74 protein-coding genes and 3 pseudogenes (1 of these 77 running past the window's edge) are annotated in these 81,483 nt (G+C 56.2%); 47 read left to right on the top strand and 30 right to left on the bottom strand.

What is annotated here, in order from left to right; all coding sequences use genetic code 11:
- Positions 1-211 precede the first annotated feature (211 nt).
- Positions 212-907 (bottom strand): pirin family protein, encoded by a 696-nt coding sequence (locus KDX30_RS08860; RefSeq protein WP_027898526.1) that lies wholly within the window; start codon positions 905-907, stop codon positions 212-214.
- Positions 908-1,186: 279 nt separating this feature from the next.
- On the opposite strand from KDX30_RS08860, the gene KDX30_RS08855 reads away from it, so the two are divergent.
- On the top strand, positions 1,187-3,679 hold the full coding sequence (locus tag KDX30_RS08855; RefSeq protein WP_231675561.1) for a UvrD-helicase domain-containing protein: 2,493 nt from the start codon (positions 1,187-1,189) through the stop codon (positions 3,677-3,679).
- A gap of 102 nt (positions 3,680-3,781) precedes the next feature.
- On the opposite strand, the gene KDX30_RS08850 is transcribed toward KDX30_RS08855, so the two are convergent.
- Positions 3,782-4,054: a DUF1652 domain-containing protein gene (locus KDX30_RS08850; protein ID WP_164581409.1), complete on the bottom strand. Its 273-nt coding sequence runs from the start codon at positions 4,052-4,054 to the stop codon at positions 3,782-3,784.
- Between the two features lie 357 nt (positions 4,055-4,411).
- On the opposite strand from KDX30_RS08850, the gene KDX30_RS08845 reads away from it, so the two are divergent.
- The 6 genes from KDX30_RS08845 (at position 4,412) to KDX30_RS08820 (ending at position 12,316) form a co-directional block, all read left to right on the top strand.
- Complete coding sequence (locus KDX30_RS08845; protein WP_122708873.1) at positions 4,412-5,530, top strand: MFS transporter; 1,119 nt, start codon at positions 4,412-4,414, stop codon at positions 5,528-5,530.
- Positions 5,531-5,815: 285 nt separating this feature from the next.
- Positions 5,816-6,496 (top strand): hypothetical protein, encoded by a 681-nt coding sequence (locus KDX30_RS08840; RefSeq protein ID WP_231675560.1) that lies wholly within the window; start codon positions 5,816-5,818, stop codon positions 6,494-6,496.
- A 65-nt stretch (positions 6,497-6,561) separates the two neighbouring features.
- Complete coding sequence (gene lexA, locus KDX30_RS08835) at positions 6,562-7,179, top strand: transcriptional repressor LexA (RefSeq protein WP_027898521.1); 618 nt, start codon at positions 6,562-6,564, stop codon at positions 7,177-7,179.
- A complete protein-coding gene (imuA, locus tag KDX30_RS08830) occupies positions 7,179-7,796 on the top strand; it encodes a translesion DNA synthesis-associated protein ImuA (protein ID WP_231675564.1) in 618 nt (205 codons plus the stop codon). The genes lexA and imuA overlap by 1 nt, the downstream gene beginning before the upstream one ends.
- Before the next feature lie 9 nt (positions 7,797-7,805).
- A complete protein-coding gene (locus tag KDX30_RS08825) occupies positions 7,806-9,221 on the top strand; it encodes a Y-family DNA polymerase (protein ID WP_231675559.1) in 1,416 nt (471 codons plus the stop codon).
- Entirely contained in the window at positions 9,218-12,316 is a 3,099-nt protein-coding gene (locus tag KDX30_RS08820; RefSeq protein WP_231675558.1) for an error-prone DNA polymerase, read from the top strand. The genes KDX30_RS08825 and KDX30_RS08820 overlap by 4 nt, the downstream gene beginning before the upstream one ends.
- A 133-nt stretch (positions 12,317-12,449) precedes the next feature.
- Here KDX30_RS08820 and KDX30_RS08815 read toward each other — a convergent pair whose 3' ends face one another.
- Positions 12,450-12,887 carry a response regulator gene (locus tag KDX30_RS08815; protein ID WP_049826748.1) on the bottom strand — a complete coding sequence of 146 codons (438 nt, stop codon included), beginning with the start codon at positions 12,885-12,887 and terminating at the stop codon, positions 12,450-12,452.
- 534 nt (positions 12,888-13,421) lie between these two features.
- Between KDX30_RS08815 and KDX30_RS08810 the strand changes: the two genes are divergently transcribed.
- On the top strand, positions 13,422-14,321 hold the full coding sequence (locus tag KDX30_RS08810; RefSeq protein WP_231675557.1) for a polysaccharide deacetylase family protein: 900 nt from the start codon (positions 13,422-13,424) through the stop codon (positions 14,319-14,321).
- A gap of 81 nt (positions 14,322-14,402) precedes the next feature.
- On the opposite strand, the gene KDX30_RS08805 is transcribed toward KDX30_RS08810, so the two are convergent.
- Positions 14,403-15,491, bottom strand: coding sequence for an NADH:flavin oxidoreductase/NADH oxidase (locus KDX30_RS08805; protein ID WP_027898516.1), 1,089 nt, complete (start codon positions 15,489-15,491; stop codon positions 14,403-14,405).
- A gap of 85 nt (positions 15,492-15,576) precedes the next feature.
- On the opposite strand from KDX30_RS08805, the gene KDX30_RS08800 reads away from it, so the two are divergent.
- Together KDX30_RS08800 and KDX30_RS08795 are read left to right on the top strand one after the other, a co-directional pair.
- Positions 15,577-15,879 carry an ArsR/SmtB family transcription factor gene (locus KDX30_RS08800; protein ID WP_049826745.1) on the top strand — a complete coding sequence of 101 codons (303 nt, stop codon included), beginning with the start codon at positions 15,577-15,579 and terminating at the stop codon, positions 15,877-15,879.
- A gap of 46 nt (positions 15,880-15,925) precedes the next feature.
- Positions 15,926-16,213 carry a DUF1883 domain-containing protein gene (locus KDX30_RS08795; RefSeq protein ID WP_231675556.1) on the top strand — a complete coding sequence of 96 codons (288 nt, stop codon included), beginning with the start codon at positions 15,926-15,928 and terminating at the stop codon, positions 16,211-16,213.
- A 191-nt stretch (positions 16,214-16,404) separates the two neighbouring features.
- Here KDX30_RS08795 and KDX30_RS08790 read toward each other — a convergent pair whose 3' ends face one another.
- From KDX30_RS08790 to KDX30_RS08780, 3 genes are all read right to left on the bottom strand, one after another.
- Positions 16,405-17,118, bottom strand: a complete 714-nt coding sequence (locus KDX30_RS08790; protein ID WP_231675555.1) for a FadR/GntR family transcriptional regulator — start codon at positions 17,116-17,118, stop codon at positions 16,405-16,407.
- A gap of 98 nt (positions 17,119-17,216) precedes the next feature.
- Positions 17,217-18,740, bottom strand: coding sequence for a UxaA family hydrolase (locus KDX30_RS08785; RefSeq protein ID WP_231675554.1), 1,524 nt, complete (start codon positions 18,738-18,740; stop codon positions 17,217-17,219).
- Between the two features lie 23 nt (positions 18,741-18,763).
- Entirely contained in the window at positions 18,764-19,774 is a 1,011-nt protein-coding gene (locus KDX30_RS08780) for a zinc-binding alcohol dehydrogenase family protein (RefSeq protein ID WP_027900911.1), read from the bottom strand.
- Positions 19,775-20,090: 316 nt separating this feature from the next.
- On the opposite strand from KDX30_RS08780, the gene KDX30_RS08775 reads away from it, so the two are divergent.
- Together KDX30_RS08775 and KDX30_RS08770 are read left to right on the top strand one after the other, a co-directional pair.
- On the top strand, positions 20,091-21,233 hold the full coding sequence (locus KDX30_RS08775; protein ID WP_231675553.1) for a glycerate kinase: 1,143 nt from the start codon (positions 20,091-20,093) through the stop codon (positions 21,231-21,233).
- A gap of 369 nt (positions 21,234-21,602) precedes the next feature.
- The gene (locus tag KDX30_RS08770) at positions 21,603-22,943 is read left to right on the top strand and encodes an MFS transporter (RefSeq protein WP_231675552.1); all 1,341 of its coding nucleotides are present in this window, start codon (positions 21,603-21,605) and stop codon (positions 22,941-22,943) included.
- Between the two features lie 196 nt (positions 22,944-23,139).
- Here the strand turns inward: KDX30_RS08770 and KDX30_RS08765 are convergent, their stop codons facing one another.
- The 3 genes from KDX30_RS08765 to KDX30_RS08755 form a co-directional block, all read right to left on the bottom strand.
- The gene (locus KDX30_RS08765; RefSeq protein ID WP_231675551.1) at positions 23,140-24,471 is read right to left on the bottom strand and encodes an MFS transporter; all 1,332 of its coding nucleotides are present in this window, start codon (positions 24,469-24,471) and stop codon (positions 23,140-23,142) included.
- A 100-nt stretch (positions 24,472-24,571) separates the two neighbouring features.
- Entirely contained in the window at positions 24,572-25,912 is a 1,341-nt protein-coding gene (locus KDX30_RS08760) for an amidase (RefSeq protein WP_231675550.1), read from the bottom strand.
- 5 nt (positions 25,913-25,917) lie between these two features.
- Positions 25,918-26,595 (bottom strand): DUF2848 domain-containing protein, encoded by a 678-nt coding sequence (locus KDX30_RS08755; RefSeq protein WP_231675549.1) that lies wholly within the window; start codon positions 26,593-26,595, stop codon positions 25,918-25,920.
- Between the two features lie 321 nt (positions 26,596-26,916).
- On the opposite strand from KDX30_RS08755, the gene KDX30_RS08750 reads away from it, so the two are divergent.
- The 3 genes from KDX30_RS08750 (at position 26,917) to KDX30_RS08740 (ending at position 29,348) form a co-directional block, all read left to right on the top strand.
- Positions 26,917-27,606, top strand: a complete 690-nt coding sequence (locus tag KDX30_RS08750; RefSeq protein WP_231675548.1) for a GntR family transcriptional regulator — start codon at positions 26,917-26,919, stop codon at positions 27,604-27,606.
- A 114-nt stretch (positions 27,607-27,720) separates the two neighbouring features.
- Positions 27,721-28,656, top strand: a complete 936-nt coding sequence (locus KDX30_RS08745; RefSeq protein ID WP_231675547.1) for a LysR family transcriptional regulator — start codon at positions 27,721-27,723, stop codon at positions 28,654-28,656.
- 128 nt (positions 28,657-28,784) lie between these two features.
- Positions 28,785-29,348, top strand: a complete 564-nt coding sequence (locus KDX30_RS08740) for a hypothetical protein (RefSeq protein ID WP_231675546.1) — start codon at positions 28,785-28,787, stop codon at positions 29,346-29,348.
- Positions 29,349-29,400: 52 nt separating this feature from the next.
- On the opposite strand, the gene KDX30_RS08735 is transcribed toward KDX30_RS08740, so the two are convergent.
- Together KDX30_RS08735 and KDX30_RS08730 are read right to left on the bottom strand one after the other, a co-directional pair.
- Positions 29,401-30,057: a DUF2625 domain-containing protein gene (locus tag KDX30_RS08735; protein ID WP_231675545.1), complete on the bottom strand. Its 657-nt coding sequence runs from the start codon at positions 30,055-30,057 to the stop codon at positions 29,401-29,403.
- 381 nt (positions 30,058-30,438) lie between these two features.
- Positions 30,439-31,383 carry a LysR family transcriptional regulator gene (locus KDX30_RS08730; RefSeq protein WP_231675544.1) on the bottom strand — a complete coding sequence of 315 codons (945 nt, stop codon included), beginning with the start codon at positions 31,381-31,383 and terminating at the stop codon, positions 30,439-30,441.
- A gap of 475 nt (positions 31,384-31,858) precedes the next feature.
- On the opposite strand from KDX30_RS08730, the gene KDX30_RS08725 reads away from it, so the two are divergent.
- The 8 genes from KDX30_RS08725 (at position 31,859) to argE (ending at position 39,790) form a co-directional block, all read left to right on the top strand.
- Entirely contained in the window at positions 31,859-33,379 is a 1,521-nt protein-coding gene (locus tag KDX30_RS08725; RefSeq protein WP_231675543.1) for an amino acid ABC transporter permease/ATP-binding protein, read from the top strand.
- A 32-nt stretch (positions 33,380-33,411) separates the two neighbouring features.
- Positions 33,412-34,284: a phytanoyl-CoA dioxygenase family protein gene (locus KDX30_RS08720; RefSeq protein WP_099271341.1), complete on the top strand. Its 873-nt coding sequence runs from the start codon at positions 33,412-33,414 to the stop codon at positions 34,282-34,284.
- 49 nt (positions 34,285-34,333) lie between these two features.
- The gene (locus tag KDX30_RS08715; RefSeq protein ID WP_099271342.1) at positions 34,334-35,167 is read left to right on the top strand and encodes an ABC transporter substrate-binding protein; all 834 of its coding nucleotides are present in this window, start codon (positions 34,334-34,336) and stop codon (positions 35,165-35,167) included.
- 162 nt (positions 35,168-35,329) lie between these two features.
- The gene (locus tag KDX30_RS08710; protein ID WP_122805286.1) at positions 35,330-36,061 is read left to right on the top strand and encodes a class II aldolase and adducin N-terminal domain-containing protein; all 732 of its coding nucleotides are present in this window, start codon (positions 35,330-35,332) and stop codon (positions 36,059-36,061) included.
- 127 nt (positions 36,062-36,188) lie between these two features.
- Positions 36,189-37,478 carry a flavin-containing monooxygenase gene (locus tag KDX30_RS08705; protein WP_231675542.1) on the top strand — a complete coding sequence of 430 codons (1,290 nt, stop codon included), beginning with the start codon at positions 36,189-36,191 and terminating at the stop codon, positions 37,476-37,478.
- A gap of 55 nt (positions 37,479-37,533) precedes the next feature.
- Complete coding sequence (locus tag KDX30_RS08700) at positions 37,534-37,950, top strand: RidA family protein (RefSeq protein WP_027900371.1); 417 nt, start codon at positions 37,534-37,536, stop codon at positions 37,948-37,950.
- A gap of 11 nt (positions 37,951-37,961) precedes the next feature.
- A complete protein-coding gene (locus tag KDX30_RS08695; RefSeq protein WP_231675541.1) occupies positions 37,962-38,639 on the top strand; it encodes a DUF1028 domain-containing protein in 678 nt (225 codons plus the stop codon).
- Positions 38,636-39,790 carry an acetylornithine deacetylase gene (argE, locus tag KDX30_RS08690; protein WP_231675540.1) on the top strand — a complete coding sequence of 385 codons (1,155 nt, stop codon included), beginning with the start codon at positions 38,636-38,638 and terminating at the stop codon, positions 39,788-39,790. Before KDX30_RS08695 ends, argE begins: the two co-directional genes overlap by 4 nt.
- A gap of 24 nt (positions 39,791-39,814) precedes the next feature.
- Here the strand turns inward: argE and KDX30_RS08685 are convergent, their stop codons facing one another.
- Positions 39,815-40,108: a hypothetical protein gene (locus KDX30_RS08685; protein WP_319946082.1), complete on the bottom strand. Its 294-nt coding sequence runs from the start codon at positions 40,106-40,108 to the stop codon at positions 39,815-39,817.
- 253 nt (positions 40,109-40,361) lie between these two features.
- The gene (locus KDX30_RS08680; protein WP_231675538.1) at positions 40,362-40,736 is read right to left on the bottom strand and encodes a winged helix-turn-helix transcriptional regulator; all 375 of its coding nucleotides are present in this window, start codon (positions 40,734-40,736) and stop codon (positions 40,362-40,364) included.
- Positions 40,737-40,857: 121 nt separating this feature from the next.
- On the opposite strand from KDX30_RS08680, the gene KDX30_RS08675 reads away from it, so the two are divergent.
- The 5 genes from KDX30_RS08675 (at position 40,858) to KDX30_RS08655 (ending at position 46,650) form a co-directional block, all read left to right on the top strand.
- Positions 40,858-41,607, top strand: a complete 750-nt coding sequence (locus tag KDX30_RS08675) for an SDR family NAD(P)-dependent oxidoreductase (protein WP_027900375.1) — start codon at positions 40,858-40,860, stop codon at positions 41,605-41,607.
- A 251-nt stretch (positions 41,608-41,858) separates the two neighbouring features.
- Positions 41,859-42,020 carry a hypothetical protein gene (locus KDX30_RS08670; protein WP_161628588.1) on the top strand — a complete coding sequence of 54 codons (162 nt, stop codon included), beginning with the start codon at positions 41,859-41,861 and terminating at the stop codon, positions 42,018-42,020.
- A gap of 108 nt (positions 42,021-42,128) precedes the next feature.
- Positions 42,129-43,532 carry an MFS transporter gene (locus KDX30_RS08665; protein WP_231666686.1) on the top strand — a complete coding sequence of 468 codons (1,404 nt, stop codon included), beginning with the start codon at positions 42,129-42,131 and terminating at the stop codon, positions 43,530-43,532.
- Positions 43,533-44,077: 545 nt separating this feature from the next.
- Positions 44,078-46,063 (top strand): glycoside hydrolase family 3 protein, encoded by a 1,986-nt coding sequence (locus tag KDX30_RS08660; protein ID WP_231675537.1) that lies wholly within the window; start codon positions 44,078-44,080, stop codon positions 46,061-46,063.
- Positions 46,064-46,245: 182 nt separating this feature from the next.
- The gene (locus tag KDX30_RS08655) at positions 46,246-46,650 is read left to right on the top strand and encodes a DUF2251 domain-containing protein (RefSeq protein WP_231675536.1); all 405 of its coding nucleotides are present in this window, start codon (positions 46,246-46,248) and stop codon (positions 46,648-46,650) included.
- Between the two features lie 6 nt (positions 46,651-46,656).
- On the opposite strand, the pseudogene KDX30_RS08650 reads toward KDX30_RS08655, so the two are convergent.
- Positions 46,657-46,788, bottom strand: a pseudogene (locus tag KDX30_RS08650) (monooxygenase); the annotation flags it as partial.
- 238 nt (positions 46,789-47,026) lie between these two features.
- On the opposite strand from KDX30_RS08650, the gene sfnG reads away from it, so the two are divergent.
- Both sfnG and KDX30_RS08640 read left to right on the top strand, forming a co-directional pair.
- Positions 47,027-48,127, top strand: coding sequence for a dimethylsulfone monooxygenase SfnG (gene sfnG / locus KDX30_RS08645; protein ID WP_231675535.1), 1,101 nt, complete (start codon positions 47,027-47,029; stop codon positions 48,125-48,127).
- 722 nt (positions 48,128-48,849) lie between these two features.
- Complete coding sequence (locus KDX30_RS08640) at positions 48,850-49,911, top strand: SDR family oxidoreductase (protein ID WP_231675534.1); 1,062 nt, start codon at positions 48,850-48,852, stop codon at positions 49,909-49,911.
- Between the two features lie 150 nt (positions 49,912-50,061).
- Here the strand turns inward: KDX30_RS08640 and KDX30_RS08635 are convergent, their stop codons facing one another.
- The gene (locus KDX30_RS08635) at positions 50,062-50,652 is read right to left on the bottom strand and encodes a TetR/AcrR family transcriptional regulator (RefSeq protein ID WP_231675533.1); all 591 of its coding nucleotides are present in this window, start codon (positions 50,650-50,652) and stop codon (positions 50,062-50,064) included.
- Positions 50,653-50,752: 100 nt separating this feature from the next.
- Here KDX30_RS08635 and KDX30_RS08630 point away from each other — a divergent pair, with 100 nt between their 5' ends.
- From KDX30_RS08630 to KDX30_RS29695, 6 genes and pseudogenes are all read left to right on the top strand, one after another.
- Positions 50,753-51,511, top strand: a complete 759-nt coding sequence (locus KDX30_RS08630) for an SDR family oxidoreductase (protein ID WP_231675532.1) — start codon at positions 50,753-50,755, stop codon at positions 51,509-51,511.
- Positions 51,512-51,742: 231 nt separating this feature from the next.
- On the top strand, positions 51,743-52,147 hold the full coding sequence (locus KDX30_RS08625) for a MarR family winged helix-turn-helix transcriptional regulator (RefSeq protein ID WP_231675531.1): 405 nt from the start codon (positions 51,743-51,745) through the stop codon (positions 52,145-52,147).
- A gap of 27 nt (positions 52,148-52,174) precedes the next feature.
- A complete protein-coding gene (locus KDX30_RS08620; protein ID WP_231675530.1) occupies positions 52,175-52,894 on the top strand; it encodes a nitroreductase in 720 nt (239 codons plus the stop codon).
- Positions 52,895-53,008: 114 nt separating this feature from the next.
- Positions 53,009-53,764 (top strand): NADPH-dependent F420 reductase, encoded by a 756-nt coding sequence (locus tag KDX30_RS08615; RefSeq protein WP_319946081.1) that lies wholly within the window; start codon positions 53,009-53,011, stop codon positions 53,762-53,764.
- Positions 53,765-54,762: 998 nt separating this feature from the next.
- Positions 54,763-55,293, top strand: a pseudogene (locus tag KDX30_RS29700) (MCP four helix bundle domain-containing protein); the annotation flags it as partial.
- Between the two features lie 90 nt (positions 55,294-55,383).
- The gene (locus tag KDX30_RS29695) at positions 55,384-56,418 is read left to right on the top strand and encodes a methyl-accepting chemotaxis protein (protein WP_406643799.1); all 1,035 of its coding nucleotides are present in this window, start codon (positions 55,384-55,386) and stop codon (positions 56,416-56,418) included.
- A 97-nt stretch (positions 56,419-56,515) separates the two neighbouring features.
- Here the strand turns inward: KDX30_RS29695 and KDX30_RS29690 are convergent.
- A pseudogene (locus KDX30_RS29690) lies at positions 56,516-56,622 on the bottom strand (KUP/HAK/KT family potassium transporter); the annotation flags it as partial.
- A gap of 37 nt (positions 56,623-56,659) precedes the next feature.
- A complete protein-coding gene (locus tag KDX30_RS08605) occupies positions 56,660-58,663 on the bottom strand; it encodes a sigma-54 interaction domain-containing protein (RefSeq protein WP_231675528.1) in 2,004 nt (667 codons plus the stop codon).
- A gap of 185 nt (positions 58,664-58,848) precedes the next feature.
- On the opposite strand from KDX30_RS08605, the gene KDX30_RS08600 reads away from it, so the two are divergent.
- The 3 genes from KDX30_RS08600 to KDX30_RS08590 all read left to right on the top strand — a co-directional run bounded on the left by KDX30_RS08600 (position 58,849) and on the right by KDX30_RS08590 (position 61,682).
- Positions 58,849-59,871 (top strand): Gfo/Idh/MocA family oxidoreductase, encoded by a 1,023-nt coding sequence (locus tag KDX30_RS08600; protein ID WP_231675527.1) that lies wholly within the window; start codon positions 58,849-58,851, stop codon positions 59,869-59,871.
- The gene (locus KDX30_RS08595; protein ID WP_231675526.1) at positions 59,868-60,656 is read left to right on the top strand and encodes a TIM barrel protein; all 789 of its coding nucleotides are present in this window, start codon (positions 59,868-59,870) and stop codon (positions 60,654-60,656) included. The genes KDX30_RS08600 and KDX30_RS08595 overlap by 4 nt, the downstream gene beginning before the upstream one ends.
- A gap of 99 nt (positions 60,657-60,755) precedes the next feature.
- Complete coding sequence (locus KDX30_RS08590; RefSeq protein WP_231675525.1) at positions 60,756-61,682, top strand: sugar ABC transporter substrate-binding protein; 927 nt, start codon at positions 60,756-60,758, stop codon at positions 61,680-61,682.
- Between the two features lie 166 nt (positions 61,683-61,848).
- Here KDX30_RS08590 and KDX30_RS08585 read toward each other — a convergent pair whose 3' ends face one another.
- Complete coding sequence (locus tag KDX30_RS08585; RefSeq protein WP_231675524.1) at positions 61,849-62,757, bottom strand: LysR family transcriptional regulator; 909 nt, start codon at positions 62,755-62,757, stop codon at positions 61,849-61,851.
- A 97-nt stretch (positions 62,758-62,854) separates the two neighbouring features.
- Between KDX30_RS08585 and KDX30_RS08580 the strand changes: the two genes are divergently transcribed.
- Complete coding sequence (locus tag KDX30_RS08580) at positions 62,855-63,265, top strand: carboxymuconolactone decarboxylase family protein (RefSeq protein WP_231675523.1); 411 nt, start codon at positions 62,855-62,857, stop codon at positions 63,263-63,265.
- A complete protein-coding gene (locus KDX30_RS08575; RefSeq protein WP_231675522.1) occupies positions 63,262-64,095 on the top strand; it encodes an NHL repeat-containing protein in 834 nt (277 codons plus the stop codon). The genes KDX30_RS08580 and KDX30_RS08575 overlap by 4 nt, the downstream gene beginning before the upstream one ends.
- Here KDX30_RS08575 and KDX30_RS08570 read toward each other — a convergent pair.
- Complete coding sequence (locus KDX30_RS08570; RefSeq protein ID WP_231675521.1) at positions 64,092-65,072, bottom strand: AraC family transcriptional regulator; 981 nt, start codon at positions 65,070-65,072, stop codon at positions 64,092-64,094. The genes KDX30_RS08575 and KDX30_RS08570 overlap by 4 nt on opposite strands.
- 655 nt (positions 65,073-65,727) lie before the next feature.
- On the opposite strand from KDX30_RS08570, the gene KDX30_RS08565 reads away from it, so the two are divergent.
- The gene (locus KDX30_RS08565) at positions 65,728-66,438 is read left to right on the top strand and encodes a hypothetical protein (protein ID WP_231675520.1); all 711 of its coding nucleotides are present in this window, start codon (positions 65,728-65,730) and stop codon (positions 66,436-66,438) included.
- Positions 66,439-66,490: 52 nt separating this feature from the next.
- Here the strand turns inward: KDX30_RS08565 and KDX30_RS08560 are convergent, their stop codons facing one another.
- Positions 66,491-67,438 (bottom strand): GlxA family transcriptional regulator, encoded by a 948-nt coding sequence (locus KDX30_RS08560; protein ID WP_231675562.1) that lies wholly within the window; start codon positions 67,436-67,438, stop codon positions 66,491-66,493.
- A gap of 194 nt (positions 67,439-67,632) precedes the next feature.
- On the opposite strand from KDX30_RS08560, the gene KDX30_RS08555 reads away from it, so the two are divergent.
- From KDX30_RS08555 to KDX30_RS08540, 4 genes are all read left to right on the top strand, one after another.
- Positions 67,633-68,577 carry a choline ABC transporter substrate-binding protein gene (locus KDX30_RS08555; protein ID WP_231675519.1) on the top strand — a complete coding sequence of 315 codons (945 nt, stop codon included), beginning with the start codon at positions 67,633-67,635 and terminating at the stop codon, positions 68,575-68,577.
- Positions 68,578-68,651: 74 nt separating this feature from the next.
- Entirely contained in the window at positions 68,652-69,539 is an 888-nt protein-coding gene (locus tag KDX30_RS08550) for a BKACE family enzyme (protein WP_231675518.1), read from the top strand.
- Between the two features lie 213 nt (positions 69,540-69,752).
- Entirely contained in the window at positions 69,753-70,718 is a 966-nt protein-coding gene (locus KDX30_RS08545) for an L-carnitine dehydrogenase (protein WP_231675517.1), read from the top strand.
- Between the two features lie 92 nt (positions 70,719-70,810).
- Positions 70,811-71,287: a thioesterase family protein gene (locus KDX30_RS08540; protein WP_231675516.1), complete on the top strand. Its 477-nt coding sequence runs from the start codon at positions 70,811-70,813 to the stop codon at positions 71,285-71,287.
- A gap of 31 nt (positions 71,288-71,318) precedes the next feature.
- Here the strand turns inward: KDX30_RS08540 and KDX30_RS08535 are convergent, their stop codons facing one another.
- The 9 genes from KDX30_RS08535 to KDX30_RS08495 all read right to left on the bottom strand — a co-directional run bounded on the left by KDX30_RS08535 (position 71,319) and on the right by KDX30_RS08495 (position 79,504).
- Positions 71,319-71,735 carry an immunity 22 family protein gene (locus KDX30_RS08535; RefSeq protein WP_231675515.1) on the bottom strand — a complete coding sequence of 139 codons (417 nt, stop codon included), beginning with the start codon at positions 71,733-71,735 and terminating at the stop codon, positions 71,319-71,321.
- Between the two features lie 57 nt (positions 71,736-71,792).
- Positions 71,793-72,659 carry a hypothetical protein gene (locus tag KDX30_RS08530; protein ID WP_231675514.1) on the bottom strand — a complete coding sequence of 289 codons (867 nt, stop codon included), beginning with the start codon at positions 72,657-72,659 and terminating at the stop codon, positions 71,793-71,795.
- A 25-nt stretch (positions 72,660-72,684) separates the two neighbouring features.
- Entirely contained in the window at positions 72,685-73,629 is a 945-nt protein-coding gene (locus tag KDX30_RS08525; protein WP_231675513.1) for a DKNYY domain-containing protein, read from the bottom strand.
- Between the two features lie 54 nt (positions 73,630-73,683).
- On the bottom strand, positions 73,684-76,119 hold the full coding sequence (locus KDX30_RS08520) for an alpha/beta fold hydrolase (RefSeq protein WP_231675512.1): 2,436 nt from the start codon (positions 76,117-76,119) through the stop codon (positions 73,684-73,686).
- A gap of 42 nt (positions 76,120-76,161) precedes the next feature.
- On the bottom strand, positions 76,162-76,644 hold the full coding sequence (locus KDX30_RS08515) for a cell division protein (RefSeq protein ID WP_231675511.1): 483 nt from the start codon (positions 76,642-76,644) through the stop codon (positions 76,162-76,164).
- 128 nt (positions 76,645-76,772) lie between these two features.
- Complete coding sequence (locus KDX30_RS08510) at positions 76,773-77,555, bottom strand: hypothetical protein (protein WP_231675510.1); 783 nt, start codon at positions 77,553-77,555, stop codon at positions 76,773-76,775.
- A 124-nt stretch (positions 77,556-77,679) separates the two neighbouring features.
- Positions 77,680-78,111, bottom strand: a complete 432-nt coding sequence (locus tag KDX30_RS08505; RefSeq protein ID WP_049826948.1) for a hypothetical protein — start codon at positions 78,109-78,111, stop codon at positions 77,680-77,682.
- A gap of 53 nt (positions 78,112-78,164) precedes the next feature.
- Positions 78,165-78,857, bottom strand: coding sequence for a DUF6891 domain-containing protein (locus tag KDX30_RS08500; RefSeq protein ID WP_231675509.1), 693 nt, complete (start codon positions 78,855-78,857; stop codon positions 78,165-78,167).
- 77 nt (positions 78,858-78,934) lie between these two features.
- Positions 78,935-79,504: a hypothetical protein gene (locus KDX30_RS08495; RefSeq protein ID WP_231675508.1), complete on the bottom strand. Its 570-nt coding sequence runs from the start codon at positions 79,502-79,504 to the stop codon at positions 78,935-78,937.
- A gap of 292 nt (positions 79,505-79,796) precedes the next feature.
- Between KDX30_RS08495 and KDX30_RS08490 the strand changes: the two genes are divergently transcribed.
- Positions 79,797-81,483, top strand: partial view of a molecular chaperone HscC gene (locus tag KDX30_RS08490; protein ID WP_231675507.1) — the 5' portion only. 8 nt of this gene lie beyond the right edge of the window; only the first 1,687 of its 1,695 coding nucleotides appear in the window; it begins with the start codon at positions 79,797-79,799; the stop codon falls past the right edge of the window.

Raw genomic sequence — 81,483 nt, 5'->3', positions numbered from 1 at the left:
CGATAGCGTCAGGCCAGACGGTAATTCCTCAAAAGGTCTACCGCTATCGCGAGCAAGCTCACTCCTACAGGGTCCGTGATCGCTGCACGACAGCACGACGTCTGGCTGACAGGGGCGCCCCTACAGAAAATGCATGTCAATTCAGTAAGTTGTTTTCCACAAAAAAGCCCGGACTCGCGAGAGTCCGGGCTTTTTCATTTGCAGCGATTACTCAAGCCACGTCGACCAGTACGATTTCGCTGTCTTCGATAGCCGTCACTCGCAGTACGCGCTCGTCTTCAACGGCAACGCCGTCCCGGGCGTTCGCTTGTAAACCATTGACCTCAATGCTGCCGGTCGCCGGTACCAGGTAAGCGCGTCGACCGGCATCCATCTGGTATTCGGCACTTTCGCCGGCTTTCAGGTTGGCGGCCACCAGACGTGCATCCGCTCGAATACGCAGGCTTACGTCATCACCCGATTTGCCGCTTGCTAGGGTCACGAAACCTTCGCGATCACCTTTCGGAAACGGTTTGGCACCCCAGGAAGGCGCTGCGCCGGTTTCATTCGGCATGATCCAGATCTGGAAGATCTTGGTCGCTGTCGATTCCTGGTTGTACTCGCTGTGAGCAACACCGGTCCCGGCACTCATCACCTGTACATCGCCTGCTTCGGTACGGCCTTTATTACCAAGGCTGTCTTCGTGAGTAATGGCACCTTCACGAACGTAGGTGATGATTTCCATGTCCCGGTGTGGATGTTTCGGGAAGCCGGTACCGGCTTGAATCACGTCATCGTTCCAGACTCGCAGTTGACCCCAGTTCATGCGTTTTGGGTCGTAGTATTCAGCGAACGAGAAATGGTGGTGTGCGTCCAGCCAGCCGTGGTTGGCGCCGCCCAGAGTGTTGAAAGGTCGTAATTGCAGCATGGTGTGGCCTCCTGTGCAGAAGCGGGCATGGTGGTAGGCCCGGGCTGCTGAACGTTGTGCGGTTATCGATGGCAGCCATGATTGATCAACTAAGTATCGATAAAAAGCGTAAATACTCGCTCTAAGCTATCTGTTAATTCGATATTTCGGATGCGGGTTATTCTCCACTTGACCTGCAGTTGATCGGCTAATTGACTGATCGAAAAGCATTTACTGGAGCTGAAAGTCGAATCGCGCGACCATAGGCGACTTTTGTTTTACCTGTGCCCTGGAGCCTGCGTGCCAGACAATCTGCCTGTTGATGTTCCCGCCCATACCGAATCCGATCTGACGCCACCCAACCAGCTGTCTCTGATCAAACGCTTGCTCTCGCGACTATTGGGGCGCGGGTTGAATCGTCTGGGCGCGCAACATCCGCCGTCCTGGACTCAAGGCCATGCCGACGGTTACCTCAACGGTCACTTGCAGGGTGTCGAAGAGGGCTACGCCGAGGGGCACCTGGACGGTATCGAAGAGGGCCGCAAGGTTCTGGTGATCCGCGACACGCGTCCGAATGAGCATCGTGGGCCGAAAGTCGATGATCATTTGTTCGATGACTGGCGTCTGCCGCTGAGCGCCGACATCAAGAAACGCATGAAAGCCGACGTCGGGCAGAAGTTACCCGCCCATGCGCAACCCAGCGCTGCGCAGTGGAAGATGATTTTCAGTGACACGCCATCGACTTACGTCATCGCCGGGGCGGGCGCGGGCAAGTCGACTTCGCTGGTATTGCGCATCCTGCTGCTCAGTCATTACCTGGGTTTCGAACTGGACTCCATGACCGTGGTGACCTTCACCCGCGAGTCGCGCAAGGACTTCGTCAATAAACTGGTCGAGATATTTGCCTGCTGGGGCCTGAGTCTGGACCAGAAGCAGGCGCGGGACGTGGTGCGTACCTTTCACTCGCGGATTCTGCCGCTGGTGCGCAGCATGCCGGGCCTTGAGAAGCTCACTGCTTTTGAAAACCTCGGCGCTCAATCCTCGGCGGGACTGGAGGAGGGTGCGGACAGCAATCCTTTTGATCTGCGCATCAATGACGCTCAGCGTCAGCAACTGAATCTCTGTTATCGCGACCTGTACGCCAGTAACGAGCGTTTTCGCGATGTGATGGCACCGCTGTACCGCCAGGCGCTGCAGCTCAAGGAGCTGGAGCGCGACCACCCCGATGTACAGAAACGGGTGACGGTCACCGAGTTGTCGGCCAAACGCGATGAAGAGCTGTGCGACACCATCGAAGACTTGTGGATTCGTGCCAGGGCCTGGCCCATCAAAGGCGTCGAACCCATGCGGCAGACTGTCGAGATCAACGGCTTTGGCTTTCATCTGCACGGCTATATCGCAGAGCTGGATGCCTGGGTGGTACTCGGCTTTGATCCCTCCGAAGACCAGCAGATGAAACGCCCGGGGGCGAAGCTGCCGATCTGGGCGGAGTGGGTCATCAAGCGCACGTTGTTTCAAGCTTTCTGCCGCAAGCCTTTGATCTGGCTGGATAACTATGAAGCGGGTAGCCGTGTGTTGCAGTCCTTGTCAGGCGCAGCAGTTGCCGGCCCGGGGTTCGATTACAAGGTCAAGGGCGATCTGAGCGCCGCGCCGTTGCTGGACAGCTTTGTTGCAGCGGCTGGCTTTATTGAAAACCTGGGGCTGGATGTGCCCGCAGCCGTTGCCGAAATGAGCTTTGCCAATAACGATCCCGACCGCTATTTCTTTGAAGCGCTAAGTTTGTTCTGGAAGGCCTTCGAAAATCACTTGCTGACCCAGACGCCGCCAGTGATGACCTATAACCGGATGTTCGCCCTGTTTGGCGAGAACTCGCCGGAAAACCTCAAGCTGGTGGGCGATCATCAGCTCAGGCCGTTGGCCCATTTGATGATCGATGAGTTTCAGGACGTCTCGCCGCAGATCGTTTCGTGGGTGCGCGCCTGTTTGCGTGAAATTCGGCGTCGCGGGTCTGATCTGCATATCGGGCGGACCGCGCAGCATGCCTCGCTGCTGTGTGTCGGGGATGACTGGCAATCGATCTATGGCTGGCGTGGCAGCTCACCGAAATTCTTCATGGAGTTTCCCAAGGAGTTTCCGGCGCCTGCGACCACCAAGGTCATGCTCAGTGACAATTACCGCAGTCATCAGTACATCATTGATGCGGCCGAGCACATCGTGCGCGCGGCACCTGCCATTGCGGGCAAGAAAGCCAAAGCCAGCGGTGCGGCGCAGGAGTTGCTGCCGGTTGCGGTGCTGGAGAGAGATGACGAGGCCCTGGCCGAGCGTTTGATCGAGCACTACAACGACGGCGATTCGATCCTGTTGCTGTACCGAAAGAGCAGCGATAAAGCGTTGTTGTCCAGTAAGTTACAAGCTTTAGTGAATGCTGATTATGCGCTGACGCCTCAATCTCGTCGCTTTAAGCAACTGACTTATCACAGCGCCAAAGGCCTGCAGGCTGACGCAGTATTCCTGCTGGGCGATTGTCAGCATCTGACTCACTCGCCGTACAAGAATCAGCTTTATCGTCAGGCCGGATTAGGCAATCCCGGAGATACCGATGCTTTCGACAATGCGCAGAAAGACGAGGTCCTGCGTCTGGCTTACGTGGCGATCACCCGGGCCGTGCGGCACTGCTACTGGTATATCGATGGCAGCGCGAAGGAAGGGGTGAATACGACAAAGGCTTCGGACCGGATACCGGCAGACAAGCCGTTTTTCGAGGATCGGCGAGCTCATAAGGGAAGCGTTTAGATATCGGCCCTATATCATTGATACAGCAATGTTTTATGTGGGGGCTGTGCTTGGCTGCAGCGCAGTGCCAGCACTTATAGGAAAAGCTTTCACTAAGGTGATTCAGGTCCCTACAGCTCGCAACGGCACGAACGAATCCAGTTCTGCCTCAATGGCCTCAATAATCAGCTCCACCTCGGTCGCGTTCATCACGGTTGCGCAACGCAGACCGGCCACAGCGATGACTGTCTCGCCACTGGCCCGGTCAAACAGGCGGGCTACCATGCTGCTGGGAGCGTCCATCGTGGCTTCAAAGCCCACCGGATGGAAATACCAGCGCATCAACTGACAAGCATTGGGGAAGGTGACTTTGTTCATGAGGCCCACCTCTTTCAAACGAGCAATTGCATGGCTCAAATGGGGAGGCAAGGGAGCTGTCGAGACGGCAGCAAAAGCTGAGTGGCCGGGTATGAATCAGAGAATTCTTACGTCAGCCGGAGTGCCTTCCTGCAACATTTCCGAACAGTCCTTACGAAGAGCAAAAGTAGCACTCCTGCGGAATACTCGTAGGGATTTTTTTGCTGTAAATGGAAAATATTTTGATTAATTGACGGGGAGCATGCTGGTTATTCCTAAAGGCTCTTTCGGTTATTCGCTGGCACAGAAAAAGCTATTTGCGTCGTCACAGGGTTGTCATTACCCGTCTTGAGACGGCATGCTGCGGCTCCGCTTTGTAACCGGATCTTTCTGGATATGGCTTCGGCTCCGCGCACCGTTGATGTAGCTTCCCGTCGTTCCGCAATTGTTCTGGCGCTGTGTCTACCCAGCGATGTTTTGCTGTATCTGTTACTTCCCATGCACGTTCAGGCTTTTGGTATCAGCCTCGCACAAGCGGGTGTGCTGTTGGCGGCCAATCGGCTGGTGCGGATATTCGGGTACAGCTACGTGGTGCGCTTTTACGCACGTCATGGTGATCGGCCCACAGTAATGCTGGCTGCAGCAACGGCTGCTGTTTGTGCCTTGGGCAATGCCTTCATTTCAGGCTTCTGGTGGCTACTGATTCTGCGTCTCGGGTGGGGACTCGCCTATGCAGCCATGAATCTTTCGACCCAGGTGCTGGCAACTTCGGAACTGGCGGGTGCCGCACACCGCTCGGGGCGCTCAAGGGCATTTATCGCTATCGGCCCCATGATTGCGCTGCCGTTGGGTGCTCTGATCAGCATCGAGTATGGCCCGCGTGTAATTTTCATGCTGCTGGCCGTTGCTGCACTTGTCGGCTGGTGGCTTGCACGAGGGTTGCCTGACAGCCCGCATGTCATGCCTGCCCCCACAGGTCGACGCTTTAAAGCCCCGGACAGTGTCGCCATCTGGTCATTCATCGAAGGCGTTGCGCTGGACGGTTTGTTTATCTTCAGTCTCGCTTTACAGGCGCAGACCGTGATGGGCGGGAACGGCGTTATCGTGGCAGGTGTTCTGCTGGCGCTGCGTTATGTTTCAGAGATGGTACTGAGTCCTGTTGGCGGTCGTGCTGCGGACCACTTTGGCGCCGTGCGCATGCTGGTGGTCTGCTCTCTGTTGACGTGTCTTGCACTCATCGCATTCGGCTCTCACTGGTTGATACTGGGCGCAGGCGGGGTGCTGGTTCTACGTGCCGTGCAACTGCCGCTGGTGACGACGCTTGTTGCCCAGCGCAACCCCGGGCCTGACCGCGTACAGGCATTGGCCGCCAATGCTGTGTGGCGGGATATCGGTGCGGGCATCGGGCCTTTGTTGGCGGGATTATTGTTACCTGTGACATCGGCGGTATGGGTGTATGCTCTGGCAGGTCTGGCGGTAGCGCTCAGTGCCGTATTTTGCGGGCTTCGCAAGTAGAAGACCGAAGCAGGCTCAGTGTTTTGTTCGGGAGAAAACACGCATTCAATGACACCTTATCCTTTGATTTCTCGGACTTTTGAGGGCTTCCCGTGAAACCTTAGGGGCGATTTTGACTCCTATGGGCACGTCAACAAGATCGAAACATGTGCGCGTTAGGCTGTGGGGCGTATCAGGGACACGCTTCGGAGTGCTCGAAGAAGGGAGTTGCACGGGGTAGCTGACCCGGTCAGGGAGGCATTTCACGCTACGCACCTCACTACTGCACATCAGAATCAGAGACCCATGAAAATTTCAAAATTCCCCATCCTCAGCCGGTTTCAGCGCCGCTGTGCCTGGCTTTTTTTTCCTGCCGCACTGGTCGCATCCTCTATCGCACTGTTCAGCCTGGGCAAAGGCGTACATGCCGAACCCAAGAATGGTGTTCAGACACTGGTATTCATGCGCCATGCGGAGAAACCTTCCATGGGGCTTGGGCAACTCAATTGCCAGGGCCTGAACCGCGCCATTGATCTGTCCGAGTTGCTGCCGCGACAATTCGGTAAAGCCAATTTCATTTTTGCCGCCAACCCCAGCCGTCATGTAGAAGAGGGCGAGGGTGATCTCTCCTATAGCTACCTGCGGCCATTGATGACGGTTGGCCCGAGCGCCATCAAACTGGGTCTGCCAGTCAATATTGACTACGGTGCCAATGACACCGGCGCGCTGGCTGATGAGTTGATGCGCGACAAGTATCACGATGCAACCATCTATACGGCCTGGTCCCACGGCTATCTGCCCGAATTGATCAATAAGGTGGCTGAAGAGGCTTCCGGAGAGAAAATCAAACTTCTGGATGACTGGACCGGTGATGACTTCGATTCAGTGCTGGTCCTGACCCTCAGATGGGTTAACGGCAAAGCTTCGCTGGAATACGAGAACTACAAGCAAGGACTGAACAACGGTGCCGAGGGCTGCCCGAGCTGATTTTTCGAGTGCCGCAAGACTCGGCGACCAAATGCTCTAGCCACAGATAATGCAATGGAGTACAAATGTGCTCCATGAGCACATTATCTCCCAAACGCAGCGCCATCCTGACCTTCATCCGCGACCGTATCGCGCAGCAAGGTCAATCCCCGAGCCTGGCCGAAATCTCCGAAGCCTTTGGTTTTGCTTCGCGCAGTGTGGCCCGCAAACACATTATCGCCCTGACCGAAGCGGGCCTGATCGAGGTTATGCCCAATCAGGCTCGGGGTATTCGCCTGATTCAGTCCGCACCGCGGCCCGAATTGCTGGAAATCCCTGTCATGGGCCGTGTGGCTGCGGGCATGCCGATCGGGCCGGATGTGGACTACCACGATACCTTGCTGCTGGACCGCAGTACCTTCTCCCGCGTTCCCGATTACCTGCTGCGTGTTCAGGGAGACTCGATGATCGAGGATGGCATCCTTGACGGCGACCTGGTGGGCGTACACCGCAGCAGCGATGCCCATGACGGTCAGATCGTGGTAGCACGACTCGACGGTGAAGTGACGATCAAGCGGCTGCAAAAGGGCCACGATGCCTTTGTTCTGCTGCCGCGCAATCCGGCCTATGCACCCATCGTGGTAGAGGCAGATCAGGATTTTGCCATTGAGGGTGTGTTCTGTGGTCTGGTGAGGCGTGCATGATGGGCGCCGTGGTCAGTCTCGATGCGCTGCTCGACGAGCGCCGGGTCTGGAAAGGCCGGCAGCCCGCAGCGCCCGTCGGCTTGCAGCCTACTGGCCATTCAGCGCTGGACAACGTCTTGCCTGCGGGCGGCTGGCCAGCGTCGGCACTCAGCGAGATCCTGATCGCGGCCGATGGCAGTGGTGAGTTGCGTCTGCTGTGGCCGACACTGGCCAGACTGACCGACAGCGGCGAACGTGTGGTGCTCGTGGCGCCTCCTTACATTCCTTATCCCCAGGCCTGGCTGGCGGCCGGGATAGACATGCGTCAGGTCAGCCTGGTCCAGGCCAGTGATCGTGATGCGCTGTGGGCTGTCGAGCAATGTCTGCGCTCTGGCAGTTGCGGGGCTGTGCTGTGCTGGCCACGTCAGGCCGATGATCGCGCCCTGCGCCGGTTGCAAGTCGCCGCCGAGACGGGGCAGACCCTGGCTTTCGCCTGTCGGCCCATGACGGCGTTGCACAACCCGTCACCCGCAGCGTTGCGAATCGCCATCGATACCCGGCCTGAGCAATTACGTGTACTCAAATGCCGTGGCGGTCTGGCACCGGTTTCTCCCATTCCGTTCTCTACTGACGTCTGAGGTTCGCCTATGTTGTGGGCCTGTGTCCTGCTGCCACAAATGGCACTGGACGGCGTCATGCGCCGTCGTTCCGAGCCTGATGAGCCACTGGCGCTGGTGAGCGGTAGTGCGCAGCGACGCATCCTGCAAGCAATCAACCCGGCGGCTCGGGCACTTGGCCTGCGCTCCGGTCAGTCGCTGACCAGTGCGCAGGTGCTGGTCAGGGATTTCGCCACGGTCGAATACGATCCTCCTGAAACCGAACGCCTGCACCGGTTATTGGCTGCCTGGGCCTATCGTTTCAGCTCGCAGGTCAGCCTCAAGTATCCGCGGGTTTTGTTGATGGAGATTGAATCCAGTCTAGGCCTGTTCGGGCCATGGCCGGTGTTTGAAGCGCGATTGCGCCAGGAACTGAGTGCGCTGGGCTTCAGCCATCGCATCGTCGTCGCCCCCAACCCCGTGGCGGCGCGAATGTTGGCCAATGCCCACGACGGACTGGCCGTTATATGCCCCCGCGATCTACGCCAGAAGCTTGAGCAAATGCCCTTGGACCGTGTGGGCCTGAGCCGTGAAGTCGCCGTAGCGCTGTCCCGTATGGGCTTACGCAACCTGCGTCAGGTATTGGGCTTGCCACGCGACACCCTGGCCCGACGTTTCCCGGCGCAGGTCCTGCAGCATCTGGATTCACTGTTGGGCGAGCGTCCGGTGGCCCTGGAGTGTTATGTGCCTCCGGATTATTTCGACGTGCGCATCGAGCTGAATTTCGATGTCGAGTCTCATCAGGCGTTGCTGTTTCCCCTCAAGCGTCTCATTGCCGATCTGGCCGCATTCCTCGCCGGGCGTGACAGTGGCGTGCAGCGTTTTGGCCTGTATCTTGAGCATAACGAAGGGCCCGACAGCGTTGTGCCTGTCGGGTTGCTCAGTGCCGAGCGTGAGGCGGGCATGCTGTTTGAGTTGGCCAGAGGCAGGCTTGAGCAAATCCAGGTGACATCACCCGTGAAGGCCGTACGCTTGCTGGCCCGGGATCTGCCAGCTTTTGTGCCTGCCCATCGGGAGCTTTTCGATGAGCGCCCACAACAGGCTTTGCCCTGGGAGCAACTGCGCGAACGATTGCGGGCTAGATTGGGCGATGATTCGGTCAATGCATTGCAGATGCATGCCGACCATCGCCCTGAATGCGCATGGCAACGTAACGTGCTGACCAAGGCCAGGCCCGATGCGCCCACAGTCCCCAGGCCGGGTTGGTTATTACCTGAGCCGCAGCCGTTACAGGGCGTAGGTACGCGCATTCTTGCCGGCCCCGAGCGTATCGAATCGGGTTGGTGGGACGGTGGCGATGTGCGGCGCGATTATTTTCTGGTTGAAACGCGCAGCGGACAACGTGGCTGGGCTTATCGTCCTGTTGGCGCGCAAGGCGACCTGTTACTGCACGGCTGGTTCGCATGAGCGACCACTATGCCGAACTGCACTGCCTGTCGAACTTCAGTTTCCAGCGCGGGGCATCCAGTGCCATCGAGCTGTTCGAGCGCGCCAAAGCCCACGGCTATTCGGCGCTGGCGATCACCGATGAGTGCACCCTCGCCGGAATCGTCCGCGCCTGGCAGGCCGCGAAAAAAACTGAATTACCCTTGATCGTCGGTAGCGAAATACAGATCGCTGACGGCCCCAAGGTTGTTCTGCTGGTGGAAAACCTTCAGGGCTATCAGGCGCTTTGCCAGTTGATCACCGTAGGCCGACGCAGAGCCAAAAAGGGGCAATATCAACTCTTTCGTAACGACTTCAGCCAGCCAATGCCAGGGCTGCTGGCGTTGTGGGTTCCGGATACCGGGCTGGCAGCCAGCGCCCTGGAAAAGCAAGGCCGGTGGCTGAGCAGCCATTTTGCGGATGTATTGTGGCTAGCCGTTGAGTTGCATTGTGGGCCCGATGATCGGCATCGTCTGGAAACACTGCTGGCTCTGGCGCAAACCCTGCAGATTCCAGCCGTCGCCAGCGGTGATGTGCACATGCACGCGCGGGGTCGACGGGCCTTGCAAGACACCATGACCGCTATCCGCCATCACACAACCGTGGCCGAAGCGGGCCATCATCTGTATGCCAATGGCGAGCGTCATTTGCGTTCACCCAAGGTTTTGGCAGCGCTCTATCCTGAAGCGCTGTTGGCTGAAACCGCACGCATTGCCCGGCGCTGCTGCTTCGATTTGAAACAGTTGAATTACGAGTATCCCCGCGAACTGGTGCCAGTCGGGCACACGTCCACTTCGTGGTTGCGGGAAAAGACCGAGGAAGGTGTGCGCAAGCGTTGGCCACTTGGGCCATCAGTCGAAACCCGGGCACAGATCGAAAAGGAACTGGGCCTTATCAGCGAGATGAAGTTCGACAGCTATTTTCTGACGGTTCACGACATCGTCCAGTTCGCTCGCAGCCGCCACATCCTTTGTCAGGGCCGTGGCTCTGCGGCCAACTCGGTGGTCTGCTTTGCATTGGGTATCACCGAACTGAACCCGGAAAAAAGCAACCTGCTGTTCGAGCGCTTCATTTCAAAGGAGCGTAATGAGCCGCCGGATATCGATGTGGACTTCGAGCATGAGCGTCGTGAAGAAGTCTTGCAGTACGTATTTCAACGCTATGGCCGGGGCAGGGCAGCGCTGACGGCTGTGGCGAGTACTTACCACGGCACGGGCGCGGTACGTGATGTCGCCAGAGTGCTGGGGTTACCGGCTGATCAGATCAATGCGCTGGCCGATTGTTTCAGCAGTTGGAGCGATGAGCTGCCATCGGCGGAGCGCCTGCGTGAAAGCGGTTTCGATCCGCAAACGCCGATCCTACATCGGGTACTGACACTGACCGGCGAACTGATTGGCTTTCCCCGGCATCTGTCGCAGCACCCCGGTGGTTTCGTGATTTCCGAACATCCGCTCAACACCCTGGTGCCGGTTGAAAACGCCGCTATGGCTGATCGAACCATCATCCAGTGGGACAAGGACGATCTGGACGCCGTCGGCTTGCTCAAGGTCGATATTCTGGCGTTGGGCATGCTCAGCGCGTTGCGTCGCACCTTTGATCTTGTGCGCCGTTATCGGGGTAATGACTGGACCCTCGCGACACTTCCGGTGGACGATTCGACCACCTATGAAATGATCAGTCGTGCGGACACCATCGGCGTTTTTCAGATTGAATCCCGTGCGCAGATGGCGATGCTGCCCCGTATGCAGCCCAGGGAGTTTTACGATCTGGTAATCGAGGTGGCCATTGTCCGGCCGGGGCCTATTCAGGGCGATATGGTTCATCCTTATCTGCGCAGGCGCAATGGCGAAGAGGAAGTGACCTATCCGCCCAGACTGGAGAAAGTCTTCAAGCGTACCCTGGGCGTACCGTTGTTTCAGGAGCAGGTGATGGAGGTGGCGATCATCGCTGCGGACTATTCGCCCGGCGAGGCGGATGAATTACGCCGCTCGATGGCCGCCTGGAAGCGTCACGGCGGGTTGGAGCCACATCGGGTGCGTCTCGCCGAGCGAATGACTGCGAATGGTTATGAGCCTGCCTTTATTCAGCGAATCTTCGAGCAGATCAAAGGCTTTGGCAGCTACGGGTTTCCGGAGTCTCATGCCGCCAGTTTTGCCTTGCTGACTTACGCCAGTTGCTGGTTGAAGTGCCATGAACCTGCGGCCTTTGCCTGTGCGCTGATCAACAGCTGGCCGATGGGCTTCTACAGTCCAGATCAAATCCTGCAAGACGCGCGTCGTCACCACATCGAAATTCGTCCGGTCGACGTGCGCTATAGCAACTGGGATTGCTCTCTTGAGCCTGTAGATCATCCTGACCGGAACCGCTCCCTGGCATTACGCATGGGGCTACGCATGGTTCGAGGTTTTCGCGAAGAAGATGGTCAGCGGATTGAAGCGGCCAGAGCGCGAAGTGCTTTAGTGGACGCGACTGACTTGAGTCAGCGCGCGGGGCTGGGCGCTCGGGCGCTGGAGCAACTGGCTGATGCCGGAGCCTTGCGTGGCCTGATCGGGCATCGTCATCGGGCCCGCTGGGAAGTCGCGGGTGTTGAGGCACAACGCCCCTTGTTCGGCCCGGAGCACAGTGTCGTGGAAACGCAGGTTGCATTGCCATTGCCGACAGTCGCCCAGGACTTGATGGCTGATTACGCCACGACTGGCACCACGCTGGGCCCACATCCGTTGGCGATGTTGCGCCGACAGTTGTCTGCCAAACGGTTTCGCAGCTCAAAAGACCTGTTGGACCTCGAACATGGCCGCACGTTAAGCGTTGCCGGGCTTGTGATCGGTCGCCAGCGTCCTGGAACAGCCAGCGGCGTGACCTTCGTAACCCTTGAGGACGAGTTTGGAATGGTTAACGTAGTGGTCTGGCGCGATCTGGCCGAACGGCAGCGCAAAGTGCTTGTGGATTCGCAACTGCTTCAGGTATTTGGTCGTCTCGAGTCGCAGGGCGGCGTGCGCCACCTGATTGCTCAACGTCTATACAACTTGACGCCGTTGCTGACAGGGCTGGATATACGCAGTCGGGACTTTAAATAAACCATCTGCCAGCCATTCGGCGTGTTGATTGAAGGGCAGGGTGCCGACTGGCTGGCAGATGATTTAACGTCTTGCAACGGCCTTCAAGGTTTTGAGATCTGAAAGGCAGTTCGGGAATTTCAGGCTGCGTTTTTCAGCGAGACTCGCTGGCGGGTACGGTCAGTGGAGCTTTACTGGCGCTTAGCGTCTCGTCGACACCATCAAGCAATTGGGAAATGGTCCAGGGTTTGGCGATAAACAGAACATCCGCAGGCAACTGGTCGCTACCCGGTGTTCCATGCCCTGACATAACAACTATGGGGATGCCCCATTTGGTTGCAACCATATTCGCCAAAGCAATGCCATCCATGCTGCCGGGCATGCGTACGTCGGTCAGCAGTAGCGAGACATCCGCCGCATGCTTCTCGAGATACTCAACCGCCTGATCGGCATTTTCCACAGACTCAGTCCTGAAGCCGCCCTCGAACTCCAGAATCTCCTGCACAAAGTCCCGGATCATCGGTTCGTCTTCGACGATCAAGATCAGATCCTGGTTTTGCGAGGACTCCCCATACTGCGGTGATTGAGTCATTTTTCCCTTCCTCAGCCTCATACATTAAAAATCGGGAAGCACAGCAACGTGGATCCATTTTGTTGCTCCCCGATATCTGAACAAAACAAACCCGAAAAAATTCATTTTTTTATAAAAATCGACGAGTTGCAGACAGTCGGTTTGTTTATCTCTGCCTGAAAAGGGCAAAAACATCCGTTAAAGCCATTCAGGCAGGAAAGTTATCACGATTGGAATCAACCAGAGTCATGAAATAAAGCAGAAGTGGATGGACCTGTGAACTGGATCAGAACCGGGCACGATTATTCGGGTTGAATGAATACTCTCGCAGGAGTGAGCTTGCTCGCGATGGCGTCAGGCCAGACGGTAATGTATTGGCAGGTCTACCATTATCGCGAGCAAGCTCACTCCTACAGATCCTGTCCTCGGTATGTCCGGGGCCAGGCGATAACGTACGTGGCACAGGCATCCAGCACTACACAGCTAAATGGCCTACGTATACACTCGCTTTCTTTGCCATCATCCCGCGCCTCCGTCACCCGGAATACCCCGTCAATGCGAAGTCTCTGTGCTGTTTTGTCCGGGTTAATCCTGTCAGTGGTGCTCGTCGGGTGTATTGCAACGCCTGTTCCTCTGACTCAGCAAACCCGGGAACGCTTGAGCCAGCAAGCGCCGATCCGTTTTGTTGTGACCTTCGATGATGGTCCGAGTGCATCCAGCCTGGCCAATCCGACGATTCAAGTGCTGCACAGTCTTGCGCAGAACCCTGTGCAGAACGATATCAAAGCGGTTTTCTTCGTTCAGACTGGTGCCACGCGCGCGGGCAACAGTGACCGTGGTCGCAGAATCATGCGCCGTGAAGCCGCTGCGGGGCACATCCTGGGGTTTCATTCGGGCACGCCCGGACACACCAACCACCGCACCCTGAGTGACGAAGTACTGGAACAATCCCTGCAACAGGGCAGCGCGATCATCGCGTCAAACATGGGCAGCCCGCCGACGTTACTCCGCCCACCGTTCTGGAACTACGATCAGCGTACGTTTGCCGCGTACCAGCGGCATGGGATGCAGGTGCTGTTGACCGATATCAGCGCCAATGACGGAAAAATCTGGGGTTTCAACGCCAGCCCGCGCCGACGTGCCCACATGCTCAGGGAAATGTCTGAAGTGCGCGAGCGTGTTGCCAGCGGTGAGTTTCACGCTGTAGATGGCGCCATTCCGATTGTGGTGACCTTTCATGACCTGAATCGATACACCGCACGGCATACCCGGGAATACCTGCAGATTTTGTTGGACAGCGCTCAGACAACCGGCCTGCAAGTTGCCCCCAAGCCGTTTTACGATGACCGCGCCGAGCTGCAACGAGCTGCACTGTCCCGAACCGTACCCACCAGCGCTGTAGCTGTTCACTTGCCTGGAGTGTGGGGCTGGGTCTGGGATAACGATTCCAGATAACGACATTCAGCCGCTAAAAAGCAGAAAGGCGACACCATGGTCGCCTTTCTGCTTTTAGCCTGTCGCTAGTATTACTGACGCTTAGTAGCGCTCAAGCCAGTGAGCGTAAGGCGCAGGCAATGTCCAGGACGCGCGATCAATGCCCAGTTCTTTAGCCGCGAAATAAGCCCAGTGCGGGTTGGCCAGGTGAGCCTTGCCGACCATGACCAGATCCAGTTGACCGTCTTTGACCGCTTGCTCGGCGATGCCCGGGAAACCAAAGCCCCATGCAGACGAAACCGGAATGTCGGCCTCGCGCCTTACACGCTCGGCGATAGGTCCCATGAACGCTGGAGCCCAGGGAATGTTGGCATCGGGAATGGAGAAGCCAATGCTGACACTCAGCATGTCCAGGCCGGCCGCTTTGAACTGGCGGGTCAATTCGATGGATTCCAGCAGCGTCTGTTCGTCGCGGCCATCAAATTCCAGCACGCCAAAACGTGCGGTCAGCGGCAGATGCTCTGGCCAGACCTCACGGACGGCTGCCAGGGTTTCCAGCAGGAAACGGCTGCGGTTTTCAAAACTGCCGCCGTAGGCATCTTCACGGTGGTTGGAGTGTTCGGAGAAGAACGACTGAGCCAGGTAACCGTGAGCGAAGTGCAGTTCCAGCCACTCAAAACCGGCATCTCGGGCGCGACGGGCTGCGGCGACGAAATCCTCGCGAACACGGGCAATGTCGTCCAGCGTCATGGCCGTTGGCTGTTTTGACAAGTGAGCGCCGAAGGCAATGGAGGAGGGCGCGATGGTCTGCCAGCCGCGAGCATCATCAGCCGCGATGTGATCATCGCCTTCCCATGGACGGTTGGCGCTGGCTTTGCGACCTGCGTGGGCAATCTGAATGCCGGGCACTGAACCTGCTGCCTTGATGGCCTGCACGACCGGTACAAACGCTTGAGCCAGTTCGTCGTTCCAGATCCCGGTGCAGCCCGGAGTAATCCGGCCTTCAGGCGAAACAGCGGTTGCTTCGACGATCACCAGGCCTGCACCGCCGCGCGCGAGGGCGGCCAGATGCACCTGATGCCATTCGTTGATCAGGCCGTCTACTGCGGAATATTGGCACATCGGCGGAACCGCAATCCGGTTGCGCAACGTGATGTCTTTCAGGGTGTAGGGTTGGAATAGCGCGGACATTGAACAGACCTCGGGATGACGTTTCGTTTGTTCGATACTATTCGAACAATGGCTGTTCGGTAAAGCCCCGTGTATGATTCACCCCATGCGCCCATTCAAACATCCCCCCGCCAGCGACTTCGAACTCGAGCGAGTGTTTTACGCCCTGAGCGATCCGGTTCGCCTGGAGATAGTCCGTTATTTAGGCAGCGTGCCTCAGGCCACGTGTGGCGAGCTTGACGGTGGAAGACCCAAGTCGAGTATGTCCCATCATTTTCGGGTGCTGCGTGATGCAGGCCTGGTCATGACCCAGAACGTGGGCACCACGCACATGAACTCGCTACGCACTGATGATCTGGAAGACCGTTTTCCGGGGCTGATGGCCGCGATCCTTGCCCAAAGGGCCTGAAGATTTAAACGATAGAAAGGCCTGACCCACCTGGCCGGAGTGGTAGATGAAATTCATACACCAGCGTGAACACCTCAATGAAGACGACATCGTGGTCATTCAGGCTTCGCAGACCTGCAACATTCGCCTGATGAGCGATGCCAACTTCCGCGCCTTCAAGCATGGCGGACGGCATACCTATCACGGCGGAGCGTTCGAGACGTTTCCAGCCAAAATCACTGTGCCAAGCAGTGGTTACTGGAACATCACCCTCGATACCGTCACACGCCGCGCCATCAGCGTGACGCGCAAGCCGACGCTGACCCACTCGATCAAGATTATCCGCAGGTCGTGATCCGTGATCACCGCGGGCTGCACGCGGTCAACTGTGGGAGCCGAGCTTGCTCGCGAAGAACGATGACGCGGTCTATCTGATTTACCTCATCGACTGAATCGCGGGCAATCCTCGCTCCAACCGGAGACAGCGATCTCATGTGGGAGCCGGGCTTACCCCCGATTTAGGCGCCTCAGGTATCAAGTCAACGCTCAACCCCTGACATCCTCCGGCTCCAGCGCCTGCAGCCAGCGGCCTTCCGAGCGGCTCAAGTGCTGGCGCATCGAGGTCTGCGCGCCGAGCACGTCTTTGTTGGCAACGGCGCGAAGAATCGCCTCGTGCTCAATCACCGCCGCCTCCCAGGTCGACCTATTCTCTGAATGCTTGCTGAGGTGAGCCGAAATCGGGTTATGTCGCTCATCGAACAGCGCAGTGATGATCCGCACCAGAGCCGAGTTGCCACTCATTTTGGCCAGGCGATGATGAAACTTGCGGTCGTCTTCCAGCGGCGGCAGGCCGTTGGCAATGCTTTCACGCATCGCGTCGATACAGTCCTGCAAATAACGGTAGTCACTTTTCTTGCCGTGCAAACAAGCCAGAATCACACTCTCGCCTTCGATTAATGCACGAGCCTGCATCAGTTCGGAAGGGCTCTCGCCCAAGGTCACCGGCTTACTGGTGCCGTCCTTGTGGCTTGCGCGCACATAGACACCTGAGCCCATCTTGATTTCAACGGCGCCTTCGATTTCCAGCGCGATCAGCGCCTCGCGCAGCGAAGGTCGGGACACCCCCAGCAGCCGCGTCAGATCCCGTTCAGGGGGAAGCCGGGCACCGGTGTTGAAGTCCTCCTGCGCGATGTAGTTGCGCAATTGATCGGCAATTTTCTGATACGGCTTTCGTTCAGCGGCGTTGATCGGTGAAACCATGGTTATGGCGTCCATCGGAAAGTTGGCGAAGGCTACCATAGCGACCGATTAACTGGCCGCTGCTGAAGCGGCACATGGAATAGAAGCTCAGGGCATCATCACATCACCGCGCCGATCTGCCACGGCAGGAACTCGTTATCCCCCAGACCATTTTCTTCACTGCAGGTCTGCCGCCCGGAAGCAGTGTCGAGCATCAACTGGAACAACCTTTGGCCCGACTCAGCCACTGATTCCAGACCCTCGACAATCCCTCCGGCGTTGAAGTCCATATCCAGTTCCATGCGTTGAAACAACCCCGTATTGGTGGCGATCTTCAGGGACGGTGTGGGTTTGCAACCGTAAGTCGAACCCCGGCCGGTGGTGAAACAGATGAGGTTCGCGCTTCCTGCCACCTGGCCTGTCGCCGACACCGGGTCGTAGCCGGGCGTGTCCATGAACACCAGTCCACGGGCTTCAATGGTTTCGGCGTACTGATAAACCCCCATCAAGCCGGTAGCACCTGCTTTGGCGACAGCCCCTAGAGACTTCTCCAGAATGGTAGTGATGCCGCCGGCTTTATTGCCCGGCGAGGGATTGTTGTTCATGTCTCCATCGTTGTGGCGCACGTAGGCTTCCCACCAGTGAATCCGCGCCATCAATTTCGCTGCGATGTCGGGGGAGGCCGCGCGGGCGGTGAGCAAGTGTTCAGCGCCATAGATTTCCGGGGTTTCCGAAAGAATCGCAGTGCCGCCCTGTTGCACCAGCAGATCCACCGCTGCGCCCAGTGCCGGATTGGCGGTAATGCCCGAGTAACCGTCCGAGCCGCCGCATTGCAAACCAACGCAGAGATGGCTGGCGGGGACGGTTGTGCGTTTGAAGCTGTTGATGACCGGCAACATCGCTTGTATATGAGCGATGCCGCGTTGCACGGTTTCCCGCGTGCCGCCTGCATCTTGAATGATGAGGCTGGCCTTGAGCAGGGCCGACCGATCGTCAAGCTCATCCAGCAACGGCGTGAGCTGGTTGACCTCACACCCCAAACCGATCAACAGCACACCGGCGAAGTTGGCGTGATTCGCATAGCCGCTCAGCGTCCTTTTAAGGATGTCGATGCCTTCGCCTTTAGCCCCCATGCCGCAGCCGCTGCCGTGGGTGATAGCAACCACGCCGTCGACATTGGGGAAGTCCTTCAAACGCTCGGCAGAGAACGCATGAGCGATGTGTTTACAGACAGTCGCGGAGCAATTGACGCTGGAAATAATGCCGATGTAATTGCGCGTGCCGACCCGACCATCGTCGCGCAGGTAACCTTCAAACGTAACCGGCTCGGGGCTCAGTGCAGTAGGCACATAAGTGTTCTGCACGCTGTGTTCGGTATTGACGGTCGGCATCGCCAGGTTGTGGACATGGACATAGTCGCCGGGCTCGATACTTTGGGTGGCCTGGCCGATGGTCTGGCCATACTTGAGCACTTGTTGCCCGGCCGACACGCCGCGCAGGGCAACTTTGTGACCTGACGGTATCGGCTGACGGGCGATCAGCTCAATGCCGTCAGCGCTTAGCCGTTGGCCTTCGGCAATATCGCCACGCGCTACCGCGACATCATCTCCGGGTGACAAAACAAGCAAGGAGGGCTGGTTCATGGTGTGTCCTCTATAGGCGTTTTTCAGCACTCGATGATGGCTTTGACCACGCCCTGTTTCGGGTCGAGCAGTGTGGTGAACGACTCGGCGACATCCTTGAGTGTCAGCCGATGGGTGTTCAGCGCGGCATCTGGAATCAAACCGTTGCGCAAGCATTCCTCCACATAGTGGAAGTCTTCTTTGGTGGCGTTCCGGCTGCCCATCAAGGTGGCTTCACGTTTGTGAAACTCAGGGTCGGAGAAGGTGATGGAGTCCCGTACTACCGAAATCATCACGTAGGTGCCGCCGTGCGCGATGAATTCAAAGCCCCGTTCCATGGCCCGGGCATTGCCGGTGGCGTCGAACACGACGTCGAAAAAATCATCGCCGGTGAGGTCGGCCAGAGCTTGCTTGTCGCCTTCGCCGATTTGCACGGCCGCTTGAATGTTCAGGTGTTGGCTACAGAAGGCCAGACGGTCTTCGCGGGTATCCAGCACAGTGACCTTCGCGCCGCGCAGGCTGGCGAAGATCGCAGCGGCCATCCCGATCGGACCCGTACCGACCACCAGCACCTGCTTGTCCGCCTGCACATTCGAGCGACGTACCGCGTGAGCACCGATCGAGAGAAATTCGATCATCGCGGCCTGATCAAGCGAAACGCCCTCGGCCTTGTGGACGAATGCCTGGGGAATGCTCAGGTATTCGGTAAAAGCCCCATCGCAATGAACGCCCAGCACCTGAATTCGGGTGCAACAGTTGGTTTTGCCTTGGCGGCAAGCGATGCATGTACCGCAGGAAAGGTACGGCATCACGTAAACCACATCGCCTACGGCCAGCTTGCTGTCGCTGTCGGCGTCTTCGACGACCCCGGAAAACTCATGGCCCATCACTCGTGGGTAATCGAGGTAAGGCTGGTTGCCGGTGAAGATATGCAGGTCGGTGCCGCAGACTCCGACGCGTTTGACGCGGATCAGGACTTCTCCGGTTTGCCTGAGCGGTTTATCGCGTTCGATAGCGGTTAACGAGCCGGGTTCGTTACAGATGACAGTCAGCATGCTGATGCTCCTTGTTGAGGGGAAGGGCACCGAGCGCGCTGCAGGCGGGATATCTACACATCAGGAGGCTCTCTTTGTTGATCTCTTTTTGTTGTAGTCGGGCAGGTGCCCGCTCGGATGATCACGCCTGAAAAACTACACGTCGGGAATTTTATTGGCAAGACCAATATTCATAATCATGAATTGGACCGACCAATTAAAATTTTTTAATTTGCCTGAGGGCTGCGGGCACTCGCTTGTGCAAACCGTGACCTGACCTTCATTATGCTTCGCGAGTAGTCACTATTTTGTGCGCAGTCAGATCGCTGGAGCGTTAATGAAGATCGTTATTGCACCTGATTCGTTTAAAGACAGCCTGAGTGCGGCCGGTGTTGCCCAGGCCATTGCACTGGGTCTGGCTGAAGTCTTTCCTTGCGCAGAACTTGTTCAATGCCCCATGGCCGATGGCGGTGAGGGCACCGTGGATGCGATCCTCGCAGTGCTCGACGGCGAACGACGTCAAACCGTCGTCAGCGGGCCACTGGGCACTGACGTGACTGCTCATTGGGGATGGTTGCCCAATTCGCGAACCGCAATCATCGAAATGGCTGAAGCCAGTGGTTTGCAGTTGGTGGCGGTGGACCAGCGCAATGCTTGCATCACGTCCAACTACGGGACTGGCCAATTGATTGTCGCAGCCCTTGATGCTGGCGCTGAGAAAGTCGTGTTGACCATCGGCGGCAGTGCAACCAATGACGGCGGGGCGGGCATGCTCACTGCATTGGGCGTGCAGTTTTATGATGAGCACGACTCTCCATTGGCCCCCGGAGGTCTGGCACTTGCCGGTCTGGCGCGTATCGACCTGAGCGCCATGGACCCCCGTTTGCAGTCCGTCAGCTTCGAAATCGCAGCCGATGTCGATAACCCGTTATGCGGACCACACGGCGCCTCATTCACCTTTGGCCGGCAAAAGGGCGCGAGCCCCGAGCAGATACAATCGCTGGATCACGCCTTGGCGCGTTATGCCGACCGTTGCGCTGCGGTCCTTGGTCGCGATGTGCGAGACGAACCCGGTGCGGGCGCCGCTGGAGGCATGGGCTTTGCCGCGAAAGCGTTCTTGAAAGCGGGCTTCCGTCCAGGCGTTGAAGTCGTAGCCGAGCTGGTCGATCTGGCACAAAAAGTCCAGGGCGCGGATTTGGTGATAACCGGGGAGGGCAGTTGCGACTTCCAGACCTTGCGGGGCAAAACGCCGATTGGTGTTGCTCGGGTTGCCCAAAAGCATGATGTGGCGGTGGTCATCCTCGCTGGTACTTTGGGTGAAGGCTATGAAGCGCTATACGAGCACGGCATTGCCGCCGCATTCTCGGTGGTTTCCGGCCCGATGGCCCTGTCAGAAGCCTGTGAAGATGCACCGCGTTTATTGCAGGAACGGGCGAGGGATGTGGCCCGGGTCTGGCAACTGGGACGAGCAAAACGCTAGTGTCTACCGGGAAGACGGCATTCCAGACGAAGATGATGTTGCGGATGCACTGGCCTCTTCCCGAATAAATTCGGTCCCACCGGCTCTTTGTGAATTCAGATAGTTACGTGTTGTTAGATGAGAGCCGCCGAAGGCAGCGAAAGCGCTCATCCTGCAACACCGCGATCGCAGCCTTCGGCAGTTCCTGCAAAGTAGGTGTTTGCCATACACACGACTGCCATTTGCGCCAGCGTGGTTCAACGGCGGCACTTGATTGGTGCGCAGGCCATTTTGCACAAGAAAAACTGATCGTTGCCGTGTAAAAAACCCGTTTGTCAGCCATAACGTGCCGACAGATCATTTCTTCATTGTTGATTAATGGAGAACATGATGAGTACGACGCAAAACACACAGGCGCTGTCTGACTCCCCACCTGTTGCCTCTTCAGCGCCCGTGGCTTCGGGCAAGAAGATGAGTCGCCTCGCAGCCGCCAGCACCATAGGCACGACACTGGAGTGGTATGACTTCACGGTCTACAACCTGATGGCAGCGCTGGTCTTCAATGCGATCTTCTTCCCGTCGTTTGATCCGTTGACCGGCACCATTCTCGCGTTCTCGACTTACGCTGTCGGCTATATCTCCCGGCCACTGGGTGGCATCGTGTTTGGCCACCTGGGCGATAAACTTGGCCGCCGTTTTGTGCTGGTCACCACGCTGGTATTGATGGGGGTGGCGACCGGGCTGATGGGCTTGTTGCCTACCTACGCGGCGTTGGGCATCTGGAGTCCGATTCTGCTGGTAGCGTTACGATTTGTGCAGGGCGCGGCGATTGGCGGTGAATGGGCGGGCGCGGTTTTGCTCTCCATGGAGCACGGTGCGCAGCATCAGCGCGGTCGTAACGCCTCGTTCACTCAGGTCGGTCCTTCCTGCGGCACATTGCTGGGCACGGGTTTCATCGCGCTGGTTTCCTGGGGGCTGAGTCCTGAAGACTTCCAGTCGTGGGGCTGGCGCATTCCGTTTCTGTCCAGCGTCGCGCTGGTGATCTTCGGTCTTTGGTTGCGTCGCGGTGTTGAGGAAACCCCGGTGTTCAAGGAAATCGAGGCTCACAACGCAACTGCGAAAACGCCGATCAAGGAAGTATTCAGCAATCACTGGCGTCGGCTGTTACTGGCGGGCGGCGCACGGGTGGGTTCGGATGTGCTTTATGCGCTGGTCGTGGTGTTCACCCTGACGTATGTAACTACCGTCTTGCACTTGCCAAGGCCTTTGGCGCTTACCGCGACGATGATCGGCGCGGGGCTAAACGCGATCTGTGTGCCGCTGTTCGGAATTCTCTCGGACAAGATCGGCCGCAAACCGGTTTATATTGGTGGCGCGCTGTGTGCGATGGTCTGGGCGTTTGTGTTCTTCAAACTCATGGATAGCGCTCAGCCGCTGTCGATTTGCATGGCTGTAGTGGTGGGTCTGGTTATTCATGCCGCGATGTATGGTCCGCAAGCTGCGTTCGTCACTGAGCAGTTCCCGACTCGGGTGCGTTATGCAGGTTCGTCGCTGGCTTATACGTTGGCAGGGATTATCGGCGGTGGTTTTGCGCCGCTGATTATTGCCTCTTTGTATAAATCCTATGGTTCGACGTTGGCTGTTTCGTTGTACGTGTGCGCGGCGTTGAGTATTACGTTGATCGCGCTGATCTGCGCCAGGGAGACAGCAGGCAAGCCGTTGGAGAAATAGGTTGTAGTGGGATCAGAATAAAAAAAGCCCCCGACCTAATGGTACGGGGGCTTTTTTGTGGGCAGTGGCACGCGACAGTCCAACTTAACCCTGTGGGAGCCGGGCTTGCCCGCGATGCATGAGACGCAGCCGGAAGACATACCGCGTTATCGTTTATCGTCGGAATGCCGCCCAGACCAAGCCCCGCTCCCACAGCTCATTTCGTACGGCTGACTTTCACATCCTTGAACAGAAAGAACACCAACACGGCAGCAAGAATCTCCAGTACCGCTACGAAGTAGAGGCCCGCCGCAAGGCTGCCGGTGAGTGTGCGCAGCCAGCCAATCATGTAAGGCGCGATGAAGCCTGCGAGGTTACCGATGCAATTGATCAATGCGATGCCACCTGCTGCGGCAGTACCCGCGAGAAAGGCGCCAGGGATTGACCAGAAAACCGGAAACGCCGCCAGAATCCCGGCTGCTGCAATGGTCAGGGCGATCAAGGCCATGGTTGCATTGCCCAGACACAGACCGGTGGCGATCAAGCCCAATCCTGCGAGCAAGGCTGCCATTGAGCAGTGAATGCGACGCTCCGCGGTTTTGTCGGAATGCTGACCGTTCCACAGCATGGCCAGGGTACCCACGATAAAAGGGATTGCTGCCAGCAAACCGATGCTCATGGTGTCGTTTACACCCAGTGACTTGATCACCGAAGGCGTCCAGAAAGCGATGGTGGCGTTCCCCGAAACGATGCAGAAATACACCAGCGTACACAGCCAGACTTTGGGGTTGCGAACCAGCGCTTTCAGGTTGCTGTGTTTTTCCGGCTCTGCATCTTCCTTGGCAATCACCGCGCTGACCATCTGCTGCTCGGCAGGGCTCAGCCACTTGGCATTGACGGGTTTCTCCGGCAGATAGCGCAGCACGGCAAAACCTGCCAGCACCGAAGGAATGCCTTCGATGATAAACAGCCACTGCCAGTTCGCCAGGCTCCCGACGCCCACCATGCGACTCATGATAAAACCGGCAATCGGGCCGCCAACCACGCCGGCAATGGCGAACGAGGTCATGAACATACCGTTGATGCGTGCCCGCTGTGCGGCGGGAAACCAGTAGGTGAGGTACAGCACGACGCCTGGAAAGAACCCGGCCTCGAACACGCCAAGCAGAAACCGCAAAATGTAGAACGACATCGGACTTGAGACATAGGCCATGGCCATTGACGTCAGGCCCCAGAGGATTGTGATCCGGGCCAGCGTGCGACGCGCACCGATCTTTTCCAACAGGAGGTTACTGGGCACCTCGAACAGAAAATAACCGATGAAAAAGATCCCGGCGCCGAGCCCGTAGACCGCTTCGCTGAAGCCCAGATCGTCAAGCATCGCAAGTTTGGCAAAGCCGACGTTTACCCGGTCGATCCAGGCCAGCACGAACAGGAACACCAGAAACGGCAACAGATGCCAGGCGATCTTGCGATAGGTCGCGGCAGTTGCGGCCTGATCAGGCGCGACGTCAGCAGCGCCGCCGGTCAGGGAGGGATTGTGGTTCATGTTGCATCTCCATCGATCAAGAGATGGCAGCCTGAAAGCGGCCGCCATAGCGGTTCGCTCGCGGCAAAGGCCACGAGCGCAACGACAATCACGCTCAGGTTTACGGGTTGCGCAGCAGGGCTTCGACACTGCGGGCGACTTGCAGTACCCTGGCGTCCTGACCCTTCAGACCAGCAATGGACAAGCCCACCGGTAATTCACCAGGCACATGGCAGGGCAGGCTGATTGCGCAGCCGTCCAGGAAATTGATCACGCTGGTGTTGCGCAGAACCAGGCCGTTGGTGGCGAAGAAATGCGCGTCGTCCTGCTCCAGCGGTGCCAACTCTGGCGGGACCACGGCAACGCTCGGCATCAGCCAGGCATCGGCATCGCCCAGTCGTTGGGTGGCGAGGGCAATCATGGTCTGATGCTGGGCGAGCAGATGCAGGTAATCAGCGGCACTCAACGCTTCACCCCGACGAATACGCTGTGCCACGCGTGGATCGTAGTCAGTTGCTTGCTCACCACTCAGCCAGCCCTGATGCAAATACCAGGCTTCTGCAGCCGTCAGGCCACCCGCAGCATTGATCTTTGGCAGCTCGTGCAACTCGGGGAAGTCAAACCAGCGAATCGATGCACCCGCGTCAGTCAGGCGTTGCACGCTGCGCTCGAAAGCGGCTGCGACGGTCGCATCAACATTGTCCATGACAAAGTCCCGCGTCACCGCAAGACGCAGGCCTTTAAGTGAGGTCGGCCGCGTATCAAAAGTTTCGCCTGACAAAACGCTGTCCAGCAGGATGCTGTCGTCGACGTTGGCAGTCAGCGCGCCGATGGAGTCCAGGCTGGTCGCGAGTGGGAATGCGCCTTGGGCAGACACGCGGCTGGCAGTAGGTTTAAAGCCAACCAATGCGCAGAACGCTGCCGGAATGCGCAGAGAACCACCGGTGTCCGTACCCAATCCGGCCACCGCCATCCCTTCGGCAACGCTCACCGCTGCGCCAGAACTGGAGCCGCCCGCAATGCGTCCGGTCGCTGCCGGGCTGGTCGGAGAGCCAAAGTGCGGGTTCAGGCCAAGGCCAGAGAAGGCAAACTCACTCATGTTGGTACGGCCCAGCAGGATCGCGCCCGCAGCTTTCAGGCGCGCAACAACAGGCGCATCCATTTCAGCAGGCGCGTTACCGGCCAGCACTTTGGAACCAGCGGCCGTGACCTGTCCCGTCACGTCGAACAGGTCCTTGATCGAAACCGGCAGGCCCGCCAACGGGGAGGGCACGTAACCTGCGGCTCGGGCCAGGTCGCTGGCACGTGCAGCTTGCAAAGCACTTTCAGCATCCACCGACAGGTATGCATTGCCGCCTTCGGCTCGGTGCGCATTGATGCGCTCCAGCGCTGTAGTGACCAAGGCCTCGCTAGTGGTCGCGCCGCTGGCGAGATCCTCGGCAAGCTCTTTGATTGGCTTCATCTGCATCACTCCGCGACTGGCAACGGTTCTACGCTGTAGGCGTGGCGCAGGCTGCGATCAAGCACCGGGTCGAACAATTCCATCTCGAACGCTTCGCCATAACCCAACTCGCCAATGACCGGCTGGGTGCCGCAGAACATCGCGGTGCCTTGTGCGAGGCTGGCACTGTCGTTGAGTTTGGCCAGGAGCGTGTCGGGTGCCAGCAGGCTGGTAACCGGGCCTTCCTGATAAAGGCTGCGAACACCATCGCGGGTGCGCCAGGTGCGCATCACCAGTTGATCCCAGTGGCCTTGGACTTCATCGAAACGCCAGGCAGTGGCAGCAATCGGTTTGTCGCACATTTGCTTGGAAACGGTCACGTCGAAGGCTTCGACCTTGCGGTCGGTGTGGTCAGAGCCGAGGCCGACCAGCAAGCCGATGCTGCTTGGGATCAACACAAACTCGGTTTCCCCGGAAGAGTCCTTGCCCGGTACCTGAATGCTTTCGTGCGGGTTCAGCAGGCTTGCGGCAACCCGATAGAAACAGGGGATCGTCGTTGGACGACGGACCCCAAGGGCTTCCAGCTCGGCAATGTGGTGCTCCACGGCAGCACTGTTACGGCCAGCCCAGCCAGCGATGATCAGGTGATCTATTTCTACGACTACTGCGCCGTGGTTGGCGACCTGGAGAGTTAGCTGAGTCAATGCGGTGTCCTCGTTACGGATAAGAAGAAAATCAGCGATTTGTGAAGTTACACTGATATATCACAGGATTATCAATACGCAATTGATATGCCAGACACTGTGAAACGAGGTAAAACACCATTTTTATCAAAGGGTTATATGGATGATAAAAGTCGTGACAGAACGTACGAAATGGCTATGTGTTACCAAAACGCACCACTTTTGGGCGGACGATGCGTTCTGATGGCGCGTTTTCGTTACCGGATTGGGAGAGGGGAAAGCGACAATCCAGACGATATGAAATACAGTGATATATCAGCAGCACCCATGAGGATTTCCGGATTGCTCGATTCAACTGACCTGCCCACTGCCGATCTTGTTGGCAAACCCGCCGCCAAGAGTGGTGCAAGCCTGCGCGAGCTGGCGTATGTACAGATCAAGCAACGCATCATTTCCTGCCAGCTACGTCCCGGTGAAGCCATCAACGAGGCGCAATTGACCCAGATGCTTGGGCTGGGCCGGACGCCGGTGCATCAGGCGCTGCACCGTCTGGAAATGGAAGGCATGGTGACCATCCTGCCGCGCAAGGGCGTGATGGTGACGCCTATCTCATTGAACGACATTCTCGACATGATCGAAGTGCGCAGAACCAATGAGGAGCTGTGCGTGAAGCTCGCCGTCGAGCGTGCTCAGGAAGATGACTTCATCCACATGCGCGAAATCATCGGGCGCACACAGCCGCTGCTGGAGCGCCGGGATGTGAAGGGACTGATGGAAGTTGATCTGCAGTTTCACCTGGCCATTTCCGCCGCTGCGCGCAATCGGGTACTGGCTGAACTGCTCCGTACGTTGCATGAAAAGCAGGCGCGCTTCTGGTTTCTGACGTTGTCCGAAATGCACCACAGTGAGCGCATCTACGATGAGCATTTGCAGCTGCTCACTGCCATGGAAAATCGCGACAGCGCGGCCGCCATCAAAGCTATCCATCACCACATCGATGACTTCCGCCGAGCCATCATGCGTACTCTTTAAGCGCGCTCGGCAACCCCTGCCTTTGAAAATTCTGGCGTACAACTTGCGTGTGGATCCTGCTTGCTGACGCTCTTTGCGTAAGTCGATCCATCATTTCTGTACAGGCTGTTACGCATGAACCTGAAGTTTCTGGAAACCTTTGTCTGGGTGGCAAGGCTGAAAAGCTTTCGCCTGACTGCGGAGAAAATGTTCACCACCCAGGCTTCCATCTCCAATCGCATTGCCGCGCTGGAGGATGAGCTCGGCGCCAAATTGTTCTTGCGTGACTCCAAGCGTGTGTCGCTGACGCCTGAAGGTGAGCGCGTGCTCAACTATGCCGAACAGATGATCGACACGATGCATGCGCTCCAGCAGTCCATCAGCGCCACCAGCGACCTCAAAGGCTGTATACGCCTCGGGGTAATGGATACGGTCATCCACACGTGGTTGAGCCCGTTCATATCGACGTTGATGGAGTGTTACCCGGCGGTTGAAATCGAGCTGACTGTCGACACATCACTCAACCTGTGTGACCAATTGCAGAAGGGCTATCTGGACCTGATCGTGCAGACCGACATGGTGCGCAGTGATGCGGTCCGCAACCAGCATCTGGCCGTATTGCCGGTTGAGTGGATTGTGCAAGCCGGGTCCATCTACCAGCGCAGTTACACGTCTATCGACGAACTGGCTGCCGAACGCATCATTACCTTTTCCCGCAACTCCCGTCCGCATCAGGACATTCTCAATTTGCTGCACGCAGGTGGCGTGGACAGCCCGCGAATCAGTTGCGTCAACTCCGTAGCCGCCATGACCCTGTTGGTGAGCGACGGCTTTGGCATCGGTGCGCTGCCGGCTGCTCTGGTCAGTAAGGAGCTGGCGGAGGGCAAGCTCTTCATTCTGGAAAACGTGACGCGGCCTCAACCGCTGGACATCATCGCCTGCTGGCGCGCCGGGGTGGGTCTGGAATTGACTGAGCAAGTGGTCAGCATCGCCCGCCATGCTCTGGAGCAATATGCCAGGCAGATGGGGCCGGAAATGGTGGTTCTCAGCGTAAGCGGCGCACAGGTTTGAAGTGTCCTCATTAGCAACGCCGAGTCCCCCCAGAACATGTAACAATGCCGCACGTTTAAACCCGGGTGCGTTAAAGGAAACTGCACGGCCGTCCGGGATGGAATCCTTCATAGAAGGCCACACCACACATGAAAGCACTGCCCCTCTTGGCCACGATGGCCCTGTTGACACTGTCTTTGAACGGATGTAGCCCGGTCGCGAACGGGGTTCGAATGCGCGAGCCTATGCACCTCACCTTGCGCGTGGTCGGTGACAACGGCGAACCGCTTGCCAACACGTCAGTAAAAATCCACCAGATCGTACTCGGCGCCGACAGATTTTTCTGCATGGGCAGCATAGGGGTACCCGGCTATGGTGGAGGGGGTTGCGGGGGAGGCCAGATAAGAGTCCCTGTTTACAAAGGTGAATTTCCTGCTAGCGGATCACTCGACTTCACCCTTGAGTATGGGGGCAAGCTGTATATCGAGGTGGCGGAGTCATGCGACAACACGGCCCCCAACGCCATGCGTCGGTATTTCAGGCGCGAACTGGCCACCTGGAGAGTCAAGGATGGGGAGACCATCACGGCGGCGCCCCTTGTTGTTAAGGAAGGTTTTTCGTACTACACCCGATATGAACCGTGCACGACCCGCAAGCCTTCCCTTGAAAACTGGGACGATCATTATTACAGCGCACTAAAGCGGCGGTCATAACCTGCGCGCAGCTCCTACTGGGGACTGCGTGTTAAATTCACGGTGAGGCATGCTAGCTCGATGGGTTCTCCAACTTGCTGGCAAAGCCGATGTTCAACTCATAGTGTTCTTCGACGTCCACAACCCTGCGGCTGCTTGTCTCCAGCGATCCCTCTTGCGTCCACAAGAAAGGATAAAACGTCATGCATTGATCTGCGCTCATCTTCTCCAGGTCCTCTTGCCATGTCGGCCACTTGAGGTCTTTGTAGAACATGAGCATCTGGTCGCTGAGTGCCCATTCCAGAAAGTCTGTATAGCCAATTTCCAATGGCTCCCATTCCAGAGTGTCCGGTGCCCAGTAATACATTGAGCCAACGTCTTCTCCGAAACGTCCGCCATTGATTGAAAAGAAACCGCCTGCTGCGTCGTCCGCCACCAACAGGTGACCACCTCCGTCGTGCAGATGGGTCCAGTCAAGGATGTTTCTGGACAGCTGCCCGTGTCCGGATCCCAGAAAACGTAGCCAGCCTCCATCAATGAGGATGCCTCCGGTTTCGTAGGCAACCGCGCCTAAAGTTGATCGCGTAGTGACCTGGAGCCCCAGCAATACTCTGGCGTTGTCCTCTGAGGGAGGCAGCAACTGAAAGCTACGTTGCGCATTGCTCAGCAGCTCCTTTAACAAGGGCAGGGCAGGTTCATCGTGTTCGATCAGATCTTCAAGGTGCTTCATTTAACCGGTCCTCGGGGAAAGTCTCCTTATGGTACCGGCATGCGCCTAAAAGTTAAGAGTTTGATAGAGACCCATTGCCTCGGGTCAAACACAGACGTTGTAGGAGTGAGCTTGCTCGCGATACGGATAGACCTATTGAGAAATTAAAGTCTGGCCTGACGTAATCGCGAGCACGCTCACTCCTGCAGGGTGCATGTTTGCTTCGCGACAGCGTGGTGTCATTGATGCAGCGAAACGGGTGACCTGTAACTGCCGCGGTTTTCAGGGCACCGCGCTGTCTCGCGGCAAACATAGGACCTGTAGGAGCTGCCGAAGGCTGCGATCGCGGTGTGTCAGGAGAAACGCTTCGCAGCCTTTGGCACCTCCTACAGAAAATGCATTTCAATCCAGCTGATAAGACGCTTTCGGCCTCAAACTCGATGGCGGCGCCAGCTCAACGGTGCGGCAGTAATCCATGAATAACCGGGTCGCGCGCGATGGCTGGTTATTGCGCAGGTACGCCATCACCAAGGTCGAAGCGGGCATGTCATCTTCGATATCAAGCTGCGCCAGGAGCTCGCCGTCGTAGGTCATGTTGGTGCAAGGCCGCGTGACCAGTACCGAAAAGCCCAGCCCCTGGCCGACCATGCAGCGCACCATTTCAATCGAGGGAGAGCTGTAAGCCACCACGGGCGCGTAACCTTTCTCGGTAAAGATATCCATGAAGTAGGTTTTGCTGGGTACGGCGTCCAGCAGGATCATGGGCTCTTGGCTCAACTCACGCAGCGTCACCGTTTTCTGTTGAGCAAGGGGGTGGGCGGCGGGCAGTAATGCGTAGGGTTTGTGTGGGGCGTTCAATGCTTCTTTGTGGATGGTCGCACCCAGTTCCAGATCGTAAAGGAAGGCCAGATCGAAGCGGCCGCGGTGCAGCCCGTGCATCAACTCATGTTGCTCCCCGTCGCAGAGATGAATGGTGACGTCGGGATAGAGCTGCTTGAAACCTGCGACGAGCCTGGGCATATACAGCGGCGCTGCTGATTCAAAACAGCCAAGCGCGATAGTACCGGATACATTTTTGCTCTCGGCGCGAGAGTCCTGTTCCAGTTCTTCCGAGAGCCGTAATAACTCTTTAGCTTTCTCGTACACCTTTCCGCCGCCAGACGTCAGGGAAACGCCTTGCGCGTGGTGCCGAACAAACAGTGGCTGATTAAACGCCTCTTCCAGATTTTTAATGGCGACGGAAATAGACGGTTGGGAGATATGCAGTTGTCGTGACGCCTCGGCAATGCTGTCCATTTCAACGGCGGTGACGAAGTACTTGAGCTGTTTCAACGTGAAGTGAGTCACTGATTACCTCGTCAGCATACGGGCATAAGCGGAGTTGCCTGAATAGCTTTTGCCTATGCTTAGCGAGTAGCGTGCCAGCTGCCGCAATTCTTGTTTATTAGGTTGTTCGACCGATAGCGGATCTTTTTATCAGCCATTAACACGTGCAGACCAAACTAATCCATCACGCTAAACAGCCCGTAGGCTATGGGTTTCGCACCGAAAGCGAGCGAATAGAAGCAGGTTGAACAGTGGTCGCCCTAAAAGCGTGCGGCCCGTTCAACATCTGGCAAATAGTTTCGTCGCCTGACTGAATCCGATATCTCTTCCGCCCGGTCTGCTTAGGATTTTCCTACGCTATGAGCCAAAACTTACTATTGGGTCGTTCGACAAAACTTCGCTCATGATGGCTTCAGAAGGGAGAGCGGGGCAGCGCTCAGTATTCAACTTGCGTTGGATATCACCCGCCACTGTTACTTAGCCGAGCGAGCCAACGATGACGTTTGACTGGAAATACATGTTCAGCCTGTTCAGCGATACCGAGTTCTGGATGGCAACGTGGACCGTCATACAGCTCAGTACATTGACCTGGCTGATCAGCATTGTTCTGGGCTTCGTCGTGGCGCTGGCCAAACAATCTTCCAACCCGCTGATCAACTTGCCTGCCCGAGGCTATATCTGGCTATTTCGTAGCGTGCCGTTGCTGGTGCTGCTGATATTTGTCTACAACCTGCCACAGGCACTGCCCGCCACATCCGCCGTGTTGGCCAACCCTTTCTGGGCGGGTCTGATTGCCTTGGTGCTGTGTGAAACCGCTTACGTCGCGGAAATTCATCGCGGCGGTCTGTTGTCGATTGCCAAAGGGCAAAGTGAAGCGGCAAGAGCATTGGGGTTGCGCTTTGTCGGTACGCAATGGCGGATTGTGATCCCGCAGGCGCTGCGGGTGGCTTTACCGTCGCTGACCAACGAATACATTTCAATTGTAAAACTCAGCTCGCTGGTGTCGGTGATCTCGCTGACCGAAATCCTGATGGTCGGGCAGCGCCTGTATTCACAGAACTTTCTGGTCATGGAAACCATGGCGGCAGTCGCGTTTTATTACGTGTTGATCGTTACCGTGTTCGACTTTTTGCTCAAGCGGCTGGAGCGATATCTGGATGTCACCCAGCGCAAAGTGGTGCGTGAGCCTGACGCTGAAATGCTCAAACTCGCCACTCAGGAGCGCGCTGTAATAGCCCGTCCTGCCTCCGATTTCACAGGCCCGGCACTTCAGGCCACGAAATTGCACAAGGCTTACAACGACATCGAAGTGCTGGGCGCTGTCAGCCTGCAAATTCATCCTGGCGAAGTGGTGTCTGTAATCGGGCCGTCCGGCTCGGGCAAGACCACTTTGATTCGTCTGCTCAACGGCCTTGAGCAAATCGATAACGGCGATATCAGGATCAACGGCCAGCCGTTCATTCACCTCGTCCGTCAGGGGGCGCAACCGCCGCGCTATGTCGAGCATACGGAGCATCGAATGAACATCGGCATGGTGTTCCAGAGCTTCAATCTGTTCCCGCACTTGACCGTTCTGAGTAACTTGCTGCTGGCGCCGCGTTACCACCGTCTCGCTTCAGAGCAGGAGCTCAAACAGCAGGCGTACGAGCTGCTGCACAAGGTCGGCATGCTAGAGCACGCCTGGAAATATCCGCATCAGTTGTCCGGCGGGCAACAGCAGCGCGTAGCGATTGCTCGTGCGTTGATGATGCGTCCGCAAATCATGCTGTTCGATGAGCCGACATCAGCCCTCGATCCGGAGAAGGTTAACGAGGTGCTACAGGTGATCGAAACACTGGCGAAAGAGGGCATCACCATGGTCATCGTGACCCATGAGATGAACTTCGCCTTCAAGGTCTCTGACCGAATCGTATTCATGGAGAAGGGCCGGGTGGTCTGCGATGACAGCCCGCAGGCACTGCGCGATGGACAGCACCCGCGAGTGGAAGCTTTTCTGAAAGATGTTTCGTTGGCTTGAAACCTTAACGCTTGTTTGCAGGGGAGAAGAACATGATCGAGCAATGGCAGATCGACCAGTTTCACGCGCAGGGTTTTCTGGTCGTGGAGGACGTGCTGGCAGCCGACGAAGTGGCGGCGCTGCAGCACGACTTCGACCAGTGGGTGGAAGACAGCCGCACTCAAAACTGCGCCTGGGGGCAGACGCTGGATGGTCGGCCGCGATTTGATATTGAAGGCGACCATCGCCCGGATCATCCGTCATTGCGCCGCGTGACCTCGCCAACGGAAATCTCAAAGGCTTACCAACAGGCTGCTTTTCAGTCGCGCATGGCAACTATTGCTGCGCAGTTGATCGGCGGCAACGGCACTCGCTTTCATCACAGCAAAATCAACTCAAAATTGCCGCACACCGCCACGCAGGTGAAGTGGCATCAGGATTTTCTGTTTACGCCGCACAGCAACGACGACCTGGTAACCGCGCTGCTGATGGTCAGTGAGGTGACACCCGAAAATGGCCCGCTGAATGTGGCACCGGGCAGCCATAAAGGCGAGCTTTGGTCGCATTGGCAGAACGGGCGTTTCACGGGTGCTGTGGAAGACGCAGTTGTTGAAGCGCACTGCCAGCAACCGGTGGCCTGTTATGGACCGTCGGGTTCGGTGTGCTTCATGCACACCCGCTTGCTGCACGCCTCAAGCCCGAATGAAACCGAGTTCCCGCGTACTTTATTCATCAGCGTATACGCCGCCGAAGATGCGTTGCCCTTCGGGGAAAACCCGCTGCCCAGCGAACACACCGGTTTGATGGTGGCGGGACATGAAAGCGGCCTGGTGCGCAGCACCGCGAACCAGATCCGTCTGCCGCAGAAACCCAAGGGTGCTTCGTTTTTTGTGCAGCAGGCCGGAAACGACATGGCTACTGCCTGAGACCTGAACAGCAATTGCCTGAACCTTACTGACTCCACGAGGAATACTTATGAAGCTATCCCGTCTGTTCGTTCGTCCCGCTGCGATGGTTGTATTAGGCGCTGCGGTTGCCATGGCCTCATCAATGGCCTCGGCTTTCCAGCAGCCAGGCAAGATCATTGCCGGTTCCGACATGACGTTCTATCCGTATGAGTACATGGACAAAAACCAGCCGGCAGGCTTCGACATCGAGTTCCTGGATGGCCTGGCGAAGGTCATGGGGATGAAGGCCGAGAATCTCGACACCCGTTTCCCGAATCTGATCGGTGGGCTGCAAGGCGGCCGGTTTGATATCACCAACTCGTCGATGTACATCACCGCTGAGCGCCTGAAAGTCATCGACATGATTCCTTACCTGAAAAGTGGAGAGTCGATTCTGGCGGTAAAGGGCAGCGCGTATCAGCCAAAGACCCCGGAAGACTTTTGTGGCCACAAGATCGGCTCCATGGCCGCGACGTCCTGGCTACAACAACTGCAGAAACTCTCTACGGATTACTGCGTGAAGAACGGCCTGCCGCCTATCGCGATCAGCGAATACGGGACTGATCCGCAAACGACCCAGGCCATGCTTGCACATGCGGTTGAAGCGCAGATCACTGACGCTGCTGTGGCGCGGGGCGTGGTTGAAAAGCTGGGTAACCGGGTGGTGATTTCATCCGAAACCCTGATCTACCCGGTGCTCAACGGCTTTGGCGTGAAAAAAGGCAACGATGTCGTCCGCAATGCGTTGATCGAAGGGCTCGAGAAGTACAGCAAGACGCCGGAATACAAGGCTTTGCTGGACAAGTACAAGTTCCAGGCACCGACGGCGGATGACATCGCGGCGCTGATGCCCAAGCCCTAAAAGCGTTTGTCGTTAAAAAAACACGGACCTGGTAGGAGCCAACTTGTTGGCGAGACGTCGGGCCTGCATAGCCTGATGATCCGCCTCGCCAACAAGTTGGCTCCTACCGGGGATGTATTTCAACCCGATGATTTATGCGTTGTAGGCAGGAGTATTTTAAACATGGCCCTTAACTTCGAGGAACAGACGCGTCTGGATCTGGCCGCGACCTTTCGCATCATTGCTCATCTGGGCATGCATGAGGCGGTGGCCAACCATTTCAGCGCGGCGATTTCAGCTGACGGAAAGCAGTTCCTGCTGAACCCGAAGTGGAAACATTTCTCGCGCTTGCGTGCCAGTGATCTGCTGTTGCTCGATGCCGATGATCAAGACGCCGCGCACCGACCGGATGTGGATACAACGGCGTGGTCCATCCATGGGCAAATGCACCAGCGTCTGCCTGAAGCTCGGGTGGTTCTGCATCTGCACCCGGTCTACACCACAGCGGTGGCGTGCCTGGCAAAGCCGCATATTCCGGCGATTGATCAGAATACGGCGCGCTACTTCAACCGGGTTGCGATAGATGAGCTTTACGGCGGCATGGCTGACACCACTGCTGAAGGGGCTCGGCTGGTCGGGCTCCTGGACGGCAAAAGTCGTCTATTGATGGGTAACCATGGCGTGATGGTGACCGCTCCAACGGTAGGTGAAGCATTCGACGATATCTGGACCCTGGAAAGGTCCTGCCAGATTCTGGTTACGGCCTGGTCCACGGGGCAGCCATTGAAGACGCTGCCGGACGATGTCGCTGAAAAAACAGCACGGGACTGGGAAAAGATCACTGATTTTTCGCAACAGCATTTCGAAGAAATGAAGTGGCTGATGCTTCAGGCGGACCCTTCACTGGCCGACTGATCCGAACACGTTACTGACTGTATACGCGTCTGAAGATGCCGTAGGGCTTGTTGCGCCTGCGCGCTGACATTTTCGTTATTTTTTACTGCGTCAACCCGTCATAAAGGGCGTGTTGAAGGATGCCAGGATGACTGAACACATCACAGAAATTGACACGCTCGTCGTGGGTGCAGGGCAGGCCGGTGTGGCCATGAGTGAACACCTGAGCCGATTGGGCATTGCGCATCTTGTGCTGGAAAAACACCGGGTTGCCGAAGCGTGGCGCAGCGGTCGCTGGGATTCGCTGGTTGCCAATGGTCCGGCCTGGCATGACCGGTTTCCGGGTCTCGAATTCGATATGGACCCGGACGGGTTTGCCAGTAAAGAACAGGTCGCCGACTACTTCGAACGCTACGCGCGTAAATTCAATGCGCCGATCAAGACCGGTGTCGAGGTGAAGCGGGTGACCCGCAATGTCGAGCGAGCAGGCTTTACTGTGGAGACGAGTGCTGGCACCTACGTGGTCAATCACCTGGTGTCTGCAACCGGCCCGTTTCAGAAACCTGTCATTCCATCGATTGCGCCCAGGGATGACGCGTTGCACCAGATCCACTCGGCGCAGTACTTCAACCCTCAGCAATTGCCTGACGGCGCGGTTCTGGTCGTTGGAGCCGGCTCGTCCGGTGTACAGATCGCCGATGAGTTGCAGCGCTCCGGCCGTCAGGTCTACTTGTCGGTCGGTCCTCATGATCGTCCGCCGCGAGCCTACCGTGGACGTGACTTCTGCTGGTGGCTTGGCGTTCTCGGGCTGTGGGACAGCGAGACCATGCAGCCTGGCAAAGAGCACGTGACCATTGCCGTCAGTGGCGCGCGAGGCGGCCATACCGTTGACTTCCGCCGCCTGGCGCAAGCAGGCATGACGCTGGTCGGCCTGACTGAAAGCTTTGCCGATGGCAAGGTACGTTTCCAGAATGACCTCGTCGAAAATCTCGACCGCGGTGACGAGAACTACCTGTCACTACTCGATGCCGCCGATGCGTATGCCCATCGAAATGGTCTGGATTTACCGCTGGAGCCAGCGGCGCGCGAACGTGTGGCGGACGCCGCCTGTATCACTGATCCGTTGCGTGAACTGGACCTGACTGCAGCCGGTGTCCGTTCCATCATCTGGGCCACGGGTTATTCCCAGGACTACAGCTGGTTGCAGGTCGATGCTTTCGACGCCAAGGGCAAGCCAATACATCAGCGTGGGGTGTCCAGAGAGCAAGGTCTGTATTTCGTCGGTCTGCCGTGGCTTTCGCGACGCGGTTCGGCCTTCATCTGGGGTGTGTGGCATGACGCCAAACATGTCGCTGATCAGATCGCCACCCAGCACAAGTACCGGTCGTATGACCAGGGCAAGCGCGCAGCCCCAGCAGTCAGGTTGCGCAACGTTTAAACGTTGATCGTCTTTGATTGGGCGTAACTCGCCCCAGTGTTCACAGGAGATTTACATGGCTACCCCGACCCACACCCGTATTCGCATGTTCAATACCAAAGACACTTACCCGAACCAGAGTCTGGACAACGACCTGTGCCAGGCAGTGCGTGCCGGTAATACCGTTTACGTACGGGGTCAGGTCGGCACCGACTTCGATGGCAACCTGGTCGGCCTCGGTGATCCCGGCGCTCAAGCGCATCAGGCCATGAAGAACGTCAAACAACTGCTGGAGGAGGCGGGCAGCGATTTGTCGCACATCGTCAAGACCACCACCTACATCATCGACCCGCGTTATCGCGAGCCGGTTTATCACGAAGTGGGCAAGTGGCTTAAAGGGGTATTCCCTATTTCCACGGGGCTGGTGGTCTCTGCTTTGGGTCAGCCGCAGTGGCTGATGGAAATCGACGTGATCGCCGTCATTCCCGATTAAGGACTTTCGTCATGACATTTTCCATTGCTGCACGTTGCGCCAAAACCGGTCAGTTGGGCATCGCCATCAGCTCGTCAAGCATTGCCGTGGGTGCCCGTTGCCCCTGGCTGCGAGCTGGAGTGGGGGCGGTGTCTTCGCAAAACATCACGCTGCCAGCCTTGGGGCCGCAAGGTCTGGACCTGATAGAGCAGGGCGCCTCACCCGCACAGGCGTTTGAGCAGCTGTGGGCGGTTCAAACGTTCAGTGAGTACAGGCAGATCACTGCGATTGATCACCTTGGACGCGTCGCGCATTTCAGCGGCAGTAAAACGCTTGGGATACACAATGCCGTCAGCGGGGAACAGTGCGTCGCGGCCGGCAACATGCTAGCTAACCCCGAAGTGATCAGCGCGATGGTCAAGGCTTTTGAGTTGGCTTCAGGGCACCTCGCCGAGCGTTTGCTGCAAGCCATGCATGCAGGCCAGGCGGCGGGCGGAGAAGCCGGGCCTGTGCATTCGGCAGCACTGAAAGTGGTGGCCGATCTGCCTTGGCCGATTGTTGATTTACGAGTGGATTGGGCTGAGCACAACCCGATCAACGTGCTGGATGGCTTGTGGCAAGCCTATCAGCCACAGATGCAGGATTATCTCGACCGTGCGCTAAACCCCGCCGGAGCGCCAGGCTATGGCGTACCGGGAGATGACCGATGAGCGCCAGCCGCGAGCTGTTGGCTCGTCTGGTTGCGTTCGACACGACCAGCCGCGAGTCGAATCTGTCGCTGATCGAATTTGTGCGTGAATACCTCGATGGCCATGGGGTTTCCTGCGAGCTGATCTACAACGCGCAAAAGACCAAGGCCAATCTCTTCGCGACGATCGGCCCGGCTGAAGTGCCCGGCATCGTCCTGTCTGGCCATACGGATGTAGTCCCGGTAGACGGCCAGGCCTGGACTTTTCCGCCGTTTGAGCTGAGTGAAAAGGAGGGGAGGTTATACGGCCGTGGTACTGCCGACATGAAAGGCTACATAGCCTGTGTCATGGCGCTGGTTCCGGAGTTGACCCGGAACACATTGCGTATGCCGGTGCACATTGCGCTTTCCTACGATGAGGAAGTTGGCTGTCTGGGCGTCCGCTCACTGCTGGAAGTGCTGGGTTCAAAGCCGGTTAAACCGTTGCTCTGTGTGATCGGTGAGCCCACGGAGCTGAAACCGGTGCTCGGGCACAAAGGCAAAGTAGCCATGCGTTGTGATGTGCACGGCCTGGCTTGCCATTCGGCTCACGCGCCCAGTGGCGTCAACGCCGTTGAGTACGCTGCGCAGTTGATCAACGAGCTGGGAAGGCTCGGGAAAGCGTTGCAGGCCGAAGAACGGCAGGACGCACGCTTTGATCCGCCGTTCTCGACCGTACAGATTGGGGTAATCGGCGGTGGCGTAGCGTTAAACATTGTTCCTGAACATTGTCGCTTTGACTTTGAAGTGCGCTCGCTTCCGGTAGAAGACCCGCGCCACGTCATCTCTGCATTGCACGCTTACGCACAAAATGAGTTGCTGCCTGCCATGCGGGCTGTCAGCGGGCAGAGCGATATTCGCCTTACGGAGCTGTCGAGTTACCCGGGACTGGATATCTCGATGCAAAGCCAGGCCGCAGAGTTGATCGCGGAGTTTTGCGGCTCACGATCATTCGGCACGGTGGCTTTTGGCACTGAGGGCGGATTGTTCGATCAGTCAGGGATCCCGGCCGTAGTCTGCGGCCCCGGCAGCATGGCGCAAGGGCACAAACCGGATGAGTTCATCAGCGTCGAGCAACTTGGTGCATGTGACCGGATGCTGGGGCAGGTGTTGGCGTTTGTCAGGGTCCGCTGAAGTAATCGGGCCCAGTACTTCATCTCACAGGCCTTTCATACATTTGCGTACGTCATCATCAATAACGTTCCCGGGTTTTATGCAGTCCTTCAAAGGTTTCGCATCCTGAATACCCTCAAATTCGGCTTTCTCCCGGCTTCGGCACTGCTTGTTCATGGCGATGCCAATCGGTGACGTGCTGCCTTTGTAAGACTCGCACATGGCGGCATTTGCCGTTTTCTGCATCTGTACGACCATGGGCAGCATCACTGGATCGACCGCAAAAGCTGGGAGGCTTGGGCAGATGAATAAAAAAAGCGCGACTAGGCGTTTCATGATTCTTCCTTGAAGTCAGGTAAATCGGGAAGTGCAGGACCCGTTATGCGTGGCCCTAGGCAGGCGTGTTATTGAAGCGTTATCGGCATTGAGGGGCAGGGCTGCAGTGTTTTTGATGGACACTGAAGCTGTACGGCACACATGGACCTGTAGGAGCGCACGAACACCGCGAGGCTGCGAAAGCGGTGTATCAGGCAGAGCGCCATCGCGGTGCTCGTCAGCTCCTGCAGAAAAGCATCCCAAGAAAGCGCAGATATCAGTGGATAGGGCTAAGAGGCTGAGCAAGCGCGGATGCACGCCGCTCGCTGATGCGCTCCACGGTCTCCATATGCTCTGTACCCCACACGCATAGCGCACCCAGCGCTGTCGCCAGGGACTGTCCGAAAGGTGTCAGGGAATACTCAACCTTTGGCGGTATTTCCTGAAAATCCATGCGCGAAACGATTTCATCGCGCTCCAGTTCCTTCAGTTGCTGGATCAATACCTTGTCGGTCACACCGCCAATCGCACGTTTCAGTTCGCCATACCGGTGAACATTGCGCGTCAGGTTATAGAGAATCAGTGGCTTCCATTTGCCGCCAAGCACCGTCAGCGCTGCTTCGAGCCCACATTTAAAGGTGTTGTCTGCCATGATCGGGCCGCTCCGTCCTTTGCTCAAGGATGCTGACTAAAAGGTACTTACTAAAAGGTGCATACTATTCAAGTTGATAGCGCGGATCTACAGTTGTGCCTCATATTTCGAGGACATCAACATGAGCAGGCTCAACGGAAAGATCGCAGTCATCACTGGCGGAAATAGCGGCATCGGCCTGGCCAGCGCCATACGCTTTGCGGCAGAGGGTGCGCAGGTCATCATCGTCGGTCGTCGGCAAGAGCAATTGAACGCCGCATTGCAACAGATTGGGCATGACGCGATAGCGATCCAGGCTGACATTTCGAGTCTGGACGACCTGGACCGCGTTTACGCCGAGGTCAAAGCCACCAAAGGCCGGATTGACGTGCTGTTCGCAAACGCCGGGCTGGGCGATTTCCAGCCGCTCGGGGCGATCACCGAAGAATCCTTCGATCGCACTTTTGGCATTAACGTCAAAGGGACGCTGTTCACTGTGCAGAAGGCGCTGCCACTGATGAGCACAGGCGGTTCGGTCATCCTCACCGGTTCGACAACAGGGACCATGGGCACACCGGCATTCAGCGTTTACAGCGCGACCAAAGCTGCGCTACGTAATTTCGCCAGAAGCTGGGCGCTGGACCTGAAAGGTACGGGCATTCGCGTCAACGTCATTTCGCCGGGGCCGATTTCCACCCCAGGGCTCGACCTGGCCCTTGCACCCACTGGCCAGGCAGAGGCCATTGTTGACGGCATGGTTGCCCAGTTGCCGGTGGGCCGTATCGGGCAGCCCGAAGACGTTGCGGCAGCGGCCTTGTTCCTGGCGTCGGACGAAAGCAGCTTCATGACGGGAAGCGAGATGTTTGTTGATGGTGGATTTGCACAGGTTTGAGGTGAAGAGGAGGGCAGTCGAATCTGGCTGGATGTTGGCTTTGCGAGTCAATGCGGCGCTGACTGACGATCCAGGGTTTTTGTGTCAACCAGCCAGATAATTCCCCGTGCGCAGTGTGCTTTTCGAGTCTCGCTGTATGCGCGATGTACCGATGGTCATGCACTCGATAAAAAAATACATTTCTGAATGTTTCGGATTGACATCGAGGTGCCACCCTCGATATAAAGCAGATGTTGTACGACGACAGACGAATGTCGTCGGCCAAAGCTAAAAATAAAAACAGAGTGTCGTCCATCATGAATCCAGATCGCTTGAATATCTCGCTGATTGCCGTCGTTGCCGGCTCAGGTTTTAGTGCGCACCTGCAGGCGCAATCAAGCCCGTCGCTGCTCAACTTTCCGAACACCCGATAACTCCAGCTTTACATTCGACTCCAGCCATCGGGCGTGGAGGGCGTACACCTGCGCTCTCGAAATGTTGTCGAGAGAACCATCCGCATAATCCAATAATAAAGTGATGCTATGAACGTTAATGAAGCGGTCCACGTGCAAAGCGTTAGCCACGCCATAGGCAAATATCGGTGGACGATCTGTGCACTGCTGTTCTTTGCGACCACGGTCAATTACCTGGATCGGCAGGTACTTAGCCTGTTGGCTCCAAGCCTCTCAACCCAATTCGGCTGGAGCAATACCGACTACGCCAACATCGCCTCGGTCTTTCAGTTCGTTTATGCGATTTCCATGCTTTTCGCGGGTCGTTTCGTCGACAAGATCGGCACCAAGGCTGCCTTCATGGTCGCCATTGGGGTGTGGTCGACGGGTGCAGTCATGCATGCCTTTGCAGTACCGCTGGGAGAGGGAATCGCCTCAATATCCAGTGCGCTAGGCTTCGCAGTTATTCCGGTATCCATCGCAGGGTTCATGCTGGCACGCGCAGTACTGGCAATCGGCGAGTCGGGTAACTTCCCTATTGCGATCAAGGCCACAGCTGAATACTTCCCGAAAAAAGAGCGTTCCTTCGCAACGGGGATTTTTAACTCGGGTGCCAATGTGGGCGCAATTCTGGCACCGATTTCTGTTCCACTGATCGCTGCCGCCTGGGGCTGGGAATCAGCATTCATCGTGATTGGGATGCTGGGTTTCATCTGGCTCGGCGCGTGGATTTTCCTGTATGAAAAACCGGAGAATCAGACTCGGCTCACGCCGGAAGAATTGGCGTATATACGCGCCGATGAGGCTGTATCGGTAAACACTACCGACGCCTCGGTCGCAGGAGGCAAGAAAGTATCGTGGTTCAAATTGCTGACCTACCGCCAGACCTGGGCGTTTGCGTTCGGCAAGTTCATGACTGATGGCGTGTGGTGGTTCTTCCTGTTCTGGTTGCCGACTTATCTCGGCGCACAGTACGGCATGAAGGGCCAGGCAATTGTAATGCCGCTGGCCGTGCTCTACAGCATGACCATGGTGGGCAGTATTGGAGGAGGGTGGTTCCCAAGCTATTTCATGTCCCGCGGCGACAAGCCGTACGACGGCCGCATGAAAGCCATGTTCGTGATCGCGCTTTTCCCGTTGCTCGTGTTACTCGCTCAGCCGCTGGGCTATATCAGCTTCTGGATACCCGTGTTGCTCATCGGTATCGGGGCATCGGCGCATCAGGCCTGGTCGTGCAATATCTTCACAACGGTATCCGACATGTTTCCTCAGAAATCCATTGCGTCGGTGGTCGGTATCGGTGGCATGGCGGGCGGATTAGGCGGCGTCGTCATGACCAAGATCGGTGGATGGGTTTTTGATTACTACAAAACCATCAACGATATCCACACCGGCTACATGATCATGTTTTCCATCTGTGCGCTTGCATACCTGGTGGCGTGGTGCGTGATGAAGGCATTGGTGCCGCGGCATAAGGAAATTACGGATCTGTAAGCAGCGCGCAGGGTAAGTTTACATTTTGGCGAGCCTCGACTCAGCTCTTTATCAATGCCTAAACCATCAGTGCGCGTGGCTTTCCCGCAACGCGCACTGATGGTATGTAACCAGCTTCTGTCAGCAGCAATAACGTCGACCGACGATTCGAGTTAAATCCTCCTCTTTGACAGCCATGTCTGTTTCTCCTGAATAAGCTCCCAACGTATGCACCTCCTTGGAGCAATGCGCTGTTTAGTGGTGCAGTTTATTAGCGTATACGCTTTATGCGGGAAGTGCTTTGTCAAAATCGGGGCGGTTTTAGCAAAGTGCGAGCCATGTTGCTTATTCAGATTTACGGTGATTTACCTTGTATATACGAAGAAATAATCGGGCTTATGAAATGTCAGGAAATATTCCATCAGGGTCTTCCCATCGAAAATAAATAGTGCATACACTGCAATTGAATTCCGAATTCGCGTTTGTAGATCGTCCGCCGAGTGTCTCCAGTGGCAGCGCTATCGCTGGTGCGCTCTGATATCTAACGCCCAAAAACGGTCACTTACATGAAAAAATCTATCTCCGAAACAGCTGCGATCGTTGTTGCTTCTTGCTGTATAAGCGCCTGCAGCAACAGCACTACGACTGCGCCACACGTCAACCAGCCCGCACTCAAGACTGTTTCCAGTCCGCTGCTACATAACGACGGCCAGACCTTCAAAGACCTTGATCACAATGGTCAGCTGGACGCTTATGAAGACTGGCGCCTGGCACCCGAAGTACGTACCAGGGACCTGGTGCAGCGCATGACTGTGGAAGAAAAGATCGGTCTGATGATGCACAGCACGGCTCCCTACGTAGCGACAGGTACCGACGCCGGTTACAACCTTGCAAAGCTGTCACCCCTGATTGCTGACAAGCACATCAACCATTTCATCTCGCGTCTCAGCATCACCCCGGTGGAGATGGTCAACAGCTACAACCAGTTGCAGGGCCTGGCAGAGAAAACCCGCCTTGGAATTCCCATCAGCTTCAGTACCGATCCGCGCAATCACTTCCAGTACACCCTGGGCGCGAGCGTAAGCTCCGGTAGCTTTTCCCAGTGGCCAGAGACACTAGGGCTTGCTGCGACAGGCGACGAAAAACTGGTGCAACGATTCGGCGACATTGCACGTCAGGAATACCGTGCCATGGGCATTCAGATTGCGCTGTCGCCACAGGCAGACCTGGCCACGGAGCCACGCTGGTCACGTATCAACGGCACCTTTGGTGAGGACGTCGACCTGGTCAGCAAGATGACCGCGGCTTACATCGTCGGCTTCCAGCACGGAACCCAGGGGTTGCAATCGGATGGCGTCGCGGCAACCGTCAAGCACTGGGCTGGTTATGGCGCGGCAAACAAAGGCTTTGATGCAATGAACGCCTATGGCCGAGATCTGGCCTACAGCGCTGAGGACTTCAAGACGCAATTGAGCCCGTTCAAGGCGGCATTTGCTGTCAACGCTGCCGAGATTATTCCTACCTACGGCGTGCCGCCTGACGGGGTTGACGTCAATGGCAAGCCTTTGGAGCGTGTCGGGGCAAGTTTCAGCAAGCAAATGCTCACCGAGTTGCTGCGTAACGAATACGGTTTCAAAGGCATCATCCTCACCGATTGGCTGATCACCAACAGCTGCACAGACGAATGCCTGACCGGGAGTAAGCCAGGTGAAGATCCAAACAAGGCATATCCCAAATACGGAATGCCATGGGGCGTTGAGGGGCTGACTGAAAAACAACGTTTCGTCAAGGCGGTGGACGCGGGTGTTGACCAGTTTGGCGGCACATTCAATACCGAGCCTCTCATTGAGGCCGTGAAGGAGGGCGCTCTTACCCTGGCCCGGATAGACGAGTCAGTAACGCGATTGCTACTGCAGAAATTCCAGCTGGGCCTGTTCGAAACGCCTTATGCGGACGCCGCAGAAGCCGAGCGTATTGTCGGCAATCCGCAATTCAAGGAAGAAGGACTAGAGGCACAACGTCGTTCGTTGGTCATGCTGCAGAACAAGCAAAACGTGCTTCCGCTCAAGCCTGGCGCCAAGGTCTATCTGGTCGGAGTTTCGAATACTCAGGCTCAGCAGCACGGCTTGACCGTGGTATCCGCTCCGGAAGACGCCGATGTGGCGCTGGTACGCATGAGCGCGCCGTTCGAGACCCATGCGACCTATGCGTTTGGATCGGGGTTGCACGAAGGCGATCTGGACTTCAAACAGGATAACGCCGAGTACAAAGAGTTGTTGAAGATCAGTGCGAAAGTGCCGGTCATCACGACAGTTTACCTGGACCGACCAGCCATCCTGAGTAACGTCGCAAAAGCCAGCCAGGCGCTCGTTGCAAACTTTGGAGTGAGCGACCAAGCACTGCTTGATGTATTGACCGGCAAGCACTCGCCAGAAGGCAGGCTGCCATTCGAGTTACCGTCGTCAATGGCATCTGTCGAGGCACAGCAATCAGGCAAGGCCGCCGACAGCAAATTACCTTTGTATCCTGTGCATTTCGGTTTGAAGTATTAAGCAGTTGCGCTGTGACAATGTGGGCTGTGTTCGTGTGAGGGAAAACCGGCTGACGGTCTATGGCTTCTGGTGCGAAGCTGTGGGCCATAAGCCGGTTGATTCGCGGATATGGCAATTAATTTATGCTGCGGTTGTCTGTAACCTACAGCATTTAATAGCCAAAAAGGTCGGGGATTGCCAGGATGCCAATTTATCTAGCTGCTGAAAATGAACTCAAAGTCGGCCAGGCTCTGGTGCTGGAAGCTCCCGCAGCAGATGGCTCTTTCGTCGTGGTTTTTGAAGATGACGGTGACACAGGTTATTTCTATGCACTGGATACTTCGGCTGCCGATAACCCGATTCGCGATGCGATGCATATATACAACGTCGCTGATGTTTCTGACCGCGACAAGCCATCGGTTGTCAAAATCGGCTGGTCGATCGATCACAGCAAGGCGGTACTCCTGATTAATGATTATCCCCATGCAGTGTTTGATTTCGCTGCCAGGCAGGGATACTGCAGATCAGGCTTTCCACCGCAGACGGGCAATGGCTGGTCCGAGAGCGGGCATGAATGGGATGAGAGCGTCCTTGATCTGTTTGCTTAAGAAAATCTCACTTAGCCAGGCAATCGGCTCATAGGGCAGGGTGCGGGCTATCTCGCGCCCCACGTTACCCGCGCTTATCTCACGAAAAATCGGCCGAAAGCTCTTGGCCAGGGTTTCGTAATCGGTTCCAGGGGACAGTGGGTTTGCGGCTGTGTATTGATTTCAATAGACCTTTTCGGGAGGCCCGAAATGCATCTGTTGCCTGGCAGACAGTTGCTCAACAGCTTGTCAGCAAACAGTACAGCACGATGTTTTTTGAGTTATACGTAAGTGCTTGATCTGGATTGACTTATGGCAATGGCACGTTTGCTGCTCCGGTGAAGAAAGTCGATCCCGGATGCAATGACGTTCGGGGTTTCCAACCGAGGAGTTCTCCATGAGTCAGCAGCCCATCAAATTTGCCTACTGGGTGCCCAATGTCAGCGGCGGCCTGGTCGTCAGCAAAATCGAACAGCGCACCAACTGGACCATCGATTACAACCGTAAACTGGCGAAAATTGCCGAGCAATCCGGTTTCGAGTACGCCTTGACCCAGATCCGCTTCACTGCAGGTTATGGTGCCGAGTTCCAGCATGAGTCAGTCGCTTTCAGCCATGCGCTGCTGGCTGCCACTGAAAAGCTGAAGGTCATTGCAGCGATCTTGCCAGGGCCGTGGAATCCTGTGCTGGCCGCCAAGCAACTGGCGACCATCGATCAGCTCACGGCCGGTCGGGTGGCAGTTAACATTGTCAGCGGGTGGTTCAAGGGTGAGTTCACGGCTATTGGCGAGCACTGGCTGGAGCACGACGAGCGCTATCGCCGCTCCGAGGAATTCATTCGCGCCCTCAAGGGCATCTGGACCACTGACAACTTCACCTTCAGGGGCGATTTCTATCGCTTTCATGATTACAACCTCAAGCCCAAGCCTATCCAGCAGCCTCATCCGGAAATCTTTCAGGGCGGCAGTTCACGGGCCGCGCGGGACATGGCAGCGCGGGTCTCCGACTGGTATTTCACCAACGGTAATACCGTGGAAGGAATCAGGCCTCAGGTCGATGACATCCGTGCCAAGGCGGCGCAAAACGGGCATTCAGTGAAGGTCGGCGTCAATGCTTTCATCATTGCGCGGGACACCGAAGAAGAGGCGCGCGCGGTATTGGCCGAGATTATCGACAAGGCTGACCCGGAAGCGGTCAATGCGTTTGGTGATGCAGCCAGACAGGCCGGCAAGGCCAGCCCCGAAGGTGAGGGTAACTGGGCCAAATCGACCTTTCAGGACCTGGTGCAATACAACGACGGTTTCAAGACCAACCTGATCGGTACGCCGCAGCAGATAGCCGAGCGCATCGTGGAGCTGAAGTCAGTGGGTGTGGATTTGGTGCTGTCGGCATTCCTGCATTTCCAGGAGGAAGTCGCTTACTTCGGCGAGCGCGTGTTGCCGTTGGTCCGCGAACTGGAAGCTTCCAGGCAGGAACAGGTTGCAAGCGTGCCCGCGTGATGCTGCCGGCTGCCGTGGACTTTGAGATTTACGGCAGCTGTTGGTGGCGCCACAGATGTTCACGTTTTGCGATCTCTATCCAGGTAGCTCCAACGAGTGTTGTCATGATCTGAATGCCGCCCGACAAACTTGTCTCACCAGTTGACGGAGAAATAGCACTGATTATCTGGAGCTTTGATAAAGCTCAAAGGAAACGTGACCGAGCCGCAAGCGCGAAGCTTCTAGCTCAGGCATGCAGTGGCAAGCATCGCCAAGCTGAAAGCAGGAGACGCCGCTAGTAGGCTCTAAATCTGTCCAGCAACGACCCCCAAGGGTAAACACGTGGGTACGCATAATGTATATTATGTTAAATAGGGTATTATGTTAGATATGTCATGAGGTTGTCTGAGTCCACTAACCTCAGCAACCTCGCCACCCGTACCTCAACATTTCTCATCTCTGCTTCCCAAACCTGCGCCGCCCGATCGAGTCCTCATTGCTCGCCCAACTCATCCTCGAAATCACTTCCCGATGGACAGGACTGCTATCGATAAGCTCAGGCTTCTTTTCAGCCCGAGCTCATCCACGACACCTCTTACCCTTGGCTTCAGATGCCGCGTTTATGATCAGGCCACGTGGATTCGTAAGGGCTACTTGTCAAACCTTTACCGCCAATGCGAATCCGGTTTAGGTTGAACCTCTATTGCTTAGAGGACTCCCAAACCTAAATCCAGGAGAAACTTATGACCCAGACAGCATTGGTTGTGGGCGCCAGCGGCATCGTCGGCAGCGCCATCACGCAGTTACTGATTGACAACAACTGGCAGGTCGCCGCGCTATCGAGGAGCCCGTCGCAAGTGCAAGGCGTGATCCCTGTCGCGGCAGATCTTCAGGATCCTGCTTCGCTGGAAAAAGCGCTGGCGGATTTGAAGCCAACCCACGTGTTCATTACCACATGGTCACGGCAAGCCACGGAAGCCGAGAACATTCGCGTTAATGCCGCCATGGTACGTAACGTACTCGCTGCGATTCGCCCGGCCAGGAGCGTTGAGCACGTAGCATTGGTTACCGGGCTGAAACACTACCTCGGCCCATTCGAAGCGTATGGTAAAGGTAGCCTTCCGCAAACACCGTTCCGCGAGGAACAGGGTCGGCTGGATGTCGAAAACTTCTACTATGCCCAGGAAGACGAACTCTTCGCCGCTGCTGAGAAGGACGGCTTCACCTGGAGCGTTCATCGCCCGCACACCGTCACAGGGGTTGCCGTGGGCAACGCGATGAACATGGCAACCACCCTCGCCGTCTATGCGTCGATTTGCAAAAAAACCAATCGCCCTTTTGTGTTTCCCGGATCAAGAGTTCAGTGGGACAGCCTCACCGATATGACGGACGCACGGCAGTTGGCGAAACAACAGCTTTGGGCGGCCACTACACCGGCTGCGGCCAATCAGGCATTCAACATCACTAATGGCGATGTGTTCCGCTGGAAATGGATGTGGAGCAGGATCGCCGAGTACTTCGGTTTGTCTGCTGCCGATTATCCCGCTTCACTTTCTCCCCTTGAGGAGCAAATGGCTGAAGACCAGGCCGTATGGACGCAGATAGTCGCGGAGCATGGCCTGAAAGAATCCGATATTGGTCGCCTGATATCCCCATGGCATACCGATGCAGACCTCGGTCGCCCCATCGAAGTTGTCACTGACATGTCGAAAAGCCGTGCATTGGGCTTCACTGCCCACCAAGCCAGTGATCAAGCGTTTTTCGACGTCTTCGACAAACTACGCGAGATGCGCTTGATACCCTAAGGCGGTCCAACGCATATCCATTGGCGTGGCCGACGCGTACCACTAAAACGCAGACCAACCGCGGCAGCTTTTCCAGGCTGTCGTGGCTCTACTCATACTTTCTCCCAGTCATCATCCGCCTCTAACTAATAGTCTGAGAGACAGGTTCGCCTAGGCGTTGTCTTGTTTCAGGCTTTCGGGGCTGCCGGCGCATAGACCATCCATTACCAGGTTCATCAATCTGGCGAGACGAGGGCGCCAGTCGCTCTGGGCATCCATTTGCCATATTCCGGCGATGGCTAAAAAAAAGTCATCATTAGTAATCCCGCTACGAATTGATCCGGCCTTTTCATTTGCCCTCAAAAGCAGTTCGGCGGCTGTCTGGACCGGAGCATATCCAGACTTCCCGGGAAACTCGTAAACAGACGCAGCTTGTTGAATCGCAGCAGCGAGACCGGCCTTTGTCATTGCATATTCAGCGAGACAGTCCATCCACTCTCGGAGGGCTTCCTTGGGTGGTTTTGCCGCGAGTAGCTCTTCCGCCAAGGATGCCACCTGCTGCATTTCGAATTGATAGACCTCGAATACCAACTTCTCCCTGGTAGGAAAGTGGCGATAGAACGTACCCTGCCCTACCCCTGCCTTCTTCGCAATCGTGCTTAACGGAATAGCAGGATCGATTGTCAGCTCTTCTACCGCGACCGCCAAAATACGTTCCCGGTTTTTCCTGGCGTCAGAACGCATCACCAACTCGTCAGTCATGAACAAGATTTTCCTCAACTGGATTGCCAAGCGGACAGTTGTCCGGTAATTTTGCCAATGCGGACAACTGTCCGCTTAGACGACGTTTCTGGAGTTTACTATGAACAGCACTGGCAACACGATTCTGGTTACTGGCGGCACCTCAGGCATCGGCCTTGGTCTGGCCCTCAGGCTGCACAATGCGGGCAACAAAGTAATCATCGCGGGACGTCGCAAGGCTCTGCTCGACAAAATCACGTCGGAAAATCCGGGTGTTGAATCGGTAGTGCTGGACGTAGCCGATCCGCGATCCATTCAGAGTAGCAGCGAAGCACTAGCGATCAGCCATCCGAACCTGAACGTTCTCATAAACAACGCCGGAATCATGCTTTGGGAGGATTTAACTGATCCGGACAGCCTTGGCACAGCTGAGGAAATCGTGACAACGAACTTACTCGGCACGATTCGTATGGTTTACGCATTTACTCCACATCTGATCAAGCAGCCCGATGCAACGATAGTGAACGTCAGCTCGGCGTTAGCCTTCGTACCGCTGCCAGCTACACCGACCTACAGCGCAACCAAAGCGGCAGTTCACTCGTTCACTCAAAGTCTTCGAGTGCAACTTGAGGATTCGTCGGTTGAAGTGATCGAGCTTGCGCCGCCAGGGGTACGTACCACACTGCTTGGGCAGGAAAACGATGAAAACGCTATGCCCTTGGAGGAGTTTCTGGATGAAATCTTCGAACTGCTCAAGATCTCTCCGACCCCGCATGAACTCGTCGTCGAACGCGCGAAGCCATTACGATTTGCTGAAGCGAGCGGATCACATGGTGACGTATTGAAAATGCTGGCGGGGTACAAACCACCGGCGGAATGAGACGCGACGTTATAATTAGCGCTTCGCGCGCTCAGGTAGCCAGATCGCATCTGCCTACCTGACCTCGCGCCCCCTTCACACCCTCGGTATGCATTCCCTATTTGACTTGATTAGACAAGCCATTCGTCGAAGGCAAGCAACGGCGGTTGACAGTGGAGATTGTCTTGTCGAACATATAGCGCACTATACAATAGCGAGCTATTTAATGACCTCCAATCGGAAACACGTGGTATGCAGCTATCTTTTGCGCTCTATGCAGCGGCTAATCGGATGGTGCGTTTGCACAAACCTTACTTGGAGCCGTTAGGCCTGACCTTCCCGCAGTACCTGGTCATCCTCGAGCTTTTAAATGGCTCCCCGTTAACGGTGGGTGCCCTCGGAACTCGGCTTGCGATGGACGCTGGAACCATAACGCCATTACTGAAAAGGCTTGAGGCTGCCGATCTTGTCAGTAGGACACGAGATCCTGCCGACGAGCGCCGCGTGATGATCGACCTGACGCCAAATAGCCGCATGCTGGAAGCTGACATTCGGGGAATCACTAGCAAGATCAAGTCAGCTTGCCAGCTTGATGAGCAAGGTATCGATGAGCTTCGGCAAACACTCGATGCGCTAGGTCATCCGGCAACCGACTGAATATTTTCACGTCTGTAAAGAGAGGAAATGATGGCTATTTCAACGTCTAGATTCGATGCTGATACAGCAGCAGATGCCACCCTTAGATTTCAAAAAACGGCTCGTACCCGGCGCTCATTCCGTGGGTTTATTGACACTTCTGTGCCCGATCACATCATTCAAGAAGTGCTCAAGGATGCTCAGTGCGCTCCCTCCAACTGCAACACACAGCCTTGGAATGTGCACATCGTTCGTGGCCAGAAACTGAAAGAGCTTTCGCAAGTTCTCCATGCGAAAAATAATGCAGGCGAATTCACCCCAGACTTTTCGTTCGATATGGATGCTTTTTACGGTGTCTATGGAGATCGTAAGAATGCACAAGGCAAAGCCTACTACGAAGCTATGGAGGTGATGCGAGAAGACAAAGACGGGCGCCGGCGTGCGGCAGCCTTGAACTTGTCCTTTTTCAATGCTCCCCAAGCGGCTTTTTTATTCATGCCGGTATTTGGTGACAGTGTTCGAACTGCTGGTGATGTTGGTATGTACGGGCAGACCTTTCTACTGTCTCTTGCTGCACGTGGATTAGGCGGCATCCCGCAAACATCCCTTGGATTCTATGCCGCTACGATCCGGGAAGCGCTGGGAATTTCTGAAGAAATGAAAATGCTTTTTGGGATTTCATTCGGCTACCCGGACGAGAGCGCTCCAGGCAATCGCATGCATATGGATCGTGTGGCGATTACCGACAGCGTCACCTTTCACTGTTGAATAACTCATCTCTAACTGAGTCAGGCGACATGAGTGCAAATCCTGAATTGCAGAGGCTCTTGATGCGCTCAACTCATTCGAGCAATCAGTCTGGAAGTCACTGAATTATTAGCTATAGGTAACGAGGTTATTGAAATGAAAATCGGAATTATCGGCGCTGGTAATATTGGCGCTACCCTCGCCCGTAAGCTCGCTGCATGCGGCCACGAAGTTAAGCTGGCGAATTCAAAGGGCCCGCAAAGCATTCAGAACCTTGCCAACGAAATCGGCGTACGTGCGGTTACTAAGGAACAGGCGGTGTCCGAGGTCGATGTCGTTATCCTCTCGATCCCCTTTGCAAGCTACCCTGATCTCAAACAGACCTTTAGCAATGTTCCGGAGAAAACCGTCGTCATCGACACGTCCAATTATTATCCAGCGCGTGATGGGGCGATCAAGGAGGTCGATGACGGCATGCCGGAAAGCGTTTGGGTCAGCGAGAAAATTGGTCACCCGGTTGTCAAGGCATGGAACGCCGTCCTCGCAGCGACCCTTGCCGACAAAGGCCAACCAGAAGGATCGCCAACGCGTATAGCGCTGCCTGTAGCTGGGGGGAATTTGAACGCGGCGACGGTCGCGCAGGGTCTTGTTGAAGATACAGGCTTTATCGCGCTCGCTGCTGGAGACCTTGAAGACTCATGGCGTCAGCAACCAGGTACACCCGCTTACTGCACCGAGTTGACACTGTCGCAGCTGAAATTGGCGTTGCAAGTGGCGGACAAGGACAGAGCCCCTCAAAACCGAGACGCACTTATGGCAAAGTTTATGGCACCGGGGAGCCAGTTCACCCATGAGCAAATTGTTGCTACCAATCGCGCCATGACGGCCTGATTGGAGGGATGAAGCTCTCTCATTGCCAAACCGACGTGGAGAACTTCAAAACGATCCGAGCGTTTTGATCTCATGCTCGACTAAGCGATCTCGCTCGTTTGCCGACTCGGCGGAGTTCAGGATACATGGCGTTGCCATGGCAAGGTGGACGGCGAGAAGAAAGGCCCTCATTGAGGGTCCCTTTCAAGAGCTGACAAGCCGGTAAGTAAATCGGTGATTCTTAGTGGGTTTCCTATCTTACTGCTAGGTCCCTGTGGCTGAATCTCGGCTACAGCCTCGTTGGCGCTGCTCCCCTTCAAGAAAGCCCAAGGCGATTGCGAGAGTCGCGTTGAGCTCAACAATATGTGCCGATTGGAGAACCACCAAATCCTGAAGTGAGAGAAAAGCTGTAGCAGCGAAGGTATATGCATCGGCTGCGGATGTCTGATTTGTACCTAGCTTAAGCGCATCTACAAATGAAGGGGATTCATTTGGGAGTGAAACTAGCATAGCGCACCTGCCTTGATGAGCTGCTGAAATTCAGGCTCACCCGATAGTAACAGCCCCTACCCTCGTGACTAAGCTTTAATTCAGCGCATAAGTTTTCAAGGCGGCCATGAGATCATTATTGAGCAATCACTACTAGCGATGAGCTGGATGCCGTGCTCAGCAATGGTGATGATGTGCTGAAACCCATCCGGCGCCAAATCGCATATCGCCAGTGCTCCCTTAGAGGAATTGGCGCTGATTCAAGTGTTTTGTAGAACTCTCTGGCTAGACGCGGCTTTTCTGAAAGCAAAGCATTTCAGCATCCTCATGCGGATGCCGACGCAACGAGCGAGTGAATAAATCAGACGACGGGTGCCGTATCAGTGGACGAATAACTTATTTCTACTATCTGGCACGGTGCGACGCTAGGCCTCCTCAAGACCTATACAAGCCGGCCGATACTACTAAAGCCGCTAAGGCTAAGGCTAAGGCTCCCTCCGCAGTTCCAGGCTTGTCATCAGGGGTACTCCATGATAAATCAGAAAATTGACGCTAGCGAAAGCTTTAGCGTCAAAAGACGCCTTATGCTCTCGACATTTGCCATAATTTTCGTGTTTTTTGCATTATCTGTTTTCATGATTAAAGCCCTCAAGACATCAACCGACAATGTCGATGATTTATTTAATAAGGACTTTCTAGCGACAGAAGTAGTAAACAGCATTGATGGTGCGCTGACGCGCGTAGACATCAATATCCTGCGAATGATCGCCATTGGCGACCCAGTGCTGATCCCCCAATGGAAAGCACAGAACGAAAGTGCCTTCGCCAGGATCGAGACCCTGACCGACCAATTAACTGACAAAGGAAACAAGACAACAAGCGGCGACTCATTCGAGAAACTACAGAGCGATTATAGAAAGTTGCGTGACGGCATGCGCCATCAGACAACAGTCATTGAGTCAGGCGACATCCCTGCAGCAGCCAAAATCAATCGCGAAGAAGTTAAACCGTTTGCCGAGCAAGTCTTTGGAGCGCTCCAGCAATTGCGTGAACGAGGCAAGAGCCAAGCAGAGCTTCGGTTTCAGGAGCAGGTAGCCTACTCCAGTCAAATACGCAATATCGCCATCGCCGTAACGCTGCTTATCTCTTTAATGGGCGTGATCCTCACACTGATGACCACGCGAAGTATCCTGCGGTCTATTGGCGGTGAGCCGAGTATAGTTGCTGAGTTTACCCGCACAATCGCTCAAGGCGACCTTAGTAATCACCTCGACGTGGTGGCAGGCGACACAGGCAGCGTTGCCGCAGCCGTCGGCAACATGCAACAGCAACTGCGCCAAACTTTGCAGGAAATCGCGTCATCGGCCAACCAACTTTCGACCGCGGCAGGAAAACTCACAAGCGTCACTCGAGAAGGTGCTAATGGCCTGCAAAAGCAAGCAAATGAGATTGACATGGCGGCGACTGCCGTCAATCAAATGACCAGTGCTGTAGAAGAAGTTGCTCGCAACGCCGAACACACTTCCCGTTCATCCAGCAGCGCTACTGCTGCCGCCGAAGAGGGCTCTGCCCTGGTCAAAAAAACTGTTACGGCTATCGACAATATGGGCACGGATATTGGTAAAACGTCTCAACTGATTGGCGAGTTAGCCGACCAATCCCGTGACATAGGAAAAGTGCTAGACGTCATTCGTGGCCTTGCCGAGCAAACCAACTTGTTAGCGCTTAATGCTGCCATCGAGGCGGCGCGAGCAGGTGAAGCGGGCCGAGGCTTTGCCGTTGTAGCTGATGAAGTCCGCGCGTTGGCCCATCGTACGCAACAATCAACTAGCGAAATCGAACGCTTGGTCACCGGTATTCAGAACGGGACTGACCGGGCCGTAGGCTCTATGCAAGGGAATACGGAGCTGGCCGCAAGTACATTAGTAATTGCAAAAGGCGCGAACGAAGCCCTCAGCAAAATTAACGGAGCTGTAAGCGAAATAAACGGTCTGAATTTAGTTATCGCTAGCGCATCACAGGAACAAGCGCATGTCGCTCGAGAAGTTGATCGGAACCTGGTAAACATCCGCGACCTGTCGTTCCAATCCTCTAAGGGTGCCTCAGAGACGACCAGTGCTAGCCACGAGTTATCACGACTGGCTGAAGATTTAAGTGGGATTGTCGGAAGATTTAGGCTTGTTTGAGATGAATTTGGCGTGGCGAGCTATGTAGCCAGTAAACGGCAGTCATTAAGGGGGCTAGCTGGCCCCCCAACAGCGCTGCTTGGGTTTTAGAGATTTCCATCTCGACTTGAGTACCCGCTCAATCAAAGGGTTAATCGAGAAATTGAAGTACCTCAAGCTTCCGTTGGCATTCTTCAGCATGAATGCGAAAAGGCTTTCCCTCCAAAAGTGCAGTTGATACTGGCAAGCGTGGCTTATCCCCTTAACGCTCTGGCGCCGAGCGAAACTCATCAGCACTTAACCCAAACCGGTTCATCTTGTTGTACAGCCCGCCCCGGGACACGTTCAGCTGTTTGGCCGCCACCCGGATATTGCCGTGGCTCGCCTTGAGTGCGTTGATGATCGCGTTCATTTCGTGCGCTCCGAGGTCCGGCGCAGCTTGGGGTTCAGGCGCACGTCCTGGCACCGAAGGCCGCTGCCTTTGCTTGATTTCGAGCGGCAGATCTATGGCCTGGAGCCGCTCGGTGTCGGCCAGGTTGGTCGCCCGTTCAATAATATTTTCCAGTTCTCGAACATTTCCGGGCCAGTGGTAGGCACACAGAATATCCAGCGCCTCCGGGGAAATACCCTGCACGGACTTACGCAGCGAGCGAGCACAACGATCGAGAAAATGCTGTGCCAGGACCGGTACATCTTCGCGGCGCATTCTCAGCGGTGGAACCGTCAAATTCAGTACATTGAGCCGGTAGAAAAGATCCTCGCGGAAGGCGCCATCCACCACCGCCTGGCTCAGGTTGCGGTGGGTCGCCGCGATGATGCGGACATTCACTTGCCGAGATTGCTTTGCCCCCACCCGTGTCACTTCGCCTTCTTGCAAGACGCGCAAAAGACTGACCTGGGCATCAAAAGACATATCACCGATTTCGTCGAGAAAGATCGTGCCGCCATCAGCCAATTCAAACTTGCCGGCCGATCCGCCACGGGCCGATCCGGTGAACGCGCCTTCGACATGACCAAACAATTCACTCTGCACCAGATCTCGCGGAATGGCTCCGCAATTCACTGCTACGAATGGCCCGTTGCAACGTTCACTGGCGTTATGGATGGCTTGGGCGAACAACTCCTTGCCGGTGCCGCTTTCGCCCAAAATGAGTGTGGTTGAATCACTGCGACTGGCGATCCGACCTAGGTGCAAAGCATCCTGAATCGCGCGGGAGCTGCCCTGAATGGTGTCAAAGGTGTAGCTGGCCTGAGAGCCAATTATCCGCCGGGTAATTTCCCGTATACGGCGGTTCTCGCGCAGCGAAACAATGCGCCCGCCCTGCTCCAGTGAACATACCGAGACCAGGCACGCGAGGTGACTGCGATCATGCAGCTCAAACGTGCAATCCAGATCCCTCAGGCCTTCCCCGCCGCGCAGCAGAATCTCATCGGTCAGTTCGCTCTGGCCCAGACGCTGGAACGGGCTGCCCAACAGGTCGCGACCCACGCGAAACAATTGTCGGGCATAACGATTGAGAGCTTTGATACAGCCGCGCTCATCCAGCACCACCAGCCCTTCATTGAGTACTTCAAGCACGGTTTGCTGCTCTTCCAGCAAAGCCTGCAATGCCATATGCCGCGAAACCGCTTCTGCAGCGGCCTGCACAGTGCCCAGCGTGTGAAAATGAAACCAGCCGGGTTCGGCGGTCAGGGTCAACATGGCCAGCGTCCGGCCTTGGGCATCGCGGATCGGTGCAGCAGCGCAATGCATGCGACGCCGACGCAGGTCGCTGCCGAAGTTTTCCTCGGCTAGCACATACATCAATCGGTCTTCGGCCAGCGCCAGGCCAGTGCAATTGGTGCCTTGTACGGACTCCAGCAAGCGACTGCCAACAGGCGTGAGGTCGAGCCCACAAAAATATAGCGTTGTGCCTTCGGCATCGGTCAGGTTGATATGGCCCCTGGGGTTGTACGCCAGTAAGCCACGCATAACCTCTGCGGCTGCGGCAATCAACACTCGATTGGCTGCCAGGGTTGCCTCCAGATCAGCGGGAGTAACAAAGCGGTACTCCCCGTCTTTAGCATCTAGCCCTGCACTTACGCTACGTTGCCAAGAGTCCCAAATCACCTGTCGCACCCCACCAGGTTGATCGGTGCATCCGCTCAGGCAAGCCAGCCAGGCGTTATCCAGCGCCGCAATCGGCCCTTCGCTCAGCGACGTCGGGCCTAGCGCGGTGAGGTAATCAAGGTCTTGTACGCTGAAAGCTATTGGCTGTGGGTTCATCAGCTGCCCATATGTTCATATTTTTGACATGTCATTATAGACATGTCATCAGAATGAACACTTTTTTGATGATTATTTTATTATTCCTTTATTTATCAATGGTTTGAATATTGGCACAGGCTTTGCTCTTTCCATTGCAGCATTGATAACGCTTCTACTGAACAACAATAAAAAGGAGTCATTTCATGAGTGCATCCAAGACCCTCCGCCTAGGCCTCATCGGCGCTGGCCGTATGGGCAGCTTCCACGGCAAGACTGCCGCTCTGCATATCCCTGGTGCCTGCCTCGCGGCCATTGCCGACCCGACATCTGGCCAGGCGGCTCGCCTCGCCGCTGAGCTGGGCGTAGAGCAGGTGTACACCGACCCACAGCAATTGCTCGACGACCCGGATATCGACGGCGTGCTGATCGCTGCCCCGGCCCGCAGCCATGCCGAGTTAGTGATCAGCGCGGCCCGGGCAGGCAAAGGTGTGTTTTGTGAAAAACCGATGGCTATCACCCTGGACGAAGCCGACCGCGCCATAGCGGCTGCGGCCGATGCGCAGGTGACGCTGCAAGTCGGCTTCAACCGTCGCTTTGCGAAAAGCTTCCGTACTGCCCATATGGACGTGGTCGCCGGGCGGATAGGCACGCCGCAGCTGTTGCGTTCGCTGACGCGCGATCCGGCCTTGAACAATCCCGCCGCCTCGCCGCAGTGGGTGATCTTCCTCGAAACCCTGATCCATGACTTCGATACCCTGCGCTACCTCAACCCTGGTGCAGAAGCCATCGAAGTGTTCGTGATGGCCGATGCCTTGATTGCACCGGACTACAAGAACAAGGGGTTTCTCGACACCGCGGTGGTCACGATCCGATTCGACAACGGGGCTATCGCTACGGCCGAAGCGAATTTCCAGGCAGTCTATGGCTACGATGTCCGAGGCGAAGTGTTCGGCAGCGCGGGCATGCTGACCATGGGCGGCGTCAATGACTCAGACTTGGTTCGCTATCTGGCCAACGGCATCCAGGGCGACACCCAGCGCCTGGACACTGACCTGCTGCGTGATGCTTATGTGGCCGAACTCAACCACTTTGCAGACTGCCTGCGTACCGGCGCAAAACCACTCGCCAGCGGTGAAAATGCCCGGGCAGCACTGGCAATTGCCCGCGCGTGCATCGAGTCGTTCCAACAAGGTAAAGCGGTGCGCGTCGAGGGAGCGCGGTCATGAGCTTCACGCCGTTCAAACTGGCCGTCAGTGCCGAAATGGTCTTTCTCGACTTGCCATTCACTGAGCGCGTCAAACGCATCCATGCGCTGGGTTTCAGCGCTGAAATCTGGAGCTGGACGAGCAAGGACATTGCCGCACTCGCCGCCACCGGCGCGGACTTCACCTCAATGACCGGCTACATCTCGGGCAACTTGACCGACCCCGAAGACAGCAGGCAATTGCTCGACAGCGCCAGGGAATCCTTGGTTGTTGCCGCGCAACTCAACTGCCCGAGCCTCAACCTGCATGGCACCGGCCTGGGCGACCAGGGCTTGCCGGTCAAACCCGTGGCCCAGGTTACCGGCCGCATGTGGTTGAGCGCCTGCAAGACACTGGAAAAAATCGCTCGTCTGGGCGAGGACGCCGGTCGCGTGTTCCTGCTGGAAAACCTCAATACTGAGGTGGACCATCCAGGCACGCCATTCGCTCGCGCCGACGATACCCTGGCGCTGATCGAGGCCGTGGACAGCCCTTATCTGAAGATGAATCTGGACCTTTACCATGCGCAGATTGGCGAAGGAAACCTGATCGAGTTGATCCAGCGTGCGGGCAGTGCCATCGGCGAAATCCAGGTCGCTGACGTTCCCGGGCGCATGGAACCGGGCACCGGTGAAATCCATTATCCGGCCATTGCCAAAGCATTGTTTGGCATGGGGTACAGCGGTGTCGTCGGGCTCGAAGGCTGGGCCAGCGGCGACAGCGAAGCAGCACTCGAACGCTTTCGGCAAGCCTTCTCGCTGGATTGAGGGCCAATAGCGCGCCCGGGACTTGATCCAAAATGCGCCGGCCGTCCTCAGGTTTGATCTTGATGAGTTTCATCTCATAACAATAAAAGGAAAACTATCATGCGTCGCCGCACATTGCTTTTCGCCACTCTGCTGCTTCTCTTAAGCCAATGGGCCACCGCCAGCTATCGCATCGGCGTGAGCATCGCAAGGGTCGACGATAACTTCATGACTTACGTGCGCAGCGGCCTGGAGGACGCTGCAAAAAAAGAAAACGTACAGGTCCAGTTCGAGGACGCCCAAGGCGACGTGGTGCGCCAGCTCAACCAGGTTCAGGGCTTTATCAACCAAAAAGTCGACGCAATTATCGTCCTGCCCGTGGACACCGCCGCCACCGCCAACCTGACCCGCGCTGCCGTTGAGGCAAAGACGCCGCTGGTCTACGTCAACCGCCATCCGGACGAGCGCGTCCTGCCTAAAGGCGTGGTCACCGTGGCGTCCAATGACATTGAGGCTGGGCAGCTGCAAATGCGCTACCTGGCGGAAAAACTAGGTGGCAAAGGCACCCTCGCCATCATCATGGGTGACCTTGCGCAAAACGCTACGCATGACCGCACCGAAGGCGTCAAGCAGGTGCTCAAAGACTACCCCGGCATCAAGATAGTCGAACAACAAAGCGCCGAATGGCAACGTAACAAAGGCATGGACCTGACCAGCAACTGGTTACTGGCAGGCACCAAATTTGACGCCATTGTCGCCAACAACGACGAAATGGCTATCGGTGCCGCCATGGCCCTGCAGCAGGCTGGCAAAACCAAGGGCGAAATTGCGATTGTCGGCATCGATGGTCTGCCCGACGGCCTGGCCGCGATCAAACGCGGAATGCTGGTCGCCTCAGTCTTTCAGGATCCCAAAGCCCAAGCCAACGCCGCAGTACAGGCGTCCATTAAAATGATCAAAGGTGAGCCAGTCGAGACGGATGTCTGGGTGCCCTTTCAGTTGATTACGCCCGAACAAGTGGCCGTGTTTGAGCAACACTATAAGTAGTCGCAAACGCTAACCACTGGCGCCGCGTTCTCTTAGCCTGAGATCAGCGGCGTCTTTCGTTGAGACAGGCATGCTGGACACTGACGCATCAATGCGTATGAACACGCCGTGAATACACATCGTTTCTCGCGGCACTTCTACGCGATGCGGGGTAGATCCTGCTACTTCATATGGAGGTCGAGCGCTGCCCCCTCAGCATTTCAAGAAACTTACTCAGGATGGGCGAAGTATTGTGCTCCAGGTAGGCTACGGCGATACCCGTCGATAGTTGTTTGAACTCGGCCTTCAACGTCCGAAAAACGACACCATTGCGTTTGACGTTTCGTAACGACATCGGGATAAGTGCAAAGCCTTTCCCCTCTGCAACCAGCCCTAACAGAATGTGATGATCCGGCGGTTCGGGGATGATATTGGGTTTGAAATTATTGTGGTCAAAAAAAGTCTGGCAGTGGTCGTAAAACCCTGGATTAAGTCGGCGCTCGAACCAAAACATCGTCTCGCCGCATAGATCGTTAAACCCAAGCTGGCGCTTTTTGACCAGCCGATGATCAGCGGGTAAGACAACAACCAGAGGCTCTTCATGGACGATTTCTACCATCAGTCCCTGAGTTTCAGTGTGCAATTCGATGAACGCAGCATCTACCCCGCCATTCTTGATGTCTCGAACGAGGCTTATCGAGTGTTTCCCTCTGGTAACGAGCCGCCAGTTCGGGAAGCGAAGGCGAAAATCTTCGGACATATCGGGAATCGAGCTGCGGTCGAAGACGGTTGTATAGCCAATGACAAACTGTCCGCCGTCGACGCTTCTTGTCGCTCTTGCTACTGCAACTGCTTTGTCCGCCTGAGCCAGTGTAAGTCTCACTTCCGGTAAAAAAGCTGCTCCTGCTTCCGTCAAGCTTACCCCTGCGTTGTTCCTGTGAAACAAATCTACACCCAGTTGATTTTCTAACTGCCGGATTTGCCTGCTCAAAGGTGGCTGCGAGATGTGCAAGCGCGCCGCCGCACGCCCGAAGTTCAGCTCTTCGCTGACGGCCAGAAAATAGCGAAGCTGCCGCAGGTCGATTGGGTTAGTCATACCGAAAAGGTATCACGGAAACAGTATTGGATGCGTTGCCGGTTGAGACATAGGGTTGACCTCTGCCCTGCATCAACACTCCAAAAGGTAATCGGACATGGACAACCAACGTTATTTGCGCGGCTGGGCAAAGCTCAAGGAAATCGACGGCGAAGCTGGCGAGCAGGTCATCTCGAGTTTGAGTGATATTGCGCCAGACTTTGCAACGCTGCTCATTGAGTTTCCCTTCGGCGATATCTATTCAAGGCCTGGCCTGGATCTTAAAACAAGAGAACTCGCAGTCGTGGCGGCGCTCACCGCGTTGGGCAACGCTGCGCCCCAACTGAAAGTGCATATCCATGGCGCATTAAACGTCGGAGCATCACGGGAGGAAATTGTCGAAGTCCTGATGCAAATGGCTGTTTATGCGGGTTTCCCGGCAGCACTCAATGGCTTGTTCGCAGCAAAGGAGGTTTTTGCCAACCGAGCCGAGTCGGGTGGCTGCGTCAAAGAGCAAAGCGCGTTATGAACGCTATTCTTCGCGTACTTCTTGCTGGAGGGGTCGTCGCCCTTGTTGCGATGCCATTGACCACCGTAGTGGCGTCGGCTGCACCTGTGACACAACTCGCAGCCAAACCGGCCAAGTTGTGGGATGGCTTCAGCTCTCCGGTGGGCATGGCATTCGACTCAGCGGGTAATCTTTATGTTGCTGAATGGGGAGCCGGGCGTGTTTCCAGGATCAACCCGAGCGGTATGCGCTCGACGTTTGCAGAAGGTCTTTCCGGGCCCTCTGGATTGGCAATAGGTGCGGACGGCACGGTTTATGTGGCCTCCTATTATCGTGACGAAATCTATCGTTTCACGCCCCAAGGCGCTCGGAGCGTATATGTGTCTGGCTTGGCAACGCCTGCGGGAATCGGCTTTGATCGCGCAGGACGTTTGATGATTGCCAATCGGAGTACCAACCAAATTCTCGTCGTCAACGAAACCGGGCAATTGGAGAGCGTCATTGACGACCTGCAAACGCCCGTCGGAGTTGTCCAGACCCAGGATGGCGGTTATGTCGTTTCAAATATTGGCGGCGCAATAACGATAATTCATCCGGACGGCGAACGTGTGGAAGCCGGGAAGGAATTCGGAACGCCAGGCCCTGGAGTTGCAATCACCGCTAAGGGTCGCGTATTTGCAGTTGATTACGGCGGCACGACTGTCCGTGAAATCCTCGCAAATGGAGAGTCCCGTAGTGTCGCCGATGGCTTTAAAATTCCGGTCGGCTTGACTGTTGCTCCTGACGGTAAATCTTTGCTCACTGCCGCGTGGGGTGATGGGGCTATTTATCGGATTTTGATTGCTGACTAGTCGATTTTTCCAAGATGTTCCCTTGCATACTTAACCTCTCTCAAGGGTGGGGCTCCGAAGCGCCGGGTATATTCCCGGCTGAACTGGGCGACGCTTTCATAGCCCACCCGAAACGCAGCAGTGTTCACATCTACGCTGTGGGTCAACATCATGCTGCGCGCAGCCTGCAGCCTTAACGATTTTTGATACTGCACAGGACTTGTTCCTGTCAGCTTGCGAAAATTGTGATGCAGAGTAGAGCTGGCCATACCTGATCGTTCAGCGAACTCGGCCACGTGCAGAGGTTTGTCATAGTGAAGTTTCAACCACTCAATGGCTCTCACGACCCCCTTGTCACGGTATCCATCGCGAGTGACGCTGCGCAACCACTGCCCTGCACTACTGAGTAGCAGCCGAAGGCATATTTCCCGCTTGATGAGGTCCGACATCAACTCCGCTTCAAGCGGCTTCTCAATCAGCGCTGACAGTCGAAGGAATGCATCGAGCATTTCACTTGATGCCGGCCCGGATGCGAAACCTCGCGCTTCTGATCTCACCTCCTGCTTCATTGGTGGCTGGGCCTGGATGACTTCGTTGAGCATGGCAAGATCGAGCTTCAACACTAAAGATAAATAGGGTGTTTGCTCACTTGCAGCGGTGACCAGAGCCAGCGTAGGAACATCGACCGAGGTGACGAAAAACGTCCCTGGCGAAAACTCACATGCCTGCTCGCCGAAGGTGATTTCTTTCGCGCCCTGCAAAATAATGGCGACACAAGGCTCATAAATGCAGTACGTGGGCGTACCCAGTTCGGCCATACGATAAAAGGTCAGGCCTGGAATCGATGTTTTGCAGACCTCGTTCAAACCAATATGCCAAACAACTTTGTCGATAAGTCGTCCGAGGGGCTGGAGTCGTTCATCTGGCCCTCCGGATTCAGGCGAGGTCGCAGGATGCACAAGTTCGAAACGGACCTTTGAGAAGTAACCATTCGGCATCACATACGCCCCTGATAACGGAATGTACGAGTCTGCTGAGGGTACGAACTCAGCACAAGTGTATAGGCAGGATTATGCAAAAAATAGGGCGCATTAGGGGCACCGGGCCAATCCTCTTTGTTCTAACTTCTATCGTGAATACCGGCGTTGATGAGCCGCTGAAATCTCAGTCGCGAAAGGACAGTTTGATGGACAGACGAAATTTTCTTAACTATTCAATGAGAGCCCGGTGGCGTGATGCGCACGCAAGGACGGTTGGTGCGCGCAGACCTGCCCCTTAACGTGGGGTCGCATAAAATGAGATACATGACGCCTCAACGCTTTGGCATGGGCGACACGCAGATTGGCACTATCTTTGTACGACACCTCCCTGTTCTAGGGGTTTGGTCTTCCTGAGCAAGGCTCAGTTCTTACCCCGAGTGAGGTGAAGCTATAGTCGCCACCCTCATTATTTCATGCCTCATCGCAAACTTACCCGTGGATTAAAACAGCCATTCAGAGGCCCGTCTTTTACTGGCATCTAATGGAGCATTAAGGGGAGCCCTGTTGCGACGACGATTCATGGTCACAGCATTGGTTAAATATCAAAATAGGTTTCTTAAGAAAAATAACCAGGCACGTCCCCAAAAAGACCGCTGGCCAGAGGCCGCAATAAATGAAGTCATCAACATCGCTCATGATTATCGGCGGTTTACTAGCGCTCTTTATCTGCAATCACTCGATTGCAGATACACGCTCGTTAAGCATCTCATTACCCGATCCACTCCCACAGTTAAAGGTTCTGACACTGCTTTTAAGCATACACCTGCTCGGCATGTGCCTGGGTCTTGGTGGCGCGACGATGCTGGACTTCTGGATTATCCGGTGGATGCGTAAGGGTTGCCTGCCGATTGAGGCAGGACGCCTGTTTGAATTCATCAGCCATGCGGTCACCATCGGGCTCTGCCTCTTGTGGTTCTCAGGCCTTGGCTTGCTTGCGTTATACGCTGAGGAATCGCCGGGGAAACTTGATAACCCTAAACTTTGGGCGAAGGTAGTGGTGGTAATAGTTCTAACTATCAATGGTTTAATGATCCACTCGTTTGTGTTGCCAGAAGCATTGCGCGATATGAGCCGGCCTTTGTTACATGGCGCCTCCCTTAAAAGGGCTATTTTATTTCTCGTATCAGGTGCAGTCTCGGGTGTTTCCTGGTACACCGCTTTCGCCTTCGGTGTCTTTCGCGAACTCAACAACAAGGTCACATTCAACTTTTTGATCATCATGTGGGTAACGCTGACTGTGGCCGCTTCCCTCACAATCGTTCTGCTTTGGCTGAACAGGACAGCCGCCGTTAGCAAACCCTCCTCACTCAGCCCTCCGACGTGATGCTGGTAGTTTCTAGAAGCACGGTCAACCTGAGCCAGGCGTCTTCTCCCCTTTACCCAACCACCTCCCGCCTCCGATCCTCCCTCGGGCATTTCGAAAACCTTGCTCGATAACTGCGCGTGAAATACGACGGTGATTCAAACCCGCAGGCGATGCTCACTTCCAGCACACTCAGACCACTTTGACGCAGCAGTTGCCGAGCCTTCTCCAGGCGCAGGCCCAGATAGAAGTTGCTCGGCGTGTCGTTCAGATGCAGACGAAACAGGCGCTCCAGCTGGCGTCGGGTGACTTTGATCGCATCGGCCAACGCCAACGTGCTCAGGGGCGGTTCGGTGTACTGCTCCATCTCGCCGATCACGTGAACCAGTTTCTTGTTGGTGATGCCGTAGCGCGTGGCGATCTGCATCCTTTGGTGGTCTTTGCGCGGCCGGATGCGGCCAAGGACGAATTGTTCGGACACCTGAATCGCCAGCTCGGGACCGTGGGCCTGAGCGATCAGGTCAAGCATCAGGTCGATGGACGCGGTGCCCCCAGCGCAGGTGATGCGGCGACGGTCGATCTCGAACAGCTCTTGGGTCACGGTGAGCCGTGGATAGGATTCTTTAAACGCGTCGATGGCCTCCCAGTGCAGGGTCAGTCGATAGCCTTCGAGCAAGCCGATTTTGGCGAGCACGCAGGCACCTGTGTCGATGGCACCGAGGGTCACGCCTTCATGGTCGAGCCGACGCAGCCACTGCTCCAGGGCCGGGGTGACGAACTGCAGCGGTTCAAAGCCGGCCACCACCAGCAAGGTTGTGTCTTTTTCCAGCGGCACCAGCGCCGCGTCAGCGTTCACCGACATGCCATTGCTCGCCAGTACCGCCCCGCCGTCGGCGCTCAAGACGTGCCAGCGATATAGCTCGCCACCAAAGCGGTTGGCCACCCGCAGCGGCTCCAGAGCGGAGATAAAGCCGATGGCCGAAAAGCCCGGCATCAACAAAAAATAGAAATCCTGGGCCATGTGGCGCTCTCGTCGGACCGGCATCGTGACGCTGTGATACTTCCGGTTATGGGCGGATTCAAGGGGTGGCAGGTCGCCGTAGTGCAAAAGCCGGTCGCCGCCGTGCGCTTCGTCGCCTGTCAGGCCGCGTAACTTGATCTCACGGCGCACGAAGACGCCGAAATCCATAATAACAATCTGCCCAGGGCCCCACCATGAACCGACTGTTCAGCCGTAACGTACTTGCACTCAGCGTCACCGCTATTTTGAGCTCCAACGTGATGGCAGCGGATGCCGCATCCTGTCAGAACGTGCGCATGGGCGTGGTGAACTGGACCGATGTCATCGCCACCAGCGCCATGACCCAAGTGTTGCTCGACGGCCTCGGCTACAAGACCAAACAGACCAGCGCTTCCCAGCAGATCATCTTCGCAGGCATCCGCGACCAGCGCCTGGACCTGTTCCTGGGCTACTGGAATCCGCTGATGACCCAGACCATCACCCCGTTCGTTGAGGCGAAGACAGTCAAGGTCCTCGACAAACCAAGTCTGGAAGACGCCCGCGCCACCCTCGCCGTCCCTGACTATCTTGCAGAAAAGGGCCTGAAGACCTTTGCCGATATTGCCAGATTCGAGAAGGAGCTGGGCGGCAAGATTTACGGCATCGAGCCGGGTTCAGGCGCCAATACGCAGATCAAGGCGATGATCGCCAAAAACCAGTTCGGCCTGGGCAAGTTCCAGCTGGTGGAATCCAGCGAAGCCGGCATGCTCGCCGCCGTAGACCGCGCCGTGCGTCGTAAGGAAGCCGTGGTATTTTTCGGCTGGGCGCCGCACCCGATGAACGTCAATTTGAAAATGACGTACCTGAACGGCAGTGACGGCGCTCTGGGACCCAACGAGGGCATGGCCACCGTGTGGACCGTCACTTCGCCGACTTATGCCGAACAGTGCCCCAACGTGCACAAATTGCTGACCAACCTGACGTTCACTTCCGCGGACGAGAGCCGGATGATGCAGCCGATACTGGATCACAAGGACGCACTCGAGTCCGCCAGGCAGTGGCTCAAGGATAATCCGAAAGATCTGGCGCGCTGGCTGGAAGGCGTCACCACCTTCGACGGTAAACCGGCAGCGGCGAACCTTCAATTGAGCAGTAAATAACCTGATTTGAACCCCCGTTTCGCGGTCATCCCTGACCGCGAACGGCATCTCCACGTCTGTAAGGAGCCAACCCCATGAACCACGACGTCATCATCACCTGCGCACTCACCGGTGCTGGCGACACGACCGCCAGAAGCCCTCACGTACCGGTCACGCCCAAACAAATCGCTGCAGCCGCAGTCGAGGCCGCCAAAGCAGGTGCGACGGTGGTGCACTGCCATGTGCGCGACCCGCATACCGGCAAATTCAGCCGCGACGTGGCCTTGTACCGCGAAGTGATGGAGCGTATCCGGGAGGCCGATATCGACATTATCGTCAACCTCACCGCTGGTATGGGTGGCGATCTGGAGATTGGCAGCGGCGAGCACCCGATGGAGTTCGGTCCCAACACCGATCTTGTCGGCCCGCTGACGCGTCTGGCCCACGTCGAAGAACTGCTGCCGGAAATCTGCACCCTCGACTGCGGCACCCTGAACTTTGGTGATGGCGACACTATTTATGTGTCCACTCCGTCGCAATTGCGTGCCGGTGCCAAGCGTATCCAGGCACTGGGCGTGAAGGCTGAGCTGGAAATTTTCGACACCGGCCACCTGTGGTTCGCCAAGCAGATGATCAAGGAAGGGCTGCTCGATAACCCGCTGTTCCAGCTGTGCCTGGGTATTCCATGGGGCGCACCGGCCGACACCACCACCATGAAAGCCATGGTCGATAACCTTCCCGCCGAGGCGGTGTGGGCCGGTTTTGGCATCGGCCGCATGCAGATGCCGATGGCCGCGCAAGCGGTATTGCTGGGCGGCAACGTGCGGGTCGGCCTGGAGGACAACCTGTGGCTGGACAAGGGCGTGCTTGCCACCAATGGCCAACTGGTGGAACGCGCCGGTGAAATCCTCAGCCGCCTTGGCGCTCGGGTCATGACCCCGGCGGAAGGCCGCATCAGGATGGGCCTTACCAAGCGCGGCTGACGCCTGCCGCGACCTGACTCGCTGCGCAGAAAACACAGGATCTGTAGGAGCTCACGAGCACCGCGAGGCAGCGATGGCGTCCTGTCTGACCCACCGCCATCGCTGCCTCGCAATGCTAGTGAGCTCCAGAAAGTATTCCAGATCAGATACAAGCCAACTCCCTTATCCGGGTCGGCTTTTACATTGATCACCGAACTCTTCAGGAACGTCGCCATGAGCTTTATCACTGAAATCAAAACCTTCGCCGCGCTCGGCAGCGGCGTCATCGGCAGCGGCTGGGTGTCCCGCGCCCTCGCCCATGGCCTGGATGTGGTCGCCTGGGACCCCGCGCCCGGCGCCGAAGCAGCGCTGCGCAAACGTGTTGCCAATGCCTGGGGCGCCCTGGAGCAACAGGGCCTGGCGCCCGGTGCATCCCAGACCCGCTTGCGCTTTGTCGCCACTATCGAAGAATGTGTCAGAGACGCCGACTTCATCCAGGAAAGCGCCCCGGAACGCCTGGAATTGAAACTGGATTTGCACAGCAAGATCAGCGCGGCAGCCAGGCCGAATGTGTTGATTGGTTCAAGTACGTCCGGGCTGCTGCCAAGTGCATTCTACGAAGGTTCCGTGAATCCGGAGCGCTGCGTGGTCGGCCATCCGTTCAATCCGGTGTACCTGCTGCCATTGGTTGAAGTGGTGGGCGGCAAAAACACCGCTCCGGAGGCTATTCAAGCGGCGATCAAGGTGTATGAATCCCTCGGCATGCGCCCGCTGCATGTGCGTAAGGAAGTCCCCGGCTTTATCGCTGATCGCTTGCTCGAAGCGCTATGGCGCGAGGCGCTGCACCTGGTCAATGACGGCGTGGCGACCACCGGCGAAATCGATGACGCGATTCGCTTCGGTGCCGGGTTGCGCTGGTCGTTCATGGGCACCTTTCTCACCTACACATTGGCAGGTGGCGACGCGGGCATGCGTCACTTCATGGCGCAGTTCGGCCCGGCGTTGCAGTTGCCGTGGACCTACCTGACTGCGCCGGATCTGACCGAAAAACTGATCGACGATGTGGTCGACGGCACGAGTGATCAGCTAGGTGAACGCAGTATTTCAGAGCTGGAGCGCTACCGTGATGATTGTTTGCTCGCCGTGCTGGAGGCGGTGAAAACTACCAAAATCAAGCACGGCATGACCTTTGCCGAATAACCCTCGGGAGCTGGCGGCGGTGAGTTGTGTATCACTAACGCAAGCAAAGCCGGCTCCCACATTTGCCCGAGCACCGACCCGGAATCGCCGACATGCCAGCACTGACCACCTATACCACCCAAGTTGAACCCGCCTGGGTCGACTATAACGGCCACCTGCGCGACGCGTTCTACCTGCTGATCTTCAGCTACGCCACTGACGGGCTGATGGATGCTCTGGGCCTGGACAGTGATCACCGCGAAGCAAGCGGTCACTCGCTGTTCACTCTGGAACTGCACCTCAATTATCTGCACGAAGTCAAACTCGGCGCCGAGGTTGAGGTGCATACCCAATTGATCGCCCACGACGCCAAACGCCTGCATCTCTATCACAGCCTACATCTGGTCGGAAATGATACTGAGCTGGCTGGCAATGAGCAGATGTTGTTACACGTGGATCTGGCCGGTCCGCATGCGACAGTTTTTACAGAGGCCACACGGGAAAGACTGGACGCTATAAGCGCTGAACAGTCCGATCTGCCGAAGCCTGCACTCCTCGGCCGGGTCATTGGTTTGCACGCAAAAGTTTGAGGAGGTTTGCATGCAAACCACAGCCCGATAATCAGCTCCCTTCGAACAACCCAAGATAGCGTAAACCGTTATAACTATTTTCAGGTGGGACGCTGATTACACCATCACCGTCGGTGTACCAGAAAATCGCGTTGGCTTCGGTGATGCCCAAGGCTGCGCAGGCAGCCTTGGCTCTCTCCCAATCACTTGCATCAATCGGAGCGTCCTGCAGGATTTCATCAACCGTGACCAGGTTGTCGCGCCGCGTGATGATGCCGATAAAATCTTCGTCATACCATTTGATGCCCACATCCTTACAGAACCCGCAGACCCGGTAGTCAGGGTCATCAAAGCCATCTTCCGTGGAGTAATCCAGTTCAAAATATCTTTGATATTCGCTTTCGGGCGCAAAGCTAGTGCCTAGCCACACATGGACCTTGTCATAATTATCTAAATCGTACGTGATCATTGACGCACCTTTGTATGTTCGGCGCCGGGGCTTTTCGAACATTGAACCGCCCCGCCGCTACCAGTCGCCGCGCCACTGCTCGAGAAACTCAGTGTCTCTGGACAGGCCGACTCTTTCCCCTAATTGGTACAGAACCTCCATCAGGGACTCGCGCTCTACCGTTTCAATCTCATCTTCAAACTGGTTAATGTGCAGCACCGCGTTTTTGAACAGCGGCAGCGCGCGATCAGCCGCATCAGCACCCTGTAATTTCAGCACTTCAGCATAAAGTGCAGAGACCACAGGATAGATTTTAGCCAGGAGTTCTTCATACCCTTCCAGCAACTGAAGTCCGGTTTTTACATCCGGTGCAGATATCAAAGCCTCGGCGCTTTTCTTGCGAGACAAAAGCAGCGCCTCTGGAGTTTTTAGTGCCGGAAAAATAAATTGCTTGCTGTCATCCCAGTTGATCCCCGTGTCGTAAAAAAACCGTAGCCTTTCCTGCAGCTTGACCGGGTCGCCGGCAACGCCGCAGAAGTCATGACTTTCAATGATCTCAAGGTCTTTCTCAGGGCATAGATCAGACTTCAGCACCCTCGCCCCGATACTCGAGTAACGGTCGCTCAGTTCTATGAGGTCAGCGGTGTATGTGTCCTCTGAGACCCATCTGAAACTCAGCATTTTTTTGAGTATCGGGCGTTCATTGACCTTCACTTCATCTGCGGCTAAAAAACGCAGGAAAAGTTTCTTGACCGGCTTGGAGGCAATAAAGAGGCAGAACAGAATGGGACTGTTATTTAAATCAATGCCCTCCCATTCATCGACCGTTCTGAAGGTGTCAAAAAACTCCATCAAGCCATGTTCTCGCATCTGGGCAAGGGTATAAACACCCTCAGCCACTTCAACAACGAGCACGGCATCATCAACCCACTTGATTGTTTTCACTGTTTAGACGCCTCTTTTCTTAGGTTCAACCTTGCGGTTGAGCAACCAACTTCGCTTCTTCCATGAACCCGTGTTCAATCAGGTAGCGCTTCCCACCACTGATGACATGGCTCTTGAAACCTTCCCGCGACAATTCAAAATCTGCAGTAGCGAGGTTACGAAAAAGCGTAGGACGCGCGCTCTTGTAAAGAAACAGGATGTCGTTCCCGACTTTACCTACCAGTGGCTTGGCGTAGGTGGTGTTCTGGCACTCCATTATTTCCCCGGTGCAGTGCCCGCTCAGCCATTCAACCTTGGTGAGGTCGATGGGTGGGAGCGACCATTCACCAATGAAAAGATGCTGGTTATCCCTGGCATACGAGTAGCGCTGCAACTTATCTTTGGCATTGAGATTGACCGCTGAATAGTCACCGAAAGGAAAAATGACTTCAAAACTCTTGGGATCGGCGCCTTCAATCCGGGTAGCACCGAGATATACCGTGGTGCTGTCCATTGAGTAAGCAGCGACTTGATTCGCCTGATCAGGCGTCAAGCCAGCCTGACTGGAGCGTGCGACTCGAAAGTGTGCCGCATCGGTACTGAGCAACCAGAATGTGCGTCGTTCGAACGTTTCGTGGATTTGCAACCTGGCAGGCAGGTAACACACCGGGTTGAGCCCCTGCGCTACTGATCCAACGCCTGTACCGCTGCAGGGGCTTTCGCGCTCGCGGGACACTGCACCCAAGTACACGCGGCCATCAACGATCTGGAAACTGTCTTTTCGCACAGCATCTTTCTCCTTCGAACAGTCGCGCTCCCGATCAGGTGGGCGAGGGTTCGCGAAGGTCTCGGCAAAGGTCGTATCAAACCAGCTTTCGGTACAGCTGAACGTCTCAAACGCCTGACTCGTCAGCGGCAGACAACACGTAAAACACAGCACCACTATTTGCGCCGTCGAACAGCGTTCCAGGGCACGACTTCTGTTTGGCATTTCCTGCTCCATGCACAGCAACCTGTTGACGCCGCCAAGGGGTGGCGCGCCTGTTCACTCGACCAGCGTTAATGCACCATCGACATACCGCACCTCGCGCCCCAGCCACGCGGGGTCGACATCGGGCATCACCGCCGAGGGTTTACGAAGCTCACGCAGCAGGGTCGAGCCATGTGACAGACGCCCTCCCATGCGTGCAATCACCGCACGGGCATTCTGATAATGAGCGTGACGCCCGGGGTCCAGAGTGTCCTCGAGCAAAATATCCTCACCCAGAACACCCTGCACTTGCCCCGGATAAATCATGAACCCGGCGGCGTGTTCGGTTCCCTCACTGCCGTCCTGCCAAAAACTGCCAGCACGGTTGCGAACATCCGCGTGCGGCTCAAACCAGTAAGCTCGTTCAGTCATTGGCATGGCGTGATGCAGACGAAAAAACACCCTCATCAGATTGTCGCGATACCACTCTCGCACTTGCAGATAATAGCCACGCAGACCGGGCAAACCGGCGCAATGCGCCAGTTTTATAGCGCTCGACCATGTCGGGAATGGCTGCAACGGCAGGTCTGTCAAAGGCGGACGAGCAGTAGCCGGATCAGTTTCCCACGGCAAGCGATGAGGACAGTGCTCAAGGTCATGGTAAGCGGTCGGCGGGCGGCCAAAGAGGTCGCCGCCACTGCTGGCAAGTGCGGTTGCAATGCACAGGTTGCCCTGCACCACGAACACATAAAAACGGGTGAACCAGTCGGCAAACTGCCTGCCATCAGCATCTTGTGCCTGGAGGGCGCTGAGTTCCCGGTCAAAACGCTGCAATTGCTTTTCCAGCGTCAGCAAATGCCCGCGCGCGATGCGTTGCATGCGCAGGAACAGTAGCAGCGAACGCAGCAATCGCATGGGCCGCCAAGGCAGGTGCGGCGTTGCGCCGCCGACTTCACCGGCGTAGCTGCTGGAGGCAACGCCCCAGTCGGCCAGGCGAGCGAGAAACAGATCATTGTTGATATAGGAAGCACCGCCGAACAAGGCGGTAAACGGTTCGTTGTCCTGCAACACCCGAGGATCCCAGCGCGCCATGATTGCCGGAATACTGCCAGCAGCGCGGCGCTGAGCGTACTCCACCAGACGGCTGGGCTGAGGCGGCAGGATCTCGGCGATGTTGGCCGCGGTCAAGTGACGACGCCAGCCGTAATCACTGATCGGTCGATACTGCAGCAGCCACAGTTGTCGGCCGTCCCACGCCCACTCGACATCGCCCGGCACATAGTGAAAGACCCGCAGTACACCTTGCAGAAAGTCCCAGAGTTTTTCCTGGGTCAAACCGTGAGCTGACTTGAACGCGTGACTGCTCCAGGACTCACCCAGACGGGAAATAACAGCGCGTTCAGGGCTTGCCTGGCCGTCAGCCAGAGATTCAAGGTGGCCCTCGACCCACTCCAGCTCGACGGCCAGGTGGCGAACGAAAGCAATTCCGGAAAGCACCGGCGTGATGAACCGCTGCACAACCACTTCTTCAACACCCGCGTCGTGCAGCTCGGCGATACGCGCAGATACGTTAAGCGCAGGTTCGCGCAGGAAAGTAGTGCTCAGGCCCGCGTTCGCAGAGTCCGCCTGATCCTCACCAAAGCTGGAGGAACGCACCGCCCAGGTAGCATCCGGCTGGCTGGCTAGAAATGCAGACAGGCCGCGATCGTCACCCTGTACCAGTGACAACGCCGGCGGTACCGGTTGCCCGGCGCAGGCGGCCAGACGCAAGCGTCCACCTTTGGTATGGGCGACAAACCCGCGCTGCTTCGATTCCAGCCATTGTACAAATGCGGCTGGCGAATCGATCCACGGATAATGGCCCCAGCCCGGCTGCAAACTGATGGTCAGGTCAGCGCGGGCCAGAATAGCCGACCATGCCGCTGCCTGCTCAATGCCCAACACTCCATCCTGATCGCCCCACACCAGCTCGATCGGGTCTTGCACCCACTCCAGCAAAGGCAGCGCGGTGTCGGCCCGCAACAAGTCCCAATACGGCATGAACGCACGGCAGCGGGCATACCCGTCACCCATGCGCTGATAGTGACTGGCGGGCCAGGTCTGCCGGGAGAATTTGCGGGCAAACAGTGCGGGTTTGTTGGCCAATAACCAGTGGATGGTCTTGCGAATCGGCAGTGGCGACATCAATGCCGGCAGACGACGTTGCCAGAGAAACGCACCCACCGGCGCCAGCAAGACAATCCTGCAGAAATGCCCCGGCCGACGTTGCAGCGCATGCATCACCAGCAGGGCATTGACCCCCACCGCCACGATAGCGCTGCCGCTCACAGTCGCCGCTAGCAGTGCCTCGGCGTAGCTCGCCAGGTCTTCGCAAGGCGGTTGAGGGTTGCTGCCGAAACCCGGCAGCTCCAGGGCGGTGACCTGATAGTGCTCGAAGTGAGGCAGCGCGTCGTCCCACCATTCGGCGCTACTGCCGTTGCCCGCTAAGAGATACAGAAGTGGCTTGCTCATGCGCGCGCCTCAGGCAAAGTAGCCAGACTCAGAAGCATTCGGTCAGACATTACTGGGTCCCTGCCCTATGGCGCCACGTTGATGCTTACGGTCATGGCGATACAGCCATACCAAAGGTGGCAGCAGCATGAGCAGTGCAAAGGTGTCGAGCCACAGATGCGACCAGACCCCGACTTGAATTGAGAGCAGTATGTCCTGAGGCGCCCAGAGCACCAGACCTGCAATCAGCCAACCCCAGACCATCGGGGTTTTCTGGCGATTGCCAATGTGCACAAGGGCCAGCATGTATAACGAATAGCTTTGCAGCGTCGCGCCAAACAAGGCGAGCCACCACGTCTGTTGGGCCCGGGCAGACGTCGGCGCCGCGCCGGTCCAGAAAACCTCTTCAAGGGAGCTCAGATAACTATCGAACAGGCCAGACTGAGCGGTCCATGTAAGTACCACGCTCGCCAGAAGATGCCCTGACACCATCACATAAAGCCACATCACCAACGAGCGTCGGCGAGTAAGAAATGAGTACGACATTCTGCGTCCTGCAGCGTCCGTTGAAGACGCCATTTAAAGGTTTGCTAACGGGCTAAATACATTAACCCTCGCCCGCGCGGGGGGCTGATCGAGAAACCTTGCGACGTAACCGCTTCACCATTAGAGCATCAGGTTTTGGTCGACGCCCTTTTAGCGGCCTCGGCTTTGAGCGCTTTGGTTTTACCGTGCTCTGCCAGCAACTCCAGTGTTTGTTTGCTGGCTTTGGGATGATTGAGCAGGTACTCGTGGAAGAGTTTGTTGCCGGCCCGAATGAGCTGCAAAACAACCGTAGGTTCGTTGTAGTCTTCTTCAAAGCGCATCATCTGGCTTTCCAGCCGATAGTGCCCTTCAGCGGTTTGCTCCGAAGTGTCCTGAGCGAAAAGCTGCACCCGTAATTCATCCTGCTCCAGCACGTGTACAAATAAAAACACGGTGGTAACAAAGGTCAGGGATTTACGATTGGTCGCGGTTTGCGGAAGGTACACCTGTGAACAGAAATGGAACATTTGTCCGTTACAGGCCGGGATGCTGGCCTCGGACGCATTCCATCTGGGTGGGCGACGCAGAAAGAGAATGTCTTTCTTTTCGATCATGTCAACGCAAACAGGCCGCGTGGCCTCCCCTTTGCGGCTGTACGTCACTTCTCCATTTTGTGAGAGTGGGTGGTAAATCAGCGTTCCACTGTTCAGTTGTTTCTCTATGACCAGGTAATGAACCGAGAACAATTCACCATATTCAGGGGGGACTTCACCGGTACTGACTTTGCCGCCAAACAGATAGAGTTCCCTTTCAATCTGGCTGCCCAGAATCTCCAGGTCTGCTTGCTCGAGTTTAATCCGCTCGATAAATACAGCCTGGTTGCCTTGTATCTCTGGCCAGGGAATGTCCAGCATCGGATCCTTGCCGTTCATGTCTACGCAGATCATGGCTGCTTCAGGTGCATTGTTCACGCTGTCGACCTTTCCCAATGAACAGGATCTCCTGATATTGACAGGCCCGAGCGCACATGCAATGCGATCAGGCCAGACAACAACCTTACTTCTGGTCAAGGAACTCTGTCAGGAACCACTGCGGACGGCCGGTCATGGACAACTCGTCGTTGTAGCTGACACGCAGTTCATGGCTTTCACCAGGCAGGTAAAGCTCGCCATTATCTCGATCAAGTCGCAGTACTTCGTAGGGCTTGCCGTCCCTCTGAACAGAATAACGAGTGTCCTTGTTGGTGTTCTCGACTTTCATCTTCTGAATGCGCAAGTTCCACTCGTGATCGACACCCGCCACCTGCACCAATGCTTCATTGGCAGACCGATCGCCGATGCGCAGGACCCAGACCTTGACGCCCTTCTCGCCACTGTAAGCGAAAATTTTATCAGCGACTTCCGGGCGGGCCTCTTCGGCCATTGCAACGGATGAACCCAACAGGCAGATACTGAAAAGCACTGCCCAAACACTCCTGATGACTGACATCGATTGTCTTCCTTAGCGAGAAAAAGTCCGGGGATAATACATAAATAAAAACATTAATGAAGCGTGGATAACGCATCCAGTCCGCTGTCAGTCACTGGACTTCTGCGTTGCCACTTGAAGTTGTGAACTTCCACACACCGCTCGACGGTTTCATTCCAGACGATTTCAAACCCAGCAGTTTTCAACACTGTCGCCAGCCGTTGCCCCACCTTGAGAGCCTGTGCAGGATCATCACTGATCGCCCCAAAGGCGATGTACAGAACATCACTCTTGATAACACATTCAACGTCTTGCCCATGATAAAAGCAAAAGCCGTGATAATGATCATCGGGGGCCTCGTCAAGCGCTTCAGCCACTTCCGTAAAACCATCCGACGTCTCATAGCCCGCATTCTGGAGGGCACAGATACCGTCTTCATGGAGGTGATAGAACACATCATCGAGTCGATCGCAGGCAGTTACCTGCGGCCAGTTACGCTCTGCGTCGAGCTTGCGTTGCAGCTCCGGCAGGATCAACGCCTTCAGCGCGGGAACATCACAGTCGCCGTCAACGATGTCATCGACCATCGCGTGCATTTCTTCAGCCGTATAGAAGCCAGACGAAACCCACATCCGTATGCTGTCCGCAACGTACTCATTACTGTCTGCCATTGGCACCTCGCCAGCGTAAACAATCAATACTGATACTGTTGTCTCTGGTGACTGATCAGCCAATAAAAACTGCACATCCTTGCATGCGTCTGTCATGGACTCATGAATCGGGCTGTAGTTCTCTATGCATGTTTTTTACTCAGGAAAAACCTCCTGCTGGCGCGAAAACTTGTTTATGCCCGATTGATCCTGAAATCCCACTGATCAAAATTTGCCTCATCACGCACAACCGGTAACGACTCGACAGTAGTGATCCCCAACTCATAGACGCTTCGTGAGAATCCTTCATTCAACTCACTGAGGCCAGTGATGCTCAATGCGTAGAGCCCCGGCAAAATATCCAGATAATCACTATTCCCCAGGCGATCTGAGAGCCGGGCTTTGTAATTCAGAAAGAACTCAGGGTCCCAATCCGTCAAGGCATGCAGATCGGCAATAATCAACAGGCCGCTGGTGACGTTCAGTGGAATATCCGTGTATCGAAAAACCGCTTCGCTGCGTTGTTCAAAGGGCAACTCTCGCTCATTGAGCAAACGAAACACATAGTCTTCCTCGGGCAGTGGATACAAGGGCACAACCGCCCCGCTCTGCACTGCCAGCCGCCCTGTTTCGCTTTGCTCGACGAACACCTCAAAAAGATTGGAGGCATCAGGACACTGCTCAGCGACAAAACGGTGCAACACGACCGGGTCGAAAATAACCACACCGGGGCTGAAGGTTTCTATGTTTGCCTCAGTTTTCATTCGTCACTTCCAAAGGCTGACCAGGATATCGAGTTGATGACTGATCCGTGGGACCGAATTCATTCGGGAAGGTGGCATTCCAGGCGATAAGGCTGCGATTGTACCGGCCTCTTCGCGAATGAATTCGCTCCCACAAAGATTGTGTTCGCAGACAAACATGGAATCTCTCACCGATTACTCGAGCGTGCCAGTATTGAACCAACATTTCAAAAGGTGATCTCAAATGGCTACGTTCAGCCCTCAGGCTCATTAACAGCAACGCGCCGTCAAACCAGGGATAGGGAATAGATTAATGATTGTCGGAATTGACCTGGGCACCACTAACAGTCTGGTTGCCGTCTGGCATAACGATGCCAGCGTGCTGGTGCCCAATGTACTGGGCCATGTCCTGACCCCTTCGGTCGTAGGGCTGGATGAGGAAGGCCGGATACTGGTTGGCCAGGCTGCACGCGAGCGCCTGCATACTCATCCCGGCCAGACCGCAGCGTTGTTCAAACGACACATGGGCAGCGCCCATACCGTTCAATTGGGTTCACGGTCATTTCGCCCCGAGGAATTGTCGGCGCTGGTACTGCGCAGTCTCAAGGAAGATGTTGAGCGCGCTTACGGCGAACCGGTGACCGAGGCTGTCATCAGCGTCCCGGCCTATTTCAGTGATGCCCAGCGCAAGGCCACCCGCATCGCGGGTGAACTGGCCGGGCTGAAAGTCGACAAACTGATCAACGAACCGACCGCAGCCGCATTGGCCTATGGCTTGCCTCAGCGCGACAAAGAGACTTCGTTCCTGGTCTTCGACCTGGGCGGCGGCACCTTTGATGTGTCAATTCTTGAGCTCTTCGACGGTGTCGTGGAGGTCCGTGCCAGCGCTGGCGACAACTACCTCGGCGGTGAAGACTTCGACCATTTGCTGGCCGAGCGCTTCATCCAGACCCAACGCGACCAGCCTGATTTTCCCGCCCCACAGTCGATCATCCAGCCGCTACGCCGCGAAGCCGAACGTGTGCGCCAGGCACTCGGGCAGGACAACGACAGCGAGTTCGTTTTGCGGGTAGATGGCAAAGAGTGGAAGCACGTTTTCACCCAGGACGATATGAGCACGTTGTTTGCCCCCTTGCTTGAACGTCTGCGCAACCCCATCGAACGCGCGTTGCGTGATGCCAAAATCCGCATCAACGAACTCGACGAAGTATTGCTGGTGGGCGGCACCACACGTATGCCACTGGTTCGTAAACTTGCCGCCGGCCTGTTCGGTCGTTTTCCTTCGATTCATCTCAACCCTGACGAAGCCGTGGCCCACGGCGCAGCCATACAGGCTGCGTTGAAATCACGCAGTGCTGCACTTGAGGAAGTGATACTTACAGACGTCTGCTCCTACACCATGGGCATCGAGATCTCGCAAAGAGTCGGCAAGGATCGTGAGAACGGCCACTATTTACCGATCATTGAACGCAATAGTACGGTCCCGGTGAGCCGGGTTAAAACTGTGTCGACGGTTCATGATTTTCAGGACAGTGTGATGGTCTGCATTTACCAGGGCGAAAGTCGCCTGGTACGCGACAACATTGCCTTGGGTGAACTGGATATTCCCGTCCCGCCACAAAAAGGCCCCGTGGATCTCGACGTACGCTTTACCTACGACAACAACGGCATTCTGGAATGTCAGGTGAGCATCCCTGCCACCGGCGAGCAGCACGTACTGGTCATCGAAAATAACCCGGGCGTACTGAGCACCAAAGAAATTGCCGAGCGTCTGCAAGCGCTTGCCGCACTGAAAGTGCATCCCCGTGATCAGCAGATCAATACCCTGCTGGTCGCCCGTCTGGAGCGCATGTATCAGGAGAGCCTGGGCGATCTTCGTGAGGAGATTGACCGCTGTGCGAATCGGTTTCAGCAGGCATTGGCAACCCAGGACGAACACATCATTCGTCAGGCCCGTAGTGACCTGAGCGAGCGCATCGCGCGGCTGGAAAGAGGCGGCG

The sequence above is a fragment of the Pseudomonas quasicaspiana genome (assembly GCF_021147825.1).
Lineage (GTDB): Bacteria > Pseudomonadota > Gammaproteobacteria > Pseudomonadales > Pseudomonadaceae > Aquipseudomonas > Aquipseudomonas quasicaspiana.
The sequence above is the reverse complement of the archived record's forward strand: the minus strand, read 5'-3'. Positions and strand labels throughout refer to the sequence as shown.

What these genes read in the sequence shown, in the direction of transcription:
- KDX30_RS08860 (WP_027898526.1), bottom strand. Translation starts at nt 907, where the DNA reads ATGCTGCAATTACGACCTTTCAACACTCTGGGCGGCGCCAACCACGGC.
- KDX30_RS08845 (WP_122708873.1), top strand. Translation starts at nt 4,412, where the DNA reads ATGGCTTCGGCTCCGCGCACCGTTGATGTAGCTTCCCGTCGTTCCGCA.
- KDX30_RS08840 (WP_231675560.1), top strand. Translation starts at nt 5,816, where the DNA reads ATGAAAATTTCAAAATTCCCCATCCTCAGCCGGTTTCAGCGCCGCTGT.
- lexA (WP_027898521.1), top strand. Translation starts at nt 6,562, where the DNA reads ATGTGCTCCATGAGCACATTATCTCCCAAACGCAGCGCCATCCTGACC.
- imuA (WP_231675564.1), top strand. Translation starts at nt 7,179, where the DNA reads ATGGGCGCCGTGGTCAGTCTCGATGCGCTGCTCGACGAGCGCCGGGTC.
- KDX30_RS08825 (WP_231675559.1), top strand. Translation starts at nt 7,806, where the DNA reads ATGTTGTGGGCCTGTGTCCTGCTGCCACAAATGGCACTGGACGGCGTC.
- KDX30_RS08820 (WP_231675558.1), top strand. Translation starts at nt 9,218, where the DNA reads ATGAGCGACCACTATGCCGAACTGCACTGCCTGTCGAACTTCAGTTTC.
- KDX30_RS08815 (WP_049826748.1), bottom strand. Translation starts at nt 12,887, where the DNA reads ATGACTCAATCACCGCAGTATGGGGAGTCCTCGCAAAACCAGGATCTG.
- KDX30_RS08810 (WP_231675557.1), top strand. Translation starts at nt 13,422, where the DNA reads ATGCGAAGTCTCTGTGCTGTTTTGTCCGGGTTAATCCTGTCAGTGGTG.
- KDX30_RS08805 (WP_027898516.1), bottom strand. Translation starts at nt 15,491, where the DNA reads ATGTCCGCGCTATTCCAACCCTACACCCTGAAAGACATCACGTTGCGC.
- KDX30_RS08800 (WP_049826745.1), top strand. Translation starts at nt 15,577, where the DNA reads ATGCGCCCATTCAAACATCCCCCCGCCAGCGACTTCGAACTCGAGCGA.
- KDX30_RS08795 (WP_231675556.1), top strand. Translation starts at nt 15,926, where the DNA reads ATGAAATTCATACACCAGCGTGAACACCTCAATGAAGACGACATCGTG.
- KDX30_RS08790 (WP_231675555.1), bottom strand. Translation starts at nt 17,118, where the DNA reads ATGGTTTCACCGATCAACGCCGCTGAACGAAAGCCGTATCAGAAAATT.
- KDX30_RS08785 (WP_231675554.1), bottom strand. Translation starts at nt 18,740, where the DNA reads ATGAACCAGCCCTCCTTGCTTGTTTTGTCACCCGGAGATGATGTCGCG.
- KDX30_RS08780 (WP_027900911.1), bottom strand. Translation starts at nt 19,774, where the DNA reads ATGCTGACTGTCATCTGTAACGAACCCGGCTCGTTAACCGCTATCGAA.
- KDX30_RS08775 (WP_231675553.1), top strand. Translation starts at nt 20,091, where the DNA reads ATGAAGATCGTTATTGCACCTGATTCGTTTAAAGACAGCCTGAGTGCG.
- KDX30_RS08770 (WP_231675552.1), top strand. Translation starts at nt 21,603, where the DNA reads ATGAGTACGACGCAAAACACACAGGCGCTGTCTGACTCCCCACCTGTT.
- KDX30_RS08765 (WP_231675551.1), bottom strand. Translation starts at nt 24,471, where the DNA reads ATGAACCACAATCCCTCCCTGACCGGCGGCGCTGCTGACGTCGCGCCT.
- KDX30_RS08760 (WP_231675550.1), bottom strand. Translation starts at nt 25,912, where the DNA reads ATGAAGCCAATCAAAGAGCTTGCCGAGGATCTCGCCAGCGGCGCGACC.
- KDX30_RS08745 (WP_231675547.1), top strand. Translation starts at nt 27,721, where the DNA reads ATGAACCTGAAGTTTCTGGAAACCTTTGTCTGGGTGGCAAGGCTGAAA.
- KDX30_RS08740 (WP_231675546.1), top strand. Translation starts at nt 28,785, where the DNA reads ATGAAAGCACTGCCCCTCTTGGCCACGATGGCCCTGTTGACACTGTCT.
- KDX30_RS08735 (WP_231675545.1), bottom strand. Translation starts at nt 30,057, where the DNA reads ATGAAGCACCTTGAAGATCTGATCGAACACGATGAACCTGCCCTGCCC.
- KDX30_RS08725 (WP_231675543.1), top strand. Translation starts at nt 31,859, where the DNA reads ATGACGTTTGACTGGAAATACATGTTCAGCCTGTTCAGCGATACCGAG.
- KDX30_RS08720 (WP_099271341.1), top strand. Translation starts at nt 33,412, where the DNA reads ATGATCGAGCAATGGCAGATCGACCAGTTTCACGCGCAGGGTTTTCTG.
- KDX30_RS08715 (WP_099271342.1), top strand. Translation starts at nt 34,334, where the DNA reads ATGAAGCTATCCCGTCTGTTCGTTCGTCCCGCTGCGATGGTTGTATTA.
- KDX30_RS08710 (WP_122805286.1), top strand. Translation starts at nt 35,330, where the DNA reads ATGGCCCTTAACTTCGAGGAACAGACGCGTCTGGATCTGGCCGCGACC.
- KDX30_RS08705 (WP_231675542.1), top strand. Translation starts at nt 36,189, where the DNA reads ATGACTGAACACATCACAGAAATTGACACGCTCGTCGTGGGTGCAGGG.
- KDX30_RS08700 (WP_027900371.1), top strand. Translation starts at nt 37,534, where the DNA reads ATGGCTACCCCGACCCACACCCGTATTCGCATGTTCAATACCAAAGAC.
- KDX30_RS08695 (WP_231675541.1), top strand. Translation starts at nt 37,962, where the DNA reads ATGACATTTTCCATTGCTGCACGTTGCGCCAAAACCGGTCAGTTGGGC.
- argE (WP_231675540.1), top strand. Translation starts at nt 38,636, where the DNA reads ATGAGCGCCAGCCGCGAGCTGTTGGCTCGTCTGGTTGCGTTCGACACG.
- KDX30_RS08680 (WP_231675538.1), bottom strand. Translation starts at nt 40,736, where the DNA reads ATGGCAGACAACACCTTTAAATGTGGGCTCGAAGCAGCGCTGACGGTG.
- KDX30_RS08675 (WP_027900375.1), top strand. Translation starts at nt 40,858, where the DNA reads ATGAGCAGGCTCAACGGAAAGATCGCAGTCATCACTGGCGGAAATAGC.
- KDX30_RS08670 (WP_161628588.1), top strand. Translation starts at nt 41,859, where the DNA reads ATGTCGTCGGCCAAAGCTAAAAATAAAAACAGAGTGTCGTCCATCATG.
- KDX30_RS08665 (WP_231666686.1), top strand. Translation starts at nt 42,129, where the DNA reads ATGAACGTTAATGAAGCGGTCCACGTGCAAAGCGTTAGCCACGCCATA.
- KDX30_RS08660 (WP_231675537.1), top strand. Translation starts at nt 44,078, where the DNA reads ATGAAAAAATCTATCTCCGAAACAGCTGCGATCGTTGTTGCTTCTTGC.
- KDX30_RS08655 (WP_231675536.1), top strand. Translation starts at nt 46,246, where the DNA reads ATGCCAATTTATCTAGCTGCTGAAAATGAACTCAAAGTCGGCCAGGCT.
- sfnG (WP_231675535.1), top strand. Translation starts at nt 47,027, where the DNA reads ATGAGTCAGCAGCCCATCAAATTTGCCTACTGGGTGCCCAATGTCAGC.
- KDX30_RS08640 (WP_231675534.1), top strand. Translation starts at nt 48,850, where the DNA reads ATGACCCAGACAGCATTGGTTGTGGGCGCCAGCGGCATCGTCGGCAGC.
- KDX30_RS08635 (WP_231675533.1), bottom strand. Translation starts at nt 50,652, where the DNA reads ATGACTGACGAGTTGGTGATGCGTTCTGACGCCAGGAAAAACCGGGAA.
- KDX30_RS08630 (WP_231675532.1), top strand. Translation starts at nt 50,753, where the DNA reads ATGAACAGCACTGGCAACACGATTCTGGTTACTGGCGGCACCTCAGGC.
- KDX30_RS08625 (WP_231675531.1), top strand. Translation starts at nt 51,743, where the DNA reads ATGCAGCTATCTTTTGCGCTCTATGCAGCGGCTAATCGGATGGTGCGT.
- KDX30_RS08620 (WP_231675530.1), top strand. Translation starts at nt 52,175, where the DNA reads ATGATGGCTATTTCAACGTCTAGATTCGATGCTGATACAGCAGCAGAT.
- KDX30_RS29695 (WP_406643799.1), top strand. Translation starts at nt 55,384, where the DNA reads ATGGGCGTGATCCTCACACTGATGACCACGCGAAGTATCCTGCGGTCT.
- KDX30_RS08605 (WP_231675528.1), bottom strand. Translation starts at nt 58,663, where the DNA reads ATGAACCCACAGCCAATAGCTTTCAGCGTACAAGACCTTGATTACCTC.
- KDX30_RS08600 (WP_231675527.1), top strand. Translation starts at nt 58,849, where the DNA reads ATGAGTGCATCCAAGACCCTCCGCCTAGGCCTCATCGGCGCTGGCCGT.
- KDX30_RS08595 (WP_231675526.1), top strand. Translation starts at nt 59,868, where the DNA reads ATGAGCTTCACGCCGTTCAAACTGGCCGTCAGTGCCGAAATGGTCTTT.
- KDX30_RS08590 (WP_231675525.1), top strand. Translation starts at nt 60,756, where the DNA reads ATGCGTCGCCGCACATTGCTTTTCGCCACTCTGCTGCTTCTCTTAAGC.
- KDX30_RS08585 (WP_231675524.1), bottom strand. Translation starts at nt 62,757, where the DNA reads ATGACTAACCCAATCGACCTGCGGCAGCTTCGCTATTTTCTGGCCGTC.
- KDX30_RS08580 (WP_231675523.1), top strand. Translation starts at nt 62,855, where the DNA reads ATGGACAACCAACGTTATTTGCGCGGCTGGGCAAAGCTCAAGGAAATC.
- KDX30_RS08575 (WP_231675522.1), top strand. Translation starts at nt 63,262, where the DNA reads ATGAACGCTATTCTTCGCGTACTTCTTGCTGGAGGGGTCGTCGCCCTT.
- KDX30_RS08570 (WP_231675521.1), bottom strand. Translation starts at nt 65,072, where the DNA reads ATGCCGAATGGTTACTTCTCAAAGGTCCGTTTCGAACTTGTGCATCCT.
- KDX30_RS08565 (WP_231675520.1), top strand. Translation starts at nt 65,728, where the DNA reads ATGAAGTCATCAACATCGCTCATGATTATCGGCGGTTTACTAGCGCTC.
- KDX30_RS08560 (WP_231675562.1), bottom strand. Translation starts at nt 67,438, where the DNA reads ATGGCCCAGGATTTCTATTTTTTGTTGATGCCGGGCTTTTCGGCCATC.
- KDX30_RS08555 (WP_231675519.1), top strand. Translation starts at nt 67,633, where the DNA reads ATGAACCGACTGTTCAGCCGTAACGTACTTGCACTCAGCGTCACCGCT.
- KDX30_RS08550 (WP_231675518.1), top strand. Translation starts at nt 68,652, where the DNA reads ATGAACCACGACGTCATCATCACCTGCGCACTCACCGGTGCTGGCGAC.
- KDX30_RS08545 (WP_231675517.1), top strand. Translation starts at nt 69,753, where the DNA reads ATGAGCTTTATCACTGAAATCAAAACCTTCGCCGCGCTCGGCAGCGGC.
- KDX30_RS08540 (WP_231675516.1), top strand. Translation starts at nt 70,811, where the DNA reads ATGCCAGCACTGACCACCTATACCACCCAAGTTGAACCCGCCTGGGTC.
- KDX30_RS08535 (WP_231675515.1), bottom strand. Translation starts at nt 71,735, where the DNA reads ATGATCACGTACGATTTAGATAATTATGACAAGGTCCATGTGTGGCTA.
- KDX30_RS08525 (WP_231675513.1), bottom strand. Translation starts at nt 73,629, where the DNA reads ATGCCAAACAGAAGTCGTGCCCTGGAACGCTGTTCGACGGCGCAAATA.
- KDX30_RS08520 (WP_231675512.1), bottom strand. Translation starts at nt 76,119, where the DNA reads ATGAGCAAGCCACTTCTGTATCTCTTAGCGGGCAACGGCAGTAGCGCC.
- KDX30_RS08515 (WP_231675511.1), bottom strand. Translation starts at nt 76,644, where the DNA reads ATGTCGTACTCATTTCTTACTCGCCGACGCTCGTTGGTGATGTGGCTT.
- KDX30_RS08510 (WP_231675510.1), bottom strand. Translation starts at nt 77,555, where the DNA reads ATGAACGGCAAGGATCCGATGCTGGACATTCCCTGGCCAGAGATACAA.
- KDX30_RS08505 (WP_049826948.1), bottom strand. Translation starts at nt 78,111, where the DNA reads ATGTCAGTCATCAGGAGTGTTTGGGCAGTGCTTTTCAGTATCTGCCTG.
- KDX30_RS08500 (WP_231675509.1), bottom strand. Translation starts at nt 78,857, where the DNA reads ATGACAGACGCATGCAAGGATGTGCAGTTTTTATTGGCTGATCAGTCA.
- KDX30_RS08495 (WP_231675508.1), bottom strand. Translation starts at nt 79,504, where the DNA reads ATGAAAACTGAGGCAAACATAGAAACCTTCAGCCCCGGTGTGGTTATT.